This window comes from Streptococcus mitis (genome assembly GCF_902159415.1).
Classification (GTDB): domain Bacteria; phylum Bacillota; class Bacilli; order Lactobacillales; family Streptococcaceae; genus Streptococcus; species Streptococcus mitis_BG.
The window spans coordinates 1-115,343 of record NZ_CABGJU010000003.1 but is presented as its reverse complement, the minus strand read 5'-3'; the positions used below and the strand labels follow the sequence as shown (position 1 = coordinate 115,343).

Sequence of the window (115,343 nt, the reverse complement as noted above, 5' to 3'; positions counted from 1 at the left end):
AATGTATCGAGTTGCTTGATTTAACTTTCTTCGACCAACTTCCCCTTGTTTCCCCCACTCTACAAACTTCGGCAATAAATCCATTTGTAGAAGTTGGACAACGATTGAAGCGGTAATGTAAGGACTAACACCAAGTGCAAACACTGAGAAGTTTTTCATGGCATTACCTGACACCAAGCTTAACATATTTAAGAAGGATAAACCGCTCAAAGCGTTTAAGCTATTGGCATTTACCCAAGGAACAGTGATACTAGTTCCGATACGAAATACAAGGACAATAAAAATTGTAAATAAAATTTTTGATCGTACTTGTTTAACTTTGAGTGCTTCTCTCAGTAATTTAAAAAACATAGGTCACCTCACTTAGATGACTTCAACTGAACCACCTTTAGCAGTGATAGCTTCTTCAGCTGATTTAGAGAACTTAGCAGCTTTAACAGTCAACTTCTTAGTCAACTCACCGTTACCAAGAATCTTGATACCTGATTTTTCAGATTTAACAATTCCTGATTCTACAAGTACCACTGGAGTTACTTCAGCACCGTCATCAAAGGCGTTCAATTGGTCAAGGTTAACAATCGCATATTCTTTAGCGTTGATGTTAGTAAATCCACGTTTTGGAAGACGACGGAACAATGGAGTTTGTCCACCTTCAAAACCAAGGCGTACTCCGCCACCGCTACGAGCTTTTTGACCTTTTTGACCACGACCAGATGTTTTACCGTTACCTGATGAAGTACCACGACCTACACGGTTACGATTTTTACGAGAACCTTCTGCAGGTTTCAATTCATGAAGTTTCATTATATATTTTCTCCTCTTTTGTAAAATGCTAGCGCCGATAAGAGAGAAAAGGTTGTCTCTCCTATCAACTCGCCTATACTGAGTCATTTAAGATGACTATATCTAGTTTTAGGGGATGAGTAGATGCACATCCCCTAAATATTATTATTTTACTTCTTCAACTGTTACCAAGTGAGATACTGCAGTGATCATACCACGGATTGCAGCGTTATCTTCTTTAATAACAGAGCTGTTCAATTTGCCAAGTCCAAGTGCTACAACAGTTTTACGTTGTGATGGAATGCGTCCGATTGGAGACTTAGTCAAAGTAATTTTAATTTGAGCCATTTTATCCCCTTTCTTATGCCAAATCAGAAACTGAAATACCACGAAGGGCAGCAACTTCTTCAGCGCGTTTCAATTGTTTCAAACCTTCAACAGTTGCACGAACAATGTTGATTGGAGTGTTAGAGCCAAGTGATTTAGATGTAATATCAGCAACACCTGCCAATTCCACAACGGCACGAACCGCACCACCAGCGGCAACTCCAGAACCTTCTACAGCTGGTTTCAACAATACTTTAGCTCCACCGAATTCTGAAAGAACTTCGTGTGGGATTGTTGTTCCAACCATAGGAACTTCGATCAAGTTTTTCTTAGCATCGTCTACTGCTTTACGGATTGCTTCTGGAACTTCTTGAGCTTTACCAGTACCAAATCCTACGCGACCATTGTGGTCACCAACAACCACAAGAGCTGCAAAACGTAGACGGCGTCCACCTTTAACAACTTTTGTAACACGGTTAACAGCAACTACGCGTTCTTCAAATTCAACTGCATTGTCTTTAAATGCCATTTTCTAGTGTCCTCCTATTAGAATTTCAATCCGTTTTCACGAGCTGCATCAGCCAAAGCTTTCACACGTCCGTGATATAGATATCCACCGCGGTCGAACACCACTTCAGAAATACCTTTAGCACTTGCACGTTCTGCAACGAGTTTACCGACAGCAACGGCTTGTTCAGTTTTAGTTCCTTTTGAAACTTCTTTGTCAAGAGTTGAAGCACTTGCGAGCGTTACACCCGCTACGTCATCAATCACTTGAGCGTAGATGCCTGTATTAGAACGGAATACGTTCAAACGTGGGCGATCAGCAGTTCCAGAGAGTTTTCCGCGAACGCGACGGTGGCGTTTTTGGCGGAGTTTGTTTTTATCTGGTTTAGAAATCACAGTTTTCACCTCTTTAATTTTAAATCGTGTGCTATGCACAAAGTTGGTAATGAGGTTGGTGGTTGAAAATCAACCACTCAACATTATTTACCAGTTTTACCTTCTTTAAGACGAACATATTCGCCAACGTAACGGATACCTTTACCTTTGTATGGTTCTGGTGAACGAAGGCTACGTACGTAAGCAGCTGTTTGACCAACTACCTCTTTTGAAATTCCGCTGATAACGATAGTCGTTGGGTTTGGAAGTTCAAAAGTAATTCCTGCTGGAGCTTCAACTTCATCTGGATGTGATTTACCAACAGCCAAAACAAGTTTGTTTCCTTGAAGTTGAGCACGGTAACCAACCCCACGCATTTCAAGTTCTTTCTTGAATCCTTCTGAAACACCAATAACCATGTTGTTCAAAAGTGCACGAGTAGTTCCGTGGATAGTTTTCATTTCTTTTGAATCGTTTGGACGGTGAAGAGTTACTTCAGTACCTTCCACACGGATTTCAATATCTTTTGAGAACTCACGAGTAAGTTCTCCTTTAGGTCCTTTTACAGTTACAACGTTGTCATTGTTAGTGAGTTCAACACCAGCAGGCAACACGATAACTTTATTACCAATACGTGACATGTTTTTATTCTCCTGTTAAATTGTCAGGCCATAAAGGCCAGTTTTCACGGGGTTAAGATACTTATTTAGTTCAAGAGCTGAACTGAACACGCTCTAAGAACTGTGCAAAATAGATAAGTTGGCTTGTTTGTAAGCAAACTGCTCCAACTTCCTAATTTTGCTTTGTTCTTTACGAGCTTTGTATCTTGATTTTACCAAACGTAAGCGATAACTTCCCCACCAACATTCTTTTGGCGAGCTTCTTTATCAGTAAGCAAACCTTCTGAAGTTGAAAGGATAGCAATTCCAAGACCGTTAAGTACTTTTGGAAGATCTTCACGTTTTTTGTAGACACGAAGTCCTGGTTTAGAAACACGTTTCAAGTTAGTGATAACTTTTTCACCGTTTGGTCCGTATTTAAGGAATACACGGATGATGCCTTGTTTGTCATCTTCGATGATTTCTACGTTCTTTACAAAACCTTCGCGTTTAAGGATTTCAGCAATCCCTTTTTTAATGTTTGATGCAGGTACTTCAAGTACTTCGTGTTTTGCTTGGTTAGCGTTACGAATACGAGTTAGGAAGTCTGCGATTGGGTCAGTCATAACCATTTTATTTTTCTCCTCTTACTAGTAGTTTGCAAGTTGCACTTGCTAGTTAATACATGATACAGAGAGCGTAACAGCAAGAGCAAAAATAGGCAATTTATTGCAGGAGCCATGCTCCAAAGTAAATTGGTCTTTTTTGCCAAAGCTGTAGCTCGTGTTCAAATTTGCTAGCCAAACTGAACTCGGGCTAAACTCTGTGTGAAAAAGATGAACTTTCCTAGAAACAAAAGTTTCTTCGTCAAGTTCCCTATTTTCACTTGGAGTTTCGACGCCCTTAATATCTTAAATTACCAAGATGCTTTTGTTACACCAGGAATTTGACCTTTATATGCCAATTCACGGAAGCAAACACGGCAAAGTTTAAACTTGCGGTAAACTGAGTGTGGACGTCCACAACGTTCACAGCGAGTGTATGCTTGAGTAGAGAACTTCGCTGGGCGTTTGTTCTTAGCAATCATAGATTTTTTAGCCATTAGTTATACCTCCTATATTATTTTGCAAAAGGCATTCCAAGGCCTGTAAGCAATGCACGTGACTCTTCGTCAGTGTTAGCAGTAGTTACGATAACGATGTCAAGACCTCGAGTTTTGTCAACGTCATCAAAGTTGATTTCTGGGAAAATCAATTGCTCTTTCACACCAAGTGTGTAGTTTCCACGTCCGTCAAATGATTTTGTTGGAACACCGTGGAAGTCACGTACACGTGGAAGTGATACTGAAACCAATTTATCCAAGAATTCGTACATACGTTCACCACGAAGGGTAACTTTTGCACCGATCGCAACACCTTCACGAAGACGGAAGCCGGCGATAGATTTTTTAGCTTTAGTGATAAGTGGTTTTTGACCTGAGATAAGCGCCAATTCTTCAGCAGCTTTTTCAAGGCTTTTAGCGTTTGATACTGCTTCACCAACACCCATGTTCAAAACGATCTTATCCACTTTAGGAACAGCCATCACTGATGAGTAGTTAAATTGTTCTGTCAAAGCAGGAACTACTTCATTAAGATATTTTTCTTTTAAACGATTTGCCATTATACTTCTCCTTTCCTTCGTGATTAATCAAGCACTTCGCCTGATTTTTTGTTGTAGCGAACTTTTTTACCGTCTACAAATTTGTAACCAACACGACCAGCTACACCATTTTTGTCCAAAACTTGAACGTTTGATACGTGGATAGCTGCTTCCTTCTCGATGATACCACCTTGAGGAAGTTCGTTAGTTGGACGTTGGTGTTTCTTAACGATGTTAACACCTTCAACGATAACTTTGTTTACTTTTGGAAGGGCAGTAAGGACAACAGCTTCTGTTCCCTTATCTTTACCAGCGATTACGCGAACTTTGTCGCCTTTTTTTACAAACATTCTTTTCTCCTTTTATTCTTACGCCCAATGGGCACCCTGGCTAGGCCAGGGGACTGTGTTTGTTTTTATTGATTAAAGTACTTCTGGAGCAAGTGACACGATCTTCATGAAGCCACCTTCACGCAATTCACGTGCAACTGGGCCAAAGATACGTGTTCCGCGAGGAGTTTTGTCGTCACGGATGATAACTGCTGCGTTTTCGTCAAATTTGATGTATGAACCATCAGCACGACGAGCACCTGATTTAGTACGAACGATAACTGCTTTAACAACGTCACCTTTTTTAACCGCACCACCAGGAGTAGCTTGTTTTACAGATGCCACAATAACATCACCGATGTTTGCAAATTTACGTCCTGAACCACCAAGAACTTTGATAGTCAAGATTTCGCGAGCACCGCTGTTGTCTGCGACTTTCAAACGAGTTTCTGTTTGAATCATTTCAGTTTTCTCCTTTCAGGTTTGATTAGATGATTACCGCTTCTTCAACAACTTCTACAAGACGGAAGCGTTTTGTAGCTGAAAGCGGGCGAGTTTCCATGATACGTACGATATCGCCTTCTTTGGCAACATTGTTTTCATCATGTGCTTTGTATTTTTTAGAGTAGTTAATACGTTTACCATAGACTGGGTGGTTACGTTTTGTTTCAACTACAACTGTGATTGTCTTGTCCATTTTGTCAGATACAACACGTCCAACAAGAACTTTACGATTATTGCGTTCCATTGAAATTTCTCCTTCCCTAGTCTATTATTTCGCTTCAGATTGAACTGTTTTGATACGAGCGATTTGTTTTTTAACTTCTTTCAAGCGAGCTGTTTGTTCTAATTGACCAGTAGCAGCTTGGAAACGAAGTTCAAACAATTCTTTTTTCAATTCGTTTTCGCGCTTCGCGAGTTCTTCTTGAGAAAGACCACGAAGTTCTTTAACAAATTCTTTTACTTCATTAAGTTTCATGCCTTCTCCTTATTCTGCTTCACGTTTTACGAATTTACATTTAACTGGCAATTTGTGGCTTGCAAGACGAAGCGCTTCGCGAGCAACTTCTTCAGATACGCCAGCAACTTCAAACATTACTTTACCACGTTTAACTGGTGCTACCCAACCTTCAGGTGCCCCTTTACCAGATCCCATACGAACCCCGATAGCTTTAGCTGTGTAAGATTTGTGTGGGAAGATTTTAATCCAAACTTTACCACCACGTTTCATGTAACGAGTCATGGCGATACGAGCAGCTTCGATTTGGCGGTTAGTGATCCAGTGGCTAGTTGTAGCTTGAAGACCGTATTCACCGAATGCTACTTCTTTTCCACCTTTTGCTTCACCGCGCATTTTACCACGGAATTCACGACGGTGTTTAACACGTTTAGGTACTAACATTGGTTATTTACCTCCTTTAGTGTTTTTACGAGCTGGAAGAACTTCACCACGGTAAATCCATACTTTAACACCAAGTTTACCGTATGTAGTATCTGCTTCTTCCCAAGCGTAATCGATATCTGCGCGAAGTGTGTGAAGCGGAACTGTTCCTTCAGAGTATCCTTCAGCACGGGCAATATCTGCACCGTTCAAACGACCTGATACTTGAGTTTTAATTCCTTTAGCTCCAGCACGCATAGCACGTTGGATTGCTTGTTTTTGTGCACGACGGAAAGCAACACGTTGCTCCAATTGACGAGCAATTCCTTCACCAACAAGGTGAGCATCCAAATCAGGTTGTTTGATCTCGATGATGTTGATGTGTACTTGTTTTCCAGTCAATTTGTTAAGTTTAGCACGGAGTGCATCAACGTTAGCACCACCTTTACCGATAACCATACCTGGTTTAGCAGTGTGAAGTGAAACGTTAACCTTGTTTACTGCGCGTTCGATTTCAATAGTTGAAACTGCTGCGTCAGCTAGTTCTTTTTGAACGAATTTACGGATTGCAAGATCTTCATGAAGGTAATCCGCGTATTCTTTTTCAGCATACCATTTGGCATCCCAATCACGGATGATGCCGACACGCATACCAATTGGATGTACTTTTTGACCCACGATTTTACCTCCTTATTTTTCTGCAACAGCTACAGTGATGTGAGCTGTACGTTTGTTGATTGGTGAAGCTGAACCTTTCGCACGTGGACGGAAACGTTTCATAGTTGGTCCTTCATTTGCGAATGCTTCAGATACTACCAAGTTAGCTTTATCCAAACCAAAGTTGTTTTCAGCGTTAGCTACAGCTGAGTTCAAAACTTTCAAGATGATTTCAGCAGCTTTGTTTGGAGTGAATGTCAAGATTGCAATAGCATCGGCTACGCTTTTACCACGAATGTTGTCAAGAACAAGACGTGATTTACGAGGTGAAACACGTACTGTACGAGCCATTGCTTTAGCTGAAGTAATTTCTGCCATTTATGTTCTCCTTATTTTCTACGTGTTTTCTTGTCGTCTGCAGCGTGACCTTTGTAAGTACGAGTTGGTGCGAATTCACCAAGTTTGTGACCTACCATGTCTTCTTGGATGTAAACAGGTACGTGTTTACGTCCATCGTATACTGCAATTGTGTAACCAATGAAACTTGGGAAGATCGTTGAACGACGTGACCAAGTTTTAATAACTTTTTTCTTTTCGTCATTAGCTTGAGCTTCAACTTTTTTCATCAAATGCTCATCGACGAAAGGTCCTTTTTTAAGACTGCGTCCCATTTTTATATTTTCTCCTTTAAATATAGTACCACAGCGGCTTGCGTTCACAAGGAACGCTACCGAGCTGGCGGATTATCTAGCGCTTAAGCGACTAGTTCTAAATTATTTCTCGTTGCGACGACGAATGATAAGTTTGTCAGATTTCGCTTTCTTGTTACGAGTTTTAAGACCAAGAGCAGGTTTGCCCCATGGAGTTGATGGTGCTTTACGACCAACTGGTGCTTTACCTTCACCACCACCGTGTGGGTGATCGTTAGGGTTCATTACAGAACCACGAACTGTTGGGCGGATACCCTTCCAACGGCTACGTCCTGCTTTACCAAGGTTTACAAGTCCATGTTGTTCGTTTCCGACAACACCAACTGTAGCACGACAAGTTCCAAGAATCATACGAACTTCACCTGATTGAAGACGAACAAGAACGTATTTACCTTCTTGACCCAATACTTGAGCAGAAGCTCCAGCAGCACGTACCAATTCCCCACCACGACCTGGTTTCAATTCGATGTTGTGGATCAAAGTACCAACTGGGATGTTAGCAAGTGGAAGAGCGTTTCCGACTTTGATATCTGCTTCTGGACCTGAAACGATACGTTGACCTACTTCAAGACCTTTTGGAGCGATGATGTATGCTTTCACACCGTCAGTGTAGTGTACAAGAGCGATGTTTGCAGAACGGTTTGGATCGTACTCGATAGTTTTAACAACTGCTTCAACGTTGTCTTTGTTACGTTTAAAGTCAACCAAACGGTAGAAACGTTTGTGTCCACCACCTTGGTGACGAACTGTGATACGACCGTTGTTGTTACGACCAGCCTTGCTCTTCAATGCAACAAGCAATGATTTTTCAGGAGTGCTTGTTGTGATTTCAGCGAAATCCAAAGAAGTCATATTACGGCGACCGTTTGTTGTTGGTTTATAAACACGAATTCCCACGATATTTCCTCCTTAGATTATTCAGCTTCAGCTGCAAACAACTCGATTGCTTTTGAATCAGCTGTAAGAGTGATGATAGCTTTTTTAGTTTTGTTAGTAAAACCAGTGTAACGTCCAACACGTTTAGCTTTAGGTTTCACGTTGATTGTGTTAACATTTGCAACTTTAACACCTTCAAAAGCAGCTTCAACAGCTTGCTTGATCAAAAGTTTGTGTGCACGAGTGTCAACTTCAAATACATATTTGCCTGCTTCAAGTTGAGCCATTGAGCTTTCAGTGATAACAGGTTTTTTGATAACATCATACAAATTCATTATGCAAGAACCTCCTCGATTTTAGAGATAGCTGCTTGAGTAACAAGAAGTTTGTCACTATTTGCGATGTCAAGAACACTTGCAGTAGTAGCAGTCGCAACTTTCACGTTTGGAAGGTTACGAGCTGAGAGAGCTGCGAATTCGTTTCCTTCTTCAAGAATAACAAGGACTTTAGAATCGATGCTCAAAGCTGCAAGAACTTTTGCAAATTCAGCAGTTTTTGGAGCTGTAAATTCAAGAGAATCAACGGCTACAAATTTGTTTTCAGCAACTTTCTCTGAGTAAACAGATTTAAGCGCAAGGCGACGAACTTTTTGAGGAAGTTTGTACGCATAGCTACGTGGAGTTGGTCCGAAGACGATTCCACCACCACGCCATTGTGGAGAGCGGATAGAACCTTGACGAGCACGTCCAGTTCCTTTTTGACGCCATGGTTTGCGTCCGCCACCTGAAACAGCTGAGCGGTTTTTAACTGCGTGAGTTCCTTGACGAAGGCTAGCACGTTGGCTGATGATCACATCAAACACAACAGATTGGTTTGGTTCGATACCAAAGATTGCATCGTTAAGAACAACTTCGCCCGCTTGTTTACCAGTTTGGTCGAATAATGTTACATTTGCCATTTTGACTGTATTCCCCTTTCCTTATTATTTACCAGCTTTAACTGCTGACTTGATAGTGATAAGAGATTTCTTAGCACCTGGTACGTTACCTTTGATAAGGATAACGTTCTTTTCTGGAACAACTTGTACAACTTCAAGGTTTTGAATTGTTACACGGTCGCCACCCATACGTCCTGCAAGGTTTTTACCTTTAAATACGCGGTTAGGTGCAACAGGTCCCATAGAACCTGGACGACGGTGGTAACGAGAACCGTGAGCCATAGGTCCACGTGATTGTCCGTGGCGTTTGATAACACCTTGGAAACCTTTACCTTTAGACGTACCAGTTACATCAACAATGTCTCCAGCTGCGAAAGTTTCAACTGTGATTTCAGCACCAACTTCCAAGCCTTCAACGTTTTTGAATTCACGAATGAAGCGCTTAGGAGCCGTGTTAGCTTTTGCTACATGTCCTTTAGCAGGTTTGTTGCTCAATACTTCGCGTTTGTCATCGAAACCAACTTGAATAGCGTTGTAACCATCTGTTTCAACAGTTTTAACTTGAAGAACAACGTTTGGAGTTGCTTCGATAACTGTTACAGGGATCAATTCGCCAGCTTCAGTGAAGATTTGAGTCATTCCCACTTTTTTCCCTAAGATTCCTTTTGTCATGAGAAAATAGTTCCTTTTCTATATTTTTTTATTCAAAAAGTTTTTAACGAGCGTTTTTTATGCTCAAGGTTTCAAACTTTAGATTAAAGTTTGATTTCTACGTTTACACCACTTGGAAGATCCAATTTCATCAAAGCATCAACTGTTTTTTGAGTTGGGTTGATGATATCGATCAAACGTTTGTGTGTACGCATTTCGAATTGTTCGCGAGAGTCTTTATATTTGTGAGTCGCACGAATGATTGTGTAGAGGCTACGCTCAGTTGGAAGCGGGATTGGACCTGCAACTTCTGCACCTGTACGAGTAGCTGATTCTACGATTTTTGCAGCCGCTGTGTCAAGCGTACGGTGTTCGTAAGCTTTCAAACGGATACGGATTTTTTTGTTTGCCATCTTTTTCTCCTTTTCGTCTATTTAAGATAATAGGCTAGCTCCACAAGAAAACCGACGCGCGTTGCGTGGCAATGCAACCGAGCGTGTCGCAACCTCTTGCATCAAAGCTAAGGCTGTAATTTTCAGCACCATAATAGAATAACACAAAGCCCCTGCGATTGCAAGGGATTTGACAGGATTTTTTTAATTTTTCGAATGAAACTGTTTTCTTATCGCTCCTTATCTCAAAAAAGCATAAATGAAGTGCAAATTTTTATTTTTTCTTCTATATAATGTTATAATGTTCATAATATTCGTTTTGATCTGAAATTTATCATTTGATTGATTTATCAAGATATCCGCTTTTGACTCGGTTTCTTTATAGTATTGCAGATACTGTTCTCGTCTCATTTGCTGACTAGCCAATATAAAGGATGCATCGCTATTTCTCACAGTCGTATCTCGAGCTAGACGCCTCTTTAATTCTGTCTCTTCATTCGTGTAGAAACAAACAGTTTTGTCAAAGAGTTCCTTTGGTAGAAAACCTACAGACATCCCTTCGACTATCAGAATTGGTTTTGCTCCCGATAAGACCTCACTAGCCTTCCAAGGTTCATCTATTGTCAAGACATCCATACCTGCCTGCAGGGCGAGAATATCTCTCTGCAAACTTGCCAGTTCATGCGCCACTGGCAGACAAGCTGTCACCTTTTGATCAGGTGCTTGTTTTGGCACTACCAGGTGACGTTCTGAGGTGATATAGGGATCTGTTTCTAGCAAATTTACTGTAGTAGAATCTAGGGCTTGATATAATTCCTGAGCAAAAGTTGATTTCCCTGAAGCTCCATGGCCGTAAATACCCAGCGTTTTTACTTTTCCAGACTCTATTTCTGATACTAGTCTTTCTATTAAGTCTTTTTTTTCATTCTCTCTTCACCTGTTCATAGCTTTCTTTTCCATCATTGAGTTTATCCCAAATGACCACTTGACCACTTTGGAGGGATTTTTGCACATCGATAATACGTTGATTGGAAGAACCTCGGAACTGGAGCATAAGATTGCGCTTGCTTTTGTCATAACGTCCATCGACTAGGATATCAATCAGTGACAAGAGTTCCAGTTTATCTGGTGTCTCCAACATCATTTCCTCCCAAGTATAGCCCGTCCACGACCAGATGTCCTTATCTGGCAATTCCTTTCGGATACGTTTTACAAGAGGTAAGAGGATCCCTGTATTCAGAAAAGGTTCTCCTCCTAGCAAGGTTAATCCTTGAACATAGGGTTGGGACAAGTCTGCCATAATCTGTTCTTCCAACTCCACTGTGTAGGGAATTCCTGCATTAAATGACCAGGTCGCAACATTGTAGCACCCCTCACAATGAAACATGCAACCTGCTACGTAGAGGGAATTGCGCACGCCTTCTCCATCGACAAAGTTAAAAGCCTTATAATCAATGATACGCCCTTGGCTGAGCTCTTCACTCTTCCACTCTCCAGGCTCTGGTGTATTCCATGTCATCCTTCTACTCCAACTCTATCCAATAACGCTGACTTCTATCGATTGTATTTTCGTAAACACCACCAGCGGAGAGAATCGTGCGGCGGCTGGCTTTGTTGTCTTCATCGCAGGTAATCAGCACTCGTTCCAATCCTTGCTTTCGAGCCTCTGCTAGTCCTAATCTCAACTGCTCCTTCCCATATCCTTTGCCTCGTTGACTGGGACGGATAGAATAGCCAATATGACCGCCTTCCACAAATAATTTGTCATTCAAGGACAAGCGCAGGGCTAAAAATCCCAAAGGCAAGCCAGTCTCATCAAAGGATAAAAATTTGATTGCAGGAACCCAGCCTACTGGCAGGTTGGCAGCATCCTCCTGCTGCTCTACAATCTTTAAACAATCCTCATAATCCTTTGCTCGCTTCCAAGCGGAGCCCATGCCACCGTGCATATAGGATTTTGCTGCATCGAACTCCGCAATCATCTCTAATATCGCTTCTTTATCTTCCAAAGTTGGTCGTCTTAGCTCCATGCTTCCTCCTTAATCGACATCAATCCAGTAGCGCTCTGTTCCATTACGAACATCTTCCAACTTCCCACCATTAGCTAAGATAATAGCTCGGCTTGCTGGATTTTCTGTGCTACAAGTCACTAAAGCTCGTTTGATATTCTTTTCCTTGGCAATTTGTAGACCTTGTCGGAGGGACTCTTTGGCGTAGCCCTTGCCTCTTTCAGACGGTCGGATGGAATAACCAATGTGACCACCTTCTTCCAATAAGAAGTCACTAAGACGCAATCTCAGATTGAGAAAACCTACGGCTTGTCCATCTCTCGAAAAAGCAACTAACTGAATATCAGGCACCCACCCTTCAGGCAAATTAATCCCCATTTCATGATTCTGATTACTTTCCAACCACTCTTCATAAACAAAATTCTCAGCATCCCAAAATCCGCCATCGTGGGCTGATTGAGTCTGTTCAAACTCTGCCATCATCTCTAAAACTGTTTCTTTATCTGCTAATCTTGGTCTGCGTAGTACCATTTTTACCTCCAATTAAGAGAAAAGCGAGAGGCAACTCTCACTTTTTCTTGTTTTTGTTTAAAAACTGTTCTCTAAGGCTAGCTACTCGGTCTTTTTTATTGCCTCCACCTTTCGAATGCTTTTCGTGGAATCGTTGGACCAAGGCCTTGCCTTTATCATCTAATTGATATTTTCCCATGCTATTTCTTTCTAATTTCTTACTTCATGTCCTGCCGTTTTAATAGTAGAACCGTTCATGTGTTTGACACGCGCAGCAATTTCCTTGTGGCGTCCATTAACCATCGGACGCGCTTGTGGATTCCCAAGATAACCACAGGTTCGTTTAACAACATCTACCGTTTTAGGATCATTATTTCCACAGTTAGGACAAGCAAATCCTCTCTCGGTCGGTTCAAAATCTCCTTCAAAATCACACTTGTAGCAACGGTCAATCGGAGTATTGGTCCCGAGATAACCGACCCGGTCGTAAGCATAGTCCCAGACAGCTTCTAAAGCCTTTGGATTTTGTTGAAGAACTGGGTACTCGCAGTAGTGGATAAAGCCACCAGATGCACCCGCTTCTGGGTAGACTTTCTCAAAGTCCAATTTTTCAAAAGGTGTTGGATTTTTGCGGACATCATAATGGAAGGAATTTGTGTAGTATTCTTTATCTGTAATATCTGGAATAGAGCCGAATTTCTCCGTATCCAAGCGACAGAAGCGGTCTGTCAAACTTTCAGACGGTGTTGAATAGATAGAGAAATGGTAACCATATTGGTCAGACCATTCTTCTACTCGACGTTTCATATCGCGAATAATATCAAGGGTGAACTCTTTGGCTTCTGGATTATTTTCCCAATGATTACCAAAGAAGACTGTCGCTACCTCGTACAAGCCAATATAGCCCAGAGAAATAGTTGCACGACGATTCTTAAAGAGTTGATTAACACTTTCTTCTTTTCCAAGACGACGTCCGAAGGCTCCATACTGATAAAGAATTGGTGCATTAGCTGGAGTGGCTTCCTTGGTTCTTTCCACACGGTAAACCAAGGCATCTTCCGCGATATTCATACGCTCATTGAAGATTTCCCAGAACTTGTTCATGTCTCCTTCGGACTCAAGAGCGATACGAGGAAGATTGACTGTCACGACCCCTAGGTTCATACGGCCCGAATTGACTTCTACTCCATTTTCATCCTTCCATCCTTGAAGGAATGAACGGCATCCCATCGGAACCTTGAAAGAACCAGTCAACTCGACAATCTTATCATAAGACAAGACATCCGGGTACATGCGCTTAGTTGCACACTCAAGAGCCAACTGCTTGATGTCGTAGTTAGGTGAGCCTTCCTCTAAGTTAAGACCTCTTTTAAGAGTAAAGATGAGTTTAGGGAAGATGGCTGTACGGTGTTCTGAACCAAGCCCCTTGATACGAATGTTCAGGATTGCCTTTTGAATTTCACGTTCAAAACGACTGGTTCCTAGACCGAAACCAAGAGAGGTAAATGGCGTTTGCCCATTTGATGTAAAGAGGGTATTAATCTCGTACTCTAGAGATTGCATGGCATCGTAGATGTCTTTTTGGGTTTTCTTCCAGGCATATTCTTGGCGCTTGTCAGGCAAAACCCATTCCTCCGCATCCTTGAGGTGCTTTTGGTAATTTTTCTCTGCATAAGGAGCTAAAACTTCATCAATACGGTCTGCTGAACAGCCCCCGTACTGGCTAGAAGCAACGTTTGCGATGATTTGTGAAATCTGTGCTGTCGCAGTTTGGATAGACTTGGGACTCTCTACCTCAGCATTTCCAATCTTAAAACCATTTTCCAACATGCCCTTGAAATCAATCAAACAACAGTTGGTCATTGGAGTATAAGGACTATAGTCCAAATCATGATAATGAATCTCACCTTTTTGATGGGCATTAGCCACATGTTTAGGAAGCATTTGAAGTCCAATAGACTTCCCAACAATCCCCGCAGTCAAGTCACGTTGCGTGTTAAAAACATTACTATCCTTATTGGCATTTTCATTGACAACCGCCTGATCTTTACTGAGAAGCTTATGAATGCTGAAGTTGATATCCGTCGCTTTTGAGCGCTCAAAATCCCTTTGAGTCCGATAGGTGATGTACTCTTCTGCCAGAGCATACTCTCTAGCCTCTAGCAATTCATGTTCTACGATATTTTGAATTTCATATATTTTAACGTCTTTGGGAAAACGGCTATGAATCTCAGCAACAATCCGTTCAACCAAGCTATTCAAACGCTTTTCTACCAAAGGAGTGACATCCATAACCTTTTCTGCAGCCTTACGAAGCGCCTTTTCTATTTTTTCTACATCAAAGACTACTCGTCTCCCGTCTCGCTTTTCTACAAATAAAGTCGGACTAGGAGCAGTTTTTTCTTCCAATACAATCATATCCAGACTCTTTTCTAAAATGTAATATCTAAGTAGTATTATATCACTTAAAAAATAAAAATCAATATCTTGTGTATTTTTTTAAAAAAATGATTTTTTTACACAAGATATTGATTATTTTATTTTAATTTATAAAGCTTGAAGTCTGCAAGATTACTTTGAACCTGCTGATAATTTTGAGCTAACAACTGCTCCACTTCTTTCCAAAGATTCAATTTTGTATTGACTACAATCATCTTCGGCTTATTTTCACGCAGATCATTAAGAAGTATCGTCTGATTCTCAGCTAGACTTGTATGTAGATTCGGGGCCAACAACTGACTGGCTGATAGACGCTCGCTAGACTGATACATATCAATCTGATTGTCCCAAATATAAATAGAATCACTTTCCTTAGTTTGTTCTTTCACTATTGATTCTATACGTCCACGTTCTTGATAAAGATCTTGATGGAGGACATATCGACCAACAATGGGGGCAGCCACTAAATAAATGAGGGCAAAAATCGGTAAATAGGCATTAATTCTAAGAAAGTCTCCCAAGAGAGTCGATGCTCTTCTATATCTTCTACGGCGATCTGCTCCCTTTAATTCCTTCTCCCCAATTCTTGCTAATAAGAGGATTGTCATAAAGGGCAGATACACTACTAAACGACTCCCATGAATCGGTTCTGTAGAGAATATCAATAAAACAACCAGGAGTATTAACGCAATACCTGAAAAGATAGCAAAATATTTTATTTCAACCGGCTTAGACTGGAAAAATCCTGTAAAAACAAGTACTACGGCACCAAGGGAAAGCGTTAGTAAACCGTAAAAGAGAAGGTTATCTAATAAAGCAGGGTTTGAAAATACATTCAAACTATCTACTGGATAGAGAATTTGACCAATGGCATTCCCAAAACTTCCCTTATACACTGTATAATAGCCTATTGGATAGAATAAAAGTGAAAAGCCAAGCCCAGCGGCAAAAAATTGATAAATACCGTGACTTAAACGACGGCGAACAATATTGAAGGCTGATAAAGCCAAAAACAGGACCAGAGAATACAAAGCGGTTGGCAAAGGAGCTAAGAAAAATGCTAGAGCCATGCTCATCCCAATTCGTAAAAAACCTTTGTCATTGTTGGAATCTACCATATAAGCTAGAGCCAAGTCAAGCCCATAAAACAAGAATGGCAAGGCCAGAATAGTTGCATAGCCCCCACCAAAACTTAAACCTCCTGCAAGAAGGTAGAATCCTATCAACAATTGATGAACCTGTTTATCTCTCTTAGATATAGCTGTTGCTGCTCTGAAAAGGAAGATTCCCGAACCCAGCAAAGCCAACCAGTAGAAGGCAGCAAATACTATACTGCCTTTAACAATGAACTGGAGCAAGTAATATAACAAACCTTCACTTCCAAAAAAGTTTGTGTAAATATCCCCACCTTGATGCAAAGCCCAGCCAATATATGAGTCAGCTGAATGTTGCAGACTTGTTACCCCTAATAGTACTGGAGTAATTGCTGACAAAAGGGTAACCAAGGTAGTCCAGACAATAATTCTTAAAAATGGAATCGGAGATGATTGTTGAGAATTTCCCTCTAATCCTTCCACTTCTGTCCAAGATGGTGTCAGAGCATCTTCTAAGTTATCATTTACATTCATTCTCTCTCTCCTACAATCTGATTTGTTCTAGTATATCAAAAACTCTAGTGCTTGTCAGCTTGTGGTTGACACTTGTTCACCTTATCACATAGATAAACAAAGCGTTCAATCTCATAAAAACGATGGTAGGAAGCCTTTTTATAAGTGTCTAAAAAAGTTTTTTCTTCTATCGTTAACATCCCTTCCCCCCTATACTCTCTATTCGAAAAATAAGGAAAAATCTATCAAAAAACTGAATTCTCAAAAAGAGAATTCAGCTTTTTATTTTTATTCAGCTTTCTTTTCTAAGTTTTTAGAAATGCTTCGATTTTTACCTTCCAGATACACCATAAGAATGGAAATATCTGCTGGGTTTACACCTGAAATACGGCTGGCCTGGCCGATGGTTTCTGGATTGATGAGCTTGAACTTCTGACGAGCTTCAGTCGCGATAGAGTCAATATCATCCCAGTCAATATTCGCTGGAATCCGTTTTTCTTCCATGCGTTTCATCTTGGCAACCTGATCCATGGCTTTTGAAATGTAGCCTTCGTACTTGATTTCTGTTTCAATCAATTCGATAATCTTGTCATCTAACTCTTCAGCAGCAGGTCCGATGAAAGCCACCACATCTTGGTAAGAGACTTCTGGGCGACGAAGGAATTCCTTGGCTGTCACTGCATCTGTCAACGGCTTGAATCCCATCGCTTCAACCTTAGCGTTAGTTTCTTTGACTGGCTTGAGTTTGATGCTGTCTAAACGCTTCATTTCATTTTCAAATTGATTTTTCTTGATTTCAAAACGAGCCCAACGTTCATCGTCAACAAGCCCAATCTCGCGCCCCATCTCAGTCAAACGCATATCGGCATTGTCATGACGGAGGATGAGGCGGTATTCAGCACGACTGGTCAAGAGACGGTAGGGTTCAATGGTCCCCTTAGTTACCAAGTCATCAATCATCACCCCGATATAGCCGTCACTGCGCTTCAAAATTAACTCAGGCTTGCCTTGGATTTTCAGCGCTGCGTTGATACCCGCGATAATCCCTTGACCAGCAGCTTCTTCATATCCAGACGTTCCATTTGTTTGGCCAGCAGTGAAAAGTCCTGAGATTTTCTTGGTTTCAAGCGTTGCACGCAACTGATGAGGTAAGATCATGTCGTACTCGATAGCATAACCTGTACGCATCATCTCTGCATTTTCCAAACCTTTGATGGAATGTACCAAGTCACGTTGTACATCCTCAGGAAGACTGGTTGAAAGTCCCTGGACATAAACTTCCTCTGTATTGCGACCTTCTGGTTCAAGGAAGAGTTGGTGGCGTTCCTTGTCTGCAAAACGCACAATCTTATCTTCAATCGACGGACAATAGCGAGGTCCCACTCCCTTGACCACACCTGTAAACATAGGTGCGCGGTGGAGGTTGTTTTGGATAATCTCATGGCTAGTACCATTGGTGTAGGTTAACCAGCATGGAACTTGGTCTTTAACATAATCTTCATCACGTGAAGTGTAAGAGAAGTGATTTGGTGTTTCATCTCCTGGCTGAATCTCTGTCACATCATAGTTGATAGAGGAAGCCTTGACACGTGGAGGCGTTCCTGTCTTGAAACGGCCGATTTCAAGTCCAAGTTCCTTGAGATTATCAGCTAGGTTAATAGAAGCCAGACTGTGGTTTGGCCCTGATGAGTACTTGAGGTCTCCGATGATGATTTCCCCACGGAGGGCTGTCCCTGTGGTTACGATAACGGCCTTGGCAGCATACTCTTGATGGGTAGCTGTACGAACACCGACAACCTTGCCATCTTCCACCAAAATCTCATCAATCATGGTTTGACGAAGGGTTAGATTTTCTTGATTTTCAACCGTCTTGCGCATTTCCTTAGAGTAAAGTTCCTTATCAGCCTGCGCACGAAGGGCACGGACAGCTGGCCCCTTCCCAGTGTTAAGCATCTTCATCTGGATGTAAGTCTTGTCAATGGTCTTAGCCATTTCGCCACCAAGGGCATCTACCTCACGCACGACAATCCCCTTGGCAGAACCACCAATAGACGGATTACATGGCATGAAAGCCAACATTTCAATGTTAATAGTCACAAGCAAGACCTTGCAACCCATACGGCTCGCAGCTAGGGAAGCTTCAACCCCCGCATGGCCCGCACCGATTACAATAATATCGTATTCTTCCGTAAAATTGTAAGTCATTTTCTCTCCTATTCTTCAAGATGAATGTGTCTTAGTTGGCCGTCCCAATCTGGCAGGGCTGTTTTTAAAAAGGCTGGAACTAGTTGGAAATCCTCAAGCTTGTCCAAGTCAATCCACTCACAAGGTTGCCTTTTCTCATCTTCCTGCATGGTCAATGGGGCGTCCTCAAGCAAGTCCACCAGATAATGAAACTCGATGTTGTGATAATAAACACCGGCTTCTTCAAAAGAATTTTCAACCACAAAAGCTAGCTGCCCAGCTTGAGCTTTGACACCCAGTTCTTCACCCACTTCGCGAACTACGGCTTCTTCCGTTTTTTCGTTCACTTGGATCGCACCGCCAATAGTGTAATACTTGCCCTTGTCTTTGGTGACTAGAAGCTTGCCATTTTGGAGAATCAAAGCTGTCGCCCGAACACCAAAGACCGTGTTCCCCACTTTTGTCCGAAAGTCTTGTTGAGTCATTTTTGCCCTTTCCTTAAAGCGACACAAAAACAGTCAAAACTCGTAAGAAGTGCAGGACAAAAAGCCTGCAACATCCATGAGCTTTGACCATCATTTCTATTGCTGTTATTATTGTAGCAAATTGAGCAAATTTGTCAATCTATATGTACTGACAAACCTTGCCGTCACGGTAGGCATTGTCAATCAAACCACCACCGAGACACTCTTCACCATCGTAAAAGACAACTGCCTGTCCTGGTGTAATGGCGCGTTGTGGTTCCGCAAAGATGACCTCTGCCTTATCTCCTTTGACATGAACAGTCACCTTAGAGTCAGGCTGACGATAGCGGAATTTAGCCGTGCATTCTAGTGTAAATTCCTCTGGCATCTCACGAGTAAAGTGAACCTGACTAGCCTCTAAGCTGGTTGACATGAGCGAATCATGGTAGAATCCTTGGCCTACATAGAGGATATTCTTGCTTAGGTCTTTTCCGACAACAAACCAAGGTGCATTGTCACCGCCCTGTTGTCCACCGATACCGAGTCCGCCACGCTGACCGATTGTATAATACATCAGACCAGCATGCTCGCCCATATCGCGACCATCCACAGTCATCATGCGACCAGGCTGTGCTGGTAGGTAGTTGCTGAGAAATTCTTTAAAGTTCTTTTCTCCGATAAAGCAAATTCCCGTTGAATCTTTCTTCTTAGCAGTCGCAAGACCTGCTTCTTCTGCTAGTCTGCGAACTTCAGGTTTTTCCAAATGTCCCAAAGGGAACATAGTCTTTTGGAGTTGTTCTTGCGAAAGTTGGCTGAGGAAATAGGTCTGATCCTTGCCATTGTCCACGCCACGAAGCATGTGAACGATGCCATCCTCATCACGCGCCACACGGGCATAGTGCCCAGTCGCTACATAGTCTGCTCCCAAGGTCATGGCATAGTCCAAAAAGGCCTTAAACTTGATTTCCTTGTTACACATCACATCTGGATTTGGTGTGCGTCCTGCACGGTATTCCGCTAGGAAATACTCGAAAACGCGGTCCCAGTACTCTTTTTCAAAATTGACAGAGTAGTAAGGAATGCCAATCTGGTCTGCCACCGCAGCCACATCCTTGTAATCTTCGGTCGCCGTACAGACCCCGTTTTCATCTGTGTCATCCCAGTTCTTCATGAAGATACCGATCACATCGTAGCCCTGCTCCTTAAGAAGAAGAGCCGTCACCGACGAATCGACACCACCACTCATCCCCACGACAACACGTGTTTTAGAGTTATCACTCATGGTAAGTCTCCCATCTATTCGTTTATTCACGATTGAAGGTCGTGTGTGCTTCACGATTGAAGGTCGTTTGAGCAGTTTTCATTATAACATGCATAGATAGAGAAGACAAGGAAGATGCTGGCAAACCTAGCCACCTCTTTTATAAATACATGAAGATAGGATACAAAAGAAATTAATTCATCCTTAAACCTCCATTCTCTTTAAAAACTTATTTTTAAAATCAACTAAAAATGATATACTGTTATAAGGAGGAATACGCACATGATTCCTTACATATACCATCATCCATGTGCGTAAAACGATTGTGAACAACTACAAAGACATACTAAAATCAAAAAATACCATTTTTACTATTATAGTTGTTGCAGGTTTTGGACTTTTGGCAGGCTTAGTCATTCATCAAGAACGTGTTCAAGCAGAGAGAGGAAACATTGCTCTCATCAAACAACAACAAAATCAACAAGATGTTGAACAAGTAAAAAACGCTATTAAAGATTTCAATATTGATTCTGAAACCATTATAGAAGATTGGAAAAAAATTCAAGAATTAAAACCAACTACTGATGAAGGCAAAAAGACATTAGCAGACTTTCTCGCTTCTACTGCCGATAAAGTCACAAATCATTATAGTGAAAAAGCTTTGAAATTAGATATAAAAGATTCTGATAGCCAGTTTCAAGATAAACAAGCACTTGAAACAGCCATCACTTCCTTACAAAAAATACTAGGAATCATTGAAACTATCAACTCTGCTAACCAACAAATCTCTATCGAAGAAAAGATAAAACCAATTCAAGAACTAATCTCTAAATTCCAAAAACAAGTTGAAGTCTTGACCAAAAAAGAAGAAGAAAAAACTACCCAAACAGAAACGACCACTAGAGATGCCGGAATAGAAGCCAGCCGTTCAGAAGATAGTGGCTATATTCAAAGCTATCCAGAAACAAATGGAAGCATATCTAATTCCCAGGCACCTGCAACAGATCAATACTCAACTAATAGTGCTAGCAGCGGAGGAGATAATGGCGCTAATACAGGGGGACAAACTGCTGATTCTTCTGGTTCTCAAGCAGAGTCTAATAGCCATAGTGATTAGGTTGAAATTCGCGATACAAACAGTTCATCTTGCTAATTCAGGTGGAACCATTCAGTAAAAGCGCCAGACTTAATACTTTTGTCATCACTAATGTTTAAAGATTATCTTTTATCAAATAAAAGTACAAAAAAGAGCCTTTCAAGGCTCTTATTTTTATTTCTTAATACCAACCGTTGTTAAGCCAGAAGTTCTTAGCAGCTGTCCATGAACCGTAACGTCCTGCCACATAAGCATCTGCTACACGTTCTTGGTTTTCAGCTGAGTAGTCACCGTTTAAGTATGAATCTGTCAATTGGTAACGTCCGATGTAACGTCCGTTTGTAGCTGTGTAACTACCACCTGATTCTTTTTGAGCAATCCACTCTTTAGCTTCTGCTTCTGATCCGCTTACAGTCGCAGCTGTGGCTGGAGTGCTCTCTGCTGCTGGAGTTGGTGTTGCAGCTGCTGGTGCAGAAGTTTCTTCTACAGCTGGAGTTTCTTCTACAGCAGCTGGGGCTGGAGCTTCAGTAGTAGCAGATGCATCAGTTGTAGCAGGTGCTGCTGGTTTTGTCGTCGCTGGTGTTGCAGCAACTACTGGAGCTTCACCGTCGATAACCAATACTTGGTCAACATAGATAAGGTGAATGTTTTTAATGTTGTTCAATTTAGCCAATTTTTCAACTGTTGTGTTGTGAGTTTCAGCAATCTCTGAAAGAGTATCTCCAGGTTTAACAATATAAGTTTTTGATTCTTGTGCAAAAGTTAATGATGGTGCAAGGAAAGCAAGTACAACTGCTAATCCAGCAAATTTAGTTCTAATATTTGATTTCATTTAAAAAAGTTTCTCCTTCTTTCTTATAATTCTATGATACTCTAGAAATATTACTATTTCTTAACATTTTTGTGTAGAAATGTTACAAGACTATTTTTTATTTACCCCTAAAAGACTTTTTTTGTCACAAAAGGCCCTAATTTACACCATTTAAGTAGGAAACAGATATTTCGTGATGGATTCAAGCCAAGGAAAGTAATCTTTGATATAATAGAAGCAAGAATCTTTTTAAGGGGAAACAGATGCAATCACTTCGTTTTCAATCTGTCTTTGATATTATTGGTCCTGTCATGATTGGGCCGTCTAGTAGTCACACAGCAGGAGCTGTTCGTATCGGAAAAATCGTCTCTTCTATCTTTGATGATACTCCAACCGAAGTCGAATTCCAGCTTTTTAACTCTTTTGCAAAAACCTATCGTGGACACGGGACAGACCTTGCCCTTGTAGCTGGTATTTTGGGGATGGATACAGATGATCCAGAAATTCCAAACAGCTTAGAGATTGCTTATAAGCGTGGAATCAAGATTGTTTGGACGATTCAAAAGGATAGTAACGCCCCTCACCCTAACACCACTAAAATTACTGTTAAAAATGCCCATAAGAGCATTAGTGTTACTGGTATTTCTATCGGTGGTGGAAATATACAGGTGACAGAATTAAATGGTTTTGCCGTATCTCTCAACATGAACACCCCTACCATCATCATCGTTCATCAAGATGTTCCAGGTATGATTGCTCATGTGACAGAAGCTCTTTCTCGCTTTGGTATCAACATCGCTCAAATGAATGTAACTCGAGAAAAAGCTGGTGAGAAAGCAATTATGATTATCGAAGTTGATAGTCGCAACTGTGAAGAATCTATCGAAGAAATTCGTAAAATTCCTCATTTACACAATGTCAATTTCTTTCAATAGGAGAAAATATGTTTTACTCTATCAAAGAATTAGTTGAACAAGCCGAACTAGATTTCCAAGGCAATGTTGCTGAGCTCATGATTACTACTGAGTATGAGCTAACTGGACGAGAGAGAGAAGAAGTTCTTCTCCTCATGAAACGTAACCTTGAAGTCATGAAAGCTTCTGTCGAGCTTGGTCTCAGCGAAAAGAAATCTCGTAGCGGTTTAACCGGAGGAGATGCAGCCAAGCTCGATCACTATATCAAACAAGGAAAGACCCTGTCAGACTTGACAGTTTTATCTGCCGCTCGTAATGCCATTGCAGTTAATGAACACAATGCCAAGATGGGACTCGTTTGTGCAACACCTACTGCAGGAAGTGCAGGATGCCTCCCAGCAGTTCTAACTTCTGCCATTGAAAAGTTAGATTTAACACACGAACAACAACTCGATTTTCTATTTGCAGCTGGAGCTTTTGGCCTCGTCATTGCCAACAATGCCTCCATTTCCGGAGCTGAAGGAGGATGCCAAGCTGAAGTCGGTTCTGCTTCAGCCATGAGTGCTGCTGCTCTTACCTTAGCTGCCGGTGGAACTCCTTACCAAGCTAGCCAGGCGATTGCCTTTGTTATTAAAAACATGTTGGGCCTTATCTGTGATCCCGTTGCAGGATTAGTTGAAGTACCATGTGTCAAGAGAAACGCTATGGGAGCGAGCTTTGCCTTTATTGCAGCCGACATGGCCCTAGCAGGTATTGAATCAAAAATTCCAGTTGATGAAATCATTGATGCCATGTATCAAGTTGGCTCTAGCCTCCCAACTGCCTTCCGTGAGACTGCAGAGGGAGGACTTGCTGCTACCCCTACAGGCCGACACCTTCAAAAAGAAATCTTCGGCGACTAATTTCAAGACTACTAGGAGAATCTATGCCATCTCTATCAGCCATCTTTTTTGATTTGGACGGAACACTTGTTGATAGCTCTATCGGCATTCACAATGGTTTTACTTATGCATTTAACCAACTTGATGTCCCTAGTCCAGACGCCAAGACTATCAGAGGTTTTATGGGACCTCCACTTGAAACAAGCTTTGCTAGTTGTTTACCACAGAACCAGATTGAACTAGCTGTCCGGCTTTATCGTTTCTACTATAAGGATAAGGGAGTTTACGAAGCTAAGCTTTTCCCAAACATAGAAAGTATACTTTCAGAATTATCCAAGGATTATCCCCTCTATATAACAACCACCAAAAACACTTCAATAGCAGAAAATATGGTTAGTAATTTTGGTATTGACCACTTCTTTGACGGCATCTATGGTTCAAGCCCTCAGGCTTTACATAAGGCAGATGTCATTCGCCAAGCTCTGCAAACTCATAACCTAGACCCAGATAGGGTTGTCATTATCGGAGATACCAAATATGATATGATTGGAGCCCAGGAAACAGGGATAAAAACATTGGCCGTAACCTGGGGATTTGGTGAAGAAGAAGAGTTGATGAGCTACCAACCTGATTGGGTTGCCCATCAGTCAACAGACCTTTTATCTCATCTTCAGAAGAAAAACTAATAAAAAGACTCTCAAATGAAGATTTGGGAGTCTTTTAGACTTGTCTACCAGAATTAAGAGACTAGTAAATAAGATATAACAACAGAGCTTAGTTACCTTTATTTATTGTCTGTCTCTTCAAAAGGTGAAGCTTCGATAACTTCTTCAACTCGAACTTCTTGAACCTCACTGATTGCAGGAGTTGCTTCTTCCTTTGTCGGCATAGCTAGGAGAACCATAAGAGCGATACCCCCAACTACTGGAATAAAGGCAACAAAGATGAGTGCCCAATGGAAACCAGCGTCGCGTAGACGACGAACTGTCAGTGCTAGTCCAGGTAAGAGAAGTGCTAGTCCTATGACCATATAGATTATGGCAGTTCCACCTAAAGCAATAAGAGCACTCTCGTTTCGTGGGTTAGACATAGCATTTCCGTATGCCATGTAGAGAGGAATAGAAAGGATGTTATTGGCCAACCAAACCCACCAGTATTCTGAACGTGTTGAACGGCCTGCAAAATCTACATAGCCTTTAAAGAAACTTTTATAAGCGTTAATCATAAGATACTCCCTATATATTTTTTATTTAGTATCAGTTTATCACACATAGTCATTATTGACAAGTCTGTCCATAATTGAGAATAAATAAAGCGATTACATAGGATAATACTCACATAAAAACTGCACTCTTTTTAAGAGTGCAGTTCATGTTAGTCAACATGTGTTGTTTCGTTAGCAAAGCTAATAATAGCTTTCTTCAATTCAGCTCCTCGCAAAGCTCGGAATTCCTCAATTTTTTGATCGATTCTGTCTAGAGGCATAACATTAACCTTACCAACAAAAATCTTATCCATAACTTGGTTTTCAACTAACTCAGTAGATACAAGCAACTCTTCATAAAGCTTCTCACCTGGTCTAATTCCAACTTCTACGATTGGAATTTCATTTTCAGTATGACCACTGAGTAGAACCATTTTCTTAGCCAAATCGTAAATGCGTACGGGTTTGCCCATATCAAGGATAAAGACTTCTCCATCCTTTGCATAAGCGCCCGCATGAATCACCAAGCGACTAGCTTCTGGAATGGTCATAAAATAACGAGTCATTCGGAAATCCGTCACCGTTACAGGCCCACCTTCAGCAATCTGACGTTCAAAGACAGGAATTACACTACCACGGCTACCGAGTACGTTACCGAAACGAACCGCACAGTAGGTAGATTGGCTACGTTGATTAAATCCAGTGACAATCAACTCAGCCACACGTTTTGTTGCTCCCATTACGTTTGGTGGATTAACGGCCTTATCTGTTGAAATCATGACCATTTTTGGAACTCGTGCGGCGTCAACTGCTCTAGCAACATTGTATGTTCCAAGGATATTATTTTTAAAGGCTTCTTTTGGATTACGCTCCATCATCGGAACATGTTTATGAGCTGCAGCATGGTAAACAATCGCTGGTTCGTACTGTTCAAAAACTTGAAGCAAACGATCGTAATCTTGAATATCGGCAATGACAGGAACAAAGTCAATTCCCTGGAAACTACGAATTAATTCATGGTAAATCAGATAAATAGAGTTTTCTCCATGACCGAGCAAGACAACTCGCTCCGGACTGAAACGACTAACCTGACGGCAGATTTCCGAACCGATTGAGCCCCCTGCGCCAGTAACTAAAATCGTCTTGCCGTGTATCTCATCTCCGATACGTGACTCATCTAAACGAATCTCCTGTCTTCCCAACAAGTCTGCAAGGTCCAGTTTTTGGAAACTACTAACAGACGGATGAAGGCCTTGTACGACAGATTCGACTTTGGGCATCTTAAAACATTTAATATTAAGTTGGTTACACATCTGCAAAATGCGTTCGTACTCAGATGGATCCAAGGAAGGAATCGCAACAATCACTTTTTCAACCCTGTAACGTTTAGCAAGTTCAGGGAGCTCATTGTAAGAACCTAATACCGGAATTTTCCCAAGTTTCTGACCTTTTTTCTTTTCGTCGTCATCCAAAATACCAACCAACTCTAAATCACTAGTAGGATGTTGGTAGCTATCCATAAAGAGTGCTCCACCATCACCAGCACCAATCAAGAAGGTACGACGGTGTTCTCCAGCTCCATTTCCCTTTTTACGTCTTGAGTAAATCAACTGCCAAGTGATACGAGGAAGTAGAATCAAGAAAGTTGTTAATAGGATAAAAAGTACGATAAAGCGGATAGAAAAGAGCGGCAAGAAAGCATAGCAAATAACATAAGATAAGATACTACTGATAGTTACTCCGAAGAAAATCTTCATGAAATCTGTTATTTTGCTATATCGACTAATACTAGCATTAAGCCCCCAAAATCCAATCATAATTTGATAGAAAAGGAAGGTTAGACCTGTATAAATGACATAGTCTACCGGGGCTGGATTAATCAAGCCATAAAATAGAATATAGGAAACAATGATTGATAAAACCATACTGGTGATGTCAAAAAATCCCCAGAATACTTGTTTTTGTTGTTTATTTAATACTTCAACCAGATCAATTACATAATCTGTCATTTTTTTATTCATGTGAATGGTATCCTCCTATACAGAATCACATTTGCTAGCAGTGATAAGATATAGTTTTAAAATACTATCAGCTAGACATTACTTGCTTTTTCTTAGAAGTTTCAAAAATATAAACTGTCGCACAAATCCTGGACATAGGGCGACGACAACCTGGATTAAAACACTTTTCAGATATTCGCCATAAGAAATTTGTCCACGAGCTTGCATTCTCTTTCGTGCTTGGCGATAGAGTTTAAGATAGCGAAGACCTCCACGGCGTTCAAACATCCCTGCCCCAACTCGTACCTTACATAGGATTTGATCCACATTTCCAGTTCGAGCTCCAGCACTAATCATATTGAGCCAGAGAAGATCATCTTCCATATAAAGGCCATCCTCATAGTTACCAGCCTTTAGTACCATTTCTTTTTTGAACATAACAGTCATGTGGTTAAAAGCACTTCTCATACGCTGGTAGACAACAATATCCTCATGCTTAATTGGCACACGGCGGTAAGACACAATCTCATCAGGTCGGTCGATAAATTCTGCAATATGACCACCTAGCAGGTCCAAGTTTTCTTTTTCCATCAATTCGAACTGTTGTTCGAAACGGTCTTCAACAGCAATATCATCTGTATCCATACGAGCAATGACGCCATATTGGCACTGTAAGACACCGTACTGAAGCGCTAAACCTAAGCCTCGATTTTGCTCAAGTGGGCAACGTTTGATTGGAATACTTGACTGTGCTTCCAATTTTTCCAAAACTTGATACAGTTCAGGTGTCAGTGGACCATCTTCGACGATGACCACTTCGCTAGGTTTGAGCGTTTGATGTATGATGCTCTCTACTGCCTCTTCTAGAAAGGCTGGATTTTCTTTAACATAGACTGACATCAAGACGCTAAATTTACGATTTTCAGACACAGTACTTCTCCAATGTATAGATTTTCTTTCACTATTTTATCACAAATTTCCAGACTTTCCTATTTTTATTTGAATCCCAGAAAAAAACTAGTAAAGCTAATCTAGTTTTTGGGAGTAGCTGAATCCTTTCATAGCATAGCTTTTTGTCCCTTAACTTGACATCAATAGGAAAAAAACTTAAAATAAGCTGTTATTAAAATCGTCTTATCGAGGTTCTCATGAAAAAACAATCACTATTTTTTGTCCTTGGGATTATCCTAGTCGGAGCAGTCTTAAGAGCACCTTTTACAGCTTTACCGACTATTTTAGGTGACATTGCTCAAGGTTTGGGAGTAGAAGTCAGTTCCCTTGGGATTTTGACTAGCCTTCCTCTCTTGATGTTTGCCCTCTTCTCCTCTTTTGCGACTCGTTTGGCTCAAAAGATTGGACTCGAGCACCTTTTCACCTATAGTCTTATCGTATTGACCATAGGTTCAGTGATTCGTATCTTTAATCTTCCTCTACTCTATCTAGGAACTTTACTCATCGGAGCAAGTGTCGCTATTTTTAACGTGCTCCTGCCTAGCGCTATTCAAGCCAACTACCCACAAAAGATTAGCTTCCTGACAACAGTATATGTAACTTCCATGGGAATCGCAACAGCTCTTGCTTCCTATCTCTCGGTTCCCATTACTCAGGCTACATCTTGGAAAGGCTTGATTCTCTGCCTATCCTTTGTCTGTCTACTCACTTTAGTGGTCTGGTTCCCCAACCATCGTCACAATCATTTTCTAGAAGGACATGAGAAAAAACAAAAGAAAGAGAACATTCTAAAAGACAAGAAAGTTTGGGCAATTATTGTATTCGGTGGACTTCAGTCCTTGCTCTTCTATACCAGCATGACCTGGTTGCCAACCATGGCCATCAGTGCAGGACTATCTCATACAGACGCTGGCCTTCTGGCTTCTATCTTTTCACTGATCAGTATCCCCTTCTCGATGACCGTTCCAAGTTTAACAACTCGTTTGTCCAACCGTCACCGTCAAATCATGCTGACAGTTATCTCTCTGGCTGGAATGCTTGGAATTGCTATGCTCCTATACCCGAGCAAGAGTTTCCTTTACTGGTTAGTAGCGCATCTCTTGATTGGTACTGCCTGTAGCGCTCTTTTCCCTTATCTCATGGTTTGCTTCTCTATCAAAACTAGCTCTCCTGAAAAGACAGCCCAATTATCTGGGCTTGCCCAGACAGGTGGTTACATCCTGGCAGCCTTTGGACCAACTCTCTTTGGTTATAGCTTTGACATCTTCCATTCTTGGATCCCATCCGTACTGGCTCTTTTAATGATTGATATCATCATGACAATCTACCTCTTTATGGTGGATCGAGCGGATAAAATTCTCTAATCTTCTAGTTTTTGCTAGAAGATTTTTTATATGTAAAAATTTTATACATATTGCTTGACAGGGCTTACATTTAGATGTATGATGTATGTGTAGAATAATTATATATAAAATTTTTATATACTAAAAAGGAGGTGCCCCATGTATTTCCCAACATCAGCGGCTTTGATTGAATTTCTCATCTTGGCCATCCTAGAACAAGGGGATTCCTATGGTTATGAAATTAGTCAAACCATTAAACTCATTGCCAAAATCAAGGAATCTACCCTCTACCCCATCTTGAAAAAACTGGATACCAACCGCTATCTGACTACATACTCTCGCGAATACCAAGGTCGGATGCGGAAATACTACTCCTTAACAGAGATTGGGGAGGAGCAACTATTTGTACTCAGAGAAGAGTGGACACTCTACACTGACACTATCAACGGCATCATAGAAGGGAGCATTCGCCATGACAAGAACTGAATATTTGAATCAGCTTGAAGCCTATCTGATGAAGCTTCCTCAATCTGATCGCATTGAAGCCATGGATTACTTCAAAGAACTCTTTGATGATGCTGGTCCAGAAGGTGAGGAGGAGCTTATTGCTAGCCTGGGAAGTCCAAAAGAAGCTGCCCATGATGTCCTGACTACTCTTCTTGATAAGAAAATCAACGAAGAAAATTCCAGCAAGAACGACCGCCATATTTTACGCATTGCTCTATTAGCCCTTCTTGCAGCTCCTATCGGAATTCCAGTCGGAATTGCTCTTCTCATGGCTATCATCGGGATTTTTATCGCTGCTGTCAGCGTACTTATAGCCTTCTTTGCTGTATCAGTAGCTGGACTAATCCTAGGAGGCGTTCTCCTATTTGAAAGCTTCTACGTTCTGGCTGAATCGACATCTGCTTTTATACTGATTTTTGGTGGAGGCTTACTAGCGATCGGAGCTTCGTCTCTAGTCTTATTAGCGACTTCCTATGTAACACGTTTCTTTGGATTACTAGTTCTTCGACTTATCCAATGGATTCTTAATAGAGGAAAGAGAGGTGAAAGACATGCGTAAATGGACAAAAGGATTTCTTATCTTTGGTGTTGTTACCAGTATCATCGGTTTTTCAATGATGATCATCGGCATCCAAACAGACGGTGTCAGAGGCCTCCTTGCAATGTCACAAAAACCAGTCTTTGAGAGCCGAATGGAAGAGCTCGTTTTTGATCAAGATATTGAAAATCTTAACATGTCACTGACAGAACATTCGTTAGTCATTAGACAATCTAGCGATGACAAGATTCACCTTCAGTATCACCCGACCATCTCTGAAAAAGAAAACCTCCAGCATTCTATCAAAGAAAAAACTCTTGAGATTTCTGACACCAAGTCAACGACACACCGCTTTGTAGGTTCTAGTATCGAGGGTATCCTATTTATCGTAAGCGGAGTCTCTAGCCGCAATAACGAGGTCGTTCTATCGCTGCCAAAAGGAAGAGAATTAAAAAATCTAACCGCCCAGATCGACCACGGTGTCCTTTCGATTGCCGATGTAAAAGTCAGCAATGCCAAGATTCAGTCAAATGGCTATCTTCTTCGTATCACTAATAGCGAGATCAAAAACAGCCAACTGACCACAGCTGGAATCGTCAATGTATTTGAAACCAGTCTAACAGATAGCCGTATCCAAGCAGAACATCAACATATCTCTGCTGACGACATCCAAGTGCACGGTAAGGTAGAATTCGAGGCAGAAAATGACATCATACTCATGTTGTCCCGAAAAGAGCTTGAACGAATCAATCTCAATCTCTCATCAGAATATGGGGCTATCTATCATCGAACTCGAGAAGGAGTGAATCCTGTCCAGGGAAATCATGTAAATAGGGACGAAGAATTCTCCAATCCTTACAAAGTAGAGAAAAAAGATACGAAAGATCTCCTCGTCGCAAAGGCAGGTCAAGATATCAACATTCCAGACGAACCGGATCGCTCGCCCAATTCGAGAAATTATGAATAATAGTTAATCATTATCACTCAAACAAGAAATAAAAAGGAGGTCTATTATGACTCAAGAATGGTTTGAAAGTGCTGATTTCGAGAAAACAGCCAACAATGAGAAAAAAGAACATCCATCTGATCCAGTCATTCCTGAAGAAGAGTTAAAAGAAAAAGAAGAGTTGCCGGTGGTTGAAGAAAATCTTCAAGTCAATCCTGAAGAACAAGAAGCTGACCTAGAAAAAGTAGAGAATGGCGAACACGAAGAGATCGTGGAAAATGCAGACAAGTCAGAAGAACCTGTAGAGACTGAAGAACAAGAAGAACTGGCAACAAAGACAGACCAAGCAGAAAAACCAGCTAAGGAAGCACCTCAGCCTAGCAAATCTTTGGAAAGTCCATTTATCCCAGACCCTGTCCCTACAAAAACAGCAATCTTCAAAGAAGAATTTACTGATTTTTGGATTTGGCTACGAGGAGCTTTGAAAGAACCCACAGCTAGTTTTGATACAGATAAGAAACATAGTTATAATGCCTTTGCGCTACTAACTATCTTTTCTGCTACAAGTTTCCTCTTTACAGTTTATCACGCCAAACAAGGCTACTATGGTCGTATGGCAAGCATCGATGCTCACTTCATGGAACAATTCCCGTCTCTCAATCTCTTCTCGGTCTTCTCCATCCTAGTAGCGACAAGTCTCTTCTTCTTTTCAATTCTCATGGGTGGATTTGTAGTCAAACGTTTTGTCGATCAAAATAATGACTGGACACTAGATAAAACCTTCCAAGAGTACAGCCGACTCTTCGCTATTCCCATCCTCTTGACAAGTTTGGCTAGTTTCTTCGCATTCTTTAACAGTCTCAAATTTGCCATCTTTCTATGTCTGATTAGCTTAGTTATGGTACTTCTTGCTAACCTCTACATCATCTCAAAACCTAGTAAAGATAGTCAAACCGACCCCTTCTATCGCCTTCTCTTGGCCTTCCTAGTCAACGGAAGCATCCTATTTCTCTTTTTCCTAGCAGAAATGGCACTGGTTTTTGATTATCTCCGAATTCTAGCCTCTATGTAATATAAAATCCTGTCAGCTCTTGACAGGATTTTTTGTACACAAAAAGCAGACCAAAAATCTGCCTTTTCTTATTTTTTAGAACTACTATCTTTCGTTTATTTCTCTAGCTCACTATTTACTAAAGCTTCAAAATCTTCCCCTAAGATTGGTCCTACCACTATTTGGTTGGCATCCAAATCTTGATACAGTTCCTTTGGAAGAGCTTCTAAGAAGGCTTTGTAATCTAATCTGGCTACTGCTTCATAGTCTTCAGGCTTAGAACCATCTCCAGATATTTTCACCAAGTCAATCTCCCAGATGACATCTTTACCTGCCAATTGCTCAATGTAAGGAGCAGGAACAACAGGCCCCTTCGGTAAGATAGTCTTAACTCCCTGGGCTAAATGGTAGATGCCGTGAATCTTGCCTTGGCCATCTGGGTAAAATCTGAGGGTTGCAAGATAAGCATCAGACTCTTGAACCTTTTTGACCAGAGTTTCAAAACGTGTCAAACCATCTTGTTCTAAGAAAGCTTCCAAATCCGTCTTATTAAAATAAATAGGTGAAAGAATTCCTTGGCAGAAATATAGACGAGCAGCCTTGTCAGCTAAATAGTTCTTAACAGTTTCTTGGAAGTAAGCATTCAAGTCAAAGTCTGCCAAGCCTTCAACTGCTTCTCCGACCTTACTAGACAAGGCTCGCAAAAGGGCTTCTACAATTTCCCAGTCAGCTCTTGTGATAAAATCAGGAATAACAACTTGATAGCCTTTCTTGCTATCTTCATAGCTAACTTTAAAGAGAAATTGAGACTTACCCACAACAGCACACTCGATATACTCAAGGCGATTGAGAGGCTGACGGAGATAGATAGCATCATAGCTATGAGATTCCAAGCCATCTACAAGGGCTAAAATTGATTTTGCTGTTAAAATCTCCTGTTGTCCTAGGACACTTTGTTTATTTGGAATAAAAAATGCTTTCACCATACATAGGCTCCTTTGAAATCGTTTACATATAGTATACACTATTTTCCTGAAAGATGCAGAAACAAATTTTAGATTTTTGGGTAAAAAGCATAGAAAAACAGCCCCTCAGGACTGTTTGCTTTTTATACTGCTGTAGCTGGATCTAAACTCTCACCAAGTGCTACTAAACGCTCAATTACATCAGCTTCTGTTAATTCATGTTCTAAAACATAGCGATTACGTGGGTGAACACGGCATTCGTGTGAACACCCGCGAAGGTATTTATCTTCATTTTCTTCTGACGTTAAGATACGACGGTTACAGAATGGATTACCACAGTTTACATAGCGTTCACATGGTGTTCCATCAAACCAGTCCTTACCAACAACGGTTGGATTCACATGGTTGATATCCACTGCGATACGCTCATCAAAGACATACATTTTACCATCCCAAAGCTCACCTTGAACTTCTGGGTCTTTACCGTATGTTGCGATACCTCCGTGCAATTGACCAACATCTTTATAACCTTCACGAACCATCCAACCAGAGAATTTTTCACAACGCACGCCACCTGTACAATAGACGACAACACGTTTGTCCATGAATTTTTCCTTGTTATCACGAACCCACTGTGGTAACTCGCGGAAGTTACGGATTTCTGGACGGATTGCTCCTCGGAAATGACCTAAATCATATTCATAGTCATTACGTGTATCTAAGACAACAGTATCTTCATCAAGTAAAGCTTCCTTGAACTCTTTTGGAGATAGGTAAGCACCAGTTGTTTCTAATGGATTAATGTCATTGTCAAAGTCATTATCTTCAAGACCAAGGTGAACAATTTCTTTTTTGTAGCGAACAAACATCTTCTTGAAGGCTTGCTCGTTTTCTTCATCAATCTTGAACCATAAGTTCTCCATTCCTGGGAGACTGTGAACATAGTCCATATATTTTTGTGTTGTTTCGTAGTCACCTGAAACTGTTCCATTAATACCCTCATCAGCCACAAGGATACGACCTTTTAGACCGATAGATTTACAGAAGGCCAAATGATCTGCAGCGAATTGTTCCGCATTCTCAATTGGAGTATAGAGGTAGTAAAGTAAGACACGAATATCTTTTGCCATAAGATTTGTTCTCTTTTCTATTCTTAAATTTTCAGAATTTTTCATCTAACTATACTAGTATACCGACAAAGCAAAGCGATTGCAATTTATTTGACTGAAAATTAACCTCCTATAACTAGGACTCGTTCTGATTTCCAATCCTACATATGATTTAAAACAATAAAAAAATCCTTGGAAAATTCCAAGGATTAGTGTTTATGCTTTTTTAGCTTTAGACATGTAGAAGAGTTGGAGAAGAATACCAACGATAGCCATACCGATAACGATGAAGAAGGCCATTGTATAGTCTCCTTGGTTTGCTTGTGCAAGACGTGCACCAAGCTGTGGACCAGCAATCGCAGCCACACCATATGCAGTAAACATCCAACCGTAGTTTGTTCCTACATAAGTTACTCCCCAGTTTTCAGCAGTGATACCTGGGAATGAACCTAGGAATCCACCGAATGACAAGGCAACCATCATAACTCCAAGGATAGCCAAGATACTTCCTGGGCCTTTGAACAAGGCTGTAAGCAATAATCCAACAGCAATTGCTCCAAACATAGCGATAACTGTAGGGTAGCGACCGATCTTATCAGATACTGAACCCCAGAAGATACGTCCAAATGTATTAGCGATAGATACTAACATAACGAAGAGTGTAGCTTCTCCTACAAGTTGATACTGGTCAGAAATTGATGCTGCAGTACCGATGATCATCATTCCACCAGTAGCACCAAGAACGTAAATCAACCATAGAAGCCAGTAATTTCCGTCACGAAGCATTTCTTTGTAAGTTTTACCTTCTGGTTGAGATGCTCCAGCTGCCGGTGCAGCTGCAGGAGCTTTCTCCATTACCAATGAAGAAGTACAAATAACAATTAGAAGAATGATACCTAATACTTTGAATGTTGAGTAAACACCCATAGAAGCAATCAAAGATTTGGCAACTGGACCGATAATAAGGGGACCTAATCCGAAACCTGCTGCTGTCAAACCACCAGCTAGACCTTTTTTATCTGGGAACCACTTAGTAGCAACTGAAGTAGATGCTCCATAAGCTGAACCAATACCAAGTCCTAGGACAACCCCGTAAGTGAGATAAAGGACTGGAAGAGTGGTAGCAAATCCAGTAGCGAACATACCAGCACCGAAGAGAATACCACCTAGGAATACAAATTTCTTAGGTCCTACTGAATCGACTTTAGGACCAAAAATAATCATACCAACAGGTACCATTGCAAAAGAAATACTAAAGGCCAAAGAAGTTTGGGCTTGAACCCATCCTTGACTAGCATTGGTTTCTAGCAGTGCCTTTTGAAAGACTGACCAGGCGTAACCAGCACCTAGAGAGAGATTCGTTAAAATGGCTGCTGCCAAAATTAACCAACGATTGGGTGTTTTTTTCATATGAATAACCTCATGTAAAATTCTTATCCCCAAAGGGAATTGTTGACAAATGTTGTCGGTTTTTTACCTACTTATCCTAGATAGCTGGTCTAGAAATCACTAAATAGATAAAGTAATTTTCACAATGTTAAGCGCTTTCATTGTCTTATATATTTATTATAAGCTAGATTCATTTAAAAATCTACTTAATTAAACTAATAGGGGTATTAGCTCAATTAAGCCCTATTCATATCTTATTATCGTATATTTAAAAGGCTATTATAGCCATCTCTTTAGCCTTTTCGCAACAACTATAAAAAGAATCACCACCTTATCTAGAAAGTTCCAGACAAGGCAGTGATCGCATCTTTTAGGAATGAATACACGAAATCAATCTATCTTAAGATTTTTTGTTTTTCAAGAATTCGTCGTATTGTTTTTGCATTTCATCCAATACTTTTTGGTATGCACCTTCAGATTTAAGTTTTTCCATTAATTCTGGAATAGCTTTTTCTGGGTCTACAGTACCAGTGTTGATAGCTGTATCGAATTGTTGCATAGTGTTAGTGATAGCTGAGATTTCAGATTTCACGTTGTCAGTGTTAAAGATAAATCCAAGCGCTGGAGATTCTTTTGCAGTTTCCAAGTCTTTCTTAGATTGTGCAATTTGCTCGTCTGTTACGTTTTCGTTGATGTAAAGGATCCAGTTGTTACCAGTGTTCCATCCTGACATGTGAGTGTTTCCTTTGTATCCATCAAGGACTTTAACACGGTTTTCTTTACCTGCTACTTTTTCCCAGTTCTTGCCTTCTGGTCCATAAACAAGGCCGTTCAAGAGTTCTGGGTTAGTGTTCAAGAGGTTCAACACTTCCATTGCTTTTTCTTTGTTCTTAGAGTTGTTTGAGATTACAAAGTTAGCAACTTGAGTTGTTTGGTTTTTCTTGATGAAGTTAGTAAATGGTTTGATTTGGATGTCTCTGTTAGCAACACGAGAAAGCAAGCTGCTACCGTAGTCAGCTGGTCCTACTGTTTCTTCGCGAACAAGCCAAGTATCTTGAGTAAGGTCATATGAAGTGTCGCTAGTTGCCACGTCTTTTGGAATGTATCCTGCTTCATAGTATTTGTGAAGAGTCTTCAAGTGTTCTACGAAACGAGGAACTTCGTAACGGTTTACAATCTTAGTAGTGTCGCCTTCAAGGTCGATGACGAATGGAAGACCATTTGCAACTGGGTAGTCAAAGTTTTCTGATGGAATAAAGTTTTTACCAACAGCGAATGGCATTACATCTGGTGCTTTTTCTTTGATTTGTTTCAAGACTGGTTCAAGTGTTTCGTATGAAGTTACACCTGAGATATCGATGCCGTATTTTTCAAGAAGTGGGCCGTTGAAAGCAAAGTTTTGTGAAGATGCAACGTTGGCTGCAACTGGCACTGCATAGATTTTACCGTTTATAGTGTTCCCTTTGATGTAAGCTGGGTCAAGCGCTTTGTAAAGTTCAGCTCCTTCTTTCTTGTACAATTCTGTCAAGTCAGCATAAGCACCTTTTTGAGCGTTTACTACATAGTTATCTGCAAATGCGATATCGTAGTTTTCACCTGATGAAGTGATAACTGACATTTTCTTACCGTAGTCACCCCAACCAAGGTATTGGATGTCTAATTTAGCACCAACTTTTTCACCGATGATTTTGTTTGCATTTTCTAGCAATTCATCCAAGTTATCTGGTTTGTCACCGATTTGGTACATTTTGATAACAGTTTTTTCGCCTGAAGTTGACTCAGCAGCTTTTTGGTTATTCCCTTTAAGGTTTCCACAAGCTGCAAGGCCAGCAGCCAAAGCTACAAGGCTAGCAGAAGCAAGAGCATATTTTTTCCAGTTTTTCATGATAAAAACTCCTTTTTTTATTTTTAATTTATAAACAATTTTAATGAGTAACTTTTCTTATGATGAAAAGTTAGATAGGGTAGAGAAAGCTTGTTTCTCAGTGTCTCTTATTCTTTAACACCACCGATAGTTAAACCTTTTACAAAGTAGCGTTGGAAGAATGGATAGAGAATCGCAATCGGAACAGTTGCAACTACAACCATAGCCATACGTCCTGTTTCTTTTGGTAGGGCAACTGCAAGTTGTCCAGACATACCAACTGACTTGGCAATGTAATCCATGTTGTTTTGAATTTGCATGAGCAAATATTGCAATGGATACAAGTTATCACTCTTGATGTAAAGAAGTGCATTGAACCAGTCATTCCAGAATCCAAGTGCTGTCAATAGTGTAATCGTTGCGATACCTGGTAGTGAAAGCGGCAAACAAATCTGGAAGAAGATCCGAGCCTCGCTAGCACCATCAATACGAGCTGATTCGAGGATTGCTTCTGGGATGGTCTTCTTGAAGAAGGAACGCATCAACATGATGTTGAATGGTGATAGAAGCATTGGAACAATCAAGGCCCAAATGGTATCACCAAGGTGAAGCAACTGAGTTACCACGATGTAACCTGGTACCAAACCAGCATTGAATAACATACTAAGCAGTGCGAAGATTGTAAAGAATTTACGATACTTAAATGTTGAACGTGAGATGGCATAGGCGTAAGTTGTAGTAATAAAGACGTTTGTCAATGTACCGACAACTGTCACAAATACTGAGATAAAGAGCGCTTGTAAAATTTTATCTTTGAATTGAGCCAAAAACTCAAAACCATCTAATCCAAACTGTGATGGGAAGAAGCTATATCCATATTGAACAATACTCTTCTCATCTGTAACTGATATAATGATAACGAAGATAAAAGGCAATATACAAGAGAAGGCCAGCAAACCTGATATGATACTGAAGAAGATGTTTGCTTTTTTTCCGAAGGAGTGTATGCCAACATTATCAATTTTTTCTTTTTGAATTTTTTTTGCCATATGCTCCTCCTTTCTAGAATAGTGCCGAGTTAGGATCAACACGTCTTGCAAGCAAGTTTGATAGGATAACCAGAATCAAACCGACAACTGACTGATAGAGACCGGCTGCTGAAGCCATACCAATATCTGCTGTCTGAGTCAAACCATTAAAGACATAGACGTCCAATACGTTTGTTACACTATAGAGCTGACCAGCATTGTGAGGGATTTGATAGAAGAGACCGAAGTCTGCACGGAAGATGTTTCCGACTGCAAGGATGGTCAATACTGTCACAAGTGGTGTCAACTGAGGAATCGTTACGTTGCGGATACGTTGCCATTTGCTAGCACCGTCCACTGTTGCTGCTTCGTAATAAGTTGGATCAATACCCATGATGGTTGCGTAGTACATAACACTACTGTATCCAAACCCTTTCCAAATACCTAGGAAGAGGAGAAGATAAGGCCAGATACTGATGTCAGCGTAGAAATTAATCCCCTTCATGCCAAGAGCTTCCAAGGTGTGGTTAATAAGCCCTTTATCGATATTTAGGAAAGCATCTGTAAAGAAACTGATGATAACCCAAGATAGGAAGTAAGGAAACAACATAGAGGTTTGGTAGATTTTAACCATTCTCTTAGAGCGAAGTTCACTAAGGATAATGGCGATACCAACTGACACAATCAAACCGATAAAGATAAATCCAAGGTTGTAAAGGACAGTATTTCGAGTGATGACAAAGGCATCTTTTGAACTAAATAAGAACTTAAAGTTATCTAGTCCAACCCATTTACTATTTATAATACTGTGGATGAATCCCTCACCAGTCATATGGTAGTCTTTAAAGGCAACCACATTCCCAAAAACTGGAATGTAGAAGAATAAAATCAACCAAATTGTTCCTGGTAAAACCATTAAGAGAAAAATCCAATTATCTCTTAAAGTTTTTGAAAACTTATTCATAATTTCCTCCCTTTTTATTTTTCTAAAGCTTCATAATCTCACATTTTTAGATTTGATAACGTTTACAAAAATAGTATACTCTTATTTTTAGGACAGTTTAAACTACAAATTATAGAAAAAACTCCACAAATTATTTTATGTGGAGAAATTTTGTTTATAAAAGTATGTTTCACGAGAAACACCCTACTTCATACAGGGTGTTCTAATCTTTATGTTGTATAGATTGTCGAAGCTGTTGCAATGGTATGCCACTGGTTGGCTGTTGTTGCTGCGAAATCCTTATCTGCATAGAAATCATTAAATGGTAAAATGTCTACTTCTAGTTCATCAATACGAGAAATTTCACCTGATAGATAGTTTTCGATGCGGCTTTCTGCTCGCTTAATCCGTTGCAAGAGTCCTCCCATACGGATATCGACCGTATCCAAGCCAAAGACCTTGTTTTCTTTCAACCATTGGTGGCTAAAGAGGGCATGGAAATTTTCAATCTCGCTTCTGAGTTTTGGCAATTCTTCCCGAGCGATTTGTTTCAAGCTGTCTTTATCATCTGCTTGATAGGCTTGACGAATGCGTCGTCCTACATCTACTTTACTACTTAAAATAGTATTCAACTGAGTCTGAGTCTCAAAGAGATAAGCGTAGATGCCTGCTCTTTCTTTAATGTCTGACAGAATCTCAGCTGCTTGGGTAAAGTGGGGTTTGTCCTGTTCAGGTGTCATGTGCTTGTCAAGAATTGGGCAGAGGATATCCTGATAAAAGACATAGCGATTAGGATTGATACCACTTAGATTTCCTGGTAGATTTGGTAAGAGGTTTGCAAGATCAAGCTGCATAAAGTCCTCAACTGATAGACCTGTATTGGTCTTGAAATGAGCAGACAAACGCTCTAAATCATTTCTATAACTGAGTTCGGCCCAGATTTGCAAACTAGGTAGAATAGAGAACTGAGCTGTTTCGCCACCGTTATCTCCCCAACCAGTCACAATAACCTCTTTAATCTTATTGACACGGCAGGCTTTATTTGCCTCAATAGCTACTAGACGGCTGAAATGATTATGTGGCGTGAAACCAATCCACTTCCAAGCACCACCTGCAAAGGCGATATCCTGACTAATCTTGTGGTGGTTACCGAAGTTACGGTTGTATTTTTCTTCGCTATCCTGATAATAATCCCAGTAAACCAAGGTCACACGGTCTTTAAGACGGTCTAAATAAACACGAGTTTCCTCTGGAATCTCAACCTCACGGTCATACTGGCCATCTGCTGACATGAGCTTGAAGAACATATCGCTCCACATCTGGCAGTGGAAACCATACTTATCGGCAATATCCAACACCCGCTCCAAGTGTTGACACATGAGGAGACTACGATCGACAACACCGTTTAGGATGAGGTAGCGTCCCAAACCAACCAAGTGGGCTTCGTCCATCCCAATATTGACCTTGCGAGTCTGCAGTTTAGATAGGGTCGCAAACATGCCGTCAATTAGGTCGTAAACTTTTTCTTCGCCGATGAGGAGAATGTCCTCTACATCACGGAGTTCTTGCACTTCTTTGACACCCCATTTGACGAAGGCTGATAAGTGGGCCAAGGTCTGAATACAAGGAACAAAAGTCATATCAAACTGCTGGGCATAGGCTTCGATTTCCTGTAACTCTTCAGCTGAATAAGCCCCCCGGAAATAACCAAAGTATGATTGTCCCTCGATTTGATAGGTATCTTCCATGTAGAGTTCAAAGGTTGAGTAGCCCATCAGAGCCAGAACTTCAATCATCTGCTTGGCAGATGCAACATTTAACACTGCATTTCGAGAACAGTCTGCCATGTAGGCTAGATCTTCATAGGCGGCCTGCTCCTCAATCTCCACCTTGTCACCTTCTGCTAGAGCCGTTGCTAGCACTGATAAGGCGCGATAGAGTTGGTGAGGTTTACGATAGGTCAGTTGATACTGTCCGCCCTCACCCTTGATAGAAATAGAGGCTTGATCAGACTGAGCGACTGCCACTTCTACATCTGGTAGTGAAATGTGATTTTTTAATACTTCAATAGCTTGTGCTTGTTTGGGACTAAGTCCTGTAAAACTTACCATTGGTTTTCCTCCTGTAACCAGTTAACAAGGGCACCGTAGAGATTGGCATCTGCCTGATAGGTGCAAGCTTGAATCACTGGAGCAATTGTATATTCTTCATAATTTTCGACAAAAGCATCTACTGCTTTTTGCACACCTCTAATAAAATCTGGGTTCTGACTGATAGAACCTCCTAGACTAATGACATCTGGATCGATGAGGTACTGGATATTGAGTAGCCCTTGAGCTAGGTTACGATTCATGCGCTCAATAGCTTCTTGACAAAGGACATTGCCTGCTGCAGCTTCTTGGTAAACCTTACGGCCATCCCAGTCGGTCTGACCAGATTTTTCAATCACGTACCGAACCATGTTTCCTGTAGAAGCTAGTAGCGACCAGTTGTTTAGTTTTTCAGCTGGTTCGATAGTTGTCATGTAACCAAACTCTCCACCCAAGCCATGACGACCTCGGTGTAGTTTCCCATTGATAATCATAGCCCCACCAATACCTGTACCAATGACGACACAGGCTGCATTTTCAATCTCAGGATGAGCTAGCAGTTCACTAAGTCCAACACAGTTGGCATCATTTTCTAGATGGACAGGGAGTTGGTGATGAGCAAGGGCCTCATACCATGAAAAACCATGGATATAAGGAATGGCACTAATCCCCTCAATCACACCTGTTTCTTGATTGACCGCACCTGGCACACTCATTGCAATTCCGCTGTAGTCCTGTTCTGACAAGCGTTGATCCAACCAAGTTAACAGATCTTCTAGAGTTTCTGGAGTTGGGGTACTGGTCTTATCTAAAATCTTTCCATCAGGAGTTAGACTGGCAAACTTGATACCTGTCCCCCCGATATCAATCGCTGCAATGGTCATTGCTTTCACCTGCAAAAAGGAGCGAATCAGCAGTTGGTTCTTACTTTTTCGCTCCTCCTTTCTGTTTATGTTTACTTTTTAAAATTAAATTTCTTCTTTTTGAATCAATTCTGTACGAATTTCAAGTGGTGCCAATAGTCCGGAATGGACTGGATATGGACGTTCCAGCAAATCAAGAATTGTTTGTTGTTTTTCAGATATACGCACATTTTCTTGACTCATATTGTAGTAACGAAGAACATAACCTTCTCCATTTTCAGCTACCTTAAAGGCTGTTGGGCAGACTTGTGGTATGCTAAGCGCTGGATGGTTGAAAAGACTACCAGTAGCTGCAACACTACCCTCTTGTTTTGCAACTTGAAGAGCTGTAAAAGGCACTTGGAAGGCTTTAGCACGACGGAAAGCAGAGAAGCGTTCGCCTGCCTGGTGACATTCCACAGCAAATTCTACTTCGACATCACGCAAGCACTGAGCTTCTGGTGTTGGGAAGTAGCCCCAGTCACCTAGCTCACCTGAAGCACGAAGAATCGTCACTGCAATGGTGTCATCTCCAAGGATTTCGTATTCGTGCAATCCTTTATTTGCTACAGTTACAGCCTTTTCATCATCATAAAGACTGACAAAGGCTTGTTGGTGTTGTGGATTTTCTGGATTTTCCCAAGAGGCTGCTGGTTGATTTGGCCGTGTCACAACTTCATAGATACTTTCAGAATCATTGCTTGGACGAGTGTTATGAGTTTTCACCAAGAGACGAATGCGGTGGTCTTTGGCTGTATTAGTAAAGCGAGTCTTGAAGCGAATCTGTGGATTGTCCACAAAGATAGTCATTTCTGTTTCAAGAGGAATGGTTGTCAACTCTTCTGAACGACCTGCATCTCGTTTCATGAACTCGATGATACCTCTTTGTTCTGCATCCAATTTTTCATCTGCGCTAACTGGAATAGTCAAGTCATGTTTGAGCAATACCTTAGCATAGCGAGCATTGTTTTCTAGGACATCGTATCCTTTGAGTTCTGCATAGATTGGATCAGTTCCTTTTGGTTGGAAGTAAATGTACTCGTTACCAATATCTCCACGGTCCTCGAATTGGATGAAATCTTCGTAGGCTTCGTTTGTAGTCTTGTCATAGACTGTGATTCCTTCATCTACACTCACTGTTACGAATGGTGTATCAATGACTCCATTTTGGTAAATACCATCGCGGCCTTCTCCCTCGCCTTCAACCAACTGGAAGCTTGCCCAAGAAAGAGCTGCTAGGTGAACTGGAAGTGTCACGCGCACTTGACGAGCGATACGAGGTTGACGGAATTTGTCTTTTGGAAGGTCATACTCAAAGTTTGCTCCCAAGTCTTCAATTTTAGCTTCGACCACACGGCCATCCAAATCTTTTACATGGTAGGTTGGCAAGGTCAAGGCTGCCATCTTTTTGTAGCCTTCAGTTGGGTATAATTCTTTGAACTCACAAGTAACGACGTCGAGTACCGTGCTAACAGTATCTACCTTGTCATGCAGACTCGTGTTGATGACAGTAAAGAGGTAGTCGCTCTCAGCATTTTGAGTTGCCAATTTCCCCTTCCATTCATTAAGAAGGTTACTCTTGACAAAGTTTCCGACTTGGTTGACCTTGGCAAAACGAACTTCCATTTCACGGTGAACTTCGTCGATGCTACATCCACAGATACTATCGTGTGGTGCATTCTGCAAAAGAACTTTCCAAGCATAGGTTAATTGATCTTTGTGGTTATGTCCACCAGTGATAATGGTCAAAGGTTCCACGACCTGCTCTAACAAGTTGCTATTTTCTTGAAAGGCTTGTTTGAGGTAAATACGGGATGAAGATGTGTTGGCAAGAGTGTACCAACCATCTGTTTCTTGGCTAGTCAACTCACCTGTGACCGTTGATAGGTGTTCAGGAAGTGCACTTTCCACTGCTTGGACATATTCGTCAAAGGAGCTATGAATAAAGGTCACGTCTGGAAAGAGTTCGTTTGCCACACGAATCGCTTCGCTAATATTTCTCTGTACAGGCTGATGGTCACAGCCGTTCATCATCAACCATTGGTTGGTCGATGCATAGTCACGGACGTCTGCTAATTTTTGCTTCCAGAAAGCCATGGCCTCATCTTTATCCACTGGAATTTCATTCCCATTACTGTACCAGTTAGCAAAGAGAATACCAAGCACACGGCTACCATCAGCCCCCTGCCAGTACATTTCAGAAAATTGAGAGGTGAACTGTTCATCTTCAAGGACTTGATTGTCAAATCCGATTGGCTTGACACCGCGACCAAAGGCTGCGACGTGAATCCCTGATTTTTGAAGGATTTGAGGAGCCTGCCCCATATTTCCAAAGGTGTCTGGGAAGTAACCGATCTGAGTAGATTTGCCCCATTTAGCACATTCCGCTTGTCCAATCAAAGTATTGCGGACGTTAGCTTCACTGGAAATCAAGTAATCATCCTGCAAGATATAGAAAGGCCCAATCTTCAATTTGCCTTCATCGATATAACGCTGCACCTTGTCACGGTTTTCAGGGCGAATTTCTAAATAGTCATCAATGACGATGGTTTGCCCATCCAAGTGGAAACTCTTGAACTCAGGATCATTTTCGAAAAGATCAAAAAGATCATCAAAAAGTTCCACCAATTGCATGCGGTGACTTTCAAATGGTAGATACCACTCACGATCCCAGTGACTGTGAGAGATGATATGTACAACAACATTTTCCATGAGTAAAACCTCATTCTAACTTAAATTTAAAAATAGATTTGTGATTCTTTGCAAGAACCTATTGAGCTAAGGCTCATTAGCGAATATCTAGGTAATCTAAGACCAATTCGCAGAACATCATGTTGGCCCATGAGAACCATTCACGAGAGTAGAGAGTCGGGTCATCTACGTGGAAGCTTTCATGCATAACACCTGTTCCGCCATCACAGGCAACTAGTTGGTCTAGCAAGAATTTTTTCTCAGCTTTATCTGTAGCTGTTAAGCCTTGAATTGATAGGGCAATCGGCCAGATATAACGATAGAAGGTATGAGAGCTTCCGAGACCGCTAGCGTATTCTCCTTGGTAGAAGTAGGGATTTTCCGGACTGAGAATGGTGCGACGAGTTGCTTGATACACTTCGTCATTGACATCACAGTAACCAAGATATGGAGCAGCTAACAAACTTGGTACATTAGGGTCGTCCATGATGCTAGCATTTCCTAAACCGTCTACTTCAAAGGCATAGATCTTCTCGCCCTTGCTGTTAGTCGTGTAGGCGTAATTTTCGATTCCTTCTTGGATTTCAGCTTGCAGGCGTTTTGCATCTGCAATGATACTCTCGCTATCAGCCAGATTCAATTCTGCAAAGATTTCTTGGACATAACCTAAGACAACCACTGCAAACATATTCGACGGAATCAAGTAGCTATACTGACAGCAGTCATCACTTGGACGAAAGGCTGACCAGGTCATTCCTGTCACGGCAAAGTCAGGACCAAAGCCGTCATTAACCAAGGTATCTTCCTTACGATCGGTATCACGGACGAAACGGTATGGTGAGTTATTGTGGTCTTGTTCCACCGTCCAGAGATGGAGAATCTCCTTGGTTGCTGTAACAAAAGTTTCATCAAACTGGCTAGTCTCACCAGTTTCTTTCCAAAGGAGATAAGCCAACTGCAATGGATAGCAAAGCGAATCTACTTCATACTTGCGTTCCCAAATCCAGCCATTGAGATCTGTATGGTCTGTTTCGTGGTGACCCTTCCAGTTTTCCTCAATATTAAAAGAGTTAGCATAGGGATCCTTGAGAATCAAGGTCATCTGACGTTTGACCAAACCTGCAATGGTCTGACGTAAACGAGGATCTCTTTTTGCCACATGAAGGTATGGTCTAAGCTGAGCAGTCGAGTCCCGAAGCCACATAGCTGGGATATCCCCAGTCAGTACAAAGGTCGAGCCATCTTCTAAGATTTCAACTGTATTGTCTAAAGTATCTGTATAGCAACGTTCAAAGACATCAACCCATTCAGGATGTTCCTTGGCGCGCTCCGCTACCTCATCTAGCCACTCTCTGACAATTTCTTTTGAATATACCATAATGTATTTTACCTCTTTCAAACAAGATTCATTTTCAGTATATAGCTTTTAGCCCAGAAAATATATACACAAATGATAGTCATTTTTCTACAAAATTGTTATATTTGAAACTCCTTTTATAAAGGCTAAATTTTCTGATATAATGTAGAAAACAACTAAAGGATATTCTATGAAAACGATACTTGAAACCATTGATACGCGTTTTGGAACAGCTAGTAAACATGCATTTTCACGAGGAAATACACTACCATACGCTGGAGTTCCTTTTGGGATGAATTACTTTGTTCCACAAACTAGTGATCAGGAAGGATCTTGGTTTTTTGATCCCCATCTTCCTATATTTCAGGGTATTCGGCTAACCCACCAGCCTAGCCCTTGGATTGGCGATTATTCTTGGTTGCTACTGACTCCTGTTGCAGGAGAAATTAGCGGCGACACGCTCTTCCATCGTCAGTCTTCTTATAACCTTGATCGTGCTATTTTCAATCCCCATTATCTCAGAATTTTTTCTGAGCGTTATCAGATTGAAACCCAACTCACACCTACTTGCTATGGGGCTTCTATTCAACTAAGACAGATACAAGGCAAGAAGCTCTCACTCTATCTGCATGCAGCTGATGATTTATCATTAGAGCAAGTAGATGAGCGTACTGTCAGCCTTGGTCAAAGCGGATTAACCGAAACCAACAAAAGTCCCCTCGTCATGTTTACTGCTCTCGCATTCTCTACAGATATTCTATCTATCTATCAAGTGGGGCAAGACTGGCGTATCGACTTGGCTGGAGCAGAAGCTCTAGTTCAACTAGCTACTTCTTTTATTTCTAAAGAACAGGCCATCTTTAATCTGCCTAGAAAAGACTTTGAAGAAACGAAGTCAGAGACTAAAGCAAGTTGGGAAGACCTTCTAGGCCGTTTTGATGTCGTGGAAACTGGCTCTGTAGACCGAACATTTTTTGATCACTGTCTGTATAGACTCTTTCTTTTCCCACAAACCTTCTATGAGGTAAATGAGCAAGGCGAGACTATTCATATGGACCTTGCTTCAGGAACGATCAAGCCTGGTCTACTCTATACCAACAATGGTTTTTGGGATACCTTCCGCACTTCATTCCCACTCTTTGCCTTGATTATTCCAGAGCACTATCGTCAGTTTCTTGAAGGTTTCCTCAATAGCTATCGAGATACCGGGTATCTCCCTAAGTGGCTAGCTCCTGACGAAAGAGGAATGATGCCTGGGACTTTGATTGATGGCCTACTAGCAGATAGTGCCTGCAAGGATATGGCACCTGAGTTTGAAGAAGAATTTCTCAAAGCCATGATTGAAACTGCTACTAAGGCAGATCCAAAAGCTATCAACGGGCGACACGGCCTAAGCCAATACCAAGAACTGGGCTATTTATCCACAGACTACCACGAAAGTGTCAGTCATACACTGGACTATGCTTACAGTGATTTTTGCATCTCTACCTGCGCAGCAAAATTAGGTCAAGAAGAGCTGGCTCAAACCTATGCTCAATATTCTAAAAACTATCAGAATCTATTTGACTCTGAGACGGGTTACATGAGGGCGCGTGATGTAGATGGCAACTTCCGTCCTGACTTTTCTCCCTATAGTTGGGGTCGTGACTACGCTGAGTGTTCAGCTATTCAAGCCAGTCTCGGTGTCTTACATGACATTTCTGGACTTAGCCAACTAATGGGTGGAAAAGAAGCCTTTAGCAACTATCTTTTGAAAGCTTGTCAAAGTCTCCCACTCTTTGAAACGACGGGTTATGGCTATGAAATCCATGAGATGAGCGAGATGGCAACAGCACCATTTGGTCAACTAGCTATTTCAAATCAACCAAGTTTCCATATCCCATATCTTTTCCGCTATAGTAATGTTCCTCAATATACCAGTCTTTTAATCAAGACTCTTCGTCAAAGAGCCTTTCGAGCTGGCTGGGATGCCTATCCAGGAGATGAGGATAATGGTAGTCTGTCGGCATGGTATGTATGGTCTGCTCTCGGACTTTACCCAACCTGCCCAGGAAAAGCAAGTTATGACCTTGGAGTTCCGCTCTTTGACCACCTTCGTGTCTATCTGGCAGAAAAAAATCAGTGGTTGGATGTTCGTACTCAACAAAATCATGAACACTTCCACTTTGTCCAAGACTGTCGACTGGACGGAAAAGAGAAACAAAGCATCAGCAATCAGGAATTGCTCAATGCTCAGACTCTTGACTTTACCCTCAGCTGGTTGCCAAAGCATTAATAACCTAACCCCTTTGTCAGACGCAAAGGGGTCTTCTTATCCATATAAAGTTATCCACAGACTGTGAATAACCTTCAACTTTTTTTCGGAAAAGATTTTCAAGTTCTTCCAAAATATCTTTCCAATCCAAGTTCATAGGATGTACAAGAGAATAAAGTCTATAAACCTTGTCCTAACAAGGTTTATAAAAGATTGATTTGTTTCCTACTCTATAAATTTCGTCTCTCTTTTTCCTATTAAAACTATAAAGAGACAGTTGTTGTTGATACCTTGAGTTATCCACAAGTTGTGGATAAGTTTTTCTCAACTAAGCAACCCTAGTGCCTATCTGTTAGTTGGTTTTTACAATTTTTATAGTAAATTTTAAATTTTGTTAGGCGCTTTCAAAAAAACATGATATACTAAAATTATCAGAAAAGGAAACATTATGAAAAAAGATCAACACCAACTTAATTGGCTGATGGTATCTCTGATTGCCTTCAACATGGTTTGGGGGCTAGGAAACGTCGTCAACAACTATTCTCAACAGGGTATTTCAGTAGTCGTATCTTGGGTTTTAATCCTCGCACTCTACTTTATCCCATATTCACTCATCGTCGGACAACTCGGTTCTACTTTTAAGGAAAGCGGAAGCGGTGTTAGTGACTGGGTTGAAAAAACATCAACCAAACGTCTAGCCTACTTTGCTGCTTGGACCTATTGGGTTGTTCACATTCCTTACCTCGCACAAAAGCCTCAAGGAATCCTGATTCCGCTCGGATGGGCCTTACAAGGTAACGGACAATTTCTAAAACAGATTGACATCCACTGGATTGTTATTCTCTGCTTACTTATCTTTGGACTTTTCCTCTACCTTTCTACAAAAGGATTGACAACTCTTAAAGTCATCGGTAGTTTGGCAGGAAGTGCCATGTTAATCATGTCTTTACTCTTTGTGCTTTTAGCTGTCGGTCTGCCTTTCATCAAACCTGACATCCAGTTTGCGACGCCACACATGGATCAACTGAGCACCTACATTCCAAACTTTGATTTTTCTTATTTTACAACCATCTCACTACTGGTCTTTGCAGTTGGTGGTTGTGAAAAAATTTCCCCTTATGTGAATCAAACTCGCAATCCTGCAAAAGAATTTCCAAAAGGTATGATTGTGATGGCAATCATGGTAGGTCTCTCTGCTGTCCTCGGATCAGTTGCTATGGGAATGCTATTTGATGGTAATAATATCCCTGAAGACCTCATGCGTAATGGTGCTTATCAAGCCTTCCAGATGTTAGGAAATTATTGGGGAGTTGGAAATCTCTTTGTCGTAATCTATGCTCTTACAAACATGGTCGGACAAATCGCGGCGCTTGCCTTCTCTATCGACGCACCATTACAAATCCTACTCAATAACGCTGACGAAAACTACATCCCAAGTTGGCTTCGTAAACGGACTGAAAAAGGTGTCCTCATTAACGGTTACCTCCTTACAGGCGTCCTCGTTAGCCTTATCATCATCCTTCCAATTTTTGGTATTCAGGAAATTGACGGACTTGTAAAATGGATGACCAACCTCAACTCTATTGTAATGCCAATGCGTTATCTTTGGGTATTCCTTGCCTATATGATGCTCAATCGCGCTTGGAAAACATACAAAAATGCCGAATACAAGTTTGTTAACAATCCTAAACTTGGCTTTGTTATCGGTACTTGGTGCTTCCTCTTCACTGCCTTTGCTTGTATCCTAGGTATGGTTCCAAAAATTAGCTATGCTGAGAATCCAACTGCTTGGCAATTCTCTCTTCTTACAAACATCTTGACACCAATTATTTTGATTGGTTTAGGTGTTATTCTACCAATCCTTGCAAAAAAAGAACAAAAGAAACAAGTCAAATAATCTCTACTATTTGCTAGATAGTTCCACTTTTGTCTTTTCCTGAAAGAAAAATCCCCTTCGAACAGTAGCGTTCAAGGGGATTTCTTTTTGTCTAATAAGCCATTTTTTTATTTGGCCTCATACCAAGTCACACCTTCATTTTCATCAGCAATCAGTGGCACACTGAGTTGAATGGCTTCTTCCATGGTTTGTTTTACAAGTTTTTTAATAGCTACCAATTCTGACTTAGGCACTTCAAGAACAATTTCATCGTGCACTTGTAACAGCATCTTAGTTTGATAACCACCTGCTACCAAGGCTTTATCTAGCTGAATCATGGCGATTTTGAGAATATCTGCAGCCGATCCTTGAATAGGTGAATTGATAGCTGTACGCTCTGCAAAACCACGAATGTTAAAGTTACGCGAATTGATATCTGGTAACTCACGACGACGTTTGAAGAGAGTCTCCACATAACCCTTATCACGCGCCTCACGAACGACTTCATCCATGTAATTTTTGATACCAGGGAAGCGTTCAAAGTAAGTATCGATGTATGCTTTAGCCTCTTTACGGCTGATACCTAGGTTATTGGATAAACCAAAGTCTGAAATTCCGTAAACCACTCCAAAGTTGACAGCCTTGGCATTGCGACGGTCGTTTGGAGTCATATCTTCAGGACGTTCAATTCCAAAGACCCGCATGGCTGTCGAGGTATGGATATCAGCTCCCTCTTGGAAGGCCTTGATTAAGTGCTCATCTTTAGAGATATGCGCCAAAACGCGCAATTCAATCTGTGAGTAGTCAGAGCTGAGAAGGACACTATCCTCCCACTCTGGCACGAAAGCCTTACGAATGAGGCGACCTTGTTCCAAGCGAACAGGAATATTTTGCAAGTTTGGATCCACACTAGACAGACGCCCTGTCTGAGTCAAATCCTGCACATAGCGTGTATGAATCTTGTCATCCGCTAAAATCCAATCCTGCAAGCCAATCACATAGGTTGATTGAATCTTAGCAATCTGACGATAATCTAAAATTTTCTTGACGATTGGGGCAATAGGAGCTAAGCGCTCTAACACATCCACTGCTGTTGAGTAACCTGTCTTGGTTTTCTTGGTGTATTCGAGAGGGAGACCTAGCTTTTCAAAAAGTAGTTCCCCCAACTGCTTAGGCGAGTTGATATTAAACTCCTCACCAGCCAATTCATAAATCTCTTGAGTTAGCTTTTCAATGACAAGCTCATTTTCAGCTTGCATCTCGAGTAGAGTTTCTTTTTTAACCTTAATCCCAGCGATTTCCATCTTAGCAAGAACAAAGGCCAGAGGCTGCTCCATATCATAGAGAAGGTCTAATTGTCCGTTTTCACTCAATTTTTCAAGTAAGACAGGCTCTGTCTCAACCAATACAGCAACCTTACGAGCTAAGTGCTCCAAGAATTTCTCTCTCTCAGGGATAGCTTTCTTGACCCCCTTGCCGTAGAAGGTTTCATCATCAACCAAATAAGTTTGGCCGTAAAGACTAGCGATGGTTGAAATTTCATTATTCTCGACAGTAGAGAGAAGGTATTTGGCCAAGCGACTGTCAAAAGCAGGCGCCTGCAAATTCAAACCAAAACGATTTAAGAGAACTTTAGCTTTCTTAAAATCATATACTTTCAGAGGTGTTTTTTCTAGAAATTCCTTGAGAATCGAATCCTGCAGAAGTTCCAATTTATCTGTAGCATAGAGCTTGTCTCCACAAGACCAAGCAAAACCAACCAAATCATCTGTGTGGTAGTTTTCACCAAAAAGTTCAAAGTGGAAGATGGAGTCGGCACTCAGCATATCTTCACTCACCTTGTCCACCACGGTGAAATTCAAAGTCTCAGTTTGATTAGCCTGAGAAGCATTCAAAGCTTGTTTGAGCTGCTTAAAGCCCATCTCATCGTAGAATTTACCTAAACTTTCTACATTGGGACCACTATAGACCAAGTCATCTAGGCCAATCTCAATCGGTGACTTGGTATCAATGGTCGCTAGTGTTTTAGACAAAAAGGCCTGTTCCTTGTCGTTGACGAGATTTTCCTTCATCTTGGAAGCCTTCATGCCATCGATATTTTCATAAATACCTTCGAGCGAGCCATATTCTAACAAGAGCTTGATCCCAGTCTTTTCACCAATCTTAGTGACGCCAGGGATATTATCTGACTTATCTCCCATGAGTGCCTTAAGATCAATAAACTGAGCTGGGGTAATTCCCATCTTTTCCATGAGATATTCTGGTGTAAAGGCCTCAAACTCCGCCACACCTTTCTTAGAAATCTCAACCACTGTATGTTCATCCGTCAGCTGAATCAAGTCCTTGTCTCCACTAACGATCGTCACATCAAAAGAATCCTTTTCAGCCAAGCGACCAAGAGTTCCAATGATATCATCCGCCTCATACTGAGCCAACTCATAATGGCGAATTCCAAGATGGTCTAGCAACTCACGAATGAAGGGGAATTGCTCCCGAAACTCATCTGGTGTCTTAGCACGACCACCCTTATATTCTGCATACATCTCTGTACGGAAAGTCGTTTTCCCCGCATCAAAAGCAACCAAAATATGACTCGGTTGAACACGCTCCAGTAGGTGATTTAGCATCAGATGAAAACCGTAGATTGCATTGGTATGTAGTCCATTGTCATTTTTAAAACGATCCAGTTGCTGGTAAAGTGCAAAAAATGCTCGGAAAGCAACTGAAGATCCATCAATCAATAATAATTTTTTCTTGTCCATACACCCATTATAAAGGAAAGCAGGGAAAAATACCATTGCCAAGAGTTAGATTATCGATCAAGGCTTATTGGGACGCTTGTTCTACTCGTGCACCATTGCTGTCAACTTGGAACCCATCGATAGTCGTATCTACTGCCAATTCTCCAGATGCATTCACGTAATAATATTTCTCTGAAACCTGGAACCACTGATCTGTTTTCATAGCTCCTGAGTTTTCAAAATAATACCAAATGCCTTTGTCCTTCAACCAACCCGTCTGCATTTCTCCAGATGATTTCAAGTAGTACCACTTGGAACCGTCTTTTAGCCAACCTGTTCTCATGGCACCACTTGTTTGGAAATAGTACCAACTTCCATTTATCTTTTTCCAACCAAGCGATACCTTCCCATTTTCAAAGTAGTACCAAGTTGTCCCCTGTTTTTCCCATCCACTCTTAGAGGTGGCTGTTTTAGTTAGCTGGACATATCTTCTACTACCAGTTCGGGATAGATAAGAAAGCCATTTATAGCCATCTTTTTCAAGAGTCTGATCGTAATGAACACTTTCTCCAGGGTAATAATAGTCAATAATCGCAGCTTGTTGTGATGGCTGGTTCATAATAGCAGCTTTTTCTGTAAACAAATGAGTCCCAGGAACCCCAAGGAATGGAGATTTAGGGACACTAGGAGCTTTACTCGTACCTCCCAAATCCTTAAAGTGAATGAACCCTGTCATTGAACTTGCTTTTATCGTCCGACGATTATACTTACCTGTATATCCATAGTTGTATTCTTCAATTTCAATCATATCACCAAAAACATTAGAAACCCATGCAACGTGGCCATAGTCTCCGCTTCCGTCCCATGCAATTGAACCAATTGTCGGAGTCTTGTCCACACGATAACCTTCTCGTTGAGCACGATAGCCCCACTCTCTAGCGTTTCCATATGCTGGAGGTAACTCAAATCCATTGGCGTTACTTAAGCGAAAAGCAGCGAAAGAAGTGCATTGTCTAGAGTATAGACGCCATTTATCAATGTCTTGGCTTCCATTTTTATAGTAATGAGGGTAATCATCTCCTCGTGCTCTAGATGCTTGGGCTAGTTGGTTAGCCTGAACAGATCCGGCTCCAAATAAAAAAACACCTGCCAGCAATAGAGAAGCTGTTCTTACAGTAGCTTTTTTTAGAGTAATTGCCTTATTATTTCCTGCTTTAGTAAATGTCATTCATTCTCCTTTAGTGATATAAATTTTTGAGGTTAGCCTCAAATAACTTATTCGGGAGAAAAAGAAAAAAGTGGGAAATTTCCCACTTTTAGACGATTATTCCTCATCCAAGTATCGAATCAAGTTCTTTTCGGTTAAGATATCTGAATAGGTAAAGGATTCAACATAGACATTAGCCTGCTTATCTCCTTCTACATTGCCAAACTCAACGATAAAGAGTGATGGATACACTTCTATCAATTTTCCTAACTTATTCTTTTGACGTTTACGACCATTTTCTAAGGTCATCTCAACTACTTGTCCTTCATGCGCCTTGATTTCTTCTTTTATTTTTTTCATCTTAGCTACATCTGTAAATGCATCTGTCATCTTTGTTCCTCTCTCTTTGAAATACTTGAAAACTTATTATATTCTTTCTGGAAAATTAACTCAACTGTTCCACGAGCGCCGCTACGGTTTTTCTCGATAATAACTTCTATCTTGTTATTCGGATGACTTTCTTCTTCTTCGCCGCCGCGTTCATAATAGTCATCTCGATAGAGAAAGGCTACGATATCCGCATCCTGCTCGATAGACCCAGACTCTCGAATATCTGATAATACCGGCCTTTTATCTTGACGTTGCTCAACACTACGTGACAACTGACTAAGTGCAATGACTGGAACTTTAAGTTCCTTTGCTAGAATTTTTAACTGACGTGAAATCTCAGAAACTTCTTGCTGTCGATTTTCTCGACCAGTTCCTGTAATTAACTGCAGGTAGTCAATCAAGATCAATCCAAGATTGCCTGTTTCCTGAGACAATTTTCTGGCGCGTGAACGAATCTCCGTGATTCGAATCCCTGGTGTATCATCGATATAGATACTTGCTTTTGCAAGATTACCTTGAGCAATCGTATATTTGCGCCACTCTTCCTCAGTCAATTGCCCTGTACGGATAGAGTGAGACTCTACCAAACCTTCGGCAGCCAACATACGATCGACCAAGCTCTCTGCCCCCATCTCAAGGGAGAAAATGGCAACGGTTTTGTCTAGCTTGGTGCCAATATTTTGAGCAATATTCAAGGCAAAAGCCGTCTTACCAACCGCAGGACGAGCTGCTATAATAATCAACTCTTCCTCGTGTAAACCTGTAGTCATATGATCCAAATCTTGATAACCAGTAGCAATTCCTGTAATATCAGATGTTTGTTGTGAGCGAGTTTCCAAATTTCCAAAGTTTAGGTTTAGGATATCACGAATATTTCTAAACCCACTACGATTGGCATTTTCGCTAACATCAATCAAGCCCTTTTCTGCCTGAGCAATAATTTCATCCACAGGACTAGACGCTTCATAAGCTTGATTAACAGAATCTGTCAATTTAGCTATCAAGCGACGAAGCATGGCTTTTTCTGCCACAATTTTTGCATAGTACTCAGCATTGGCAGAGGTTGGCACAGAGTTGATGATTTCAACAAGGTAGGACAGACCACCAATATTTTGTAAATCATTCTGATTATCTAAAATGGTACGAACAGTTGTTGCATCAATTGCTTCGCCACGATCAGACAGATCTACCATAGCCTGAAAAATCAAACGGTGAGCGTACTTAAAGAAGTCTCGAGAATCAATATATTCTCGAACAAATACGAGCTTACTTTCATCAATAAATATAGCTCCCAATACAGATTGTTCTGCCAAAATATCCTGGGGCTGAACTCGTAGTTCTGCTACTTCTGACATCAGACTTTCCTTCCTTTTACAAAATCATTACTCAAATCTAGCTTAGCCTTCTCTTACACGAAGATTGATGACGCTAGTTACATCTTGATAAATCTTTACAGGTACATCAATCAAACCAACTGCTCGAATTGGCGCTTGGACTTGGATGTGACGTTTATCAATTTTAATTCCAAATTGTTTTTGGAGTTCTTCAGCAATTTTCTTATTGGTAATCGAACCAAAAGTACGTCCATCCGGACCTACTTTCTCTACAAACTCAACGACTGTTTCTTCAGCTTCAAGTTTTGCTTTGATTTCTTGTGCTTCAGCTAGAAGTTCCGCATGTGCTTTTTCTTCTGATTTTTGCTTACCACGCAACTCTCCAATCGCTTGTGCTGTCGCTTCTTTAGCAAGATTTTTCTTGATTAAGAAGTTTTGTGCATAACCTGTAGGAACTTCTTTAATTTCGCCTTTTTTTCCTTTGCCTTTAACATCTGCTAAAAAGATTACCTTCATTCTTCTGTCTCCTTATTTGTTATATCATTAGAGATTACTACCTTCAGTTTATCTCCAGCTTCTTGTAGGGTCATATCACTCAAACGCGCGGCGGCTAAGTTAAAGTGACCTCCACCGCCTAACTCTTCCATTATACGTTGCACATTGATCTTACTTCGACTTCGTGCAGAAATGGAAATATCTCCCTGGAGATTCCTTGCAACCACAAAACTAGCTTCTATACCTGACATAGCAAGCATAGCGTCTGCCGCTTTACTAATAACAACCGTATCATATTCCTTATTCTCTAAAGCTTGAGCCATAAGAATAGATGGTTGCACCATTTGGCCTTGTAAAATTAATTCATTTACTAGACGGTACTCTTCAAAATCAGTCGCTGATATATCTTGAATCACAACACTATCACTTCCACGTGTTCGTAAATAGCTAGCTACATCAAAAGTGCGACTAGTCACACGAGATGTAAAATTCTTAGTATCCAGCATCATACCACCCATCAGTACACTTGCTTGAATACGACTCAATCGAGTCTTCTTAGAATTTTGGAACTGAATTAACTCAGTCACTAATTCACTTGCACTACTTGCTCCACTCTCGATATAGGTGATCACAGCATTTTCTGGGAAATCCTGATCTCGTCTATGGTGGTCAATAATGATGGTTTGTGTGAATAAATCATAAAACTCTTTTGACAAGGTTAAAGCTGTCTTAGAGTGGTCCACCATCACTAGCAAGGAACGATTAGTGACCATTCCCATAGCTTGAGTTAGAGGGATGAGTTTTGTTACTCCCTCATTCTCTAAGAATTGAATGGCACGATGAATGTCCGGAGACATTTGTTCTGCATCATAGACCACATAACTTTCATCCAAGACGTTACTCGAGAACAATTGCATACCAACAGCAGATCCTAAAGCATCCATGTCTAAGTTTTTATGCCCAACGATGAATACACGATCAACACTCTTCAGCTTCTCTGATATTGCAGTCATCATTGCTCTCGTACGAGTTCTTGTACGTTTAACAGACGCAACAGAGCCTCCACCAAAGTAGACTGGATTCTTAGTCTCATCATTTTCTCGTACGACAACCTGATCTCCGCCACGAACTTCAGCTAAGTTAAGGTTGGATAAAGCAACCTTACCAATGCTCTCGTGATCACCGTCTCCATATGAAAGTCCCATACTAATCGTTAAAGGTAGATTCCTTTGTTTAGCTTCCTCACGGAAGGTATCAATGACAGAGAACTTATCCTTCATCAAATGTTCAAGAACGATATAGTCTGTAAACAGGTAAAAGCGGTCCATGCCAACGCGGCGTGAAAACATCTTATGCTGTCTTGTAAATTCCTCGACAAAATTGGCAACAAAGCTATTGATCTGGCTGATATCAGATTCAGACGTTTCATTTTCTAAATCATCATAGTTGTCAACTGAGATAACACCAATAACTGGACGACTAGTAGCCAGTTCAACTGTCGCTTCATACTCTCCTGACACATCAAAAAAGTATAAAACTCCAGAATTTCTGTCAAGATGAACAGCGTAACGCTTCTCTCCAATATTGGCATAAACACCAGGAGAAGATATAGACGCTTTTATGATTTCTTGAACTTGGGAAATATCAATCTCCCCATCTTCAGTTGTTAGAATTAACTCGGCATAGGGATTGAACCATTCAATTTCAACACTATCCATGTTGAGTTTAATTACTCCAACCGGCATCCGTTCTAATAGTGTACTTAGACTATCTTCAGCTTGATGGTTTACATATTGAATTTGCTCAATTTCAGTTTTCTGATAGCATTTTCTCTGAAAATTAAATAACACTAAAAATGCTACAATAAAGAAAAATAGGCTTGCTATTGTGACAAAATCATCTTTCAAGAAAATAACCAATACAGACATGACTGTAAATGCCATCATAGAAAATAGGTATATTAAAAAGGGATTTTTTTCATTTTTTTTCATTCGAAACCTCTTGCGCATTATTATACCATAAATGTAGGCAAAAAGCGAACTTAAGGAAGTTTACGAGGATATTAGACAAGTGTTTTGTAAAGGTTTTTAAAGAACAAAAGAGGACGATTAAATCGCCCTCCTATAGACATACTTCTATATTTGCCTTAAGTATTTTTTCAGTTAGATAGATTATTCGCCTACTGAAATTTCAACGTGTTTAAGACGTTCTTGTGCTTCTGCCACAATTGTTTCGATGATTTCTTTACATGGTTTAATTTCTTTTACCATACCTGCAATTTGTCCACTCATCATTGAACCGTGTACAGTATCACCTTCGTAAACTGCTTTAGAAAGAGAACCGATAGTAATTTCTTCAAGCTCTTCACGGTTTGTACCTTTTTGTTCTAATTCGATGTAGTGGTCTGTCATTTCATTGCGAATACAACGAACAGGAGCTCCTGCGATACGTCCAGTAACAGCAGTTGCTGTATCATTTGCTGCAAGGACAGCTTCTTTATAAGCATCAGCAATTGGACATTCGTTTGAAGCCAAGAAGATAGTACCCATTTGTACACCTTGAGCTCCAAGTGTAAAGGCAGCAGCCAATCCACGACCGTCAGCAATACCACCCGCAGCGATGACAGGAATATCAACAGCATCTACAATTTGAGGAATCAAAGCCATAGTGTTAGTGTCACCAATGTGTCCTCCTGCTTCTGAACCTTCAGCAACAACTGCATCAACCCCAAGTTCTTGCATTTTTTGAGCATGTTTTACACTAGCAACTACAGGAATCACTTTAACACCAGCTTCTTTCAAATATGGCATAATATGTTTTGGAGTTCCTGCACCAGTAGTAACAACTGGAACTTTTTCTTCGATAATAACTGTTACAATATCCTTGATGTTTTTCATCATTAACATGATGTTAACACCAAAAGGTTTGTCAGTTAATTTTCTCAATTCACGAATTTCTTCGCGAAGTTGTTCTCCTGTCATACCACCAGAGGCAATAATTCCTAGTCCTCCAGCTTCTGAAACAGCAGCAGCAAGTTGATAGTGAGAAATTTGAGCCATAGCTCCTTGGAAAATAGGGTATTTGATTTGCAAAAGTTTAGTAATAGACATATGTTTACTCCTTTATTTTCGGTTCAGTTTTGTTTGAAATTCAACAGGCTATTTTCCTGTATCTAACAAACAAGAGAATTTAGTCATTTGTCTCCTTATACGCAACTATTATAAAAAGTCTGGTCTACGATCTTGCTGTTCTGTAAATGGAATCACTGGTGGACGTGAGCGTAAAACATAGTTCACAAATTCTTTACCTTCTTTATCAAATTCTGCAACTGCAAAAAATTGATCATGATAGAAGAAGAATTTATAACCATTTTCAAAGGCTTGCTTAAGCCATTTTTCTTTTGCTGAAATAGATTTCATTGGATAATCATCTACAGCTGGGACCCATAGTGGATTTCGATGAGCGTGTGTTAGCATCAAATCTCCCATGTGAATCATTGTATCTTCACCTTGTTTAAGTAAAATAATACAGTGACCGTTACTATGTCCGCTTGTATGAATCATTTGAATTTCTGGAATAATCTCAACAGAATCAGAGAAAGTTGTAACTTGGTCCTGAATCGGCTCCCAATTCTCTTTCAAATAAGTTCCACGAGTACGATTATTAGGATTTCTCATTTCGTACCATTCTATATCATTGACAATAATCTTTGCATTTGGAAACTTAGAAACAAGATTGCCCTCAGAATTAACGCGTGTCAAACCACCTGAATGGTCATGGTGCATATGTGTCATCAGTACATAATCAATTTTCTCTGGAGACAAGCCTAAAAGCTCTAAACTCTCTTCAATTTTACTTTCAGATAAAATTCCAAGATTGCGTCTTTGTTTCTCAGACAATTTTGCCGTATCGAAACTTGCATCCATCAGGTAATTCTTCCCTTGGTATTGAATCAAGATCGGATCTGTCAATTCAGACATCATATTGTCTTCATTTGTTGGATAGTATCGAGACCACACAACTTTTGGAACAGGACCAAATAATGTCCCTGCATCAGTTAATTTATCAGCTCCTCGTAGCCATGTCAACTTCATATTATGAAATTGATACTCTTGCAACTTGAGTTCTGTCATTTTATTACTCCTTTAGCCACTGGTGTGCTATTCTTTTTCGAATTGAGTCTCCAGATTTTCCGTAACTTTCAATAGTTTTAGCATCTTTTAAATAACGATCAATCGGGCTTTTATCCTGTGCTTGTAGCGGACCTATTAATCTGATAATCTCTTCAGAAATTTCAATAGCTACTTTTGTAGTAAATAATTTAATCTGTGAAACATACAAAGAATCATCTAACATTTGATTTTTATATGAATTGAAATACGCTTCTGCTGCACATAGTTTTGTATATAAATCAGCAAATTGATGTTGATAAATCGTCGCATCAATCAACCTCTTACCAAAACCACGTTTCACCTTTAGAAAAGATAAACCTTTTTCAAAAGCTCCTTCGGAAATTCCAATAGAAACTGCGCTTAAACCTAATTGAAGCTTTCGAACAAAGTCATTTAACTGTTCTTGGCCAGCTAAAGTCATCCCTAATAAACTATCCTCTGATAATTCAATATTATCAAAAGTAACTGAACTGATTGGTAAACCTTTTAGTCCTTGTTTAGGGATATCTTCTCCAAAGTAAACACCTGGGTCCTTAGTGTCTACGATAAAAAATCCAAACGACGGTTTCTTTTCATCATTTTCTACTTTGGCAAATATAAAAAGTATATCCGTAAAACGGCAATTTGAAACAATCGATTTCTTACCTGAAAGACGCCATCCATTACTTGTTTTAGTCGCAGTTGTATTCACTAATTCTAGATTTTCGCCAAGATATCCCTCAGAAAAACCCAGACCAGCCAATATCTCTCCTTTAATTAATTTTTCGAGATATAGACTTTTTTGTTTAGGACTACCGTATCGATTAATAGGATAAATCCCATAGCAAGCCTGCGTTAATAAAACTGTCGAAAAAGCAGCAAATTCTTTTGAGATTATACGAATAAAAGTCATGAATTCTTCACTTAAAATCGAATCTTCATCCTTTACGATGGAAGAAAATATATCAAAAGATCCAATAAACTCATCAAACAATTCTCTTGGAAATTGATTTTTATCTATTCTATGCTCAAAATAGCTGGCAATTAGACTGCTTATCTCTGCACTATACCTTTTAGCAAGGTTATCATTGTAGACCATTACTCTTCACCCCAAGCTAATTCTCAGACAAGGGTTGATAATACCCTTTTAACAATTCTTCATACACATAGGATTCGACCTCGTTATAGGAAGCCTTGTATGGTCTACAGAACCAAACATTAAAAGGAATCGGGTCATTAAAGCGGACAGTTTGGAAACGACTGCCATCTACAAGAGTTTCAACAGATTTTGGTAAAATTGTAATCAGGTCTGTTTGATAAGTAGACTCAATTAAAAAGTCCCAAGTAGATGATAAATAAGCAAATTTAGTATTTATGCGTTGTGAACGAAGTTTCTCAACCACCAAATCATAAGTCGTAAATGTTTTATTAAAGATTGCTATATCATAATCAGCAAGATCAGACCAATCTAGCGCTTCTTTCTGTGCTAATGGATGATCTTTATCCATATAAGCAACATACTCGTCTAAATGAATAATATGTTGTTCAAATTTTTGTGCATCTAAGTTTGTTGGCTCAATTAAAAATGCTAGGTTCAAATCACCGACACTCATTTTTTGGTGAATCTCTTTTCCTCCACCCTCTATAACTTGAATATAGATGTGAGGGTTGTTTCTCAAAAAATGCGGTAGAGCGTTTGAGAAGAACGTTCTTAATATCAAAGAAGGAATACCAAGATTAATAGTCCCTCTCTGCTTTTGTGATTCAATATGAATCATTGAAAGCATCTCTTCGTGACGATTAACAATTTCTGTGGCAAAACGATAAATCTTTCGTCCTGCCTCAGTCAAACTTTCCAATCTACCATTCTTTCGATTGAATAATTGAATTCCCTCAGCTGCTTCAAAATTTGTTACAAATTGACTTAAGGCTGACTGACTAATATGGATTTTCTTTGCTGCAATCGATAGATTGCAACCACATTCGACTATATTAATGAAATAGTTCATTTGTATAATATCCACTTAGCTATCACCTTACTTCCATTTATTTTTTCACTTAGATACCAATTGATACTACCGCCTAAAAAGACGATAGTATCGTTTACATATATAATATCATGTTCAGAAGAAAATAGCCAATATTAGCCTAGATAGGCATTGTCTTCACATCTTCTGCAACAATAACGTCACCGGCTGTTTTTTCAAGAACTTCTTCTACAGTTACACCTGGTGCAACTTCTTTCAACAAGAATTTACCATCTTTGAATCCAAAAACAGCTAGTTCTGTAATGACAAGATCTAAAACTCCTTTAGCTGATAGAGGCAATGTGCACTCTTTCAAAAGTTTAGATTCGCCACCTGTAGTATGTTGGATTGCTCCAATAACGCGTTTAGCACCTACCAAAAGGTCCATCGCTCCACCCATACCTGGTGCAAATTTTCCTGGGATAATCCAGTTTGCAATGCTTCCGTCTTGGCTTACTTCAAGAGCTCCAAGAACAGTCGCATCAACGTGACCACCACGAATAATTGCAAAAGATGTTTGCAAATCAAACAAAGCAGCTCCTGGAAGGAGAGTAATTGGTGCACCACCTGAGTTTGCTAGGTTTGGATTATAATTATCTTTAGTTGGTGTTTCACCAAAGCGAAGGGCACCATTTTCTGCTTGAAGGATTACGTTAACACCTTCTGGGATGAAGTCTGCAGAAGCATTTGGAATACCAAATCCAAGGTTTACAACATCACCATCTTTAAATTCAAGAGCAACACGTCTTGCAATAATTTCTTTTGGTTTCATATTATTTTACCCCCGCTAATTTATTAGTCTCTGTCCAGAGGTCACCCATCATCTTGTGGTGTTCTTCTGGAGTTAAGCCTTGGACTACATAGTCAACAAGGATACCTGGAATATAGACGTCATCCGGTTTAATTTCACCAACTTCAACAATTTCATTTGTTTCAACGATAACTGTATCTGCTGCAAGAGCTAGTTGCAATGAAATGTTCTTAGTTGTACCATCAATGTACAAGTTTCCGTACTTATCAGCTTTTGTAGCTTTAATCAATGCTACGTCAAGTTTTAGCGGGTTATAAAAGAGGTACTCGCGACCATTGCGAACTACTTTTTCATGGTCATTTTCTAAAATAGTACCAACTCCTGTCGGTGTCAAAACTCCTCCAAGACCTGCTCCAGCAGCGTGAAGACGTTCAACAACAGTACCCATTGGAGTGAATTCTACTTCCATTTCTCCACTAAAGTATTCTTTTTGAGCAGCAGGAGATGTACCAATGTGGGCAGCAACATATTTTTTAACTTGGTGGTTTTCACAAAGGCGTCCAACACCCACTTCTTTACCTGGATGTGAAGTAACAACTGAAACCAAAGTCAAATCTTGTTGATTTTGTCTAACCAACTCTTCGATTAACTCCAAAGGTTCACCAACAGCAAGGAATCCTGAAATCCCTACGACATCACCAGGTTTTACTTTAGAAATAGCTTCTTGTAATGATAAAACAGCTTTCATACTAACACCTCAATTTTTATTTACGGTTGAACACGGCTTTACGTTTTTCAACAAAAGCACGCATTCCTTCAACTTTGTCTTCAGTAGAGAAGAGAAGAGCTTCAGCTTCTGTCTCTAAACGAATTGCATTCTTAAGAGGAAGTTCTGAACCAACTTGAATGACATGCTTAGCTTTTTCAACAGCCAATGGAGCATTTTTCATGATGCTTTTAGCTAGTTCTTCAGCAGATGACAATAATTCCTCAGCTGGAACAAGTTTGTTCAAAATTCCTAGGTCATAGGCTTCATTTCCTTTGACGATTCTAGCAGTGTAAATCAATTCTTTTGTCTTGCTAGTACCGATCAAACGAGACATTCTTTGTGTTCCTGCGAATCCAGGAATGATACCCAAGCCAACTTCAGGGAATCCTACCATTGTCTTTTCAAAGCCAATTCTAATATCCGTTGAGAGTGCAAGCTCCAAACCGCCTCCCAAAGCATATCCATTAAGAACTGCAATAGTCGGTTGAGTAAGATCAGACAGACGGGTAAATGTATCATTGGCATATGTCATGTATTCGAAGGCTTGAATTGGAGACATTTGGTCCATTTCCTTAATATCAGCCCCTGCAACAAATGCCTTATCACCTTGACCACTAACAATAACAACACGGATATCTTCATGTTTTTCTACTTCATCTAAAACAAGATTTAAATCCGTCAAAACCTCTGAACTCAACGCGTTCAAAGCTGCTGGGCGGTTAATGGTGATATAACCGATACCATCTTTAACCTCTAATAAAACTGTATTACTCATTATTCTCCTCCTACTTTAAGTTATTTTGAGTATAGAGTACTGCGTCAACAAATACCGATACCAATGTAAGTGCTTACATTATTATAATACCTTATTTATTAACAACCGTCCACTTAGTATTTATGCTTGGAACTATAAGTTCACCTTATAGGAAAGCGCTTTTATTTTGATACTTTATACTTCTAATTATTTAGAATAAAAAAATATCTTACCCGAAATTCTCCGAGGAGATTTCAGATAAGATATAATACATTTTAGTCAATCGAATAAAGTAGGAATTAACGTTCTACGATAACTGCAGTACCCATTCCTCCACCGATACAAAGTGTAGCAAGACCACGTTTTGCATCACGTTTTTCCATTTCGTGAAGAAGAGTAACTAAGATACGGCATCCTGAAGCACCGATTGGGTGTCCAAGAGCGATAGCACCACCGTTAACGTTTACTTTTTCTGGGTCAAGACCAAGTTCTTTACCAACTGCACATGCTTGAGCCGCAAATGCTTCGTTTGATTCTACCAAGTCAAGATCTGCAACTGTAAATCCACCTTTTTCAAGTGCTTTACGAGATGCATAGATTGGACCACAACCCATAACTTTTGGATCAAGACCAGCACTTGCGTAAGATTTGATAGTTGCCAATACTGGAACTCCCAATTCTTTAGCTTTTTCAGCACTCATAACTACGACTGCTGCTGCACCATCATTGATACCTGAAGCATTACCAGCTGTTACAGTACCATCTTTCTTGAATACTGGACGAAGTTTAGAAAGCCCTTCAAGTGAAGCGTCTTTTCTTGGGAACTCATCTGTATCAAATACAATAGGCTCACCACGGCGTTGTGGAATTTCAACTGGAACGATTTCTTCTTTAAAGCGTCCAGCTTCAATAGCTGCAACTGCACGTTTTTGTGATTGTACAGCAAAGTTATCTTGGTCTTCACGAGTGATACCGTATTGTTCAGCAACGTTTTCAGCTGTAATACCCATGTGGAAACCTTCGAAACCATCTGTCAAACCATCGCGGAGCATAGTATCTACTACTTTAGAGTCTCCCATACGAGATCCCCAACGTTGGTTTTGAACAACGTAAGGAGCTTGACTCATGTTTTCTGCACCACCAGCTACAACAATATCTGCATCTCCGCACAATACTGCTTGAGTTGCCAACTGAACTGCTTTCAAACCAGATCCACAAACTTTGTTAATAGTGAATGCTGGAGAAGCAACTGGGATACCCGCGTTAACGCTCATTTGACGTGCAACGTTTTGTCCTAGACCTGCACCAAGAACATTACCCATGATAACTTCATCAACTTGTTCTGGTTTCAAGTTAGCTCTTTCGATAGCGCTCTTGATAACTAGACTTCCCAAATCAACAGCAGGAACATCTTTCAAGCTTCCACCGAAGGCACCTAGAGGTGTACGAACCGCTGCAACAATAACTGCTTCTTTCATTATTTACTCCTTATAATCTTAGTATTTAAAGAATCCTTCTTTAGTCTTACGACCTAGTTTACCAGCTTCAACCATTTTCTTCAATAGTGGTGCTGGACGGTATTTAGGATCACCGAAGCCGTTATTCAATACTCCCATGATTGCCAAACATACATCCAATCCGATCAAGTCAGCAAGTGCCAATGGGCCAATTGGATGGTTTGCACCCAATTTCATAGCTTCATCAATTTCTTCTGCAGAAGCAACACCTTCACCAAGGATAAAGATAGCTTCATTAATCATTGGAATCAACACACGGTTAACAACGAATCCATAAGAGTCTTTAACGTCAACTGCAGTTTTTCCAATTTTTTCAGTCAATTCACGGACAACTTTTACAACTTCATCTGAAGTTTGAAGGGCACGAATAACTTCAACCAATTTCATAACTGGCGCTGGGTTGAAGAAGTGCATACCAATTACACGTTCTTGATGAACTGTAGCCGCAGCAATATCCGTAATAGAAAGAGATGATGTGTTAGAAGCCAAAATTGTTTCAGGAGCAGTAATTTCATCCAATTGTTTAAAGATGCTGAGTTTGATATCTCTGTTTTCTGTAGCTGCTTCAATAACCAATTGAACGTTTTTAGCATCTTCGTAAGAAGTTGAAGGAATCAAGTTACCCAAAATTTTTCCTTTTTCTTCTTCTGACATACGTCCTTTTTCTACTGAACGAGCCAATTGTTTAGAGATGTTATCAATCCCTCTTTGTACAAATTCTTCTTTAATGTCATTAAGGTATACTGTAAAACCAGATTGAGCGAATACTTGCGCGATTCCGCCTCCCATTTGACCAGAACCAATGATCATTACTTTAGAAATACTCATTATTTTCTCCTCTTAATTTTAATATATAAAGTTTATAAAGAAAGAATCGGAACGGTCTTTCAGCAAATGCTAAGCAACCGTTCCAAATTCATTATTATACGAATGCACCGACACCAGTGAGTTCACGACCAACGATCAATGCGTTCACCTCGTGAGAACCTTCGTAAGTGTAGATTGCTTCAGCATCTGCAAAGAAGCGAGCTACGTCAGTTTCAAGAGTGATTCCGTTACCACCACATGTTTCACGTGCAAGGGCAACTGTTTCACGCATTACCAATGAGTTATGCATTTTAGCAAGTGCAGAGTTAAGCATCAATTCGTTACCAGCTTCTTGCATTTCTGCGATACGAGCTGAGTAAGCAAGTGCTGCCACTGCGTTAGCTTGCATTCTAGCCAATTTTTCTTGAACGATCTGGAATGAAGCAATTGGACGTTTGAATTGTTGACGGTCTTTAGCATATTTAAGAGCTGCAACAAATGAACCACAAGTGATAGCAGTTGCAATGTGAGCAACGTCAGCACGAGTGAATGTCAAGATACGAGCTACATCAGCAAATCCGTTGATGTTTACCAAACGGTCTGAATCTGGAACTTCAACGTTCTTCATAGTAATGTGACCATTACGTACGCAACGAAGAGCAGTTTTGTGAGGGATTGGCTCAGCGTGGTATCCTGGAGCACCTTTACGAACGATGAAACATTTCACGCGTCCATCTTCAACGTCGCGAGCGAATACTGGAACAACGTCAGCTGTATCTGATCCACCGATCCAACGTTTTTCACCGTTCAAGATCCATTTGTCTCCAACGCGCTCAGCTGTTGTAGCAAGACCACCAGCGATGTCTGATCCTGACAAAGGCTCAGTCAAAGCGAAACATCCTTGCCAGTCAAATGCAGCCAATTTAGGAAGGAATTCTTTTTGTTGACGCTCATCACCACCAAGCAAGATTGTGTTGTAGCAAAGTCCACCGTGAACTGTGAAGAAAGTTGCCATAGAAGCATCGAAACGACCTAATTCAAGGTACAAGAATGCGATGTAAAGTTCTGATGGTTTGTAGCTTCCTTCTCTTCCTTCGAACAATTTAGGGTTGTTCATAATTTGTGCGCCTTTAGCTACTGCGTAAAATTGTTCGAATGGGAAATCAGGTGCTTCCCAATATTCATTAATTACAGGACGAAGGTGTTTTTCAATCAAACGACGAGTTTCTTGTAAAACTTCTGCTTCTCCCAATGTTAAACCATCTGCATAGTGGAATAGATCCTCTGGATATAATTCGCGCAAGATTTCTTCTTTAGTTGCCATCTGTGGACTCCTTTGTAATAAATTAATTTTAGAGCGCTTACATTTTTACGCTCAATATTTGTTGACATGACTATTTTAACTTAAAGCGCTTTCTTTTGTCTACTTAATTAAAGTAAATGGCCCTATAAGTTGAGTTAATACTCTAACTTATATCTTTGTAAAATCAAATAAGTGGGCTGTTTTCAACAGCCCACTTATATATTTAAACGATAATATCTTATGATTCTTTTACTTCGAGAAGACCGATATCTCCATCTTCACGACGATAAATTACATTTGTTGATTCATCTTCAACATCTACGTAGATGAAGAAATCATGTCCTAGCAAGTCCATTTGTAGAATGGCTTCTTCTAGGTCCATTGGTTTCAAATCAATTTGTTTTGAACGAACAACTTTTGGTTGTGATGTATCTGTATCTTCAACCAAAGCATCTGTAAATAATTGACTTTTAGATACTTTATTTCTGTTTTTACGCTCAATCTTTGTTTTGTTTTTACGGATTTGACGTTCAATCTTATCTGTCACTAGGTCGATAGATCCATACATATCCTGAGAAACATCTTCTGCACGAAGGGTAATAGAACCAAGTGGAATCGTTACTTCTACCTTAGCAGTTTTTTCACGATAGACTTTCAAGTTGACACGCGCATCTAATTCTTGATCTGCTTGGAAGTATTTTTCGATCTTTTCGAGTTTAGAAACTACATAATCACGAATTGATTCAGTTACTTCTAGGTTTTCACCGCGGATACTATATTTAATCATATAAGTACCTTCTTTCTAAACATATTTGTTTTTCTACATTTATTATAACGCTTTCATAATCTTTTTGCAATCTTTTTCCTCATCTTACGAGGGAAAATGTTTTAATTTTCTGACAACCGGCTTCTATCAGCATTTTTTTAATACGATTTATTGTAGCACCTGTTGTATAAATATCATCAAAGAGTAAAATCTTTTCTGGAATCTTTACTCCCTCTTTGATTACAAAGGGGTTTTCTACTTGCAAACGGTCTGCTCGGTTCATAGATGAACTGGCTTTAACTTCTTTTTTATCAATAATATTGTAATAAGAAAGCCCTGTTCTCTCAATTAAACCTTCTACTTGATTAAACCCCCTTTGCTGTAATCTCTCCTTACTTAGAGGAATAAGCACAAGCTGATAATCTTTATATTTTTGAAATTTTTGGTAAAGAACTTTTGTAAATACCTTCCTTAATAGATAATCTCCATCAAATTTATATCTATGAAAATAATCCTTCATGGCTTCATTATAGGTGAAAACAGCTTCATGCTCTACTTGAATCCCTTCTTTATACCAATACTGACAATCCTGACAGGGACTTGTCTCCCCCTCCTTAAAACACGTTGGACAGTGTTCAGGACTAATTCTTTCAAAATGATTAAAACAAGCGGAGCAGGTATAGGTCTCTTCTTTTTTGAGAAGCAATAAACTCGTGAATGATAACTCAGTTTCTAAATCTTGTCCACATATTAGACATTTCATAGACCTGCCTCCTGATTCATCTCTTTGACTTCCTTTATAGCTTTCTTGATAGATCTATTTATCCCATCATGAAAGAAGATAAGTTGACCTGTAGGACGATCCATACTTCTCCCCACTCGTCCTCCAATTTGGATTAAACTAGACTTGGTAAAGAGTTGGTGATTAGCTTCTACTACAAAAACATCCACACACGGGAAAGTAACCCCGCGTTCTAGGATGGTTGTACTTATCAAAATAGTCAGCTCTCTATCTCGAAAGGCTTGTACTTGTTGCAAACGGTCCTCTGTAGCAGAAGAAACAAAACCAATTTTCTCATTGGGAAAGGCACGCTGTAAGATTTCCTTTAGCCTTTCTCCTTTTTCAATCTCTGATGCAAAAATCAGTAAAGGATAAGCCGACTCTCTTTGTTTCTCGATATAACGCCTTAATTTGGGTACTAAACGATTTTTTTGTAAATGTTTATCGAAGTCAGATAACCAAACTGGCTTTGGAATAACTAAAGGATTGCCATGAAAACGACGTGGTAGACTAAGACGCTTTAATTCCCCTTGCTTGACCTTCTTATCCAACTCATCTGTAGAAGTAGCCGTCAAAAAAATTTTCAAACCACTCTCTTTTACACAGTTATTGACAGCATGATACAGTATGGGATTGTCTACATAAGGAAAAGCATCCACTTCATCAACTATTAATAAATCAAAAGCTTGATAGAATTTTAGTAACTGATGTGTTGTAGCAACCACTAAGGGTGTCCGAAAGTAGGGCTCTGATTCACCATGTAGTAGAGAAATTTTACAGGTAAAATCACTCTGTAGCCGCTTATATAACTCCAAGCAGACATCTATTCTTGGACTTGCCAGACAGACTGCTCCACCTCTATTAATTACTTTAGCAACAACTTGGTAGATCATCTCTGTCTTTCCCGCGCCCGTAACTGCATGAACTAAGCTAGGTTCCTTCTTATCTACTGCTTGAAGCAAACCCATTGACACCTGTTCTTGAAAAGGCGTTAATTGACCTGACCATTTTAAAACATCTTGTCTCGGAAAATCTTCTTGAGGGAAATAATAAAGGGGCTCATCATTTCTAACTCTCTTCATAATCAAACACTCTCGGCAATAAAAGGCTCCAACGGGCAGATGCCATTCTTCCTCAACCTTGCTACCACACCGCTGACAGACTAGTTGTTCTTTCTCTTTTCTCATAGAAGGAAGTTGTTTAGCCAGTTGTCGCTCTTCGAAACTCAATTCTTGTTCAGTAAATAGACGACCAAGATAATTTGGATTAACTTTCATACTTATATATTCGGAAAAACTAGCGCTTTATACTATTTTTTAGTACAATTAAACCATGGAATTTAGAACAATTAAAGAAGACGGACAAGTCCAAGAAGAAATCAAAAAATCTCGCTTCATTTGCCATGCAAAGCGTGTCTATAGCGAGGAAGAGGCGCGTGACTTTATCACAGCTATCAAAAAAAAACACTACAAGGCTACCCATAACTGCTCTGCCTTTATTATCGGTGAACGTAGCGAAATTAAACGAACCAGTGATGATGGAGAACCAAGCGGAACTGCTGGTGTACCTATGCTTGGAGTTCTAGAGAACCACAATCTTACGAATATCTGTGTAGTTGTTACCCGATATTTTGGTGGTATTAAGTTGGGTGCCGGAGGCCTCATTCGCGCTTATGCAGGAAGTGTTGCCTTGGCAGTCAAAGAAATTGGCATCATTGAAATCAAAGAGCAGGCAGGAATTCAGATTCAAATGACTTATGCTCAATATCAAGAATATGGCAACTTTCTGAAAGAACATCATCTTATGGAGATTGAAACAAACTTTACGGATCAAGTTGAAACCATGATTTTTGTAGATAAAGAAAATAAAGAACATATAAAATCAGAACTCATAGAATTTTATAGTGGAAAGGTAGTTTTAGTAGATAAAGGTTTACGAGAAGTTAAAGTTCCTGTTGACTTAGCTTAAAAAGGAGAAAAATATGGTATTCGGAAAATTAATCAATGGACTCGCTGGAAATTTTAGCGAACAAAACAAAGAAACTCTAACGAAAGAGTATGGTCAATATCTACTAGAAAATGAAGAAATCCAGATTGGGTATAAGCTCATTCGTGATGCAATCATCTTTACAAACATTCGTATTATTTTTACAGACAAACAGGGAGCTACTGGAAAAAAAGTATCTATCAAATCCATTTTCCTCATGAATATTGTCGATGTTGAATTGGAAACCGCTGGCCTTGGAATCGATGACAGTGAAATGACTATTACTTATTTAGAAAATGTCTTCCTAAAAGCTCACCACGAGCACTCTAACTCTATCAAATTTGAATTTCCAAAGAAATCCGATCTTGTCCCACTCTATACTTATTTGTTAGAACTAGCTTATCAAAACCGTTTGAGAATTAACGGTTTGGATCATTGATATAAAAAAATCCTATCGCTTCGATAGGATTTCTATATTTTACAAAAGTTTAAGATAGCGTTATACTAGGTACAACTTACAAAAAGAGGTATTCACATGGCTATATACAATAATATTACTGAACTAGTGGGACAGACTCCTATTGTTAAACTAAATCATATCGTACCAGAAGGCGCTGCAGATGTTTATGTAAAACTGGAGGCCTTTAACCCAGGTTCATCCGTTAAAGACCGCATCGCTCTTAGTATGATTGAAAAAGCAGAGCAAGAGGGTAAACTGAAACCAGGCTCTACTATTGTAGAAGCAACAAGCGGGAACACTGGTATCGGTCTTTCATGGGTTGGTGCTGCTAAAGGTTATAAGGTTGTCATCGTTATGCCTGAAACAATGAGTGTTGAACGCCGTAAGATCATCCAAGCTTATGGTGCTGAACTAGTCCTCACTCCCGGTAGTGAAGGAATGAAAGGTGCGATTGCAAAAGCGCAAGAAATTGCTGCTGAACGTGATGGTTTCCTTCCTCTACAATTTAACAACCCAGCTAATCCAGCTGTCCACGAAAGAACAACAGGAGCTGAAATTCTAGCTGATTTCGGAGCTGATGGTTTAGATGCCTTTGTTGCTGGTGTTGGTACTGGAGGAACTATTTCAGGTGTTTCTCATGCTCTTAAAACTGCTAACTCAAACATTCAAGTTTTTGCAGTTGAGGCAGACGAGTCAGCAATCTTATCAGGTGAAAAACCAGGACCTCACAAAATTCAAGGTATCTCTGCAGGATTCATCCCAGAAACACTTGATACAGAAGCTTATGATGGTATCGTTCGCGTGACATCAGACAATGCTCTTGCACTTGGTCGCGAAATTGGTGGAAAAGAAGGCTTCTTGGTAGGTATTTCTTCTGCTGCTGCTATCTATGCTGCTATCGAAGTTGCAAAAGAACTTGGGGCAGGTAAAAAAGTCCTTGCGCTTGCACCAGATAACGGAGAACGGTACCTATCTACAGCGCTCTATGAGTTCGAAGTCTAGTCTCCTAAATACACAAAGCCCTTTAACAAGGGCTTTTTAATTTTTTCTATAAGAAAGAGGAAGCAAATCTGCTTCCTCTTTTTATTATTAGTTATTCAAAGCTGCTGCCATTGTAGCTGCAACTTCAGCTTCAAAATCATTTGCAGCTTTTTCGATACCTTCACCAACTTCAAAGCGAGCGAACTCAACTACTGAAGCGTTAACTGATTCAAGGTATGCTTCAACTGTCTTGCTGTCATCCATGATGTAGACTTGTGCAAGAAGTGTGTATGCTTGGTCAACTTTAGTGTTGTCGAGCATGAAGCGGTCCATCTTACCTGGGATGATTTTATCCCAGATTTTTTCTGGTTTACCTTCTGCAGCCAATTCAGCTTTGATATCTTCTTCAGCTTTAGCGATAACTTCATCAGTCAATTGAGCTTTAGATCCGTATGCCAAGTGTGGAAGAGCTGGTTTGTTAACCATAGCACGGCTTTCGTTATCTTGGTCGATTACGTGGTTCAATTGAGCCAACTCATCTTTAACAAATTGCTCATCCAATTCTTTGTATGAAAGAACTGTTGGTTTCATCGCAGCGATATGCATTGAGATTTGTTTAGCAAGTGCTTCATCTCCACCTTCAATAACAGAGATAACACCGATACGTCCACCATTGTGTTGGTATGCTCCAAAGTGTTGTGCATCTGTTTTTTCAAGTAAAGCAAAACGACGGAATGAGATTTTTTCTCCGATAGTTGCTGTTGCAGATACATATGCAGCTTCAAGTGTTTCACCTGAAGGCATTGTCAATGCAAGTGCTTCTTCGTTGTTAGCTGGTTTACCTTCAGCGATTACTTTAGCTGTAGCATTTACCAATTCAACGAATTGAGCATTTTTCGCAACGAAGTCAGTTTCAGCATTTACTTCAACTACTGCTGCGACGTTACCGTTAACAAATACACCAGTCAAACCTTCTGCAGCAACACGGTCAGCTTTTTTAGCTGCCTTAGCCATACCTTTTTCGCGAAGCAATTCAATCGCTTTTTCGATATCACCTTCAACTTCGACCAATGCTTTCTTAGCGTCCATAACACCAGCACCAGATTTTTCACGCAACTCTTTAACAAGTTTAGCTGTAATTTCTGCCATTTTGATTCTCCTATTTTTTTAAAAATAGGAGAGCCGGGCTAAGCCCCGCCCTCCTAGGTAATTACTATTGATATGAATTAAGCGTTGTCGCCTTCAACAACTTCAACGATTTCTTTGATTGAGTCTGCTTGAGCTTCTGAAGCTGCAAATTCTGCTTCAACTGCTGCTACAGCATCTTCACCTTGGCGACCTTCGATGATAGCGTCTGCCAATTTAGCAGTGATCAACTTAACTGCGCGGATAGCGTCATCGTTAGCTGGGATGATTACATCGATATCATCTGGATCAGTGTTTGTGTCAACCATCGCTACAACTGGGATACCCAATTTTTTAGCTTCTTTAACAGCGATTTGCTCTTTATGTGGGTCAACTACGTACATTACATCTGGAATGCGAGGCATGTCTTCGATACCACCCAAGAATTTTTCAAGACGTGCACGTTGTTTGTTAAGAAGTGCAACTTCTTTCTTAGGAAGAACTTCGAAAGTTCCATCTTCTTCCATACGTTTGATTTCTTTCAAGCGAGCGATACGTTTTTGGATTGTTCCCCAGTTTGTAAGAGTTCCACCCAACCAACGGTGGTTGATGAAGTATTGTCCTGCACGAACAGCTTCTTCAGCAACTGCATCAGCGGCTTGTTTCTTAGTACCAACGAACAATACAACTGCATCGTTAGCTGCAGCATCACGCATAAAATCGTATGCTTGGTCAGCGTATTTTACAGTTTGTTGTAAGTCGATAACGTGGATTCCGTTACGCTCTGTGAAGATGTACTTAGCCATCTTAGGGTTCCAGCGACGAGTTTGGTGACCGAAGTGTACACCAGCCTCAAGAAGTTGTTTCATTGAAATTACTGCCATGAGTATTTCTCCTTTTTTGTTTTTTCCTCTTCTCGATTTCAGCTTGCAAAACGACCCGAGGGCAACAGTTTCACAATTCATCAAGAATGAGTATTATCGTTTACACGACAAGTTTCATTTTACCATAGTTTATCGTATTTTTCAAGTTATTTTAAATTATTTTCTATTAAAAACTGCTATCCTAACTAAACAAAAAATAAAAAGAGACTCAATACGAGTCTCAGCATTTTTTAGTTTGGATAGATGTATGTTACTCCACCTGGATTGAACCATCCACGGTGATTTCCGATTGTACGGTTTCCACCATAGTTTGATTCCGATACTTGGATACGTGATGAAGACTCAACAGCTGTAACGACTGCAACGTGTCCATAACCACCATCATTCCAACAAGCGATAGCTCCTACTTGCGGTGTAGAACCTGTACGGAAGCCGGCAGCTGCTGCACTTGCAGCCCACTGTCCACCATTACCCCAGTAGTCTCCAGCCCAAGGCGCTAATGTTTTAGCTCCCCATGTACATTCTCCAACAGGATAGCTTGAAGCATTGGTGCTGTAAGTAGGACGTTGTCTTGCTGGTGCAGGTGTTGCGACAGGCGTTGGTGTTGGCGCTTCTGCCTCAGATGATGCAGAATAAGATGCTGCTGTAGCTTGTACTTGTGCTACTAGTGTAGTGTTAGCAGATGCAACTACAGATTGACGTTGACTAGCTTGTTGAGCTTTATAAGCTGCTTCTGCCTCAGCTGCTGCTTTTGCTTCTGCTTCTGCCGCTGCTTTTTTCTCTAACAAACTAGCTTTTTCGCCCTCAGCTGTAGCTTTCTCAGCTGCAAGGTTCAATTCAGCAACTTTTAATTCTGCTTGTTTAGTTGTCAAAACTTGAGCATCGTCAGCAAGTGTTTGTTGGTTAGCAATAACTGTATTAATAGCTTCGTTGTTTGCCACTTGTTTTTCAGCAATAGCTTTTTTATCTTCTTTTTGTTGTTCCAACATTTTGTTGTTAGCAGATACAATTTCACTCATTGCAGCAACACGAGAAATAGCTTCTGTGATTGAGTTTGAGTTGATAATTGTGTTGATATAACTTGTAGCAGTTCCATTAGTTTGTGCGCTACGAGCTTGGTTCTCAAGAGAAGCATTACGAGCTACGATGTTTTTTGATAACTCAGTAATTTCTCCTTCAAGTTGCTTAGATTCTGCTTGTAGAGTTTCATTTTCAGCTTGTAATTTCTCTTGTTCAGTTTGAATTGCTGAAACTTGCTCTTGGATCTGATCAACTTGCTTTTGAGCTTCTGCTTGTTGCGCTGTCAAAGAACTAATTTTACTATCTTGAGCAGCAATTTTATCGTCTGTATTGTCAGCTTTTACTGTCGAAAGGATTGCTCCTTGTGAAACTAATACTGTACTTAATAAAAGTGACGCTAAGATTTTTTTCTTCATATTGGTATATACTCCTTCTTTTAAGACATTACTAGTATATCAAAAAAAGGCTTAATAAATATTACGCCTTTATTACAGTTTTATTTCTTTATTATAGATATATTTTTTCAAAAACAAACTGAAAAACTAACATCCAAATAAAATTTAAGATCATGGTTGGCACCAAACTATAGATTATAAAAAATGTTAGGCTTTCAGATGTTAATCCAATAGCCTGCGCAAGCATAAAGCCACCAAATTCAAATAAGAAAGTCATCACTAGTATTGCTAACATTCTAGTCCATCTATTTACCAATATGACAGAATTATTTTTATAAACAATAGCACCAACAATAATAAAAAGAAGGCTTGCTAATCCTATTAAATGAAAGAAATAAATATCGTATATGACACCTAGAACCAAGCAATAGGCCAAAAATAAATACTCAGAGACTTCAATCGTCTCAAATAATAGGAATATAAAAATAAAGTGACTAATAATATGAAAATGAGGAAAAAAACTATTTACAAATTGTCCTAAATGGCTATCTATTAACAAAATAAGGGGCAAGAGGATAAACATTCCTATCTGTTTCAACTGTCTCATGATGGATTCCCCACTAGCTCTACAACCTTCACATTCATCGAGTCAGCATAAAGCTTAACCATAACTTCTCTTGTCAGATAATCGCTACTATGAGTCACAGAAACTACTTCCCCAACAGGAATGTCTGCTGCATTAAAGTTTCCTAAACCACTGGTCGTCACCTTGTCTCCTTGACTGATATCGCCACTACTATTTAGCTGGCTAATCTTAAGTAGCTCTTTTCCCTTATCATAGCCAATAATAATTCCATAAATGCTACTAGATTCATGCTGAATTTTTACTGAAATTTTATCAGTGTTCTCAGCATTTGTTAACAAATTGACGATGGTTGAATGCTCTTCAACCTTTTCAACACTACCAATAAGCCCGCCGCCAGCTACAACAAGCATATTACTAGTAACACCTTTTGAAGAACCTGAATCAACTGTCAATTCTTGCTTCCAAGTAGCAGGTGTTCTCATAATCACATCCGAAGCAATCAACTTGGTAACGTTTAATTTTGACTTCATTTCTAACAATTGGCGTAGTTGTTCATTCTCTTCTTTTAGACTTTCTGATTCATTAGACTCTTTTTTCATACGATAGAATTCGCTTTTGAGAGTCTCATTTTCATTGTAGGTTCTAGTTAAGTGGCCTAAATCAGATTTTACAGAAGATAACCACTGAAATGGTTTTTCCACCATTCGGTCAATAAGAGAAAGACCATCACTGGCTTTTGTCACAAATGTACTCGATTTTGTTGTTACTAAAAAAACTCCAACAATTATCGCTACGGCAAATAGGACGATGATATACTTTGATTTTTTAAAACGATTCATACATCTACCTTATATTTTTTACTTTACTTCAGGATTTTAATATAAATAATAATATCCCCAATAGACTTATCAAAATGAGGGCAATACTATCTTTTCTCATCCAACTTAATTGTCGATATTGACTTCTTCCAACACCACCTTGATAGCCTCTAGCCTCCATAGCAGTCGCTAGAGAATCCGCACGTTTCAAACTGGTCGCAAACAATGGAATCAAAATAGGAATCATTGCTTTTACCTTTTGAATAATGCTTCCTTCACCAAAGTCAACTCCACGCGCCTTTTGAGCATTCATGATTCTAATAGTATCATCCATCAAGGTTGGTACAAAACGCAAACTCATTGACAGCATAAGCCCTATCTCATGAACTGGAACTTTGAATCTCTTCAAAGGACTTAACAAGGATTCAACAGCTGTTGCCAAGCTTAACGGCATAGTAGTCAAGGTTAGTAAAGTTGAGAAAAAGATAATCAATACAAATCTACAAAAGATTATTCCTGCTTGTTCAATTCCATGACTCGTAATTTTAATAAAACCAATCTCCCATAATACCTGACCACCCGATATGAAGAATAGCTGGAAAATAGTTGTAAAAGCTATTAGAAAGAACATTGAACGCAATCCTTTTATAAAAAAGGACAAAGGTACTCCTGATAAACTAATAAAAATACCAGTAACAACAAACAGAAGCAAATTCGTAATAAGATTGTTAGCCCAAAAACTTATAACAATCAGTAAAAACATTGCCAATAACTTACTTCGAGGATCCATACGATGAATAATCGAGTCCCCAGGTATGTATCTACCTAAAATCATATTATCCATTTATGAACTCCTTGAATTCTTCTATCGTTATAGGTAATTGCTTAAAAGTAGCGCCTCTTTTAATTAATTTTTGTGCAAATCTTGTAATTTTTGGAACACCCAACTGTATTTTCTCCATAAAATCAATATCTTGAAAAACAAAGCTTGGTTCTCCACTTTTGACTAATCTTCCTTTTTCCATCACATAAACTTGATCAGCATATTCTGCCACATCATCCATAAGATGTGTCACCAAGACGATTGTTATTCCATCTTGATGGAGTTTTTTAAACAAGTTCATCAACTCTTTTCTGCCAATCGGATCCAATCCCGCTGTTGGTTCATCTAATACTAAGATTCTAGGCTCCATAGCCAAAATTCCAGCAATTGCTACACGTCTCATCTGTCCACCTGATAATTCAAAAGGACTACGTTCAAAGAGGGATTCATCAATTCCGACCAAGGCTAATTTTTCACGCGCAATAGTCTCTGCTTCTTCTCTAGAAACTCCAAAATTTTGAGGCCCAAAGGCCACATCTTTGAGAACAGTCTCTTCAAAAATTTGGTTTTCAGCAAACTGAAAAACTAAGCCAACTTGCTTACGAATTTGGCGAATTTCTTTATTTACCGAAGTGGGGGTAATAAGCGTATCAAAGACACGAACTTTTCCATCTGTTGGAACTAACAAACCGTTCAGTAATTGTAGTATTGTCGACTTCCCACTCCCTGTATGTCCAATCAGAGCAGTGTAAGAACCATCCTTGATTGTTAAACTAACATCAGATAGAGCTGTAGAGGCAAACGGCGTTCCATTTTGATAAATATAACTAACATTTTCTAGAGTAATTCCCATAACGCCTCCTCTAGCTCATCTTCAGTCATGTATAAATCAGGTAGATTCAAGCCACTCTCACGTAATGACTGTCTCAATTGGTTCACAAACGGTTGATCTAACCCAATTTTGTCTATATCACTTCGAGAAAATAATTCTCTAGGGCTACTTGTTGATTCGACTTGACCCTTTTTCATAACCAGAACACGATCGCTCATGGCAACTTCTTCCAAATCATGAGTAATAGAAATAACAGTCATTTGATGATCTTTTCGAATTTCTTGGACGATTTTGATTAGTTCCAATCGCCCCTCTGGATCAAGCATACTTGTTGATTCATCTAAAATCAAAATATCAGGGCGCAAAGCTACTACACCAGCAATCGCTACTCTTTGTTTTTGCCCACCAGACAAACGCGCAGGTTCTTTTTTATGAAATTCTTCCATTCCTACCAAGGAAAGCGCCTCTGTTACTCGTTTTTGCATTTGGTCCAGCGAAATTCCTTGATTTTCCAAGCCAAAAGCAACATCGTCTTCCACAGTGGCTCCAACAAATTGGTTGTCCGGATTTTGAAAAACCATTCCAATTTTACGTCTCTTTTCCCAGACATTTTCGGGAGTTAAAAGATCCCCGTCTATCCAAATTTCTCCTGACTCAGCCTCAAGCAAGCCATCTATCAAGCGAACTGTTGTCGATTTACCGCTTCCATTATGACCAACAATAGACAGCCACTCTCCACGTTTCACGTGAAACGATACATGATTAACATCATAATGCTCTTGGTTCATTTGGTAACGAAAAGCTAAATCTTTAATTTCAATAATGTTTTTCATTTTTAACGAAAGGTTCCTTTAAATAAATAGGCACTTCCTTTGAAGTAGTCATACCCCGAATAGATAGTAAAAAATAGTGCTATATACAGCATCAGTTGTCCTAGAAAATTCCAATGGAATAATAAGAAAATAATTGCAAACATCTGACTAAATGTCTTAATTTTACCAGGCATTGCAGCAGCAAGAACAGTCCCACCTGTCTCGACCAACAGTAATCGTAGTCCTGTAACTGCAAGCTCTCGACAAATAATAATGGCAACAACCCAAGCAGGAGCCATATTTAGGCCAACCAACATGATAAATGCAGACATCACCAATAATTTATCAGCCATAGGATCTGCAAACTTACCAAAATTGCTAACGACTCCCCATTTTCTAGCCAAATACCCATCTAAATAATCCGTGATACTCGCGAGGGAAAAAATAATTGCTGCTACTCCATGTAATAAAGGAAACTCACCAAATGATAGAAAAAGAACAAAAATGGGTATAAATAAAATTCTACCTATCGTTAGTATGTTAGGGATATTCTCTTTTTTCATGTTTACCTTTCTTAATTTGGACTAATAGTCAAATTTATCCATCCTGTCTGTCCGGTTAATTTTGATGTATCTATTTCTTGGTTATCGATCTTGATTTTCACGCCTTTGACAACGCCTAGAGTAATTGTTACAGGAGTTTTTTTAGAAATTGTAGTTGTGGCTGTTTGGTTACCTGGAGCTAGAGTAACACCTCCTGCCAAATCAGTATCCGAAACACTCACCCAACTTTGAGTGTCTTTTACAGAAAGTTGAAGCTCGGCAGTTTCTTTAGAAGTTTTATATACTACTGAGATTGTATCACCTTCTCCAGAAATAGTCACTGCAGACGTTTTAGCAACACTTGTTTCAGTAGTAGATTGGCTATTACTTGTCACTTCAGTGGTAGAATCACTTGTAGTTGTAGTAACAACACTGTAACTAGCTTCAGATGTGTTTATTGGTTGTGTCTGAATGTAATTCCATACATAATAAGACACAAAAGCTATAATCGATAAGGAAAATAGAAGGAAATAGAACAGGGGAAGGAAGGATTGTTTTTTTCGATTTGAGCGTCTACGTCCTGAAAGTTCAATCTCATCAACATCGACTTCTTCATAAGTAATCATGTTGCCTGAATCGTAGGCGTCTAGAATAATATTTTCGTCAAGTTCTACAGCCCAAGCATATTTCCTTAAAAATGATCGCGTATAAAAAAGATTTGGTAATTTATCAAAATTATCTGTTTCCAACGCTTCTAACAAGTCTAGTTGAATATCAGTCTTTCTTTGCAATTCCTCTAAACTTAATCCTTGGCTAATTCTAGCTAACCGCAAGACTTCACCAATCGTTTTTTTTCTCATACTTAACACTCCTACTTTCAAGTATATTCTTATTGTTTACTATAATGGTAAAATTGTAAAATCTACCATATCACTATTATCAATAAAATGATGCCCAACCTCAAGAACATCTTCCAAAGTCATTTCTTGTATAATTTTAGGTAAATCAAATAGGGTTGAACCCTCTTTAGAAGGTTGATACTGAGTCGCAATAAAATCTAAAGAGTTTAAATTATGAATAAATTCCCCATATAATTCACTTTTAACTAAATCTAAATGATCCTCTGAGATATCATTATCTCTTTCAAATTCCTGAATAGCTTTACGAAAAAGATGAGAAAGGGCAAGAGGTTCCTTTGTTTCCATAGTTAACATTAGGAAGTTAAAACGTTTATTAATTTCAATTTCTAAAGATAAAGACGAATCGATCTTACCAGTTTCATATAAATTTTGGTACCTTTGTGAAGTCCAGCCAAACATCATTGTAAATAGAGCTCTCAACAAGATACTATAACGATAACAATCTTTATTGTCAAAATCTAAATTGCTACGTAGCCCAATTGCTAATTTTGGAGAAGTAACATCCATTCGAGTACTGTCAATCTTATTTACAGGGTGTAAAGCAATCTTGTTTTTAACAATCTTTTCTACTTTTTTACTAGTTATATAGTTTTGAAGAAAATATTCTTTCAAAATTTCAAGATCAAAATTACCTACCAGAAAGATATTAGTATTTACAGGCGTGTAAAATAAGCTGAAATTTTCCTCTAAATCACTGACCGAAATGTCTTGAATAGACATTTTCGTGCCAACTATATCAGCTACTAAAGGTGTTTCTGGATAAAGATTTGCCAAGGTTCTAAATAATAAACAAGAGTCTGGATCATCTAAATACATTTCTCTTTCTTGCTGAATAATATCTTTCTCACGTTCAACAGATTCTTCAGATATATTAATTTCAGTTACAAGCTCCTTGAACAATTCTAAACACTCAATAACATGATCCGTAGTAGAAAATAAATAACTTGTATTTGTAAAGCTTGTAAAAGCGTTACTTTCAGCTCCCAACATTGTAAAAGCCGCCATAATGTCTTCCGTATTTTCTCTTTCAAATAATTTATGCTCTAAAAAATGCGCAACTCCTTGCGGATATGTTTTAGAGTCTTTACCAAACGCTGTCAACTTGGTGTCAATTGAACCGATTTGAACATTTACAACACCGTAAATTTCTCTGTAATCCGTTTTAGGCAGCAAAGAAACTGTCAATCCATTTTCTAATCTTACTTGATATAGTGTCTCCTTAATAGCAGGGTAGTATTTTTTGTTAAACTCAACTTTTGTCATTCTACTCCTTCCATAAAGTAAATGGCCTGTAATTTTAAATTATTTGCAGCCTCACAAATCTCATTTTTTCCGACCAATTCTAGTTTTTCAAGCATGGTAGGGATATCCAAAGCTATTTTTCCAAAATAATGACGCAAATAGCTGCGGTCTATAATTGAATCTTGATTGTCTTGAGCCAACATCAAAGATCTCTTAATCATTTTTTTTGTTTGATTAATCTCTATATCTGTAAATTTCCCATTTTTGATATCATGCAATTGTTGATTCATCAATTTTCTTACTCTGTTTCGATTGCTACGATCAATTCCAGCATATAAACGTAAACATCCACTAAAAAAATCTATATGGCTAGATATAGTATAAGCTAGAGCCTCTTTTTCTCGAATCACCGAAAATAATTTAGAATGAGGAAAAGCTCCCAGTAAGCCATTGATAACAATCATAGCCATCTGACGTTCGTCTCCATACCCTACAGAACAATGATAACCCATTTCTATGATTGATTGTCCTAAACTTTTTCGAGCAAAATTCTCTTTTATCACGTTTGAATAAGGTTGCTGGTACTGAATATTTACAGTTCGTTGACGAGCTGTAAAGGGAGTTTGCTTTATATATTCTAAAATCTCAATTTCATTAAAATCCCCTAAGAAAAAAATATCGATTCGATCTTCTTTGAGCATTTTTTGAAAGCTAGTAAAACACGTGTTTGGAGATTCTTCTGAGATTCTGGTAATCAAATCCTCAGGAACTAATTGCATAGAAGGATCTTCAAAATATAAATGATCGAGTTCTTTGTGAGCAAAGAAAAATGGATCTTCAAATTCTGACTCTAATCTAGCTAAAACCTGCTTCTTCTCAATCTCAAATGTATTTTTTTCAAATCCTTCATCATCTGTCAAAGGAGAAAATAGAACCTCACTTAGTAGATCTAAAATTTGAGAAGTCAAGACGTTTTTCTTACTTAAAAATTCATCCCTTACATAAGTAAAACTTACATCTACAAGATGACTTTGTCCTCTCCTGTATGCATGAGTAGATAAATCTGTCCCATACAAACCTGCTAAATGTTTTCTAAAAAGTTGAGCAGTTGGAAAAGACTTATTGGCAGTTTCAAGCATGCTTGCAATTAACATACGACTTGAAATTGTTTCAAGAGACAACGGAGCTGTGAAACGCACAGTTATTTTATTAGTTTTAAATTGTTTAGATTGGATAAAATGCACTGCAATTCCTGGAACCAACTCCATATTTTACCTCCTTATACATAGAGTTCTATTATACCACGAAACAGGAAAATTTTCTTATTCTCTTTATTTCTTTTTCAATAAAATTCGATTTCAATTTATCAAAGGTCACTCTCTGTTATTTATAGTAAAATATGATATAATACCAAAGATTGAGGTGTACTTATGGAATACAAATTATTTGAAAAATTTATCACTCTCCAAGCACTTTTGAAAGAGCTTGGTATTATACAAAGTGGCGGGGCTATCAAATCTTTTTTAGCTGAAAATATCGTTTATTTTAACGGAGAATTAGAAAATCGCAGAGGGAAAAAAATACGAATTGGAGATACCATCAATATTCCCCAAATGAAACTTCACATCAGTCTAGTCCAACCTAGCATAGATGAACAAGAAGAGTATAAACAAGAAAAACTTGAGAAAGAACGTGTAGCTAAACTTGTAAAAGAAATGAACAAGAAGGTCAAAACTAAAAAGACTAACTCACCCCAAAATAAAACTGCTCCACGTTTCCCAGGTAGATAAGTATGTGGCTCAAAAACTTATCCATCAAACAATTTAGAAATTACCATAATATCGAAATAGATTTCAACCCTAAATTAAACGTTTTTGTTGGTCGAAATGCTCAAGGAAAAACGAATCTTCTTGAAAGTATTTACTTCCTATCCCTGACACGTAGTCACCGAACCAATTCAGATAAAAATCTCATCCAATTCAAAGAAGAAAATCTTAAGGTATCTGGAATCCTACAAAAAAAGACTACATCCGTACCACTTGAAATTGACTTAACTCCAAAAGGACGCATCACTAAAGTGAATCACTTAAAACAAGCTCGTCTTTCTGATTATATCGGACATATGAATGTTGTCTTATTTGCACCTGAAGATTTACAGCTTGTTAAAGGAGCTCCAGCAATCAGGCGTAGGTTCATAGATATGGAATTGGGTCAAATCAAACCTATATACTTGTCAGACCTGTCAAGTTATAATCATGTACTTAAACAGAGAAATACTTATTTAAAATCAACACAAAACATTGATGAAACTTTTCTATCAGTTCTTGATGATCAATTAGTAGAATATGGTTGTCGCGTAATGCTTCATCGCTTAGACTTTGTCAAAAAGCTTGAATCATTTGGTCGAAAAAAACATTTTGAAATATCAGACCAGCTAGAAGAGTTGTCAATCAACTATCAATCATCTGTAAACTTTATTGACAAGGTAAACTTAGTTGACAGTTTTAAATCAAGTTTGAAGAAAAGTAGATCAAGGGATATCTTTAAAAAGAATACTGGGGTTGGTCCTCATAGAGATGACATGATTTTCTTAATTAATGGAATGGAAGCAAGTTTCGGTAGCCAGGGACAACATCGTAGTCTTGTTCTCTCTATTAAACTCGCTGAAATAGAATTAATGGAAAGTATCACTCAAGAATCTCCTATTTTATTACTTGACGATGTCATGAGCGAACTTGACAATAATCGTCAACTTAAATTGTTAGAAACTATATCTCATAATATCCAAACCTTCATTACAACTACTAGTTTAGAGCATCTTCAAAACTTACCTGATAACTTGAGCGTCTTTACAGTAGATAATGGTCAATTAACTGTAAATTGAAATTTACATCTTTGTAAAATCAAAAAATCTCCTGTTTAACAGGAGATTTTTTTACATTGAATAGTTTGGTGCTTCATTAGTGATTTGCACATCGTGTGGATGACTTTCTTTGAGACCAGCACCTGACATTTCGATAAACTGAGCATTGTCATGTAATTCTTTTAAGTTAGCAGCACCACAGTAACCCATACCAGAACGAATACCACCAACCATTTGGAAAACAATATCAGCCGCTGCACCTTTATAAGCAACGCGACCTTCAATTCCTTCTGGAACTAGTTTGTTTGCTTCATTTATAGAACCTTGGAAGTAACGGTCACTAGAACCTTTTTTCATAGCTGCAATTGAGCCCATACCTCGGTAAGTCTTGAATTTACGTCCCTGATAAATTTCAGTTTCTCCTGGAGCTTCATCAGTTCCTGCAAACATTGAACCAAGCATAACTGCATTTCCACCAGCAGCAAGAGCTTTAACAATATCCCCAGAATACTTGATTCCACCGTCAGCAATGATGGTTTTTCCATATTCACGTGCAACTGCTGCTGCATCGTAAATAGCTGTTACCTGTGGTACACCAACACCTGCAATTACACGAGTTGTACAGATTGAACCTGGACCAATACCAACTTTAACAACATCAACCCCTGCGTCATAAAGAGCACGCGCACCTTCAGCAGTAGCGATGTTCCCCGCAATCAGTGTACGGTCTGGGAAATGCGCACGGATTTCAGCGATTTTACGAAGTACACCCGCTGAGTGACCATGGGCAGTATCGATAACAATAGCATCAGCTCCTGCTTCAAAGAGGGCTTCTGCACGTTCAAATGTGTCAGAAGTAACACCTACCGCACCAGCAACTAGAAGACGACCGAATTCATCTTTTGCCGCATTTGGGAACTCAATTACTTTCTCGATGTCTTTAATGGTAATCAAACCTGAAAGACGACCTTCTTCATCAACTAGAGGTAGTTTTTCAATACGGTGTTCTTGAAGAATACTCTCAGCAGTTTTTAAATCTGTACCAACCGGAGCAGTAACTAGGTTTTCACTAGTCATGTGTTTTGAAATTGGTTGGTTGTAGTCAGAAATGAAACGCAGATCTCGGTTGGTCAAAATACCAACTAACTTACGGTTTTCTAGAGTTTCAACCACTGGGACACCACTGATACGGTAACGGCCCATGAGTTCATCTGCTTCAGCGATTGTATGTTCAGGAGTCAAGAAGAATGGATCAATGATAACACCATTTTCAGAACGTTTTACCTTACGAACTTCGTCAGCTTGTTGCTCAATGGACATGTTTTTATGGATAACTCCAAGTCCACCTGCACGCGCAATTGCAATGGCCATTTGGCTTTCTGTTACAGTGTCCATTGCAGCTGTAATAATTGGGATATTTAAAGTCAAATTATCTGCCAATTTTGTTGTTAAATCCGCATCATTAGGCAACACATGACTCTCTGCTGGAATTAGCAATACATCATCAAAGGTAAAACCCTTTTTCAAAAATTTAGTGTCCCAATTAGACATTGAAGTTTCCTCTTTTCTTTCTTTATTGAGCTAAACGCTTTTTGTATTGTATCTATCATACCATTCTATGAAAATTTGTCAATTAAATTTATAAGAGAATAAATAAAAAACTATCCCTCTTATTTTAAAGAAGAAATAGTTTTATAGTTCATATTTTATCCATTAGTGAAAGTAATTTAGACCCATTGCAGCTTTTACTTCTGATAGTGTTTGCCCAGCAACTTCTCGAGCTTTTTCACTACCTTTTTGGAGCATATTATAAACCTCACCCATATCTTTAGCATATTCTAGGCGACGTTCACGGATTGGACCAAGTTCACGTTCTAGGATTTCAAGTAGATAACGTTTGGTCTTAACATCACCAAGACCTCCACGTTGATAATGTTCCTTCATTTCAGCAATTTCTTGTGCATCCTCAGGTCGACCAAATACGTCCAAGTAATGGAAAACCATATTACCCTCAATCTTACCTGGATCCTCAACACGGATATGGTCTGGGTCTGTATACATACTCATTACTTTTTTACGCAAAGTATCTGCATCATCGGATAAGTAAATTCCATTATTAAGTGATTTCGACATTTTAGCATTACCATCAAGACCTGGTAAACGTCCCGCACCTTCGTGCTCAGGGTAAATTCCTTCTGGTTCTACTAAAACATCACAGTTATAGGCATGGTTGAAAGAACGCACAATTTCACGAGTCTGCTCAATCATTGGTTTTTGGTCTGTTCCTACAGGAACAAAGTTTGCTTTAAAGGCAGTAATATCAGCAGCTTGAGCAACCGGATAAACCAAAAATCCTGTTGGGATACTTTCTCCAAAACCTTTCTGAGCAATTTCAGTCTTGACGGTTGGGTTTCGTTCCAAACGAGCCAAAGAAACCAAATTCATATAATACATAGAAAGTTCTGCCAGCTCTGGTATTTGACTTTGAATAAAAATGGTTGACTTCTTCGGATCTAATCCCACTGCAAGATAGTCCAAGGCCACATTCCCAATAGACTCTACAATTGTTTGTGGATCTTTTGCGTGGTCTGTTAAGGCTTGTTGGTCAGCTAAAAAGACAAACATGTCATATTTATTTTCTTCTTGTAACAAAACACGGTTTTTTAAACTCCCAACGTAGTGCCCAATATGTAATTTCCCCGTTGGACGATCTCCTGTTAAAATAATGGGTTTATTCATCTTATTCTCCTTTGATATGGTCCTTTCAATTATAGCATTTTTTTAATAAAAAGACAGATAATTTTTAAAATCAAACAACTAGGTTTATGTCAACGAATCTGTAAACTTAGTTGACATAAAATTGACAAACAAAAATTTGAATATTTCTATCTTTTCTAGTAGAATAAATATATTACATATTATAGGAGAAAAACATTGCTTACAGTATCTGATGTGTCACTACGTTTTAGTGACCGCAAACTTTTTGATGATGTCAACATCAAATTTACAGAAGGAAATACATATGGTTTAATTGGTGCTAACGGTGCGGGGAAATCAACATTTTTAAAAATTTTAGCTGGTGATATCGAACCAACAACTGGTCATATCTCTCTTGGACCAAACGAACGTCTCTCAGTTCTTCGTCAGAACCACTTTGACTACGAAGATGAGCGTGCTATTGATGTTGTTATCATGGGGAATGAAAAACTATACAACATCATGAAAGAAAAAGATGCTATCTACATGAAGGAAGATTTTTCTGATGAGGATGGAGTACGTGCAGCTGAACTTGAGGGAGAATTTGCAGAACTAGGTGGTTGGGAAGCAGAAAGTGAAGCTTCACAACTCCTACAAAACCTAAATATCCCTGAAGAGCTTCATTACCAAAATATGAGTGAACTTGCAAATGGGGAGAAAGTGAAGGTTCTCCTTGCTAAAGCCCTATTTGGTAAACCGGATGTCCTTCTTTTAGACGAGCCTACCAACGGTCTTGATATTCAATCTATTACTTGGCTTGAGGATTTCCTAATTGACTTCGATAATACGGTTATTGTTGTATCCCACGACCGTCACTTCTTAAATAAAGTATGTACCCACATGGCCGACCTTGACTTTGGTAAAATCAAGCTCTATGTCGGAAACTACGACTTCTGGAAAGAATCTTCTGAGCTTGCTGCTAAACTACTAGCAGACCGTAATGCTAAGGCAGAAGAAAAAATTAAACAACTCCAAGAATTCGTTGCTCGATTCTCTGCCAATGCTTCAAAATCTAAGCAGGCAACTTCACGTAAAAAGATGCTTGACAAGATTGTCTTAGAAGAAATTATTCCGTCAAGTCGTAAATATCCATTTATCAACTTTAAAGCAGAACGTGAAATTGGTAACGACCTCTTGACAGTAGAGAACTTATCTGTAAAGATCGACGGTGAAACTATTCTTGACAATATAAGCTTTATCTTGCGTCCAGGTGACAAAACTGCTCTTATTGGACAAAATGACATCCAAACAACTGCACTAATTCGTGCAATTATGGGGGATATTGACTATGAAGGAACGGTCAAGTGGGGAGTTACTACTAGTCGCTCTTACTTACCAAAAGATAACTCTGCTGATTTTGCAGGAGACGAGTCAATCCTTGACTGGTTGCGTCAATTTGCAAGTAAAGAAGAAGATGACAATACCTTCCTACGTGGTTTCCTTGGCCGTATGCTCTTCTCTGGAGACGAAGTTAACAAACCTGTCAACGTCTTGTCTGGGGGAGAAAAGGTGCGCGTGATGCTTTCAAAACTCATGCTGTTGAAATCAAACGTCCTTGTACTTGACGATCCTACAAATCACTTAGACTTGGAATCAATCTCAAGTCTGAATGATGGATTGAAAAACTTCAAAGAGTCTATTATCTTTGCCAGCCATGACCACGAGTTCATCCAAACCTTAGCAAATCATATTATTGTTCTTTCTAAAAATGGTGTCATTGATCGTATTGATGAAACCTATGATGAATTTTTAGAAAATGCTGAAGTTCAAGCAAAAGTAAAAGAACTTTGGAAAGACTAGGTAGAACTTAAAAAAACTCAGTTGGTTTCCCAACTGAGTTTTTAGTTGATAGTTCTGTCAATCTGATTCTATTCAATATATTCATTGTTTCACGTGAAACATTCTATTATTAGATTTATAAATTCTTAACATGATTCATACTCATAAAAAATCGACCAAATTGGTTGATTTTTTTAATCTTCTTCCATTTTTTTAGGTTGATAAGCAAGCATACCTAATCCTATAAATAGAACTAAAGTTACCAGAAGGAAAATTACCTGATGATGAATATTTCCTGTCATAGAAATCGTTTGTCTCAATCCTGAAACTGAATAACTCATTGGTAACCAAGGATTGACAGCCTTAAAGAAATCATTTGTCAAAGCAAGTGGATAGGTTCCTGCACTTGATGCTAATTGCAACAATAACAAAATAAGAGAGAAGAAAGCACCTAAACGACTATTCCATGTCGTTAAAGCAGTTACCATTGACATAAAGGTCAAACTTGCGATGATGATTAGGAATAAGGTTCTCATTTCATGATTTGCTGTTAAGCCAATAAGATGGACTCCTCCATAGACTAAGACAGCTGCTAACACAGCAATGACTCCATTTATCTCGAAGCGAGATTTAAACCAAGCCCAGCGACTTTCAGGATGACGACCTGAAGGTAATTTAGCAAAAATCATATTTGTTGATAATGCAGCAACAAAGAGGGCGACTGATATCATATAAGGAGCCATAGCAATTCCATTTACAGGAACTTGATCATTATCTGTTTTTGAAAGACTCAAAGGCTTAGATAATATTTCTGCATTATTAGGCTCTGTTGATGCTGATTTTAGTTGATTGTTAGCATTACTTAATCCTTTTCCTAGATCTGTAACTCCTACTTGTAAACTTTCTATACCAGCAGTTAAAGTTACACCGCCATCTGCTAATTTTCCAGCACCGTCTGCAATTTTTTCTGCACCACTTCCTAACTGAGAGCTAGCTGAAAGTAATTGACTTGATTTATCTGTTAATTGACTTGATCCTAGATATATTTTATCAAGACCTGCAATTAAGTCTGAACTCTTACTGTTTAATTGACTAGAACCAAATGAGAGTTTTTCAATACCTGTTACTAATTCTGGAGTTTTTCCAGCTAGCGAATCCAAACCAGTTGTCAAGATTGAAGAATTTTCTGTCAACTTGGTTGATCCAGAAACCAATTGATCTAAACTTGTTGTCAAAGCTGTATTCTTTTCACTTAGTTGGTTTACACCTAAAGAGATAGTATCCAACCCTTTAGTATACTCATTAACTCCATTTTCAATTGATTGACTTCCAGGAACCAACTGATTATCTACAGCATTTTGTAACTGTGTAAAGCCACTTGACATAGATGTCAAAGAGCTAGAAGCTACAGGTAATAATTGGTTTGCTTTCGTCTGTAAAGTAGAAAGATTGGAAACAGGTTGGTTTACACTTTCCAAACTTACTTTTAAGTTTCCTACTGATGTTAAAATTTCTTTTGCTGAATCAATCGTAGAATTAGAATTATTTGAAATAGCTTCAGTCAATTCTTTTTTCTGAGAGTCAGTGAGAGTTTGATAAGTTGCTGTTGCTTGAAGATTACTAAGAGTTCTCTCTTGTTCTGATTGACTATTAGTTACAATAGTTTGAGCGAGAGTAGATATAGTTGCTAAGTCATTAGATATTGTTGTTTTAAGTTCAGTATTATCTGATATAGTTACAGCTTGAAGTGCTTTATTCAACTCATCTAAACTAGTAGTTAACTGGGTTATATCTTCTTTCTGTTGAGATGTCGTATTCAATTGAGTTGAAATTTCTTTTATTCCTTTATTTAATTGAGTAATACCATCTCTTAATGTATTTGATTGACTAGATAGTTGGTTTGTACCAACAGATAGTTTGTCAACACCACTTGTATATGCATTGACACCAACTGAAAATTGATTGAGACCTGCATTCAGTTGCGAAACTCCTCCTGCATATGTCTTCATTCCTGTATTTAGCTGATTGACACCATCTACTAGTTCAGGAGTCTTTGAAGATAATTGATTAAGTCCACTGTCAATCTGTGAAACTCCACTTGTATAGTTCTGTAATCCATCATTAAATGTTCCTAACCCAACATTTAGTTGGTTTACTCCTGTGACATATGTTGTCAACCCTTTTGTAAATTGTTCACTTCCATTAGAAAAAGTTAAACTTGAGTTGGCTAAAGTATCAAGATTTGAAGATAATGTCTGACTTCCAACAGCTAACTGACTAGCCCCGTTGGCCAATTGTTCACTTCCATCTGTCGCCTTCGTTAAACCAGATTTTAAATCTCCCATCTTTTGAAATAAAGCTTTCGTGTAAGTTTCGGTTACATTCGCAGAAACAGTTTGTTTTAACTGTGTCATGGCAGAGTCACTCATCTTACTTGCAATGAAGCTATGCCCGCTAGAAGTTTGATAGTTAATGGACATTTGTTCGGGGTGGTCTGTTAGAATAGAAGCTGCTTTTTCAGATAAGTCACTTGGCAAAGTTACTACCATATAGTAAGCACCGTCTTCTAGACCTTTCTGACCTTCTTCTTCATTGACAAAATGAAAATCTAATGATTTATTTTCCTTTAAATTGGACACCATGTCTTTCCCAATGGTCATTGTAGTCCCATTGTAAGAAGCTTCCTTATCATTATTAACAACCGCTACAGGCAACTCAGATAATTGCCCATATGGATCCCACATAGATGATAAAAATATGATGTTGTATAAAGCAGGAATAAGAGAAATCCCTATCATTACAATGATAAAGGTTGGTTTTTTAAAAATTGCTTTCCATTCTTTAAACATATTGTCTCCTTTTTTAAACATATTGTCTAAAATTTTGATATAATAGATTATACATTAAAAATTCTTATTTACAAGTCAAAATCATAATTTTTAGACACTACGTCTATTTTTGTTCACAAGGAGGAACTATGAAAGAGAGCAACAAACGCTTAAAAACCAAACGTACTATTGAGAAAGCCATGGTTCAATTATTAACGGAACAACCATTTGATCAAATTAGCACCGTTAAACTAGCAGAAAAAGCCGGAATTAGTCGCTCTAGCTTTTATACTCACTATAAAGATAAGTATGATATGATTGAACAGTACCAAAGTAAGCTTTTTCATACCTTTGAGTATATTTTCCAAAAACACGCAAATCATAAAAGAGATGCTATTCTAGAAGTGTTTGAATACTTAGAGTCTGAACCTTTACTAGCTGCTCTTCTATCTGAAAATGGTACAAAAGAGATACAAAACTTCCTGAGAAATAAACTTCACATTATGCTTAGCACTGACCTCCAAAAACGCTTTATGCAATTAAATTTAAACAATATTGAGTTAGAGTATAGCAGTATTTATCTAACAAACGCACTATTTGGTGTATGCCAAACCTGGATTGCTCATGGAAAAAAAGAAAGTCCGCAAGAAATGACAGACTTCCTTATGAAAATGTTGAGCGATAACAACTAAAAAGAACACCTAAGGTGTTCTTTTTTTTCTGACTCCGCCAGTAGGACTCGAACCTACGACATCATGATTAACAGTCATGCGCTACTACCAACTGAGCTATGGCGGATAAAATAGTCCGTACGGGATTCGAACCCGTGTTACCGCCGTGAAAAGGCGGTGTCTTAACCCCTTGACCAACGGACCATTTATCTTTAACAGATATAACCATTATATCAATAAATGAAAAATTGTCAATTATTTTTTAGTCTTTTCAGTTAAAATCTGTTTGATTTTTTTCGTTTTTAATCGTGAAATAGGACAACGATGTTCTTCGTAAAAAACAACTTCCATAGTCTTACGATCTATATCTTTAATATTTCCAACATTCACTAAAAATGATTTATGAGCTAAATAGAAACGTTGAGATTCCTTATCTTTTTCTTGAATATCTGTTATTGTTCCATAAAACTCTTTTGAAAAATTCTTACCAATAATCCTTAGTTTATGGGAAGTTCCTGTTGTTTCAATATATAAAATATCATGGTAAGGAAGACAAATATCATTCCCTTTAAAACTATATTCAAAGTAATCAACTACAGATTGATTTTCTAATAATGTACTTTTAGTATACACAATACACTCCGCAACTCGTTCTTTGAATAAGCGATCATTGATGTCCTTATCAATAAAATCTAGAGCAGATACTTTGTATTTATAAGTTAGTGTTGCGAATTCAGAGCGACTCGTTATAAAAACGATAATCGCATAAGGATTACGATGACGAATAAACTGGGCTACTTCAAATCCTTTTTTCTCAATTCCATTAATATCGATATCTAAAAAATACAACTGATTCACTTCTTCGTTTTCAACATATTCCATAAATTCTCTAACTTTGCCTGTTGTTTTATACGATATAGGAATGTTCATTTCTTTGGAAATCTCATTCAAAGTTTTTTCCAATCTTACCTGATGTTCTATAATGTCTTCTAAAATTAATACTTTCATATTATATTCCTCTTAAATCTAATAATTTGTTTAAATCGCTCCTCATCAATTTCTGTTTCTAAAATAACATCATCATATTTTTCTAGTATTTCCTTAACATTATTTAGACCTATTCCTCTATTTATACCTTTTGTAGAATATCCAATGTTAAATATTTCTTCTGGCTTGATTGATCTATTTTTACGAGAATTTTGGATAACAATCAATATTTCAGAGTCTAATTTAATGACAGCTACTTCCATTTGTTTTCTATAACTTTCTAGTGCTCCTTCAACAGCATTATTAAGTAAAATACTCATGACACGAACTAAATCTAATAATTCCATTGATAATGGTGAAATAATATCTTTTACCTCCAGAATATACTCTATGTTATGAACTCTTGCGTTGGCAATAGACTGAGCGATTACACTTCTAAGAGCGGAATCTTCAAGATTATTTAGATCAAAATAAGTATACTTATCTGACCTAAGTTTATGATTAGCTTTAACAAATACTTCATTGTAAATCCTGTCAATTTCTTGTAAATCTTTACTGTCAATTGCAGTTTGCATACTAACCATCATTCCTGCATAGTCATGTCTAAACCCTCGAATCTCATTGTAAAGTGAAACAATTTCATCAGTATAATTCTGTAAATATTCTTGTTCAAATTTTTTCTGATTTAGAGCAATTTCTCTTTCAATTTGAACCTTATTGGCATTCATTGCAAAGAAGATTAGTAGTAAACAAATAAAGACAATTGTTGCTAAAATACTACTAAAACTATTAAAATGTTCATGAATATTCACCATGTCTGAAATGAATAATAGAATATGTAAAGCAAAGAAAGCAAAAATAACCTTTTTAAAAAATGAATAGAGGTAATCTTTATCAAAATAATTGATTTCTAAGTGGAAATAAAAAATAATTTTTTTGATTACAAAATAAGTCAGCAATAAAACTACTACAAAAAAGAAATCTTCATATTTGGTTACGAAAGAAACACCTGTTATAGAGGATATGATTTCTGCTATAAAAGTATGAGTACTTTGATATAGTAGAGACAATAGTAGACTGATAAAAATAGCCTTGTATTTATGATATTTCTTAAATCCTATTAGATAAACAAATATAATACAAACAAATGAAATTTTTTCTATTCCTAATCCATGTAACGAAATAAAATAGAATAGAATTTCAACTATAGACTGCGCTATAAATACTCCAAAAATAAACAGATATTTTTCTTTTTTTGTTACCTTACAAATGAGTTCATAGCTATCTGACAGAATAAGAATATGAAGAATAACTATAAGTATTTTCAATAAATCCATTATATCTCCCTATAATGCTTTTCTTTTTACTTGTAAATAAACTTACAAATCTATTATACAAAATGGATTCTATTTTAGAACCATTCATCCTCAACTGCACTTTTTTGTGCCTGAAATGTATTTTTTACAAAAAAAGCTGGGATAACCCAGCTTTAAATTGTATGTATTGATCCCAGCAGGATTCGAACCTGCGACCGTTCGCTTAGAAGGCGAATGCTCTATCCAGCTGAGCTATGAGACCTCACTAGTCTATATTATCAGAAAAATCTAGGTTAGTCAATCCTATTTATGATAGGGAGAGCCTTGCTGGATAGTAAAGGCACGGTAAATTTGTTCAACCAAGACTAATCTCATTAATTGATGTGGAAGAGTCAAACGGCCAAAACTAATAGATAGATTAGCACGCTTTTTTACTTGAGGAGAGAGACCTAAACTCCCACCAATGACAAAGGTTAAAGTAGAAAAACCATTTATAGGCGCTTGTTCCAATTGTTTACTAAACTCTTCAGAAGAGAGAGTTTTCCCTTCTATAGCTAGTACAATAACAAAATCTCGGTCACCAATTTTAGAAAGAATTCTAGTTCCTTCTAACTCTAAAATCTTCTGATTTTCAGAATCACTTGCACGATCTGGTGTTTTTTCATCAGCAAGTTCAATCATTTCTAAATTCGCAAATCGCGAAAGTCTTTTTGAATATTCAGCAATCCCGTCTTTAAGGTATTTTTCTTTCAGTTTTCCTACTGTTACAATTTTAATTTTCATTCTTATATTCTACCACATTCAAATCATATTTCACATCTTATACACAAGTAAAAGTACTAAAATCTTCAAGAAATTCACATATTTTCTAAAGTTATCCACAGATTGTTGAAAACATATTTTTTTTAAGTTTGAATTAAGTTAACAGTTTTATACTTTAATCAATGACTAAAATATGGAGGAATCTATGAAACAAATACAAAATATTTCAAAAAAAATCGGACAACTTTTACTAATCATTATCATCAGCTTTTTTAGTGGTGTATTGGGTAGTTTGACTATTCTTCAGCTAAACCAAAAACAGGAAACTAATACACAGAATAATACAACAATCACTCAAACTGCAGTTAAAAATGAGAATTCAACTACTAAAGCAGTCGATAAAGTTAAAGATGCTGTAGTATCGATTATTACCTATTCAGCAAACTCTCAAAATAGTCTGTTTGGATACGGTGAATCTGATACAGACACAAACACTGAACAAGTTTCCAGCCAAGGATCTGGTGTTATCTATAAAAAAGATGGGGAGTACGCCTATATCGTTACTAATACTCACGTTATTAATGGGGCTAAGAAAGTTGATATTCGTTTGGCTGACGGAACAAAAGTACCAGGAGAAATTGTAGGATCTGATACTTATTCTGATATCGCCGTTGTTAAAATCTCTTCAGAAAAGGTTTCTGCAGTAGCTGAATTTGGAGACTCAAGTCAATTGACTGTTGGAGAAACAGCTATCGCAATTGGTAGTCCTTTAGGTTCAGAGTACGCTAATACAGTTACTCAAGGAATTATATCTAGTCTAAATAGAACTGTTTCTTTAAAATCTGAAGATGGCCAAGCTATCTCTACTAAGGCTATCCAAACAGATACAGCTATCAACCCTGGTAACTCAGGTGGTCCTTTAATCAATATTCAGGGACAAGTCATTGGGATTACATCAAGTAAAATTGCTACCAATGGTGGAACTTCTGTAGAAGGTCTAGGATTTGCTATCCCTTCAAATGATGCTATCAAAATCATAGAACAGTTGGAAAAAAATGGAAAAGTAACTCGACCAGCTTTAGGAATCCAAATGGTTAACTTATCAAATCTTAGCACAACTGATCTTCAAAAATTAAAACTGCCTGATAATATTACTTCTGGAGTAGCTGTTCGTTCTGTTCAACCTAATATGCCAGCAAACGGACACTTAGAAAAATATGATGTCATCACTAAAGTCGACGGTAATCCGATTGCATCTGCTACTGAATTACAAAATGCGCTTTACAGTCACTCTATTGGTGATGAAATGACTGTAACTTATTATCGTAATGGTAAAGAAGAAAAAACTACAATTAAACTAGATAAAAGCACAAGTGATTTAAATCAATAGTTTACATATTTGTAAACCTACTTTACAGAACATCAAAGATGTGATACTGTAGAAATATGGAAGAATTAAAACTAATTCATATAAAAGATATTCAAAAAAATCCCTATCAACCCCGTAAAGATTTTCCTGAAGAAAAAATAAAGGAACTTGCTCAGTCTATTAAAGAAAACGGCTTGATTCAACCCATTATTGTTCGTCAATCTCCAGTCATCGGTTATGAAATTTTAGCTGGAGAAAGACGTTATCGTGCATCCATTCTGGCTGGACTCTCAGAAGTCCCAGTAATTGTTAAAAATTTATCTGATCAAGATATGATGCTTCATTCAATCATTGAAAATCTGCAACGAGAGGATTTAAATCCTGTCGAGGAAGCTAAATCCTACCAGTCTTTGATTGATAAAGGTTTCACTCATGCAGAAATTGCTGAAAAAATGGGGAAATCTAGACCTTATATTACAAATCTTGTTCGATTACTAACCCTACCAGATGATATTTTAACAGAAGTTGAAAATGGTAGACTATCACAGGCACACGCTAGACTCCTAATTCAACTATCTAATAAAGAACAGAGTAAATTACTTGCTCAAATTCAGTCAGAAGATTTATCAGTGAGACAAGTAGAACGATTACTTCAGGAAAAAAAGAAAAAAATAGTTAAAGAAAAAGATCACTTTATCAAAGAAGAAGAAGAAAATTTAAAAAAATTGCTGGGGTTAGACGTCCAGATTAGCCTCCAAAAAAAGGAAGCTGGGAAAATAACCATTTCTTTTCATAACCAAGAAGAGTACCAACGTTTTATTAACAGCCTGAAATAAGGCTGTTATTTTATTTTTCTCAAATCACAGACTTATCCACTGGTTTCGTAGAGGAAAAATCAGTAAAATCAAAATCTAAACTCCTTATCCACAAGTTGTGGATAAATCTTTTAAACATTGTGGATTGTTTTTCACAAGTTGTGGAAAAAATACTTACTATATGATAAAATAGTGTTTAAGATTATACCTTTTAGGAGAGGAGGAGTTTGTTGTTGAAAGAAAAACAATTTTGGAATCAGATTTTAGAATTAGCCAAAGAGAGATTAACACGATCAATGTTTGATTTCTATGCAACACCTGCTGAATTACTAAAGGTCGAGGGAAATGTAGCTACTATATTTTTACCAAGATCTGAAATGGAAATGGTTTGGAGTACAAAACTCAATGATATAATTGTAGCTGTCGGTTTCCAAATCTACGACACTGAAATAAAAGCTCAATATGTATTGACTAAGGAAGATTCTAATACCTCCGATATAGTAAGCAAAGTTGAAAGCAATAATCATCAACAGGAACAAATTGAAAAATCGATTCCGTATTCAGAAACAGGATTAAGAGATATTTATACTTTTGATAATTTCATCCAAGGAGATGGAAATATTTGGGCCAAGTCTGCTGCTTTAGCCGTCTCAGAAGATCCTGGACTAACTTATAATCCTCTGTTTATATATGGAGGACCTGGCTTAGGAAAAACTCACTTGCTCAATGCCTTGGGGAATGAAATTCTCAAAAAAAATCCTAATGCGCGTGTAAAATATATTCCTGCTGAAAGTTTTATTAATGAATTTTTAGATCATCTAAGACTTAATGATATGGATAATTTTAAAAAAAACTATCGAAGTCTAGATCTCCTTCTTATTGATGATATTCAATCTCTTAGTGGAAATAAAGTGCAAACTCAGGATGAATTTTTTAATACATTTAACAAACTTCACAGTAATAATAAACAGATTGTTTTAACGAGTGACCGCAGACCAGAACAACTAGAAAATTTACCTGAGCGTCTTGTCACGCGCTTCTCATGGGGATTAACAACGGATATTACTCCTCCAGATTTTGAAACTCGTATTGCTATCTTAAACAGTAAAACTGAAGATCTTGATTATCATTTTCAACCTGACACAATCGAATATTTGGCTGGCCAGTTTGATTCAAATGTGCGCGAATTAGAAGGTGCCCTCAAAGATATTAGTCTCATGGCTAAAGTCAAACAAATCAACACTATAACTGTGGATATTGCATCTGAGGCTATCCGTGCTCGAAAACAAAGCGTCAGCACCATGGTTGTTATTCCAATTGAAAAAATCCAAGAGGAAGTCGGAAACTTTTATGGTGTTAGTGTTAAGGAGATGAAGGGAACTAGACGTGTTCAGAATATTGTTCTAGCTCGTCAAGTTGCTATGTATCTAGCTAGAGAGCTAACAGATAACAGCCTTCCAAAAATCGGAAAAGAATTTGGTGGTAAAGATCATACGACAGTCATTCATGCTCATGCAAAAATCAAATCTATGATTGAAACTGATGATAAATTACGTATAGAAATCGAAACCATCAAAAAGAAAATCAAATAACTTGTGGATAAGTGTTTAAAAATTTACTGATTTATTAACAAATTTTAAACAAGTATAACTTCTTGATTTTTCTAAACTAAACTTGGTTTTCCACAGATTTCACACAGCCTACTATTACTATTAACCTTCTAATAATAAAAATAAATAAATAAATAAAGGAGATTCCATGATTCATTTTTCTATTAATAAAAATTTATTCCTGCAATCATTAAATATTACTAAACGTGCTATTAGTTCAAAAAATGCTATTCCTGTTTTATCAACTATTAAAATTGATGTGACTAACGAAGGAATTACATTAATTGGATCTAATGGTCAAATTTCAATTGAAAACTTCATTTCTCAAAAAGATGAAAATGCAGGTCTTTTGATTAACTCTTTAGGATCAATTCTTTTAGAAGCTTCTTTCTTTATCAATGTTGTTTCTAGTCTTCCAGATGTGACGCTTGATTTCAAAGAGATTGAGCAACATCAGATTGTATTAACAAGTGGAAAATCAGAGATTACCCTTAAAGGTAAAGACAGCGAACAGTATCCACGTATTCAGGAAATTGCAGCAAGTAATCCTTTAGTTCTTGAAACAAAACTTCTCAAAAAGATTATCAACGAAACTGCTTTTGCAGCTAGTGTACAAGAAAGTCGTCCTATTTTGACTGGTGTTCACTTTGTTTTGAGTAATCATCAAGAATTAAAAACAGTTGCAACAGACTCACATCGTCTCAGTCAGAAAAAATTAACTCTTGAGAAAAATAGTGATAATTTTGATGTTGTCATCCCAAGTCGCTCTCTACGCGAATTTTCAGCTGTTTTTACGGACGATATTGAAACAGTAGAGATTTTCTTCGCAAACAATCAAATTCTCTTTAGAAGCGAAAATATTAGCTTCTATACACGCCTCTTAGAAGGTAATTATCCTGATACAGATCGCTTAATTCCAACAGACTTTAATACGAAAGTGACTTTTGATGTTGTGAATCTACGTCAATCTATGGAACGTGCACGTCTTTTATCAAGTGCTACTCAAAATGGAACTGTAAAATTAGAAATCAAACAAGGAGTAGTTACAGCTCATGTAAATTCTCCAGAAGTTGGTAAAGTAAACGAAGAAATCGATACAGAAAGTGTATCTGGTGAAGATTTAACTATTAGCTTTAACCCAACTTACTTGATTGAAGCACTAAAAGCCTTGAATAGTGAAAAGGTAACAATCAGCTTCATTTCAGCAGTTCGTCCATTTACCTTGGTACCAGCTGATACAGATGAAGATTTCATGCAACTGATTACACCAGTTCGTACAAATTAATGGAAAGAGGTTGAGCCTAGCTCACCTCTTTTATGATATAATCAGAAATATGAAAAGGAGAGTAGTATGTATCAAGTTGGAAATTTTGTTGAAATGAAAAAACCACACGTTTGTAAAATTAAGTCTACAGGTAAAAAAGCGAATCGTTGGGAAATCACACGTTTAGGTGCAGATATCAAAATAAAATGCAGTAATTGTGACCATGTTGTCATGATGAGTCGTTATGATTTTGAAAGAAAAATGAGTAAAATCATCGACTAAAGGCACGAAGTTAGAGGGTTAGCAAGTTTTCCCTTTTTGTGTTATAATATTGAAGATTGAAATGTGAACGGAGAATGAGAAACTATGGCTTTAACAGCAGGTATCGTGGGTTTGCCAAACGTCGGTAAATCAACCCTATTTAATGCAATTACAAAAGCAGGAGCAGAGGCTGCAAACTATCCATTTGCGACTATTGATCCAAACGTTGGGATGGTAGAAGTTCCAGATGAACGCCTACAAAAATTGACTGAAATGATTACTCCTAAGAAGACAGTTCCAACAACCTTTGAATTTACAGATATTGCAGGGATTGTAAAAGGTGCATCAAAAGGAGAGGGACTTGGAAATAAATTCTTGGCCAACATCCGTGAAGTTGATGCCATTGTTCACGTGGTTCGTGCTTTTGATGATGAAAATGTTATGCGTGAGCAAGGGCGTGAAGATGCTTTTGTGGATCCACTAGCAGATATTGATACGATTAACCTAGAGTTAATTCTTGCTGACTTAGAATCTGTTAATAAACGCTATGCGCGTGTGGAAAAGATGGCACGTACGCAAAAAGATAAAGAATCAGTTGCAGAATTTAATGTTCTTCAAAAGATTAAACCTGTCCTTGAAGATGGTAAATCAGCTCGTACTATTGAATTTACAGATGAAGAGCAAAAAGTAGTTAAAGGTCTTTTCCTCTTAACTACTAAACCAGTTCTTTATGTAGCGAATGTGGATGAGGATGTTGTTGGAGACCCAGAATCTATCGATTATGTGAAGCAAATTCGTGAATTCGCAGCAACAGAAAATGCAGAGGTAGTAGTCATTTCTGCGCGTGCTGAAGAAGAAATTTCTGAGCTAGATGATGAAGATAAAAAAGAGTTTCTTGAAGCCATTGGTTTGAAAGAATCAGGTGTGGATAAGTTGACTCGTGCAGCTTACCATCTATTAGGACTTGGAACTTACTTCACAGCTGGTGAAAAAGAAGTTCGTGCTTGGACCTTTAAACGTGGTATGAAAGCTCCTCAAGCAGCTGGAATTATCCACTCTGACTTCGAAAAAGGATTTATTCGTGCAGTAACTATGTCTTATGATGATTTGATTAAATACGGATCTGAAAAGGCTGTAAAAGAAGCTGGACGCTTACGTGAAGAAGGAAAAGAATATGTCGTTCAAGATGGTGATATCATGGAATTCCGCTTTAACGTATAATGAATATTTTAAATAGTGTCAATTAGGTTGGAAAAAAATTCCAACCCTTTTGGCTTTTGAAAGGAAAAATAAATGACAAAATTACTTGTGGGATTGGGAAATCCAGGGGATAAATATTTTGAAACCAAACATAATGTTGGCTTTATGCTGATTGATCAACTAGCTAAAAAACAGAATGTCGCCTTTACACACGATAAGATATTCCAAGCTGAGTTAGCTTCATTTTTCCTTAATGGTGAAAAAATTTATTTGGTAAAACCGACTACTTTTATGAATGAAAGTGGAAAAGCAGTTCATGCTTTATTAACCTACTATGGTTTAGATATTGAAGATTTACTCATTATTTACGATGATCTTGACATGGAAGTTGGAAAAATTCGTCTCCGAGCTAAGGGCTCAGCTGGTGGCCATAATGGAATCAAGTCAATTATTCAACATATTGGTACACAGGTTTTCAATCGTGTAAAGATTGGTATCGGTAGACCTAAAAAAGGAATGTCAGTGGTTCATCATGTTTTGAGTAAGTTTGATCAAGAAGATTATATCGGGATTTTACAGTCGATTGACAAAGTTGACGACGCTGTAAATTACTATTTACAAGAGAATAACTTTGAAAAAACAATGCAGAAATATAATGGGTAAGGAAATGTCATTAATCGAATTCTTTTTAGAGAATAAGAATATACAATCATGGAATGAGCATTTATCTCTCAAACAAAGACAATTATTAATTGGTTTATCTGGATCAGCGAAATCCTTAGCTATTGCATGTAGTCTAGAAAGTCAAGATAAGATTTTAGTGATGACTTCGACTTATGGAGAGGCTGAACGTCTGGTCAATGATTTAATTTCTATCTTAGGTTCAGATATGGTTTATCCATTTTTAGTAGATGATTCACCAATGGTAGAATTTTTAGTATCGTCTCAAGAAAAGATTTTTTCAAGAGTTGAAGCCTTGCGTTTTCTAAGAGATAAATCTCAAAAAGGAATATTAGTTTGTAACATGGCAGCTAGCCGTTTATTCTTACCAGATCCTCAAGTTTTTGATAACAGTGTGTTAAAACTTGAAGTTGGCGAAGAGTGTGAACAAAGAGAATTAAAAAATCAATTGATTTCACTTGGTTATAAAAAAGTTACTCAAGTTGAAAGTCAAGGTGAATTTAGTCTCCGAGGAGATATACTAGATATTTTTGAAACCTCCCAACTATCTCCTTACCGAATTGAATTTTTTGGTGATGAAATTGATGGGATTAGAGAATTCGACGCAGATACACAATTATCAAAAGATAGTCAATCTCAAGTCTTAATTTATCCAGCTAGTGATATTTTACTAACTGCTGAAGATTATCATCGTGGTCAAAAATTCTTAGAACATGAGATTGATAAAGCTATTTCTCCAACTTTAAAGTCTTACTTAGAAGAAGTTTTTAGTTGTACGAAACAGCAAGTTCTTCATGCAGATATTCGCAAGTTTTTATCTATTTTTTATAAAAAACAGTGGACATTGATAGACTATGTAAATCAAGTTCCCATTGTCTTTGATGATTTTCAAAAAATTATCAATCAATATGATGTTTTTGATAAGGAAACAGCTAGTTACTTGACAGAAGATTTACATAATAGTAAAGCTGTGTCAAATTTACAATATTTTGCTGATGTAGAAAGTCAATTAAAAAAATATGTACCAGCAAGTTTCTTTTCGAATTTTCAAAAAGGTCTTGGAAATCTAAAATTTGATCATCTTTATCAATTTAATCAATATCCCATGCAAGAATTCTTCAATCAGTTTTCTTTCCTGAAAGAAGAAATTGAACGTTATAAAAAATTAAAGTATACGATTGTTCTTCAATCAAGCAGCCAAACAGAATTAAAAAAACTATCATCGATTTTAGATGAATATAGCATTAAAGTTGACAATAATAATGAAAGTGAAATCTGTAAAGGAACTGTCAATCTTGTTGAAGGAAATCTTCGTCATGGTTTTCATTTTGTGGATGAGAATCTTGTATTTATCACTGAATATGAAATTTTCAAAAAGAAGATTAAACGCAAATATAGAAGACAAAATATTAGCAATGCTGAAAGATTAAAGGATTACAATGAACTCCAAAAAGGAGACTATGTTGTTCACCAAATCCATGGTATTGGTCAATATTTAGGAATTGAAACGATTGAAATAAAAGGAATTCATAGAGACTACGTAAGTGTCCAATACCAAAATGGAGACCGAATTTCTATCCCAGTTGAGCAGATACAGACTCTTTCTAAGTATGTTTCTAGTGATGGTAAGGCTCCAAAGTTAAACAAATTAAACGATGGACGTTTTAAAAAAGCGAAGCAAAAAGTTAAAAATCAAGTTGAAGATATTGCAGATGACTTAATTAAACTCTATGCCGAGAGGAGTCAACTCAAAGGATATGCATTTTCAAAGGATGATGAAGATCAGGTTGTTTTTGATGAGGCTTTCCCTTATGTTGAAACTGAAGATCAACTTCGAAGCATCGAAGAAATTAAGAAAGATATGCAAAGTTCTCAACCAATGGACCGACTTTTAGTTGGAGATGTTGGTTTTGGTAAGACAGAAGTAGCAATGCGAGCAGCTTTTAAGGCTGTCAACGATCATAAACAGGTTGTTGTTTTAGTACCGACTACAGTTTTGGCTCAGCAACATTATAGTAATTTCAAAGAAAGATTTGAACAATTTGCTGTCAATGTGGATGTTTTGAGTCGTTTTAGAAGTAAAAGAGAGCAGACTGAAACACTTGAAAAATTGAAAAAAGGTCAAGTAGACATTTTGATAGGAACTCATCGAGTTCTATCTAAAGATGTTGAATTTGCTGATTTAGGATTAATCATCATCGATGAAGAACAACGATTCGGAGTTAAACATAAGGAAGCTTTGAAGGAATTAAAAAAGAAAGTTGATGTCTTAACTTTGACAGCTACACCGATTCCTCGAACTCTGCATATGTCTATGCTAGGTATCCGAGATTTATCTGTCATCGAAACCCCTCCAACAAATCGATACCCTGTACAAACCTATGTCCTTGAACAGAATGATCGTGTCATTCGTGATGCTGTATTGAGAGAAATTGATCGTGGTGGTCAGGTTTACTATCTTTACAACAAAGTTGACACGATTGAAAAGAAGGTTTCAGAGTTACAAGAGTTAATTCCTGAAGCTTCTATTGGTTTTGTTCATGGTCAAATGAGTGAAATTCGTTTGGAAAACACACTACTTGATTTTATTGAAGGTGAATATGATATTTTAGTAACCACGACAATCATTGAAACAGGAGTGGATATTCCAAATGCCAATACCTTGTTTATCGAAAATGCGGATCACATGGGTCTGTCTACCTTGTATCAATTAAGAGGTCGTGTTGGTCGGAGTAATCGTATTGCTTATGCTTATCTTATGTATCGACCGGACAAATCATTGACAGAAGTTTCTGAGAAGAGATTAGAGGCAATTAAAGGTTTTACTGAATTGGGTTCTGGTTTCAAAATTGCCATGCGTGATTTGTCTATCCGTGGAGCGGGTAATCTTTTAGGAAGTTCGCAGTCCGGTTTTATTGATTCAGTTGGTTTTGAATTGTACTCTCAGTTACTGGAAGAAGCCATTGCTAAGAAAAATGGAACTGACAAGAAACGTGAGAAAGGAAATGCTGAGTTACTTCTACAAATTGATGCTTATCTTCCAGACGAGTACATTTCAGATGAACGGCATAAAATTGAAATTTACAAGAGAATTCGTCAAATTGACAACCGTGTCAACTATGAAGAATTACAAGATGAGTTAATAGACCGATTTGGAGAGTATCCAGATGTAGTTGCTTACCTTCTAGAAATTGGATTAGCTAAAGCCTATCTTGATAAAGTTTTTGTCAATCGTGTTGAAAGAAGAAATAATAAGCTTGTTATTCAATTTGAAAAAATATCTCAACAACTATTCTTAACTCAAGATTATTTCCAAGCCCTCTCACAGACAAGTTTGAAGGCTAATATTTCTGAGAATCAAGGTTTAATAGAAGTTGTATTTGATATTCGAAATAAAAAAGATTATGAGATTTTAGAAGGACTCTTAACCTTTGGAGAATCATTAGCGAAGATAAAAGACTTAAAAGAGTCACATTAGGGATTACCTTTTTTCTTCTATAAAAGGGATAAAAATGGTACAATAATAATTTGAGGTATTATAAGATGAGATTAGATAAATATTTAAAAGTATCACGAATTATTAAACGCCGTACAGTGGCTAAAGAAGTTGCAGATAAAGGGCGAATTAAGGTAAATGGAATCCTTGCTAAGAGTTCAACAGATTTAAAAGTCAACGATCAGGTTGAAATTCGCTTTGGAAACAAATTGTTGCTTGTAAAAGTGTTGGAAATGAAAGATAGCACTAAAAAAGAAGATGTAGCAAGTATGTTTGAGATTATCAGTGAAACAAGGGTAGAAGGCGATGTATAAAAAAATAGTCCAAATGAATAACTCGTTTATTCAAAATGAACATCAACGTCGTAGATATTTGATGGAAGAACGACAAAGACGCAATCGTTTTATGGGTTGGGTTTTGATTTTAATTATGTTGTTGTTTATTTTACCAACTTACAATTTAGCACAGAGTTATCAACAACTCCTATCACGTCGTCAACAATTAGCTGAGTTGAAAAAACAGTATGAGGAATTGAGTGACGAAAAGGATAAGGAAGCTAGTTTTGCGACTAAGTTGAAAGATGAGTCGTACGCAGCTAAATATTCTCGTGCAAAATATTATTATTCGAAATCGTGGGAGGAAGTCTATACTATTCCGGATTTACTTCCTAGGTAATATGAGATGGAAAATATATTAGATATAGTTGAGCAATTTTTAAATTTATCAGATGAAAAATTAGAAGAATTAGCCCAGAAGAATCATCTGTTACGATTGCAAGAAAAAGAGGAAAAAAAGAATGCGTAAATTTTTAGTGATATTACTACTTCCAATTTTCTTTAAAAGTGTCCAAGTAGTTAGCACTGAGAATCCGGTTATCATTCCAAAACAAGAAATCTATTCACTAACTCATGGTTCATATGATTTTTATTATCAAGATGCCATTGAATCTCCTAGATTTTATGGAGAAACCCCCATTTATTCTTCAGAAGATTTGATAAAAGAATCAGGAAAAGTTAGTTCAGAAACTAAATTAACTGTATTAGAATGGCGATTAAATAGTCAAGGAATTGCAGTGTTTAAATTATCTAATGACCAATTTGTCGCTGCAGATAAAAGATTCGTGTATGATGAATCAACTGTAAATAGTGTCGTTAAACAAGTATGGTTAAAACCTGGGTTTATCATCTATAACAGTCCTTATGATCAAACAGAAAAAACACATACATTATCACCTTATCAAAAGATTGAAGGAGATATGTTAGTGTTTGCTGAAGGTAGAGAGTTTTTACGTCTTAAACAGGGTGGTTGGATTTCGCTGGAAGATATTTCTGAAGAGGATAACCGTATTGAAAAAGTACAGGAATTATTATCTTCAAATTATCAAAATGACCATTTTTCAATTTATGTTAAACAGTTAAGTACAGGTAAAGAAGCTGGTATTAATGAAAACCAAAGAATGTATGCTGCTAGCATCATGAAATTGCCTTACCTCTATTATGTTCAAGAAAAGATAAATCAAGGAGATGTTCAACTAGATACAGCTCTTAAGTATGTTCCAGAAGTGAATGAATTTCCTGGTTCATATAAACCTGAAGGAAGTGGAAGTCTTCCTAAAAAAGCCGACAACAAAGAGTATAGTGTTAAAGATTTAATCACAAAAACAGCAAAAGAGTCAGATAATGTAGCACATAATATCCTTGGTTATTACATTACAAACAAATCTGATGAAACTTTTAAACAGCAGATGACAGTTCTTTCGGGTGAAAATTGGGATGTTCAAGATAAATTAGCTTCTGCAAAAATGGCTGGTCAAGTCATGGAGTCTATTTATAACCAAAATGGTTTTGTACTTGAGTCACTTTCAAAAACTTCGTATGACAACCAGAGAATTGCCAAAAATATTTCTGTTAGTGTAGCTCACAAAATTGGAGATGCAGACGAATTTAAACATGATACTGGAGTTGTTTATACAGAATCACCATTTATCATTTCTATCTTTACCAAAAATTCAGATTACGATACAATTTCTAAAATCGCTAAAGATGTCTATGAGGTCTTAAAATGACAGACCGGGATTTTTTGAATCATTTACTTAAGAGAGGTTATTTCAAAAATCATTCAAAAGTAATTGTAGCCTTATCTGGTGGACTTGATTCGATGTTTCTATTTCACCTTTTGTCTACTTATAAAAATGAACTTAATATTGAACTTGTTGTAGCTCATGTGAACCATAAACAAAGACCAGAATCTGATGAAGAAGAAGAGGCATTAAGAAATCTAGCTAGACAAACTGGAACTCCATTTTATGTAGATCATTTCACTGGGCATTTTACAGAGGCAAGTGCTCGCCAATTTCGCTATGACTTTTTTAGAGAAGTAATGAGAGAAACATCTGCAACTGCACTTGTAACAGCTCATCACGCAGATGATCAGGTCGAGACGATTTTTATGCGACTGATTAGAGGTGCTAGATTACACCATTTATCAGCTATTAAAGAAAAACAAAAGTTTGATAGAGGTGAATTAATTCGTCCGTTACAAAGCTTCTATAAAAGTGATTTTCCTGAAATAATTCATTTTGAAGATGTTTCAAATCAAGGAAATCATTATTTTCGAAATCGTGTTCGTAACCTCTATTTACCGCAATTGGAGAAAGAAAATCCTGAAATTCGAAAAGCTATACTAGAGTTTGGAAAAGAAGTTTCTGATTATCAAATTGCTCTGGCTGAATTATCTCAAGCGGTTAATGTAGAAGATTTAACTCAGTTTTTATCTTTTTCAGAAGAAACACAGCGAGTTTTATTACAAGAGTATCTGAGTCACTTTGCTAATTTGAACGTAACTAGAGAACAATTCCGAGAAATTCATCATATTCTAAAGACTAAAAGTCAATACCACCATAGTTTGAAAAATGGCTACGAATTAGTTAAAGAATACAATCACTTTAAAATTCGTAAAATCAGACCAAAGTCGGATGAAATAACTAGTAAGTGTATGTTAGACTATCTAAATCAAGTCTCTTATGAAGGTTATCTTTTTTCATTTGGTATTCCATTAGAAGGGGAGGATGTTCAAAAAATCAGTGTTTCCCGTGAAACATCTATAGTTTTACGACATAGAGAAGTTGGTGACTATCTGATCAAAAATGGACATCGAAAGAAATTGAGACGTCTCTTTATAGATTTGAAAATTCCTTTAGAAAAAAGGAAAAATGTGATTATCATTGAACAATTTGGACAAATTTGTTCAGTTTTAGGAGTCGAATTCAGTGATTTGAGTAAAAAAACTAAAAATGATATAATGAGCACTGTACTTTATATAGAAAAAATAGATAGGTAAAATTATGTTAGAACAAGATATCAAGAAGATTATGATTTCTCAAGATGAAATCACAGAAGCAGCAAAAAAATTAGGCGCTCAATTGACAAAAGATTATGAGGGGAAAAATCCGATTCTGGTTGGTATTTTAAAAGGATCTGTTCCTTTTATGGCAGAATTGGTGAAATATATTGATACACATCTTGAAATAGACTTTATGATGGTTTCTAGCTATCATGGTGGAACTGTGAGTAGCGGAGTGATTAATATCAAACAAGATGTAACTCAAGAAATTAAAGGTAGACATATTATTTTTGTAGAAGATATTATTGATACTGGTCAGACTTTAAAAAGTTTGAGAGATATGTTTACTGCGAGAGAAGCGGCTTCTGTTAAAATTGTAACTATGCTAGATAAACCAGAAGGTCGTACTGTAGAGATTGAAGCAGATTACACTTGTTTTACAATCCCAAATGAATTTGTTGTAGGCTATGGTTTAGACTATAACGAAAATTACCGTAACCTTCCTTATGTAGGTGTATTAAAAGAGGAAGTTTACTCAAAATAGAAGGGTAAGTTGTTGAATGCAAAAACAAAATAATGGTTTCATAAAAAATCCATTTCTTTATTTGTTGATAATCTTTTTACTTGTAACAGGATTCCAGTACTTTTTTGCTGGTAGAGTTGCTGGTAGAAGTCAAGAAATTAAGTACTCAGAATTAGTGCAGGAAATTACTAATGATAACGTTAAGGAAATGACCTATCAACCAAGTGGTAGCGTTATTGAAGTTTCTGGTGTATATAAAACTGCTAAAACAGAAAAAAAAGATACTGGTATACGTTTCTTCACGCCTCCTTCTGCTGCTAAAGTAGAAAAATTTACAAGTATTCTTCTTCCGTCAGATACTACTGTAGCTGATTTACAAAAACTTGCAAGTGAACATCAGACTCAAATTGAAGTAAAGCATGAGAGTTCAAGCGGTATGTGGATTAATATACTAGTCTCTGTTGTACCATTTGCGATTCTATTTTTCTTCTTATTCTCTATGATGGGGAATGTTGGGGGGAATAGTGGAAGAAATCCAATGAGTTTTGGACGAAACAAAGCCAAAGCAGCAAATAAGGAAGATATCAAAGTTCGTTTTTCAGATGTTGCCGGTGCTGAGGAAGAAAAACAAGAACTTGTTGAAGTTGTTGAATTCTTGAAAGACCCAAAACGCTTTACAAAATTAGGCGCTCGTATCCCAGCTGGTGTTCTCTTAGAAGGACCTCCAGGAACTGGTAAAACATTGCTTGCTAAAGCAGTTGCGGGAGAAGCTGGTGTACCATTCTTTAGTATTTCAGGTTCTGACTTTGTAGAAATGTTCGTCGGTGTCGGTGCAAGCCGTGTCCGTTCTCTATTTGAGGATGCTAAAAAAGCAGCACCAGCCATTATCTTTATCGATGAAATCGACGCTGTTGGTCGACAACGTGGTGTCGGTCTTGGTGGGGGTAATGATGAACGTGAACAAACCTTGAACCAATTGCTGATCGAGATGGATGGTTTTGAAGGTAATGAAGGAATTATTGTTATTGCGGCAACAAACCGTTCTGACGTATTAGATCCAGCCCTTCTTCGTCCAGGTCGTTTTGATAGAAAAGTATTGGTTGGTCGTCCAGACGTTAAAGGACGTGAAGCAATTCTCAAAGTCCATGCTAGAAATAAACCTTTAGCAGAAGATGTAGATTTGAAGTTAGTTGCCCAACAAACACCGGGATTTGTTGGTGCTGATTTGGAAAATGTATTGAACGAGGCAGCTTTAGTTGCAGCTCGTCGCAATAAGTCAGTCATTGATGCTTCTGATATTGATGAGGCAGAAGATCGCGTTATTGCAGGACCTTCTAAGAAAGATAAAACTGTTTCTCAAAAAGAACGTGAAATGGTTGCTTATCATGAAGCTGGACACACTATCGTAGGATTAGTCTTATCGAATGCACGTGTAGTTCATAAGGTAACAATTGTTCCTCGTGGTCGTGCTGGTGGTTACATGATTGCTCTTCCGAAAGAAGATCAAATGCTACTATCTAAAGAAGATATGAAAGAACAATTAGCTGGTTTGATGGGTGGACGTGTTGCTGAAGAAATTATTTTTAATGTCCAGACAACTGGTGCTTCGAATGATTTTGAACAAGCTACCCAAATGGCGCGGGCAATGGTTACTGAGTATGGAATGAGTGAAAAACTTGGACCAGTTCAGTATGAAGGTAATCATGCTATGTTCGGTGCACAATCACCACAAAAAACAATTTCAGAACGTACTGCATATGAAATTGATGAAGAAGTTCGTTCATTGCTAAATGAAGCACGTAATAAAGCTGCTGAGATTATTCAATCGAATCGAGAAACACATAAATTAATTGCTGAAGCATTATTGAAATACGAAACATTGGATAGTACACAAATCAAGTCTCTGTATGAAACAGGAAAGATGCCTGAAACAATCGAAGAAGAATCCCGCGCACTATCTTATGATGAAGTGAAATCAAAAATGACTGAAGAAAATTAAAAAATATTTCTATATAATAAAGAGAGGAAATCGTTAATCCTCTCTTTTTAAATTCATTGTATTTAGAGAAACATAAAAAATTTAAAAAATTTAGTTAAATCTGTTGACAAGGCAGAAAAAGTAGGTATAATAGAAAGAGTTGAAAAGCTCGAGGTCCGTTGGTCAAGGGGTTAAGACACCGCCTTTTCACGGCGGTAACACGGGTTCGAATCCCGTACGGACTATGAGTATGTTGCAGTAGAAGTTGAAAAA

Annotated in this window: 117 protein-coding genes and 4 tRNA genes (1 of these 121 running past the window's edge); 34 read left to right on the top strand and 87 right to left on the bottom strand. The window is 38.3% G+C overall.

What is annotated here, in order from left to right:
* The 33 genes from secY to mnmA all read right to left on the bottom strand — a co-directional run.
* On the bottom strand, positions 1–351 hold the 5' end (the start) of the coding sequence (secY, locus tag FN031_RS08240; protein ID WP_142559253.1) for a preprotein translocase subunit SecY. Its footprint begins 960 nt before the window's first position; the window shows 351 of its 1,311 coding nt (coding positions 1–351); it begins with the start codon at positions 349–351; its stop codon lies beyond the left edge, outside the window.
* A gap of 12 nt (positions 352–363) precedes the next feature.
* On the bottom strand, positions 364–804 hold the full coding sequence (rplO, locus tag FN031_RS08235) for a 50S ribosomal protein L15 (protein WP_142559251.1): 441 nt from the start codon (positions 802–804) through the stop codon (positions 364–366).
* Positions 805–948: 144 nt separating this feature from the next.
* Positions 949–1,131, bottom strand: a complete 183-nt coding sequence (rpmD, locus tag FN031_RS08230; RefSeq protein WP_006154793.1) for a 50S ribosomal protein L30 — start codon at positions 1,129–1,131, stop codon at positions 949–951.
* Between the two features lie 13 nt (positions 1,132–1,144).
* Positions 1,145–1,639, bottom strand: coding sequence for a 30S ribosomal protein S5 (gene rpsE, locus FN031_RS08225; protein WP_000874196.1), 495 nt, complete (start codon positions 1,637–1,639; stop codon positions 1,145–1,147).
* Positions 1,640–1,656: 17 nt separating this feature from the next.
* Positions 1,657–2,013: a 50S ribosomal protein L18 gene (gene rplR, locus FN031_RS08220; RefSeq protein ID WP_004251098.1), complete on the bottom strand. Its 357-nt coding sequence runs from the start codon at positions 2,011–2,013 to the stop codon at positions 1,657–1,659.
* 83 nt (positions 2,014–2,096) lie between these two features.
* Positions 2,097–2,633 carry a 50S ribosomal protein L6 gene (rplF, locus tag FN031_RS08215; RefSeq protein WP_075565061.1) on the bottom strand — a complete coding sequence of 179 codons (537 nt, stop codon included), beginning with the start codon at positions 2,631–2,633 and terminating at the stop codon, positions 2,097–2,099.
* 191 nt (positions 2,634–2,824) lie between these two features.
* On the bottom strand, positions 2,825–3,223 hold the full coding sequence (gene rpsH, locus FN031_RS08210) for a 30S ribosomal protein S8 (protein WP_000245504.1): 399 nt from the start codon (positions 3,221–3,223) through the stop codon (positions 2,825–2,827).
* 284 nt (positions 3,224–3,507) lie between these two features.
* Positions 3,508–3,693 carry a type Z 30S ribosomal protein S14 gene (locus tag FN031_RS08205; protein WP_001085699.1) on the bottom strand — a complete coding sequence of 62 codons (186 nt, stop codon included), beginning with the start codon at positions 3,691–3,693 and terminating at the stop codon, positions 3,508–3,510.
* A 17-nt stretch (positions 3,694–3,710) separates the two neighbouring features.
* A complete protein-coding gene (gene rplE / locus FN031_RS08200) occupies positions 3,711–4,253 on the bottom strand; it encodes a 50S ribosomal protein L5 (RefSeq protein WP_000013542.1) in 543 nt (180 codons plus the stop codon).
* A gap of 23 nt (positions 4,254–4,276) precedes the next feature.
* Positions 4,277–4,582, bottom strand: coding sequence for a 50S ribosomal protein L24 (rplX, locus tag FN031_RS08195; protein WP_000497691.1), 306 nt, complete (start codon positions 4,580–4,582; stop codon positions 4,277–4,279).
* Positions 4,583–4,654: 72 nt separating this feature from the next.
* On the bottom strand, positions 4,655–5,023 hold the full coding sequence (gene rplN, locus FN031_RS08190; RefSeq protein ID WP_002928796.1) for a 50S ribosomal protein L14: 369 nt from the start codon (positions 5,021–5,023) through the stop codon (positions 4,655–4,657).
* A gap of 25 nt (positions 5,024–5,048) precedes the next feature.
* Positions 5,049–5,309 carry a 30S ribosomal protein S17 gene (gene rpsQ, locus FN031_RS08185; RefSeq protein ID WP_000440801.1) on the bottom strand — a complete coding sequence of 87 codons (261 nt, stop codon included), beginning with the start codon at positions 5,307–5,309 and terminating at the stop codon, positions 5,049–5,051.
* A gap of 24 nt (positions 5,310–5,333) precedes the next feature.
* The gene (gene rpmC / locus FN031_RS08180) at positions 5,334–5,540 is read right to left on the bottom strand and encodes a 50S ribosomal protein L29 (protein ID WP_000772918.1); all 207 of its coding nucleotides are present in this window, start codon (positions 5,538–5,540) and stop codon (positions 5,334–5,336) included.
* A 9-nt stretch (positions 5,541–5,549) separates the two neighbouring features.
* A complete protein-coding gene (rplP, locus tag FN031_RS08175) occupies positions 5,550–5,963 on the bottom strand; it encodes a 50S ribosomal protein L16 (protein WP_002928793.1) in 414 nt (137 codons plus the stop codon).
* Positions 5,964–5,966: 3 nt separating this feature from the next.
* Positions 5,967–6,620 carry a 30S ribosomal protein S3 gene (gene rpsC, locus FN031_RS08170; protein ID WP_000529936.1) on the bottom strand — a complete coding sequence of 218 codons (654 nt, stop codon included), beginning with the start codon at positions 6,618–6,620 and terminating at the stop codon, positions 5,967–5,969.
* Between the two features lie 12 nt (positions 6,621–6,632).
* Positions 6,633–6,977, bottom strand: coding sequence for a 50S ribosomal protein L22 (gene rplV / locus FN031_RS08165; protein ID WP_000818137.1), 345 nt, complete (start codon positions 6,975–6,977; stop codon positions 6,633–6,635).
* An 11-nt stretch (positions 6,978–6,988) separates the two neighbouring features.
* Complete coding sequence (gene rpsS / locus FN031_RS08160; protein ID WP_000533766.1) at positions 6,989–7,270, bottom strand: 30S ribosomal protein S19; 282 nt, start codon at positions 7,268–7,270, stop codon at positions 6,989–6,991.
* Positions 7,271–7,372: 102 nt separating this feature from the next.
* Positions 7,373–8,206: a 50S ribosomal protein L2 gene (gene rplB / locus FN031_RS08155; RefSeq protein ID WP_142559249.1), complete on the bottom strand. Its 834-nt coding sequence runs from the start codon at positions 8,204–8,206 to the stop codon at positions 7,373–7,375.
* A gap of 17 nt (positions 8,207–8,223) precedes the next feature.
* Complete coding sequence (locus tag FN031_RS08150) at positions 8,224–8,520, bottom strand: 50S ribosomal protein L23 (protein WP_001055347.1); 297 nt, start codon at positions 8,518–8,520, stop codon at positions 8,224–8,226.
* Positions 8,520–9,143 (bottom strand): 50S ribosomal protein L4, encoded by a 624-nt coding sequence (rplD, locus tag FN031_RS08145; protein ID WP_000024549.1) that lies wholly within the window; start codon positions 9,141–9,143, stop codon positions 8,520–8,522. The genes FN031_RS08150 and rplD overlap by 1 nt, the downstream gene beginning before the upstream one ends.
* 24 nt (positions 9,144–9,167) lie before the next feature.
* Positions 9,168–9,794, bottom strand: coding sequence for a 50S ribosomal protein L3 (gene rplC / locus FN031_RS08140; protein WP_004251088.1), 627 nt, complete (start codon positions 9,792–9,794; stop codon positions 9,168–9,170).
* A gap of 83 nt (positions 9,795–9,877) precedes the next feature.
* On the bottom strand, positions 9,878–10,186 hold the full coding sequence (gene rpsJ, locus FN031_RS08135; RefSeq protein WP_001284511.1) for a 30S ribosomal protein S10: 309 nt from the start codon (positions 10,184–10,186) through the stop codon (positions 9,878–9,880).
* A 219-nt stretch (positions 10,187–10,405) separates the two neighbouring features.
* Positions 10,406–11,074, bottom strand: a complete 669-nt coding sequence (locus tag FN031_RS08130; RefSeq protein WP_142559247.1) for a uridine kinase family protein — start codon at positions 11,072–11,074, stop codon at positions 10,406–10,408.
* A gap of 13 nt (positions 11,075–11,087) precedes the next feature.
* Complete coding sequence (gene nrdG, locus FN031_RS08125) at positions 11,088–11,684, bottom strand: anaerobic ribonucleoside-triphosphate reductase activating protein (RefSeq protein WP_142559245.1); 597 nt, start codon at positions 11,682–11,684, stop codon at positions 11,088–11,090.
* Positions 11,685–11,688: 4 nt separating this feature from the next.
* A complete protein-coding gene (locus FN031_RS08120) occupies positions 11,689–12,195 on the bottom strand; it encodes a GNAT family N-acetyltransferase (protein WP_142559243.1) in 507 nt (168 codons plus the stop codon).
* Positions 12,196–12,204: 9 nt separating this feature from the next.
* Positions 12,205–12,705: a GNAT family N-acetyltransferase gene (locus FN031_RS08115; protein ID WP_142559241.1), complete on the bottom strand. Its 501-nt coding sequence runs from the start codon at positions 12,703–12,705 to the stop codon at positions 12,205–12,207.
* A 37-nt stretch (positions 12,706–12,742) separates the two neighbouring features.
* The gene (locus FN031_RS08110) at positions 12,743–12,883 is read right to left on the bottom strand and encodes a hypothetical protein (RefSeq protein ID WP_000521609.1); all 141 of its coding nucleotides are present in this window, start codon (positions 12,881–12,883) and stop codon (positions 12,743–12,745) included.
* Positions 12,884–12,894: 11 nt separating this feature from the next.
* Positions 12,895–15,102, bottom strand: coding sequence for an anaerobic ribonucleoside-triphosphate reductase (gene nrdD / locus FN031_RS08105; RefSeq protein WP_185928463.1), 2,208 nt, complete (start codon positions 15,100–15,102; stop codon positions 12,895–12,897).
* A 119-nt stretch (positions 15,103–15,221) separates the two neighbouring features.
* On the bottom strand, positions 15,222–16,751 hold the full coding sequence (locus tag FN031_RS08100) for a damage-inducible protein CinA (protein ID WP_142559237.1): 1,530 nt from the start codon (positions 16,749–16,751) through the stop codon (positions 15,222–15,224).
* Positions 16,752–16,795: 44 nt separating this feature from the next.
* Positions 16,796–16,930, bottom strand: coding sequence for a hypothetical protein (locus tag FN031_RS09180; RefSeq protein ID WP_260604709.1), 135 nt, complete (start codon positions 16,928–16,930; stop codon positions 16,796–16,798).
* Between the two features lie 88 nt (positions 16,931–17,018).
* A complete protein-coding gene (gene mnmG, locus FN031_RS08095) occupies positions 17,019–18,935 on the bottom strand; it encodes a tRNA uridine-5-carboxymethylaminomethyl(34) synthesis enzyme MnmG (protein WP_142559235.1) in 1,917 nt (638 codons plus the stop codon).
* 8 nt (positions 18,936–18,943) lie between these two features.
* Entirely contained in the window at positions 18,944–19,399 is a 456-nt protein-coding gene (locus tag FN031_RS08090; protein ID WP_185928462.1) for an NUDIX hydrolase, read from the bottom strand.
* A 139-nt stretch (positions 19,400–19,538) separates the two neighbouring features.
* On the bottom strand, positions 19,539–20,660 hold the full coding sequence (mnmA, locus tag FN031_RS08085) for a tRNA 2-thiouridine(34) synthase MnmA (RefSeq protein ID WP_142559230.1): 1,122 nt from the start codon (positions 20,658–20,660) through the stop codon (positions 19,539–19,541).
* Between the two features lie 304 nt (positions 20,661–20,964).
* On the opposite strand from mnmA, the gene FN031_RS08080 reads away from it, so the two are divergent.
* Positions 20,965–21,756, top strand: coding sequence for an ABC transporter permease family protein (locus tag FN031_RS08080; RefSeq protein WP_142559228.1), 792 nt, complete (start codon positions 20,965–20,967; stop codon positions 21,754–21,756).
* Between the two features lie 160 nt (positions 21,757–21,916).
* Here FN031_RS08080 and apf read toward each other — a convergent pair whose 3' ends face one another.
* Entirely contained in the window at positions 21,917–22,567 is a 651-nt protein-coding gene (apf, locus tag FN031_RS08075) for an aggregation-promoting factor (protein WP_142559227.1), read from the bottom strand.
* 242 nt (positions 22,568–22,809) lie between these two features.
* On the opposite strand from apf, the gene sdaAB reads away from it, so the two are divergent.
* The 3 genes from sdaAB to FN031_RS08060 are packed head-to-tail and all read left to right on the top strand — an operon-like array spanning position 22,810 to position 25,027.
* On the top strand, positions 22,810–23,481 hold the full coding sequence (sdaAB, locus tag FN031_RS08070; protein ID WP_142559226.1) for an L-serine ammonia-lyase, iron-sulfur-dependent subunit beta: 672 nt from the start codon (positions 22,810–22,812) through the stop codon (positions 23,479–23,481).
* Between the two features lie 8 nt (positions 23,482–23,489).
* Entirely contained in the window at positions 23,490–24,362 is an 873-nt protein-coding gene (gene sdaAA / locus FN031_RS08065; RefSeq protein WP_142559225.1) for an L-serine ammonia-lyase, iron-sulfur-dependent, subunit alpha, read from the top strand.
* A 23-nt stretch (positions 24,363–24,385) separates the two neighbouring features.
* Positions 24,386–25,027, top strand: a complete 642-nt coding sequence (locus FN031_RS08060) for an NIF family HAD-type phosphatase (protein WP_142559224.1) — start codon at positions 24,386–24,388, stop codon at positions 25,025–25,027.
* Positions 25,028–25,125: 98 nt separating this feature from the next.
* Here the strand turns inward: FN031_RS08060 and FN031_RS08055 are convergent, their stop codons facing one another.
* The 3 genes from FN031_RS08055 to FN031_RS08045 form a co-directional block, all read right to left on the bottom strand.
* A complete protein-coding gene (locus FN031_RS08055) occupies positions 25,126–25,566 on the bottom strand; it encodes a DUF805 domain-containing protein (protein ID WP_142559223.1) in 441 nt (146 codons plus the stop codon).
* A 149-nt stretch (positions 25,567–25,715) separates the two neighbouring features.
* Positions 25,716–27,566 (bottom strand): polysaccharide biosynthesis protein, encoded by a 1,851-nt coding sequence (locus tag FN031_RS08050; protein ID WP_142559222.1) that lies wholly within the window; start codon positions 27,564–27,566, stop codon positions 25,716–25,718.
* Between the two features lie 78 nt (positions 27,567–27,644).
* Positions 27,645–28,475 carry a glycosyltransferase gene (locus FN031_RS08045; RefSeq protein WP_142559221.1) on the bottom strand — a complete coding sequence of 277 codons (831 nt, stop codon included), beginning with the start codon at positions 28,473–28,475 and terminating at the stop codon, positions 27,645–27,647.
* 218 nt (positions 28,476–28,693) lie between these two features.
* Between FN031_RS08045 and FN031_RS08040 the strand changes: the two genes are divergently transcribed.
* From FN031_RS08040 to FN031_RS08020, 5 genes are all read left to right on the top strand, one after another.
* Positions 28,694–29,860: a CynX/NimT family MFS transporter gene (locus tag FN031_RS08040; RefSeq protein ID WP_142559220.1), complete on the top strand. Its 1,167-nt coding sequence runs from the start codon at positions 28,694–28,696 to the stop codon at positions 29,858–29,860.
* A 138-nt stretch (positions 29,861–29,998) separates the two neighbouring features.
* Positions 29,999–30,325 (top strand): PadR family transcriptional regulator, encoded by a 327-nt coding sequence (locus FN031_RS08035; protein WP_006149048.1) that lies wholly within the window; start codon positions 29,999–30,001, stop codon positions 30,323–30,325.
* Positions 30,312–30,905 carry a DUF1700 domain-containing protein gene (locus FN031_RS08030; RefSeq protein WP_000198672.1) on the top strand — a complete coding sequence of 198 codons (594 nt, stop codon included), beginning with the start codon at positions 30,312–30,314 and terminating at the stop codon, positions 30,903–30,905. The genes FN031_RS08035 and FN031_RS08030 overlap by 14 nt, the downstream gene beginning before the upstream one ends.
* Positions 30,898–31,851, top strand: coding sequence for a DUF4097 family beta strand repeat-containing protein (locus FN031_RS08025; RefSeq protein ID WP_185928461.1), 954 nt, complete (start codon positions 30,898–30,900; stop codon positions 31,849–31,851). The genes FN031_RS08030 and FN031_RS08025 overlap by 8 nt, the downstream gene beginning before the upstream one ends.
* Positions 31,852–31,897: 46 nt before the next feature.
* Positions 31,898–32,902: a DUF6574 domain-containing protein gene (locus FN031_RS08020; RefSeq protein ID WP_142559218.1), complete on the top strand. Its 1,005-nt coding sequence runs from the start codon at positions 31,898–31,900 to the stop codon at positions 32,900–32,902.
* 95 nt (positions 32,903–32,997) lie between these two features.
* Here the strand turns inward: FN031_RS08020 and FN031_RS08015 are convergent, their stop codons facing one another.
* The 10 genes from FN031_RS08015 to FN031_RS07970 form a co-directional block, all read right to left on the bottom strand.
* Positions 32,998–33,867 (bottom strand): DUF4299 family protein, encoded by an 870-nt coding sequence (locus FN031_RS08015; protein ID WP_142559217.1) that lies wholly within the window; start codon positions 33,865–33,867, stop codon positions 32,998–33,000.
* Between the two features lie 122 nt (positions 33,868–33,989).
* Positions 33,990–34,976 (bottom strand): oxygen-dependent tRNA uridine(34) hydroxylase TrhO, encoded by a 987-nt coding sequence (gene trhO / locus FN031_RS08010; protein ID WP_142559216.1) that lies wholly within the window; start codon positions 34,974–34,976, stop codon positions 33,990–33,992.
* Between the two features lie 195 nt (positions 34,977–35,171).
* A complete protein-coding gene (locus tag FN031_RS08005; RefSeq protein WP_075565114.1) occupies positions 35,172–36,365 on the bottom strand; it encodes an L-lactate MFS transporter in 1,194 nt (397 codons plus the stop codon).
* A gap of 379 nt (positions 36,366–36,744) precedes the next feature.
* Positions 36,745–38,229, bottom strand: a complete 1,485-nt coding sequence (locus tag FN031_RS08000) for an ABC transporter substrate-binding protein (RefSeq protein ID WP_142559215.1) — start codon at positions 38,227–38,229, stop codon at positions 36,745–36,747.
* Between the two features lie 107 nt (positions 38,230–38,336).
* The gene (locus FN031_RS07995) at positions 38,337–39,257 is read right to left on the bottom strand and encodes a carbohydrate ABC transporter permease (RefSeq protein WP_142559214.1); all 921 of its coding nucleotides are present in this window, start codon (positions 39,255–39,257) and stop codon (positions 38,337–38,339) included.
* Between the two features lie 13 nt (positions 39,258–39,270).
* On the bottom strand, positions 39,271–40,200 hold the full coding sequence (locus tag FN031_RS07990; protein WP_142559213.1) for an ABC transporter permease: 930 nt from the start codon (positions 40,198–40,200) through the stop codon (positions 39,271–39,273).
* Between the two features lie 209 nt (positions 40,201–40,409).
* Positions 40,410–42,290, bottom strand: coding sequence for a beta-N-acetylhexosaminidase (locus FN031_RS07985; protein ID WP_142559212.1), 1,881 nt, complete (start codon positions 42,288–42,290; stop codon positions 40,410–40,412).
* Entirely contained in the window at positions 42,284–43,153 is an 870-nt protein-coding gene (locus FN031_RS07980) for an ROK family protein (protein ID WP_142559211.1), read from the bottom strand. Before FN031_RS07980 ends, FN031_RS07985 begins: the two co-directional genes overlap by 7 nt.
* 84 nt (positions 43,154–43,237) lie before the next feature.
* Positions 43,238–45,883, bottom strand: a complete 2,646-nt coding sequence (locus FN031_RS07975; protein WP_142559210.1) for an alpha-mannosidase — start codon at positions 45,881–45,883, stop codon at positions 43,238–43,240.
* 76 nt (positions 45,884–45,959) lie between these two features.
* On the bottom strand, positions 45,960–47,240 hold the full coding sequence (locus FN031_RS07970) for a glycoside hydrolase family 125 protein (RefSeq protein ID WP_142559209.1): 1,281 nt from the start codon (positions 47,238–47,240) through the stop codon (positions 45,960–45,962).
* Between the two features lie 169 nt (positions 47,241–47,409).
* Between FN031_RS07970 and FN031_RS07965 the strand changes: the two genes are divergently transcribed.
* Together FN031_RS07965 and FN031_RS07960 are read left to right on the top strand one after the other, a co-directional pair.
* Positions 47,410–49,494: a GH92 family glycosyl hydrolase gene (locus FN031_RS07965; protein WP_142559208.1), complete on the top strand. Its 2,085-nt coding sequence runs from the start codon at positions 47,410–47,412 to the stop codon at positions 49,492–49,494.
* 427 nt (positions 49,495–49,921) lie between these two features.
* On the top strand, positions 49,922–51,370 hold the full coding sequence (locus FN031_RS07960; RefSeq protein ID WP_142559207.1) for an APC family permease: 1,449 nt from the start codon (positions 49,922–49,924) through the stop codon (positions 51,368–51,370).
* Between the two features lie 107 nt (positions 51,371–51,477).
* Here FN031_RS07960 and polA read toward each other — a convergent pair whose 3' ends face one another.
* From polA to FN031_RS07865, 19 genes are all read right to left on the bottom strand, one after another.
* On the bottom strand, positions 51,478–54,111 hold the full coding sequence (gene polA / locus FN031_RS07955) for a DNA polymerase I (RefSeq protein WP_142559206.1): 2,634 nt from the start codon (positions 54,109–54,111) through the stop codon (positions 51,478–51,480).
* A 64-nt stretch (positions 54,112–54,175) separates the two neighbouring features.
* The gene (locus tag FN031_RS07950; protein ID WP_142559205.1) at positions 54,176–55,318 is read right to left on the bottom strand and encodes an SH3 domain-containing protein; all 1,143 of its coding nucleotides are present in this window, start codon (positions 55,316–55,318) and stop codon (positions 54,176–54,178) included.
* Between the two features lie 96 nt (positions 55,319–55,414).
* The gene (locus FN031_RS07945) at positions 55,415–55,687 is read right to left on the bottom strand and encodes a Veg family protein (RefSeq protein ID WP_075565140.1); all 273 of its coding nucleotides are present in this window, start codon (positions 55,685–55,687) and stop codon (positions 55,415–55,417) included.
* The gene (gene dnaB, locus FN031_RS07940) at positions 55,684–57,042 is read right to left on the bottom strand and encodes a replicative DNA helicase (protein ID WP_142559204.1); all 1,359 of its coding nucleotides are present in this window, start codon (positions 57,040–57,042) and stop codon (positions 55,684–55,686) included. Before dnaB ends, FN031_RS07945 begins: the two co-directional genes overlap by 4 nt.
* 42 nt (positions 57,043–57,084) lie before the next feature.
* Positions 57,085–57,537: a 50S ribosomal protein L9 gene (gene rplI, locus FN031_RS07935; RefSeq protein ID WP_142559203.1), complete on the bottom strand. Its 453-nt coding sequence runs from the start codon at positions 57,535–57,537 to the stop codon at positions 57,085–57,087.
* Complete coding sequence (locus tag FN031_RS07930; RefSeq protein ID WP_142559202.1) at positions 57,534–59,507, bottom strand: DHH family phosphoesterase; 1,974 nt, start codon at positions 59,505–59,507, stop codon at positions 57,534–57,536. Before FN031_RS07930 ends, rplI begins: the two co-directional genes overlap by 4 nt.
* Before the next feature lie 180 nt (positions 59,508–59,687).
* The gene (locus tag FN031_RS07925; RefSeq protein WP_006150534.1) at positions 59,688–60,626 is read right to left on the bottom strand and encodes a DUF561 domain-containing protein; all 939 of its coding nucleotides are present in this window, start codon (positions 60,624–60,626) and stop codon (positions 59,688–59,690) included.
* A 108-nt stretch (positions 60,627–60,734) separates the two neighbouring features.
* On the bottom strand, positions 60,735–61,649 hold the full coding sequence (locus FN031_RS07920; protein WP_142559201.1) for an MBL fold metallo-hydrolase: 915 nt from the start codon (positions 61,647–61,649) through the stop codon (positions 60,735–60,737).
* A gap of 4 nt (positions 61,650–61,653) precedes the next feature.
* A complete protein-coding gene (locus FN031_RS07915; RefSeq protein WP_142559199.1) occupies positions 61,654–62,766 on the bottom strand; it encodes an acyl-CoA dehydrogenase in 1,113 nt (370 codons plus the stop codon).
* Between the two features lie 16 nt (positions 62,767–62,782).
* Positions 62,783–63,691 (bottom strand): LysR family transcriptional regulator, encoded by a 909-nt coding sequence (locus FN031_RS07910; protein ID WP_185928460.1) that lies wholly within the window; start codon positions 63,689–63,691, stop codon positions 62,783–62,785.
* Between the two features lie 124 nt (positions 63,692–63,815).
* A complete protein-coding gene (locus FN031_RS07905; RefSeq protein WP_075565155.1) occupies positions 63,816–64,466 on the bottom strand; it encodes a 3-oxoacid CoA-transferase subunit B in 651 nt (216 codons plus the stop codon).
* A 1-nt stretch (position 64,467) separates the two neighbouring features.
* Positions 64,468–65,193 (bottom strand): CoA transferase subunit A, encoded by a 726-nt coding sequence (locus FN031_RS07900; RefSeq protein ID WP_142559195.1) that lies wholly within the window; start codon positions 65,191–65,193, stop codon positions 64,468–64,470.
* Between the two features lie 16 nt (positions 65,194–65,209).
* The gene (locus tag FN031_RS07895; RefSeq protein ID WP_006150502.1) at positions 65,210–65,989 is read right to left on the bottom strand and encodes an enoyl-CoA hydratase/isomerase family protein; all 780 of its coding nucleotides are present in this window, start codon (positions 65,987–65,989) and stop codon (positions 65,210–65,212) included.
* Between the two features lie 278 nt (positions 65,990–66,267).
* Positions 66,268–67,446, bottom strand: a complete 1,179-nt coding sequence (locus tag FN031_RS07890) for an acetyl-CoA C-acetyltransferase (RefSeq protein ID WP_142559192.1) — start codon at positions 67,444–67,446, stop codon at positions 66,268–66,270.
* A gap of 18 nt (positions 67,447–67,464) precedes the next feature.
* Complete coding sequence (locus tag FN031_RS07885; protein WP_049495350.1) at positions 67,465–68,313, bottom strand: 3-hydroxybutyryl-CoA dehydrogenase; 849 nt, start codon at positions 68,311–68,313, stop codon at positions 67,465–67,467.
* Positions 68,314–68,407: 94 nt separating this feature from the next.
* The gene (fadE, locus tag FN031_RS07880) at positions 68,408–69,616 is read right to left on the bottom strand and encodes an acyl-CoA dehydrogenase FadE (RefSeq protein ID WP_142559190.1); all 1,209 of its coding nucleotides are present in this window, start codon (positions 69,614–69,616) and stop codon (positions 68,408–68,410) included.
* A gap of 217 nt (positions 69,617–69,833) precedes the next feature.
* Positions 69,834–70,382: a ribosome hibernation-promoting factor, HPF/YfiA family gene (gene hpf / locus FN031_RS07875; protein ID WP_142559188.1), complete on the bottom strand. Its 549-nt coding sequence runs from the start codon at positions 70,380–70,382 to the stop codon at positions 69,834–69,836.
* Positions 70,383–70,461: 79 nt separating this feature from the next.
* Positions 70,462–71,124: a ComF family protein gene (locus FN031_RS07870; protein WP_142559186.1), complete on the bottom strand. Its 663-nt coding sequence runs from the start codon at positions 71,122–71,124 to the stop codon at positions 70,462–70,464.
* Positions 71,121–72,419 carry a DEAD/DEAH box helicase gene (locus FN031_RS07865; RefSeq protein ID WP_142559184.1) on the bottom strand — a complete coding sequence of 433 codons (1,299 nt, stop codon included), beginning with the start codon at positions 72,417–72,419 and terminating at the stop codon, positions 71,121–71,123. Before FN031_RS07865 ends, FN031_RS07870 begins: the two co-directional genes overlap by 4 nt.
* 55 nt (positions 72,420–72,474) lie before the next feature.
* Here FN031_RS07865 and FN031_RS07860 point away from each other — a divergent pair, with 55 nt between their 5' ends.
* The 3 genes from FN031_RS07860 to cysK all read left to right on the top strand — a co-directional run bounded on the left by FN031_RS07860 (position 72,475) and on the right by cysK (position 74,590).
* The gene (locus FN031_RS07860; RefSeq protein ID WP_142559182.1) at positions 72,475–73,110 is read left to right on the top strand and encodes a YigZ family protein; all 636 of its coding nucleotides are present in this window, start codon (positions 72,475–72,477) and stop codon (positions 73,108–73,110) included.
* 13 nt (positions 73,111–73,123) lie between these two features.
* Positions 73,124–73,567 carry a PH domain-containing protein gene (locus FN031_RS07855; RefSeq protein ID WP_142559180.1) on the top strand — a complete coding sequence of 148 codons (444 nt, stop codon included), beginning with the start codon at positions 73,124–73,126 and terminating at the stop codon, positions 73,565–73,567.
* A gap of 96 nt (positions 73,568–73,663) precedes the next feature.
* On the top strand, positions 73,664–74,590 hold the full coding sequence (gene cysK, locus FN031_RS07850; RefSeq protein WP_142559178.1) for a cysteine synthase A: 927 nt from the start codon (positions 73,664–73,666) through the stop codon (positions 74,588–74,590).
* Between the two features lie 87 nt (positions 74,591–74,677).
* Here cysK and tsf read toward each other — a convergent pair whose 3' ends face one another.
* From tsf to yfmF, 12 genes are all read right to left on the bottom strand, one after another.
* A complete protein-coding gene (gene tsf / locus FN031_RS07845; RefSeq protein ID WP_142559176.1) occupies positions 74,678–75,718 on the bottom strand; it encodes a translation elongation factor Ts in 1,041 nt (346 codons plus the stop codon).
* Positions 75,719–75,795: 77 nt separating this feature from the next.
* Positions 75,796–76,578, bottom strand: coding sequence for a 30S ribosomal protein S2 (gene rpsB, locus FN031_RS07840; protein WP_142559174.1), 783 nt, complete (start codon positions 76,576–76,578; stop codon positions 75,796–75,798).
* Positions 76,579–76,808: 230 nt separating this feature from the next.
* On the bottom strand, positions 76,809–78,014 hold the full coding sequence (gene pcsB, locus FN031_RS07835) for a peptidoglycan hydrolase PcsB (protein WP_142559172.1): 1,206 nt from the start codon (positions 78,012–78,014) through the stop codon (positions 76,809–76,811).
* 91 nt (positions 78,015–78,105) lie between these two features.
* Positions 78,106–78,600, bottom strand: coding sequence for a rod shape-determining protein MreD (gene mreD / locus FN031_RS07830; RefSeq protein WP_142559170.1), 495 nt, complete (start codon positions 78,598–78,600; stop codon positions 78,106–78,108).
* Entirely contained in the window at positions 78,597–79,418 is an 822-nt protein-coding gene (gene mreC, locus FN031_RS07825) for a rod shape-determining protein MreC (protein ID WP_142559167.1), read from the bottom strand. The genes mreD and mreC overlap by 4 nt, the downstream gene beginning before the upstream one ends.
* Positions 79,419–79,446: 28 nt before the next feature.
* Complete coding sequence (locus FN031_RS07820; RefSeq protein ID WP_142559165.1) at positions 79,447–80,241, bottom strand: energy-coupling factor transporter transmembrane component T family protein; 795 nt, start codon at positions 80,239–80,241, stop codon at positions 79,447–79,449.
* Positions 80,234–81,073: an energy-coupling factor transporter ATPase gene (locus FN031_RS07815; protein WP_142559163.1), complete on the bottom strand. Its 840-nt coding sequence runs from the start codon at positions 81,071–81,073 to the stop codon at positions 80,234–80,236. The genes FN031_RS07820 and FN031_RS07815 overlap by 8 nt, the downstream gene beginning before the upstream one ends.
* Complete coding sequence (locus FN031_RS07810; protein ID WP_142559161.1) at positions 81,058–81,885, bottom strand: energy-coupling factor ABC transporter ATP-binding protein; 828 nt, start codon at positions 81,883–81,885, stop codon at positions 81,058–81,060. Before FN031_RS07810 ends, FN031_RS07815 begins: the two co-directional genes overlap by 16 nt.
* A gap of 2 nt (positions 81,886–81,887) precedes the next feature.
* On the bottom strand, positions 81,888–82,427 hold the full coding sequence (gene pgsA, locus FN031_RS07805; RefSeq protein ID WP_142559159.1) for a CDP-diacylglycerol--glycerol-3-phosphate 3-phosphatidyltransferase: 540 nt from the start codon (positions 82,425–82,427) through the stop codon (positions 81,888–81,890).
* A gap of 11 nt (positions 82,428–82,438) precedes the next feature.
* Positions 82,439–83,266, bottom strand: a complete 828-nt coding sequence (rodZ, locus tag FN031_RS07800) for a cytoskeleton protein RodZ (protein ID WP_142559157.1) — start codon at positions 83,264–83,266, stop codon at positions 82,439–82,441.
* Between the two features lie 39 nt (positions 83,267–83,305).
* The gene (gene yfmH / locus FN031_RS07795) at positions 83,306–84,589 is read right to left on the bottom strand and encodes an EF-P 5-aminopentanol modification-associated protein YfmH (protein ID WP_142559156.1); all 1,284 of its coding nucleotides are present in this window, start codon (positions 84,587–84,589) and stop codon (positions 83,306–83,308) included.
* Complete coding sequence (gene yfmF / locus FN031_RS07790; protein ID WP_142559154.1) at positions 84,586–85,836, bottom strand: EF-P 5-aminopentanol modification-associated protein YfmF; 1,251 nt, start codon at positions 85,834–85,836, stop codon at positions 84,586–84,588. The genes yfmH and yfmF overlap by 4 nt, the downstream gene beginning before the upstream one ends.
* A gap of 162 nt (positions 85,837–85,998) precedes the next feature.
* Here yfmF and yaaA point away from each other — a divergent pair, with 162 nt between their 5' ends.
* Entirely contained in the window at positions 85,999–86,358 is a 360-nt protein-coding gene (gene yaaA, locus FN031_RS07785) for a S4 domain-containing protein YaaA (protein ID WP_142559152.1), read from the top strand.
* Between the two features lie 2 nt (positions 86,359–86,360).
* On the top strand, positions 86,361–87,452 hold the full coding sequence (gene recF / locus FN031_RS07780; protein WP_142559149.1) for a DNA replication/repair protein RecF: 1,092 nt from the start codon (positions 86,361–86,363) through the stop codon (positions 87,450–87,452).
* A gap of 51 nt (positions 87,453–87,503) precedes the next feature.
* On the opposite strand, the gene guaB is transcribed toward recF, so the two are convergent.
* A complete protein-coding gene (gene guaB / locus FN031_RS07775; RefSeq protein ID WP_142559147.1) occupies positions 87,504–88,982 on the bottom strand; it encodes an IMP dehydrogenase in 1,479 nt (492 codons plus the stop codon).
* Positions 88,983–89,144: 162 nt separating this feature from the next.
* On the bottom strand, positions 89,145–90,170 hold the full coding sequence (gene trpS, locus FN031_RS07770; protein WP_075565212.1) for a tryptophan--tRNA ligase: 1,026 nt from the start codon (positions 90,168–90,170) through the stop codon (positions 89,145–89,147).
* A gap of 195 nt (positions 90,171–90,365) precedes the next feature.
* Here trpS and FN031_RS07765 point away from each other — a divergent pair, with 195 nt between their 5' ends.
* Complete coding sequence (locus tag FN031_RS07765) at positions 90,366–91,988, top strand: ATP-binding cassette domain-containing protein (protein WP_142559145.1); 1,623 nt, start codon at positions 90,366–90,368, stop codon at positions 91,986–91,988.
* 173 nt (positions 91,989–92,161) lie between these two features.
* Here FN031_RS07765 and FN031_RS07760 read toward each other — a convergent pair whose 3' ends face one another.
* Positions 92,162–94,816 (bottom strand): YhgE/Pip domain-containing protein, encoded by a 2,655-nt coding sequence (locus FN031_RS07760; protein WP_142559144.1) that lies wholly within the window; start codon positions 94,814–94,816, stop codon positions 92,162–92,164.
* Positions 94,817–94,944: 128 nt separating this feature from the next.
* On the opposite strand from FN031_RS07760, the gene FN031_RS07755 reads away from it, so the two are divergent.
* On the top strand, positions 94,945–95,487 hold the full coding sequence (locus tag FN031_RS07755; RefSeq protein WP_142559141.1) for a TetR/AcrR family transcriptional regulator: 543 nt from the start codon (positions 94,945–94,947) through the stop codon (positions 95,485–95,487).
* A gap of 32 nt (positions 95,488–95,519) precedes the next feature.
* Here FN031_RS07755 and FN031_RS07750 read toward each other — a convergent pair.
* The 6 genes from FN031_RS07750 to rlmH form a co-directional block, all read right to left on the bottom strand.
* A tRNA-Asn gene (locus FN031_RS07750) sits at positions 95,520–95,593 on the bottom strand.
* A gap of 5 nt (positions 95,594–95,598) precedes the next feature.
* A tRNA-Glu gene (locus FN031_RS07745) sits at positions 95,599–95,670 on the bottom strand.
* Between the two features lie 51 nt (positions 95,671–95,721).
* Positions 95,722–96,474, bottom strand: coding sequence for a competence system response regulator transcription factor ComE (gene comE / locus FN031_RS07740; protein WP_142559139.1), 753 nt, complete (start codon positions 96,472–96,474; stop codon positions 95,722–95,724).
* Positions 96,471–97,790, bottom strand: a complete 1,320-nt coding sequence (locus tag FN031_RS07735; RefSeq protein ID WP_142559137.1) for a GHKL domain-containing protein — start codon at positions 97,788–97,790, stop codon at positions 96,471–96,473. The genes comE and FN031_RS07735 overlap by 4 nt, the downstream gene beginning before the upstream one ends.
* 167 nt (positions 97,791–97,957) lie before the next feature.
* Positions 97,958–98,031, bottom strand: a tRNA-Arg gene (locus FN031_RS07730).
* 41 nt (positions 98,032–98,072) lie between these two features.
* The gene (rlmH, locus tag FN031_RS07725; RefSeq protein WP_142559135.1) at positions 98,073–98,552 is read right to left on the bottom strand and encodes a 23S rRNA (pseudouridine(1915)-N(3))-methyltransferase RlmH; all 480 of its coding nucleotides are present in this window, start codon (positions 98,550–98,552) and stop codon (positions 98,073–98,075) included.
* Positions 98,553–98,736: 184 nt separating this feature from the next.
* Here rlmH and FN031_RS07720 point away from each other — a divergent pair, with 184 nt between their 5' ends.
* From FN031_RS07720 to FN031_RS07650, 16 genes are all read left to right on the top strand, one after another.
* The gene (locus FN031_RS07720) at positions 98,737–99,921 is read left to right on the top strand and encodes a S1C family serine protease (RefSeq protein WP_142559133.1); all 1,185 of its coding nucleotides are present in this window, start codon (positions 98,737–98,739) and stop codon (positions 99,919–99,921) included.
* Positions 99,922–99,977: 56 nt separating this feature from the next.
* Entirely contained in the window at positions 99,978–100,736 is a 759-nt protein-coding gene (locus tag FN031_RS07715; RefSeq protein WP_142559131.1) for a ParB/RepB/Spo0J family partition protein, read from the top strand.
* A gap of 212 nt (positions 100,737–100,948) precedes the next feature.
* Positions 100,949–102,307: a chromosomal replication initiator protein DnaA gene (gene dnaA / locus FN031_RS07710; protein WP_142559129.1), complete on the top strand. Its 1,359-nt coding sequence runs from the start codon at positions 100,949–100,951 to the stop codon at positions 102,305–102,307.
* Positions 102,308–102,473: 166 nt separating this feature from the next.
* Positions 102,474–103,610 carry a DNA polymerase III subunit beta gene (dnaN, locus tag FN031_RS07705; protein WP_142559127.1) on the top strand — a complete coding sequence of 379 codons (1,137 nt, stop codon included), beginning with the start codon at positions 102,474–102,476 and terminating at the stop codon, positions 103,608–103,610.
* 66 nt (positions 103,611–103,676) lie between these two features.
* Entirely contained in the window at positions 103,677–103,871 is a 195-nt protein-coding gene (locus FN031_RS07700) for a DUF951 domain-containing protein (protein ID WP_142559125.1), read from the top strand.
* Between the two features lie 84 nt (positions 103,872–103,955).
* Positions 103,956–105,071 (top strand): redox-regulated ATPase YchF, encoded by a 1,116-nt coding sequence (gene ychF / locus FN031_RS07695; protein ID WP_142559122.1) that lies wholly within the window; start codon positions 103,956–103,958, stop codon positions 105,069–105,071.
* Positions 105,072–105,143: 72 nt separating this feature from the next.
* Positions 105,144–105,713 carry an aminoacyl-tRNA hydrolase gene (gene pth / locus FN031_RS07690; protein WP_142559121.1) on the top strand — a complete coding sequence of 190 codons (570 nt, stop codon included), beginning with the start codon at positions 105,144–105,146 and terminating at the stop codon, positions 105,711–105,713.
* Entirely contained in the window at positions 105,706–109,209 is a 3,504-nt protein-coding gene (mfd, locus tag FN031_RS07685) for a transcription-repair coupling factor (RefSeq protein WP_185928459.1), read from the top strand. The genes pth and mfd overlap by 8 nt, the downstream gene beginning before the upstream one ends.
* Positions 109,210–109,274: 65 nt before the next feature.
* Positions 109,275–109,541, top strand: a complete 267-nt coding sequence (locus FN031_RS07680) for an RNA-binding S4 domain-containing protein (RefSeq protein WP_142559117.1) — start codon at positions 109,275–109,277, stop codon at positions 109,539–109,541.
* Positions 109,534–109,902, top strand: a complete 369-nt coding sequence (locus FN031_RS07675) for a septum formation initiator family protein (protein WP_075565252.1) — start codon at positions 109,534–109,536, stop codon at positions 109,900–109,902. Before FN031_RS07680 ends, FN031_RS07675 begins: the two co-directional genes overlap by 8 nt.
* Before the next feature lie 6 nt (positions 109,903–109,908).
* Entirely contained in the window at positions 109,909–110,031 is a 123-nt protein-coding gene (locus FN031_RS09175) for an SP_0009 family protein (RefSeq protein WP_260604706.1), read from the top strand.
* A complete protein-coding gene (locus FN031_RS07670; protein ID WP_142559115.1) occupies positions 110,024–111,292 on the top strand; it encodes a serine hydrolase in 1,269 nt (422 codons plus the stop codon). The genes FN031_RS09175 and FN031_RS07670 overlap by 8 nt, the downstream gene beginning before the upstream one ends.
* Complete coding sequence (gene tilS, locus FN031_RS07665; RefSeq protein WP_142559113.1) at positions 111,289–112,566, top strand: tRNA lysidine(34) synthetase TilS; 1,278 nt, start codon at positions 111,289–111,291, stop codon at positions 112,564–112,566. The genes FN031_RS07670 and tilS overlap by 4 nt, the downstream gene beginning before the upstream one ends.
* 4 nt (positions 112,567–112,570) lie before the next feature.
* On the top strand, positions 112,571–113,113 hold the full coding sequence (gene hpt / locus FN031_RS07660; RefSeq protein WP_142559111.1) for a hypoxanthine phosphoribosyltransferase: 543 nt from the start codon (positions 112,571–112,573) through the stop codon (positions 113,111–113,113).
* Between the two features lie 16 nt (positions 113,114–113,129).
* Entirely contained in the window at positions 113,130–115,091 is a 1,962-nt protein-coding gene (ftsH, locus tag FN031_RS07655) for an ATP-dependent zinc metalloprotease FtsH (protein WP_142559109.1), read from the top strand.
* Between the two features lie 152 nt (positions 115,092–115,243).
* Positions 115,244–115,315, top strand: a tRNA-Glu gene (locus FN031_RS07650).
* Positions 115,316–115,343: the final 28 nt, after the last annotated feature.

Excerpts from the sequence above, each read along its gene's own strand:
- rplO (WP_142559251.1), bottom strand. The coding sequence starts at position 804 with ATGAAACTTCATGAATTGAAACCTGCAGAAGGTTCTCGTAAAAATCGT.
- rpmD (WP_006154793.1), bottom strand. The coding sequence starts at position 1,131 with ATGGCTCAAATTAAAATTACTTTGACTAAGTCTCCAATCGGACGCATT.
- rpsE (WP_000874196.1), bottom strand. The coding sequence starts at position 1,639 with ATGGCATTTAAAGACAATGCAGTTGAATTTGAAGAACGCGTAGTTGCT.
- rplF (WP_075565061.1), bottom strand. The coding sequence starts at position 2,633 with ATGTCACGTATTGGTAATAAAGTTATCGTGTTGCCTGCTGGTGTTGAA.
- rpsH (WP_000245504.1), bottom strand. The coding sequence starts at position 3,223 with ATGGTTATGACTGACCCAATCGCAGACTTCCTAACTCGTATTCGTAAC.
- FN031_RS08205 (WP_001085699.1), bottom strand. The coding sequence starts at position 3,693 with ATGGCTAAAAAATCTATGATTGCTAAGAACAAACGCCCAGCGAAGTTC.
- rplE (WP_000013542.1), bottom strand. The coding sequence starts at position 4,253 with ATGGCAAATCGTTTAAAAGAAAAATATCTTAATGAAGTAGTTCCTGCT.
- rplX (WP_000497691.1), bottom strand. The coding sequence starts at position 4,582 with ATGTTTGTAAAAAAAGGCGACAAAGTTCGCGTAATCGCTGGTAAAGAT.
- rplN (WP_002928796.1), bottom strand. The coding sequence starts at position 5,023 with ATGATTCAAACAGAAACTCGTTTGAAAGTCGCAGACAACAGCGGTGCT.
- rpsQ (WP_000440801.1), bottom strand. The coding sequence starts at position 5,309 with ATGGAACGCAATAATCGTAAAGTTCTTGTTGGACGTGTTGTATCTGAC.
- rpmC (WP_000772918.1), bottom strand. The coding sequence starts at position 5,540 with ATGAAACTTAATGAAGTAAAAGAATTTGTTAAAGAACTTCGTGGTCTT.
- rplP (WP_002928793.1), bottom strand. The coding sequence starts at position 5,963 with ATGTTAGTACCTAAACGTGTTAAACACCGTCGTGAATTCCGTGGTAAA.
- rplV (WP_000818137.1), bottom strand. The coding sequence starts at position 6,977 with ATGGCAGAAATTACTTCAGCTAAAGCAATGGCTCGTACAGTACGTGTT.
- rpsS (WP_000533766.1), bottom strand. The coding sequence starts at position 7,270 with ATGGGACGCAGTCTTAAAAAAGGACCTTTCGTCGATGAGCATTTGATG.
- FN031_RS08150 (WP_001055347.1), bottom strand. The coding sequence starts at position 8,520 with ATGAATTTGTATGATGTTATCAAAAAACCTGTTATCACTGAAAGCTCA.
- rplD (WP_000024549.1), bottom strand. The coding sequence starts at position 9,143 with ATGGCAAATGTAACATTATTCGACCAAACTGGTAAACAAGCGGGCGAA.
- rplC (WP_004251088.1), bottom strand. The coding sequence starts at position 9,794 with ATGACAAAAGGAATCTTAGGGAAAAAAGTGGGAATGACTCAAATCTTC.
- rpsJ (WP_001284511.1), bottom strand. The coding sequence starts at position 10,186 with ATGGCAAACAAAAAAATCCGTATCCGTTTGAAAGCTTACGAACACCGT.
- nrdG (WP_142559245.1), bottom strand. The coding sequence starts at position 11,684 with ATGACATGGAATACACCAGAGCCTGGAGAGTGGAAGAGTGAAGAGCTC.
- FN031_RS08120 (WP_142559243.1), bottom strand. The coding sequence starts at position 12,195 with ATGGAGCTAAGACGACCAACTTTGGAAGATAAAGAAGCGATATTAGAG.
- FN031_RS08115 (WP_142559241.1), bottom strand. The coding sequence starts at position 12,705 with ATGGTACTACGCAGACCAAGATTAGCAGATAAAGAAACAGTTTTAGAG.
- FN031_RS08110 (WP_000521609.1), bottom strand. The coding sequence starts at position 12,883 with ATGGGAAAATATCAATTAGATGATAAAGGCAAGGCCTTGGTCCAACGA.
- nrdD (WP_185928463.1), bottom strand. The coding sequence starts at position 15,102 with ATGATTGTATTGGAAGAAAAAACTGCTCCTAGTCCGACTTTATTTGTA.
- FN031_RS08100 (WP_142559237.1), bottom strand. The coding sequence starts at position 16,751 with ATGAATGTAAATGATAACTTAGAAGATGCTCTGACACCATCTTGGACA.
- FN031_RS09180 (WP_260604709.1), bottom strand. The coding sequence starts at position 16,930 with ATGTTAACGATAGAAGAAAAAACTTTTTTAGACACTTATAAAAAGGCT.
- mnmG (WP_142559235.1), bottom strand. The coding sequence starts at position 18,935 with ATGACTTACAATTTTACGGAAGAATACGATATTATTGTAATCGGTGCG.
- FN031_RS08090 (WP_185928462.1), bottom strand. The coding sequence starts at position 19,399 with ATGACTCAACAAGACTTTCGGACAAAAGTGGGGAACACGGTCTTTGGT.
- mnmA (WP_142559230.1), bottom strand. The coding sequence starts at position 20,660 with ATGAGTGATAACTCTAAAACACGTGTTGTCGTGGGGATGAGTGGTGGT.
- apf (WP_142559227.1), bottom strand. The coding sequence starts at position 22,567 with ATGAAATCAAATATTAGAACTAAATTTGCTGGATTAGCAGTTGTACTT.
- sdaAB (WP_142559226.1), top strand. The coding sequence starts at position 22,810 with ATGCAATCACTTCGTTTTCAATCTGTCTTTGATATTATTGGTCCTGTC.
- sdaAA (WP_142559225.1), top strand. The coding sequence starts at position 23,490 with ATGTTTTACTCTATCAAAGAATTAGTTGAACAAGCCGAACTAGATTTC.
- FN031_RS08060 (WP_142559224.1), top strand. The coding sequence starts at position 24,386 with ATGCCATCTCTATCAGCCATCTTTTTTGATTTGGACGGAACACTTGTT.
- FN031_RS08055 (WP_142559223.1), bottom strand. The coding sequence starts at position 25,566 with ATGATTAACGCTTATAAAAGTTTCTTTAAAGGCTATGTAGATTTTGCA.
- FN031_RS08050 (WP_142559222.1), bottom strand. The coding sequence starts at position 27,566 with ATGAATAAAAAAATGACAGATTATGTAATTGATCTGGTTGAAGTATTA.
- FN031_RS08040 (WP_142559220.1), top strand. The coding sequence starts at position 28,694 with ATGAAAAAACAATCACTATTTTTTGTCCTTGGGATTATCCTAGTCGGA.
- FN031_RS08035 (WP_006149048.1), top strand. The coding sequence starts at position 29,999 with ATGTATTTCCCAACATCAGCGGCTTTGATTGAATTTCTCATCTTGGCC.
- FN031_RS08030 (WP_000198672.1), top strand. The coding sequence starts at position 30,312 with ATGACAAGAACTGAATATTTGAATCAGCTTGAAGCCTATCTGATGAAG.
- FN031_RS08025 (WP_185928461.1), top strand. The coding sequence starts at position 30,898 with ATGCGTAAATGGACAAAAGGATTTCTTATCTTTGGTGTTGTTACCAGT.
- FN031_RS08020 (WP_142559218.1), top strand. The coding sequence starts at position 31,898 with ATGACTCAAGAATGGTTTGAAAGTGCTGATTTCGAGAAAACAGCCAAC.
- FN031_RS08015 (WP_142559217.1), bottom strand. The coding sequence starts at position 33,867 with ATGGTGAAAGCATTTTTTATTCCAAATAAACAAAGTGTCCTAGGACAA.
- trhO (WP_142559216.1), bottom strand. The coding sequence starts at position 34,976 with ATGGCAAAAGATATTCGTGTCTTACTTTACTACCTCTATACTCCAATT.
- FN031_RS08005 (WP_075565114.1), bottom strand. The coding sequence starts at position 36,365 with ATGAAAAAAACACCCAATCGTTGGTTAATTTTGGCAGCAGCCATTTTA.
- FN031_RS08000 (WP_142559215.1), bottom strand. The coding sequence starts at position 38,229 with ATGAAAAACTGGAAAAAATATGCTCTTGCTTCTGCTAGCCTTGTAGCT.
- FN031_RS07995 (WP_142559214.1), bottom strand. The coding sequence starts at position 39,257 with ATGGCAAAAAAAATTCAAAAAGAAAAAATTGATAATGTTGGCATACAC.
- FN031_RS07990 (WP_142559213.1), bottom strand. The coding sequence starts at position 40,200 with ATGAATAAGTTTTCAAAAACTTTAAGAGATAATTGGATTTTTCTCTTA.
- FN031_RS07985 (WP_142559212.1), bottom strand. The coding sequence starts at position 42,290 with ATGGTAAGTTTTACAGGACTTAGTCCCAAACAAGCACAAGCTATTGAA.
- FN031_RS07980 (WP_142559211.1), bottom strand. The coding sequence starts at position 43,153 with ATGACCATTGCAGCGATTGATATCGGGGGGACAGGTATCAAGTTTGCC.
- FN031_RS07975 (WP_142559210.1), bottom strand. The coding sequence starts at position 45,883 with ATGGAAAATGTTGTTGTACATATCATCTCTCACAGTCACTGGGATCGT.
- FN031_RS07970 (WP_142559209.1), bottom strand. The coding sequence starts at position 47,240 with ATGGTATATTCAAAAGAAATTGTCAGAGAGTGGCTAGATGAGGTAGCG.
- FN031_RS07965 (WP_142559208.1), top strand. The coding sequence starts at position 47,410 with ATGAAAACGATACTTGAAACCATTGATACGCGTTTTGGAACAGCTAGT.
- FN031_RS07960 (WP_142559207.1), top strand. The coding sequence starts at position 49,922 with ATGAAAAAAGATCAACACCAACTTAATTGGCTGATGGTATCTCTGATT.
- polA (WP_142559206.1), bottom strand. The coding sequence starts at position 54,111 with ATGGACAAGAAAAAATTATTATTGATTGATGGATCTTCAGTTGCTTTC.
- FN031_RS07950 (WP_142559205.1), bottom strand. The coding sequence starts at position 55,318 with ATGACATTTACTAAAGCAGGAAATAATAAGGCAATTACTCTAAAAAAA.
- FN031_RS07945 (WP_075565140.1), bottom strand. The coding sequence starts at position 55,687 with ATGACAGATGCATTTACAGATGTAGCTAAGATGAAAAAAATAAAAGAA.
- dnaB (WP_142559204.1), bottom strand. The coding sequence starts at position 57,042 with ATGTCAGAAGTAGCAGAACTACGAGTTCAGCCCCAGGATATTTTGGCA.
- rplI (WP_142559203.1), bottom strand. The coding sequence starts at position 57,537 with ATGAAGGTAATCTTTTTAGCAGATGTTAAAGGCAAAGGAAAAAAAGGC.
- FN031_RS07930 (WP_142559202.1), bottom strand. The coding sequence starts at position 59,507 with ATGAAAAAAAATGAAAAAAATCCCTTTTTAATATACCTATTTTCTATG.
- FN031_RS07925 (WP_006150534.1), bottom strand. The coding sequence starts at position 60,626 with ATGTCTATTACTAAACTTTTGCAAATCAAATACCCTATTTTCCAAGGA.
- FN031_RS07920 (WP_142559201.1), bottom strand. The coding sequence starts at position 61,649 with ATGACAGAACTCAAGTTGCAAGAGTATCAATTTCATAATATGAAGTTG.
- FN031_RS07915 (WP_142559199.1), bottom strand. The coding sequence starts at position 62,766 with ATGGTCTACAATGATAACCTTGCTAAAAGGTATAGTGCAGAGATAAGC.
- FN031_RS07905 (WP_075565155.1), bottom strand. The coding sequence starts at position 64,466 with ATGAAACCAAAAGAAATTATTGCAAGACGTGTTGCTCTTGAATTTAAA.
- FN031_RS07900 (WP_142559195.1), bottom strand. The coding sequence starts at position 65,193 with ATGAAAGCTGTTTTATCATTACAAGAAGCTATTTCTAAAGTAAAACCT.
- FN031_RS07895 (WP_006150502.1), bottom strand. The coding sequence starts at position 65,989 with ATGAGTAATACAGTTTTATTAGAGGTTAAAGATGGTATCGGTTATATC.
- FN031_RS07890 (WP_142559192.1), bottom strand. The coding sequence starts at position 67,446 with ATGAAAGAAGCAGTTATTGTTGCAGCGGTTCGTACACCTCTAGGTGCC.
- FN031_RS07885 (WP_049495350.1), bottom strand. The coding sequence starts at position 68,313 with ATGAGTATTTCTAAAGTAATGATCATTGGTTCTGGTCAAATGGGAGGC.
- fadE (WP_142559190.1), bottom strand. The coding sequence starts at position 69,616 with ATGGCAACTAAAGAAGAAATCTTGCGCGAATTATATCCAGAGGATCTA.
- hpf (WP_142559188.1), bottom strand. The coding sequence starts at position 70,382 with ATGATTAAATATAGTATCCGCGGTGAAAACCTAGAAGTAACTGAATCA.
- FN031_RS07870 (WP_142559186.1), bottom strand. The coding sequence starts at position 71,124 with ATGAAATGTCTAATATGTGGACAAGATTTAGAAACTGAGTTATCATTC.
- FN031_RS07865 (WP_142559184.1), bottom strand. The coding sequence starts at position 72,419 with ATGAAAGTTAATCCAAATTATCTTGGTCGTCTATTTACTGAACAAGAA.
- FN031_RS07860 (WP_142559182.1), top strand. The coding sequence starts at position 72,475 with ATGGAATTTAGAACAATTAAAGAAGACGGACAAGTCCAAGAAGAAATC.
- FN031_RS07855 (WP_142559180.1), top strand. The coding sequence starts at position 73,124 with ATGGTATTCGGAAAATTAATCAATGGACTCGCTGGAAATTTTAGCGAA.
- cysK (WP_142559178.1), top strand. The coding sequence starts at position 73,664 with ATGGCTATATACAATAATATTACTGAACTAGTGGGACAGACTCCTATT.
- tsf (WP_142559176.1), bottom strand. The coding sequence starts at position 75,718 with ATGGCAGAAATTACAGCTAAACTTGTTAAAGAGTTGCGTGAAAAATCT.
- rpsB (WP_142559174.1), bottom strand. The coding sequence starts at position 76,578 with ATGGCAGTAATTTCAATGAAACAACTTCTTGAGGCTGGTGTACACTTC.
- pcsB (WP_142559172.1), bottom strand. The coding sequence starts at position 78,014 with ATGAAGAAAAAAATCTTAGCGTCACTTTTATTAAGTACAGTATTAGTT.
- mreD (WP_142559170.1), bottom strand. The coding sequence starts at position 78,600 with ATGAGACAGTTGAAACAGATAGGAATGTTTATCCTCTTGCCCCTTATT.
- mreC (WP_142559167.1), bottom strand. The coding sequence starts at position 79,418 with ATGAATCGTTTTAAAAAATCAAAGTATATCATCGTCCTATTTGCCGTA.
- FN031_RS07820 (WP_142559165.1), bottom strand. The coding sequence starts at position 80,241 with ATGGATAATATGATTTTAGGTAGATACATACCTGGGGACTCGATTATT.
- FN031_RS07815 (WP_142559163.1), bottom strand. The coding sequence starts at position 81,073 with ATGGGAATTACTCTAGAAAATGTTAGTTATATTTATCAAAATGGAACG.
- FN031_RS07810 (WP_142559161.1), bottom strand. The coding sequence starts at position 81,885 with ATGAAAAACATTATTGAAATTAAAGATTTAGCTTTTCGTTACCAAATG.
- pgsA (WP_142559159.1), bottom strand. The coding sequence starts at position 82,427 with ATGAAAAAAGAGAATATCCCTAACATACTAACGATAGGTAGAATTTTA.
- rodZ (WP_142559157.1), bottom strand. The coding sequence starts at position 83,266 with ATGAGAAAAAAAACGATTGGTGAAGTCTTGCGGTTAGCTAGAATTAGC.
- yfmH (WP_142559156.1), bottom strand. The coding sequence starts at position 84,589 with ATGACAAAAGTTGAGTTTAACAAAAAATACTACCCTGCTATTAAGGAG.
- yfmF (WP_142559154.1), bottom strand. The coding sequence starts at position 85,836 with ATGGAGTTGGTTCCAGGAATTGCAGTGCATTTTATCCAATCTAAACAA.
- yaaA (WP_142559152.1), top strand. The coding sequence starts at position 85,999 with ATGGAATACAAATTATTTGAAAAATTTATCACTCTCCAAGCACTTTTG.
- recF (WP_142559149.1), top strand. The coding sequence starts at position 86,361 with ATGTGGCTCAAAAACTTATCCATCAAACAATTTAGAAATTACCATAAT.
- guaB (WP_142559147.1), bottom strand. The coding sequence starts at position 88,982 with ATGTCTAATTGGGACACTAAATTTTTGAAAAAGGGTTTTACCTTTGAT.
- trpS (WP_075565212.1), bottom strand. The coding sequence starts at position 90,170 with ATGAATAAACCCATTATTTTAACAGGAGATCGTCCAACGGGGAAATTA.
- FN031_RS07760 (WP_142559144.1), bottom strand. The coding sequence starts at position 94,816 with ATGTTTAAAGAATGGAAAGCAATTTTTAAAAAACCAACCTTTATCATT.
- FN031_RS07755 (WP_142559141.1), top strand. The coding sequence starts at position 94,945 with ATGAAAGAGAGCAACAAACGCTTAAAAACCAAACGTACTATTGAGAAA.
- comE (WP_142559139.1), bottom strand. The coding sequence starts at position 96,474 with ATGAAAGTATTAATTTTAGAAGACATTATAGAACATCAGGTAAGATTG.
- FN031_RS07735 (WP_142559137.1), bottom strand. The coding sequence starts at position 97,790 with ATGGATTTATTGAAAATACTTATAGTTATTCTTCATATTCTTATTCTG.
- rlmH (WP_142559135.1), bottom strand. The coding sequence starts at position 98,552 with ATGAAAATTAAAATTGTAACAGTAGGAAAACTGAAAGAAAAATACCTT.
- FN031_RS07720 (WP_142559133.1), top strand. The coding sequence starts at position 98,737 with ATGAAACAAATACAAAATATTTCAAAAAAAATCGGACAACTTTTACTA.
- FN031_RS07715 (WP_142559131.1), top strand. The coding sequence starts at position 99,978 with ATGGAAGAATTAAAACTAATTCATATAAAAGATATTCAAAAAAATCCC.
- dnaN (WP_142559127.1), top strand. The coding sequence starts at position 102,474 with ATGATTCATTTTTCTATTAATAAAAATTTATTCCTGCAATCATTAAAT.
- FN031_RS07700 (WP_142559125.1), top strand. The coding sequence starts at position 103,677 with ATGTATCAAGTTGGAAATTTTGTTGAAATGAAAAAACCACACGTTTGT.
- ychF (WP_142559122.1), top strand. The coding sequence starts at position 103,956 with ATGGCTTTAACAGCAGGTATCGTGGGTTTGCCAAACGTCGGTAAATCA.
- pth (WP_142559121.1), top strand. The coding sequence starts at position 105,144 with ATGACAAAATTACTTGTGGGATTGGGAAATCCAGGGGATAAATATTTT.
- mfd (WP_185928459.1), top strand. The coding sequence starts at position 105,706 with ATGGGTAAGGAAATGTCATTAATCGAATTCTTTTTAGAGAATAAGAAT.
- FN031_RS07680 (WP_142559117.1), top strand. The coding sequence starts at position 109,275 with ATGAGATTAGATAAATATTTAAAAGTATCACGAATTATTAAACGCCGT.
- FN031_RS07675 (WP_075565252.1), top strand. The coding sequence starts at position 109,534 with ATGTATAAAAAAATAGTCCAAATGAATAACTCGTTTATTCAAAATGAA.
- FN031_RS09175 (WP_260604706.1), top strand. The coding sequence starts at position 109,909 with ATGGAAAATATATTAGATATAGTTGAGCAATTTTTAAATTTATCAGAT.
- FN031_RS07670 (WP_142559115.1), top strand. The coding sequence starts at position 110,024 with ATGCGTAAATTTTTAGTGATATTACTACTTCCAATTTTCTTTAAAAGT.
- tilS (WP_142559113.1), top strand. The coding sequence starts at position 111,289 with ATGACAGACCGGGATTTTTTGAATCATTTACTTAAGAGAGGTTATTTC.
- hpt (WP_142559111.1), top strand. The coding sequence starts at position 112,571 with ATGTTAGAACAAGATATCAAGAAGATTATGATTTCTCAAGATGAAATC.
- ftsH (WP_142559109.1), top strand. The coding sequence starts at position 113,130 with ATGCAAAAACAAAATAATGGTTTCATAAAAAATCCATTTCTTTATTTG.